The organism is Enterococcus sp. AZ128 (assembly GCF_051714485.1).
Taxonomy (GTDB): Bacteria; Bacillota; Bacilli; order Lactobacillales; family Enterococcaceae; genus Enterococcus_A.
This window is the reverse complement of the sequence record NZ_JBIORZ010000001.1, coordinates 2,260,880-2,376,222: the sequence shown is the minus strand read 5'-3', so window position 1 is coordinate 2,376,222 and position 115,343 is coordinate 2,260,880. Positions and strand designations below refer to the sequence as shown.

93 protein-coding genes (2 of these 93 running past the window's edge) are annotated in these 115,343 nt (G+C 39.9%); 68 read left to right on the top strand and 25 right to left on the bottom strand.

Annotated elements, in window-relative coordinates; all coding sequences use genetic code 11:
* The 8 genes from IGI38_RS11600 to IGI38_RS11565 all read left to right on the top strand — a co-directional run.
* On the top strand, positions 1–278 hold the end of the coding sequence (locus IGI38_RS11600) for a SpaA isopeptide-forming pilin-related protein (protein WP_438730163.1). 4,531 nt of this gene lie to the left of the window's left edge; only the last 278 of its 4,809 coding nucleotides appear in the window; its start codon lies beyond the left edge, outside the window; the stop codon is at positions 276–278.
* 109 nt (positions 279–387) lie between these two features.
* Positions 388–1,017, top strand: a complete 630-nt coding sequence (locus IGI38_RS11595; RefSeq protein WP_438730160.1) for a CatA-like O-acetyltransferase — start codon at positions 388–390, stop codon at positions 1,015–1,017.
* A 49-nt stretch (positions 1,018–1,066) separates the two neighbouring features.
* Positions 1,067–1,720, top strand: coding sequence for an endonuclease III domain-containing protein (locus IGI38_RS11590; protein ID WP_438730157.1), 654 nt, complete (start codon positions 1,067–1,069; stop codon positions 1,718–1,720).
* A 121-nt stretch (positions 1,721–1,841) separates the two neighbouring features.
* A complete protein-coding gene (gene map, locus IGI38_RS11585) occupies positions 1,842–2,594 on the top strand; it encodes a type I methionyl aminopeptidase (RefSeq protein WP_438730154.1) in 753 nt (250 codons plus the stop codon).
* A 214-nt stretch (positions 2,595–2,808) separates the two neighbouring features.
* Positions 2,809–3,576, top strand: coding sequence for a hypothetical protein (locus tag IGI38_RS11580; protein WP_438730151.1), 768 nt, complete (start codon positions 2,809–2,811; stop codon positions 3,574–3,576).
* Positions 3,577–3,636: 60 nt separating this feature from the next.
* Entirely contained in the window at positions 3,637–3,900 is a 264-nt protein-coding gene (locus IGI38_RS11575) for a hypothetical protein (protein WP_438730148.1), read from the top strand.
* 175 nt (positions 3,901–4,075) lie between these two features.
* Entirely contained in the window at positions 4,076–5,848 is a 1,773-nt protein-coding gene (locus IGI38_RS11570) for an oleate hydratase (RefSeq protein WP_438730146.1), read from the top strand.
* Positions 5,849–5,981: 133 nt separating this feature from the next.
* The gene (locus tag IGI38_RS11565) at positions 5,982–6,953 is read left to right on the top strand and encodes a diaminopimelate dehydrogenase (RefSeq protein ID WP_438730143.1); all 972 of its coding nucleotides are present in this window, start codon (positions 5,982–5,984) and stop codon (positions 6,951–6,953) included.
* A gap of 49 nt (positions 6,954–7,002) precedes the next feature.
* Here the strand turns inward: IGI38_RS11565 and IGI38_RS11560 are convergent, their stop codons facing one another.
* Positions 7,003–8,262: a sensor histidine kinase gene (locus IGI38_RS11560; protein ID WP_438730140.1), complete on the bottom strand. Its 1,260-nt coding sequence runs from the start codon at positions 8,260–8,262 to the stop codon at positions 7,003–7,005.
* 8 nt (positions 8,263–8,270) lie between these two features.
* The gene (locus IGI38_RS11555; RefSeq protein WP_438730137.1) at positions 8,271–8,966 is read right to left on the bottom strand and encodes a LytR/AlgR family response regulator transcription factor; all 696 of its coding nucleotides are present in this window, start codon (positions 8,964–8,966) and stop codon (positions 8,271–8,273) included.
* Positions 8,967–9,218: 252 nt separating this feature from the next.
* On the opposite strand from IGI38_RS11555, the gene IGI38_RS11550 reads away from it, so the two are divergent.
* The 20 genes from IGI38_RS11550 (at position 9,219) to IGI38_RS11455 (ending at position 38,514) form a co-directional block, all read left to right on the top strand.
* Positions 9,219–9,875: an ABC transporter ATP-binding protein gene (locus IGI38_RS11550; protein ID WP_438730134.1), complete on the top strand. Its 657-nt coding sequence runs from the start codon at positions 9,219–9,221 to the stop codon at positions 9,873–9,875.
* A complete protein-coding gene (locus IGI38_RS11545) occupies positions 9,856–11,955 on the top strand; it encodes an FtsX-like permease family protein (RefSeq protein WP_438730131.1) in 2,100 nt (699 codons plus the stop codon). Before IGI38_RS11550 ends, IGI38_RS11545 begins: the two co-directional genes overlap by 20 nt.
* 141 nt (positions 11,956–12,096) lie before the next feature.
* A complete protein-coding gene (locus IGI38_RS11540; protein ID WP_438730128.1) occupies positions 12,097–12,930 on the top strand; it encodes an AraC family transcriptional regulator in 834 nt (277 codons plus the stop codon).
* 97 nt (positions 12,931–13,027) lie between these two features.
* Entirely contained in the window at positions 13,028–14,305 is a 1,278-nt protein-coding gene (locus tag IGI38_RS11535; protein WP_438730125.1) for a PTS sugar transporter subunit IIC, read from the top strand.
* Positions 14,305–16,524 (top strand): beta-glucosidase BglX, encoded by a 2,220-nt coding sequence (bglX, locus tag IGI38_RS11530; RefSeq protein ID WP_438730122.1) that lies wholly within the window; start codon positions 14,305–14,307, stop codon positions 16,522–16,524. Before IGI38_RS11535 ends, bglX begins: the two co-directional genes overlap by 1 nt.
* 124 nt (positions 16,525–16,648) lie before the next feature.
* Positions 16,649–17,479, top strand: a complete 831-nt coding sequence (msrA, locus tag IGI38_RS11525; protein WP_438730119.1) for a peptide-methionine (S)-S-oxide reductase MsrA — start codon at positions 16,649–16,651, stop codon at positions 17,477–17,479.
* Between the two features lie 110 nt (positions 17,480–17,589).
* On the top strand, positions 17,590–18,252 hold the full coding sequence (locus IGI38_RS11520; protein ID WP_438730116.1) for a TetR/AcrR family transcriptional regulator: 663 nt from the start codon (positions 17,590–17,592) through the stop codon (positions 18,250–18,252).
* Positions 18,253–18,379: 127 nt separating this feature from the next.
* Positions 18,380–18,739 carry a hypothetical protein gene (locus tag IGI38_RS11515; protein WP_438730113.1) on the top strand — a complete coding sequence of 120 codons (360 nt, stop codon included), beginning with the start codon at positions 18,380–18,382 and terminating at the stop codon, positions 18,737–18,739.
* Positions 18,740–19,146: 407 nt separating this feature from the next.
* Positions 19,147–20,586 (top strand): helix-turn-helix domain-containing protein, encoded by a 1,440-nt coding sequence (locus IGI38_RS11510; RefSeq protein WP_438730110.1) that lies wholly within the window; start codon positions 19,147–19,149, stop codon positions 20,584–20,586.
* Positions 20,579–21,100, top strand: a complete 522-nt coding sequence (locus tag IGI38_RS11505) for a hypothetical protein (RefSeq protein WP_438730107.1) — start codon at positions 20,579–20,581, stop codon at positions 21,098–21,100. The genes IGI38_RS11510 and IGI38_RS11505 overlap by 8 nt, the downstream gene beginning before the upstream one ends.
* Positions 21,101–21,115: 15 nt before the next feature.
* A complete protein-coding gene (locus IGI38_RS11500) occupies positions 21,116–28,036 on the top strand; it encodes a Spy0128 family protein (protein ID WP_438730104.1) in 6,921 nt (2,306 codons plus the stop codon).
* A 28-nt stretch (positions 28,037–28,064) separates the two neighbouring features.
* Complete coding sequence (locus IGI38_RS11495) at positions 28,065–28,373, top strand: DUF2089 family protein (RefSeq protein ID WP_438730101.1); 309 nt, start codon at positions 28,065–28,067, stop codon at positions 28,371–28,373.
* An 88-nt stretch (positions 28,374–28,461) separates the two neighbouring features.
* Positions 28,462–29,229 carry an AAA family ATPase gene (locus IGI38_RS11490; protein WP_438730098.1) on the top strand — a complete coding sequence of 256 codons (768 nt, stop codon included), beginning with the start codon at positions 28,462–28,464 and terminating at the stop codon, positions 29,227–29,229.
* 75 nt (positions 29,230–29,304) lie between these two features.
* Positions 29,305–29,949: a DUF998 domain-containing protein gene (locus tag IGI38_RS11485; RefSeq protein ID WP_438730095.1), complete on the top strand. Its 645-nt coding sequence runs from the start codon at positions 29,305–29,307 to the stop codon at positions 29,947–29,949.
* Between the two features lie 231 nt (positions 29,950–30,180).
* Positions 30,181–31,530 (top strand): sigma-54 interaction domain-containing protein, encoded by a 1,350-nt coding sequence (locus IGI38_RS11480; RefSeq protein WP_438730093.1) that lies wholly within the window; start codon positions 30,181–30,183, stop codon positions 31,528–31,530.
* A 205-nt stretch (positions 31,531–31,735) separates the two neighbouring features.
* Positions 31,736–33,319, top strand: coding sequence for an acyl CoA:acetate/3-ketoacid CoA transferase (locus IGI38_RS11475; protein WP_438730090.1), 1,584 nt, complete (start codon positions 31,736–31,738; stop codon positions 33,317–33,319).
* Positions 33,306–34,571 carry an L-lactate MFS transporter gene (locus IGI38_RS11470; RefSeq protein WP_438730088.1) on the top strand — a complete coding sequence of 422 codons (1,266 nt, stop codon included), beginning with the start codon at positions 33,306–33,308 and terminating at the stop codon, positions 34,569–34,571. The genes IGI38_RS11475 and IGI38_RS11470 overlap by 14 nt, the downstream gene beginning before the upstream one ends.
* Positions 34,572–34,667: 96 nt before the next feature.
* Complete coding sequence (locus IGI38_RS11465) at positions 34,668–36,254, top strand: HAL/PAL/TAL family ammonia-lyase (RefSeq protein ID WP_438730085.1); 1,587 nt, start codon at positions 34,668–34,670, stop codon at positions 36,252–36,254.
* 37 nt (positions 36,255–36,291) lie between these two features.
* On the top strand, positions 36,292–37,221 hold the full coding sequence (locus tag IGI38_RS11460) for a nitronate monooxygenase (protein ID WP_438730083.1): 930 nt from the start codon (positions 36,292–36,294) through the stop codon (positions 37,219–37,221).
* Positions 37,222–37,689: 468 nt separating this feature from the next.
* Positions 37,690–38,514, top strand: coding sequence for a class I SAM-dependent methyltransferase (locus IGI38_RS11455; protein ID WP_438730080.1), 825 nt, complete (start codon positions 37,690–37,692; stop codon positions 38,512–38,514).
* Positions 38,515–38,607: 93 nt separating this feature from the next.
* Here IGI38_RS11455 and IGI38_RS11450 read toward each other — a convergent pair whose 3' ends face one another.
* The 3 genes from IGI38_RS11450 to IGI38_RS11440 form a co-directional block, all read right to left on the bottom strand.
* Positions 38,608–39,252, bottom strand: a complete 645-nt coding sequence (locus IGI38_RS11450; RefSeq protein WP_438730077.1) for a CPBP family intramembrane glutamic endopeptidase — start codon at positions 39,250–39,252, stop codon at positions 38,608–38,610.
* On the bottom strand, positions 39,245–39,955 hold the full coding sequence (locus IGI38_RS11445; protein WP_438730075.1) for a hypothetical protein: 711 nt from the start codon (positions 39,953–39,955) through the stop codon (positions 39,245–39,247). The genes IGI38_RS11450 and IGI38_RS11445 overlap by 8 nt, the downstream gene beginning before the upstream one ends.
* A gap of 100 nt (positions 39,956–40,055) precedes the next feature.
* A complete protein-coding gene (locus tag IGI38_RS11440; protein ID WP_438730072.1) occupies positions 40,056–40,940 on the bottom strand; it encodes a helix-turn-helix domain-containing protein in 885 nt (294 codons plus the stop codon).
* A gap of 74 nt (positions 40,941–41,014) precedes the next feature.
* Between IGI38_RS11440 and IGI38_RS11435 the strand changes: the two genes are divergently transcribed.
* Positions 41,015–41,707 (top strand): aspartate/glutamate racemase family protein, encoded by a 693-nt coding sequence (locus IGI38_RS11435; RefSeq protein WP_438730069.1) that lies wholly within the window; start codon positions 41,015–41,017, stop codon positions 41,705–41,707.
* Between the two features lie 13 nt (positions 41,708–41,720).
* Positions 41,721–42,959, top strand: a complete 1,239-nt coding sequence (locus IGI38_RS11430; RefSeq protein ID WP_438730066.1) for a glycosyltransferase — start codon at positions 41,721–41,723, stop codon at positions 42,957–42,959.
* Positions 42,960–43,295: 336 nt separating this feature from the next.
* Here the strand turns inward: IGI38_RS11430 and IGI38_RS11425 are convergent, their stop codons facing one another.
* A complete protein-coding gene (locus tag IGI38_RS11425; protein WP_438730063.1) occupies positions 43,296–43,859 on the bottom strand; it encodes a hypothetical protein in 564 nt (187 codons plus the stop codon).
* Positions 43,860–44,252: 393 nt separating this feature from the next.
* Here IGI38_RS11425 and IGI38_RS11420 point away from each other — a divergent pair, with 393 nt between their 5' ends.
* Positions 44,253–45,407 (top strand): hypothetical protein, encoded by a 1,155-nt coding sequence (locus tag IGI38_RS11420; RefSeq protein ID WP_438730061.1) that lies wholly within the window; start codon positions 44,253–44,255, stop codon positions 45,405–45,407.
* A gap of 64 nt (positions 45,408–45,471) precedes the next feature.
* On the opposite strand, the gene IGI38_RS11415 is transcribed toward IGI38_RS11420, so the two are convergent.
* Both IGI38_RS11415 and IGI38_RS11410 read right to left on the bottom strand, forming a co-directional pair.
* Positions 45,472–46,821: a PTS sugar transporter subunit IIC gene (locus tag IGI38_RS11415; protein ID WP_438730058.1), complete on the bottom strand. Its 1,350-nt coding sequence runs from the start codon at positions 46,819–46,821 to the stop codon at positions 45,472–45,474.
* 149 nt (positions 46,822–46,970) lie between these two features.
* On the bottom strand, positions 46,971–47,684 hold the full coding sequence (locus IGI38_RS11410) for a GntR family transcriptional regulator (RefSeq protein WP_438730055.1): 714 nt from the start codon (positions 47,682–47,684) through the stop codon (positions 46,971–46,973).
* A gap of 303 nt (positions 47,685–47,987) precedes the next feature.
* On the opposite strand from IGI38_RS11410, the gene IGI38_RS11405 reads away from it, so the two are divergent.
* Complete coding sequence (locus IGI38_RS11405; protein ID WP_438730052.1) at positions 47,988–49,406, top strand: glycoside hydrolase family 1 protein; 1,419 nt, start codon at positions 47,988–47,990, stop codon at positions 49,404–49,406.
* 119 nt (positions 49,407–49,525) lie between these two features.
* Here IGI38_RS11405 and IGI38_RS11400 read toward each other — a convergent pair whose 3' ends face one another.
* Entirely contained in the window at positions 49,526–50,242 is a 717-nt protein-coding gene (locus IGI38_RS11400) for a GntR family transcriptional regulator (protein WP_438730049.1), read from the bottom strand.
* Positions 50,243–50,400: 158 nt separating this feature from the next.
* On the opposite strand from IGI38_RS11400, the gene IGI38_RS11395 reads away from it, so the two are divergent.
* From IGI38_RS11395 to IGI38_RS11385, 3 genes are read left to right on the top strand one after another with little or no spacing between them, the layout of a single operon-like run.
* Positions 50,401–51,771: a PTS sugar transporter subunit IIC gene (locus IGI38_RS11395; RefSeq protein WP_438730046.1), complete on the top strand. Its 1,371-nt coding sequence runs from the start codon at positions 50,401–50,403 to the stop codon at positions 51,769–51,771.
* 36 nt (positions 51,772–51,807) lie between these two features.
* Positions 51,808–54,453: a glycoside hydrolase family 38 C-terminal domain-containing protein gene (locus tag IGI38_RS11390; RefSeq protein ID WP_438730044.1), complete on the top strand. Its 2,646-nt coding sequence runs from the start codon at positions 51,808–51,810 to the stop codon at positions 54,451–54,453.
* Entirely contained in the window at positions 54,450–55,727 is a 1,278-nt protein-coding gene (locus IGI38_RS11385) for a glycoside hydrolase family 125 protein (protein ID WP_438730041.1), read from the top strand. Before IGI38_RS11390 ends, IGI38_RS11385 begins: the two co-directional genes overlap by 4 nt.
* 283 nt (positions 55,728–56,010) lie before the next feature.
* On the opposite strand, the gene IGI38_RS11380 is transcribed toward IGI38_RS11385, so the two are convergent.
* Positions 56,011–56,769 carry a DeoR/GlpR family DNA-binding transcription regulator gene (locus IGI38_RS11380; RefSeq protein ID WP_438730039.1) on the bottom strand — a complete coding sequence of 253 codons (759 nt, stop codon included), beginning with the start codon at positions 56,767–56,769 and terminating at the stop codon, positions 56,011–56,013.
* Positions 56,770–56,914: 145 nt separating this feature from the next.
* Here IGI38_RS11380 and IGI38_RS11375 point away from each other — a divergent pair, with 145 nt between their 5' ends.
* From IGI38_RS11375 to hxlA, 3 genes are read left to right on the top strand one after another with little or no spacing between them, the layout of a single operon-like run.
* Positions 56,915–57,862, top strand: a complete 948-nt coding sequence (locus IGI38_RS11375) for a class I mannose-6-phosphate isomerase (RefSeq protein WP_438730036.1) — start codon at positions 56,915–56,917, stop codon at positions 57,860–57,862.
* Position 57,863: 1 nt separating this feature from the next.
* Entirely contained in the window at positions 57,864–58,427 is a 564-nt protein-coding gene (gene hxlB, locus IGI38_RS11370; protein ID WP_438730033.1) for a 6-phospho-3-hexuloisomerase, read from the top strand.
* 11 nt (positions 58,428–58,438) lie between these two features.
* Positions 58,439–59,068: a 3-hexulose-6-phosphate synthase gene (gene hxlA, locus IGI38_RS11365; RefSeq protein ID WP_438730031.1), complete on the top strand. Its 630-nt coding sequence runs from the start codon at positions 58,439–58,441 to the stop codon at positions 59,066–59,068.
* A 460-nt stretch (positions 59,069–59,528) separates the two neighbouring features.
* Here the strand turns inward: hxlA and IGI38_RS11360 are convergent, their stop codons facing one another.
* Positions 59,529–61,463 (bottom strand): BglG family transcription antiterminator, encoded by a 1,935-nt coding sequence (locus IGI38_RS11360; RefSeq protein ID WP_438730028.1) that lies wholly within the window; start codon positions 61,461–61,463, stop codon positions 59,529–59,531.
* 240 nt (positions 61,464–61,703) lie between these two features.
* Between IGI38_RS11360 and IGI38_RS11355 the strand changes: the two genes are divergently transcribed.
* The 6 genes from IGI38_RS11355 to IGI38_RS11330 all read left to right on the top strand — a co-directional run bounded on the left by IGI38_RS11355 (position 61,704) and on the right by IGI38_RS11330 (position 67,872).
* Positions 61,704–62,165: a PTS sugar transporter subunit IIA gene (locus IGI38_RS11355; protein ID WP_438730025.1), complete on the top strand. Its 462-nt coding sequence runs from the start codon at positions 61,704–61,706 to the stop codon at positions 62,163–62,165.
* On the top strand, positions 62,162–62,485 hold the full coding sequence (locus tag IGI38_RS11350) for a PTS fructose transporter subunit IIB (protein WP_438730023.1): 324 nt from the start codon (positions 62,162–62,164) through the stop codon (positions 62,483–62,485). The genes IGI38_RS11355 and IGI38_RS11350 overlap by 4 nt, the downstream gene beginning before the upstream one ends.
* A gap of 18 nt (positions 62,486–62,503) precedes the next feature.
* A complete protein-coding gene (locus tag IGI38_RS11345) occupies positions 62,504–63,604 on the top strand; it encodes a PTS fructose transporter subunit IIC (RefSeq protein ID WP_438730020.1) in 1,101 nt (366 codons plus the stop codon).
* Positions 63,605–63,730: 126 nt separating this feature from the next.
* The gene (mngB, locus tag IGI38_RS11340; RefSeq protein WP_438730017.1) at positions 63,731–66,412 is read left to right on the top strand and encodes a mannosylglycerate hydrolase; all 2,682 of its coding nucleotides are present in this window, start codon (positions 63,731–63,733) and stop codon (positions 66,410–66,412) included.
* 20 nt (positions 66,413–66,432) lie between these two features.
* Positions 66,433–67,311 (top strand): fructokinase ScrK, encoded by an 879-nt coding sequence (scrK, locus tag IGI38_RS11335; RefSeq protein WP_438730014.1) that lies wholly within the window; start codon positions 66,433–66,435, stop codon positions 67,309–67,311.
* A 111-nt stretch (positions 67,312–67,422) separates the two neighbouring features.
* Positions 67,423–67,872: a phosphate-starvation-inducible PsiE family protein gene (locus IGI38_RS11330; RefSeq protein WP_438730011.1), complete on the top strand. Its 450-nt coding sequence runs from the start codon at positions 67,423–67,425 to the stop codon at positions 67,870–67,872.
* 51 nt (positions 67,873–67,923) lie between these two features.
* On the opposite strand, the gene IGI38_RS11325 is transcribed toward IGI38_RS11330, so the two are convergent.
* Entirely contained in the window at positions 67,924–68,799 is an 876-nt protein-coding gene (locus IGI38_RS11325) for a TSUP family transporter (protein WP_438730008.1), read from the bottom strand.
* Between the two features lie 119 nt (positions 68,800–68,918).
* Positions 68,919–69,785: a LysR family transcriptional regulator gene (locus IGI38_RS11320; RefSeq protein ID WP_438730005.1), complete on the bottom strand. Its 867-nt coding sequence runs from the start codon at positions 69,783–69,785 to the stop codon at positions 68,919–68,921.
* A 172-nt stretch (positions 69,786–69,957) separates the two neighbouring features.
* Here IGI38_RS11320 and IGI38_RS11315 point away from each other — a divergent pair, with 172 nt between their 5' ends.
* Complete coding sequence (locus IGI38_RS11315) at positions 69,958–70,497, top strand: prolyl-tRNA synthetase associated domain-containing protein (RefSeq protein WP_438730410.1); 540 nt, start codon at positions 69,958–69,960, stop codon at positions 70,495–70,497.
* 41 nt (positions 70,498–70,538) lie between these two features.
* Here IGI38_RS11315 and IGI38_RS11310 read toward each other — a convergent pair whose 3' ends face one another.
* The 3 genes from IGI38_RS11310 to IGI38_RS11300 all read right to left on the bottom strand — a co-directional run bounded on the left by IGI38_RS11310 (position 70,539) and on the right by IGI38_RS11300 (position 73,391).
* Complete coding sequence (locus tag IGI38_RS11310; RefSeq protein WP_438730002.1) at positions 70,539–72,107, bottom strand: L-serine ammonia-lyase, iron-sulfur-dependent, subunit alpha; 1,569 nt, start codon at positions 72,105–72,107, stop codon at positions 70,539–70,541.
* Between the two features lie 12 nt (positions 72,108–72,119).
* The gene (locus IGI38_RS11305) at positions 72,120–72,332 is read right to left on the bottom strand and encodes a tautomerase family protein (protein ID WP_438729999.1); all 213 of its coding nucleotides are present in this window, start codon (positions 72,330–72,332) and stop codon (positions 72,120–72,122) included.
* Between the two features lie 72 nt (positions 72,333–72,404).
* Positions 72,405–73,391: an ornithine cyclodeaminase family protein gene (locus IGI38_RS11300; RefSeq protein WP_438729998.1), complete on the bottom strand. Its 987-nt coding sequence runs from the start codon at positions 73,389–73,391 to the stop codon at positions 72,405–72,407.
* Between the two features lie 146 nt (positions 73,392–73,537).
* Between IGI38_RS11300 and IGI38_RS11295 the strand changes: the two genes are divergently transcribed.
* Complete coding sequence (locus IGI38_RS11295) at positions 73,538–74,464, top strand: FAD:protein FMN transferase (protein ID WP_438729995.1); 927 nt, start codon at positions 73,538–73,540, stop codon at positions 74,462–74,464.
* A gap of 421 nt (positions 74,465–74,885) precedes the next feature.
* Positions 74,886–75,365 carry a rhodanese-like domain-containing protein gene (locus IGI38_RS11290; protein ID WP_438729993.1) on the top strand — a complete coding sequence of 160 codons (480 nt, stop codon included), beginning with the start codon at positions 74,886–74,888 and terminating at the stop codon, positions 75,363–75,365.
* 130 nt (positions 75,366–75,495) lie between these two features.
* On the opposite strand, the gene IGI38_RS11285 is transcribed toward IGI38_RS11290, so the two are convergent.
* From IGI38_RS11285 to IGI38_RS11275, 3 genes are all read right to left on the bottom strand, one after another.
* On the bottom strand, positions 75,496–75,618 hold the full coding sequence (locus IGI38_RS11285) for a hypothetical protein (protein ID WP_438729991.1): 123 nt from the start codon (positions 75,616–75,618) through the stop codon (positions 75,496–75,498).
* 214 nt (positions 75,619–75,832) lie between these two features.
* The gene (locus IGI38_RS11280) at positions 75,833–76,252 is read right to left on the bottom strand and encodes a VOC family protein (RefSeq protein WP_438729989.1); all 420 of its coding nucleotides are present in this window, start codon (positions 76,250–76,252) and stop codon (positions 75,833–75,835) included.
* A gap of 51 nt (positions 76,253–76,303) precedes the next feature.
* Entirely contained in the window at positions 76,304–77,077 is a 774-nt protein-coding gene (locus IGI38_RS11275; protein WP_438729986.1) for a helix-turn-helix domain-containing protein, read from the bottom strand.
* Between the two features lie 389 nt (positions 77,078–77,466).
* On the opposite strand from IGI38_RS11275, the gene IGI38_RS11270 reads away from it, so the two are divergent.
* The 4 genes from IGI38_RS11270 to IGI38_RS11255 all read left to right on the top strand — a co-directional run bounded on the left by IGI38_RS11270 (position 77,467) and on the right by IGI38_RS11255 (position 84,286).
* Positions 77,467–79,302, top strand: coding sequence for a DUF4365 domain-containing protein (locus IGI38_RS11270; protein ID WP_438729984.1), 1,836 nt, complete (start codon positions 77,467–77,469; stop codon positions 79,300–79,302).
* 27 nt (positions 79,303–79,329) lie between these two features.
* A complete protein-coding gene (locus IGI38_RS11265) occupies positions 79,330–80,427 on the top strand; it encodes a DUF4352 domain-containing protein (RefSeq protein ID WP_438729981.1) in 1,098 nt (365 codons plus the stop codon).
* A 325-nt stretch (positions 80,428–80,752) separates the two neighbouring features.
* Positions 80,753–82,111, top strand: coding sequence for a helix-hairpin-helix domain-containing protein (locus tag IGI38_RS11260; RefSeq protein ID WP_438729978.1), 1,359 nt, complete (start codon positions 80,753–80,755; stop codon positions 82,109–82,111).
* Positions 82,112–82,729: 618 nt separating this feature from the next.
* Complete coding sequence (locus tag IGI38_RS11255; RefSeq protein ID WP_438729975.1) at positions 82,730–84,286, top strand: helix-hairpin-helix domain-containing protein; 1,557 nt, start codon at positions 82,730–82,732, stop codon at positions 84,284–84,286.
* Positions 84,287–84,343: 57 nt separating this feature from the next.
* Here the strand turns inward: IGI38_RS11255 and IGI38_RS11250 are convergent, their stop codons facing one another.
* The 6 genes from IGI38_RS11250 to IGI38_RS11225 all read right to left on the bottom strand — a co-directional run bounded on the left by IGI38_RS11250 (position 84,344) and on the right by IGI38_RS11225 (position 87,091).
* Positions 84,344–84,424: a type I toxin-antitoxin system Fst family toxin gene (locus IGI38_RS11250; protein WP_111945109.1), complete on the bottom strand. Its 81-nt coding sequence runs from the start codon at positions 84,422–84,424 to the stop codon at positions 84,344–84,346.
* A 103-nt stretch (positions 84,425–84,527) separates the two neighbouring features.
* A complete protein-coding gene (locus IGI38_RS11245) occupies positions 84,528–85,130 on the bottom strand; it encodes a DUF2922 family protein (protein WP_438729972.1) in 603 nt (200 codons plus the stop codon).
* Between the two features lie 46 nt (positions 85,131–85,176).
* Entirely contained in the window at positions 85,177–85,560 is a 384-nt protein-coding gene (locus tag IGI38_RS11240; RefSeq protein ID WP_438729970.1) for a hypothetical protein, read from the bottom strand.
* Between the two features lie 75 nt (positions 85,561–85,635).
* A complete protein-coding gene (locus tag IGI38_RS11235) occupies positions 85,636–85,848 on the bottom strand; it encodes a DUF2922 family protein (protein WP_438729967.1) in 213 nt (70 codons plus the stop codon).
* 19 nt (positions 85,849–85,867) lie between these two features.
* Complete coding sequence (locus IGI38_RS11230) at positions 85,868–86,077, bottom strand: hypothetical protein (RefSeq protein ID WP_438729965.1); 210 nt, start codon at positions 86,075–86,077, stop codon at positions 85,868–85,870.
* 288 nt (positions 86,078–86,365) lie between these two features.
* Positions 86,366–87,091 carry a hypothetical protein gene (locus IGI38_RS11225; protein WP_438729962.1) on the bottom strand — a complete coding sequence of 242 codons (726 nt, stop codon included), beginning with the start codon at positions 87,089–87,091 and terminating at the stop codon, positions 86,366–86,368.
* 566 nt (positions 87,092–87,657) lie between these two features.
* On the opposite strand from IGI38_RS11225, the gene IGI38_RS11220 reads away from it, so the two are divergent.
* The 17 genes from IGI38_RS11220 to IGI38_RS11140 all read left to right on the top strand — a co-directional run.
* The gene (locus IGI38_RS11220; RefSeq protein WP_438729959.1) at positions 87,658–88,761 is read left to right on the top strand and encodes a tyrosine-type recombinase/integrase; all 1,104 of its coding nucleotides are present in this window, start codon (positions 87,658–87,660) and stop codon (positions 88,759–88,761) included.
* A 480-nt stretch (positions 88,762–89,241) separates the two neighbouring features.
* Positions 89,242–91,071, top strand: coding sequence for a SpaH/EbpB family LPXTG-anchored major pilin (locus tag IGI38_RS11215; protein WP_438729956.1), 1,830 nt, complete (start codon positions 89,242–89,244; stop codon positions 91,069–91,071).
* 27 nt (positions 91,072–91,098) lie between these two features.
* On the top strand, positions 91,099–96,030 hold the full coding sequence (locus IGI38_RS11210) for a SpaA isopeptide-forming pilin-related protein (protein ID WP_438729953.1): 4,932 nt from the start codon (positions 91,099–91,101) through the stop codon (positions 96,028–96,030).
* 1 nt (position 96,031) lies between these two features.
* Complete coding sequence (locus IGI38_RS11205) at positions 96,032–96,748, top strand: pilin N-terminal domain-containing protein (protein ID WP_438729950.1); 717 nt, start codon at positions 96,032–96,034, stop codon at positions 96,746–96,748.
* A 111-nt stretch (positions 96,749–96,859) separates the two neighbouring features.
* Positions 96,860–98,623 (top strand): class C sortase, encoded by a 1,764-nt coding sequence (locus IGI38_RS11200; RefSeq protein ID WP_438729947.1) that lies wholly within the window; start codon positions 96,860–96,862, stop codon positions 98,621–98,623.
* A 13-nt stretch (positions 98,624–98,636) separates the two neighbouring features.
* Entirely contained in the window at positions 98,637–100,826 is a 2,190-nt protein-coding gene (locus tag IGI38_RS11195; protein ID WP_438729945.1) for a glucosaminidase domain-containing protein, read from the top strand.
* 115 nt (positions 100,827–100,941) lie between these two features.
* Positions 100,942–101,520 (top strand): signal peptidase I, encoded by a 579-nt coding sequence (gene lepB / locus IGI38_RS11190; RefSeq protein WP_438729942.1) that lies wholly within the window; start codon positions 100,942–100,944, stop codon positions 101,518–101,520.
* A 31-nt stretch (positions 101,521–101,551) separates the two neighbouring features.
* Positions 101,552–102,325: a hypothetical protein gene (locus IGI38_RS11185; protein ID WP_438729939.1), complete on the top strand. Its 774-nt coding sequence runs from the start codon at positions 101,552–101,554 to the stop codon at positions 102,323–102,325.
* Positions 102,325–103,920, top strand: coding sequence for a hypothetical protein (locus tag IGI38_RS11180; RefSeq protein WP_438729937.1), 1,596 nt, complete (start codon positions 102,325–102,327; stop codon positions 103,918–103,920). Before IGI38_RS11185 ends, IGI38_RS11180 begins: the two co-directional genes overlap by 1 nt.
* Before the next feature lie 30 nt (positions 103,921–103,950).
* Positions 103,951–104,691: a hypothetical protein gene (locus IGI38_RS11175; RefSeq protein ID WP_438729934.1), complete on the top strand. Its 741-nt coding sequence runs from the start codon at positions 103,951–103,953 to the stop codon at positions 104,689–104,691.
* A gap of 22 nt (positions 104,692–104,713) precedes the next feature.
* Positions 104,714–105,817 carry a hypothetical protein gene (locus IGI38_RS11170; RefSeq protein WP_438729932.1) on the top strand — a complete coding sequence of 368 codons (1,104 nt, stop codon included), beginning with the start codon at positions 104,714–104,716 and terminating at the stop codon, positions 105,815–105,817.
* A gap of 128 nt (positions 105,818–105,945) precedes the next feature.
* Positions 105,946–106,740 carry a helix-turn-helix domain-containing protein gene (locus IGI38_RS11165; protein WP_438729929.1) on the top strand — a complete coding sequence of 265 codons (795 nt, stop codon included), beginning with the start codon at positions 105,946–105,948 and terminating at the stop codon, positions 106,738–106,740.
* Positions 106,741–106,956: 216 nt separating this feature from the next.
* Positions 106,957–109,965 (top strand): 5'-nucleotidase C-terminal domain-containing protein, encoded by a 3,009-nt coding sequence (locus IGI38_RS11160; RefSeq protein ID WP_438729926.1) that lies wholly within the window; start codon positions 106,957–106,959, stop codon positions 109,963–109,965.
* Between the two features lie 1,115 nt (positions 109,966–111,080).
* Complete coding sequence (locus IGI38_RS11155; protein WP_438729923.1) at positions 111,081–111,377, top strand: WXG100 family type VII secretion target; 297 nt, start codon at positions 111,081–111,083, stop codon at positions 111,375–111,377.
* Positions 111,378–111,436: 59 nt separating this feature from the next.
* Complete coding sequence (gene esaA, locus IGI38_RS11150) at positions 111,437–114,811, top strand: type VII secretion protein EsaA (RefSeq protein WP_438729921.1); 3,375 nt, start codon at positions 111,437–111,439, stop codon at positions 114,809–114,811.
* Positions 114,804–115,286 (top strand): type VII secretion protein EssA, encoded by a 483-nt coding sequence (gene essA / locus IGI38_RS11145; RefSeq protein WP_438729918.1) that lies wholly within the window; start codon positions 114,804–114,806, stop codon positions 115,284–115,286. Before esaA ends, essA begins: the two co-directional genes overlap by 8 nt.
* Before the next feature lie 12 nt (positions 115,287–115,298).
* Positions 115,299–115,343: the 5' portion of an EsaB/YukD family protein gene (locus IGI38_RS11140; protein ID WP_438729915.1), read on the top strand. It continues 228 nt past the right edge of the window; the window shows 45 of its 273 coding nt (coding positions 1–45); its start codon is at positions 115,299–115,301; its stop codon lies off the right edge, out of view.

Genomic DNA, 115,343 nt, shown 5'->3' with positions numbered 1-115,343 from the left:
AATTAGCGGAAACCGAGGCTCCTAAGGGGTATGTATTGAATACAAAACCGGTGACCTTCCAACTAACGGAAGCGAAGAAGCAATTGGTTACCGTCAGGAAAGAAAATGTGAAGGCGAGCGGAAAGAATAGTACAAATGCTACTTCTACTAACTATATCGGACGCAGCCATACGTATCTACCTAAAACAGGCGAACAAAAATCAACTATCTTAGTTATCGTTGGTATTTTAGTAATACTTGTTGCAGGCGGAGTAATCTACTTCAAACGCAAAAAATAATTTTGAACAATCCGGTTAGCGAATCTGCTAGCCGGATTTGTTTTGCCTTCTGTTTCATTGTATTTTATAGGTAATAGAAAAATGAAAAAAGAATGAGGAAGGTGTCAGAATGAGCAATCAATTTGTTCGGATAGATGTGGAGAATTGGAAGCGGGCGATGCATTGCAAGGTTTTTAGAGACAGCGTGGAGCCGGCTTTTTGTGTCACGTTTGAGCTGGATATTACAAATTTTTTAAATAAAATTCGAGAAAAGGGCAGCTCTTTCACGTTTGCGATGATCTATAGTGTAACTTGTTGCGCCAATCAAATCGAAGAGTTTCGTTATCGGTTCGTTGATGGCGAGGTGGTGCTGTATGACCAGATCGATACGGCCTTTACGTATCTCGATAAAGAAACGGAGCTTTTCAAAGTTGTGAATGTTCCAATGGAAGAAACGCTGGAGGCCTACGTGACTTCGGCAACGAAAATAGCGGAGGAACAGAAGGAATACTTTACTGGGCCATTGGGTACCGATATTTTTCAATTTTCGCCCATGCCGTGGGTATCTTTTACTCATATTTCTCATACGAATGCTGGCAAAAAGGACAATGCGACTCCGTTGATCGATTGGGGAAAATACTTCCAACGGGATGAACGGATTATTCTGCCTTTTTCTGTCCAGGCCCATCATTCCTTTGTCGATGGCCTTCATATTGGGAAATTAGCAGATACGCTGCAAGCATATTTAGACGCTTTCTAATATAATTGAGGATGAGGAAAGCAAAACAAATGATTGATGAGGATGAGAAATGGTTACGAATATTGAAGAATTATATGCAGCCTTTGGTCAGGTGATGGCGCATAAACGCTGGTGGGACACAGATAATAAATGGGAGATTTTGTTAGGGGCAGTGCTGGTCCAAAATACGAATTGGCGCAACGTGGATTACGCGTTGACTAATCTATATGAAGTGACTCAGTTTTTGCCAGAAAATATCTTGGCATTGGATAGGGAAGAGCTGCAGGATCTGATTCGTCCAAGCGGATTCTATAAAGGAAAATCAAATACGATCATCGCTTTATTGACTTGGCTGGAGGGGTATCATTTTGAATTAGCACAAGCCGCCCGCAAGGAGTTTTCAGCGCTGCGGAAAGAACTGTTAGCGATCAAGGGAATTGGCGAAGAGACGGCGGATGCCTTATTGGTATATGTTTTTGAACATTCGACCTTCATCGCGGACAAGTATGCGCAACGGATGTTTGAGAAATTTGGTTTTGCCTCTACCGGGTACAAACAATTAAAAAGCAACATCGTTTGGCCGAAGACGATGGATACCCTCAAGGCTCAAAACCTTCATGGCTGGATCATTGAATACGGTCAAGTGTATTTGAAAAATGACGAGGTCTGGCAAAGCGGGCCATTGGAAAACTTTAAGCTCAAATTAAGGACGACAAACGAATAATAAATAGAAAGTGTTCGTACTTTCCTTCAAAAGTATTCCGTGGTATAACTTTTCAGTACCATACGAACTAGTATATATAGAAGAAAAATAAATACATCAATAAGAACAAGGGAGCAATCAAATGGTCACATTGAAATCAAGCAGAGAGATCGAACAAATGAAGGAATCAGGTGCTATTTTAGCCGGCATCCATAAGCAATTACGAGAGATCATCGTTCCAGGAATTACTACAAAAGAAATCAATCAATTCGTTCAAGAAAAGGTTGAAGCAGCAGGGGCGACGGCAGCGCAAATCGGCTTTGAAGGGTATGAATTTGCGACTTGTACAAGCGTCAATGACGAGATCTGTCATGGCTTCCCATCAAATTATCGGTTAAAATCTGGCGATGTTCTGAAGGTCGATTTTTGTGTCGATTATCATGGTGCGATCTCTGACAGCTGCTGGACCTATGCTGTCGGTGAGGTCACAGCGGAGCATCAAGCATTGATGGACGTGACGAAAGAAGCTTTGATGATCGGGATCGCACAGGCTCAAGTCGGTAATCGCGTAGGAGACATTGGTCATGCGATTCAAACGTATGCGGAAGGGAAGGGCTATGGTGTTGTACAAGATTTTCTAGCACATGGCATTGGCCCAACAATTCATGAAGAACCGTTTTTCCCGCATTTTGGAACAGCAGGTAAGGGACCGCGCCTAAAAGAAGGTATGACGATCACGATCGAACCAATGATCACGACTGGAACGTGGGAAGCAGGGATCGATGGAAATGACTGGACCGCTCGGACGTTGGACGGCAGTTTTTGTGCACAATATGAGCATTCAATTGCTATCACTAAAGAGGGTCCGGTCATTATGACAGAACAAGAGGCCTAGTTATAATGAACAGGAATCTAGATATAATTCTGGATTTCTGTTATTTTTTTGTAATTTTACCGAAGATGAATCATTGAGTATATTTGAATTTACTCTATTATCCAACAGTTTTATTTAAAATTAAAAATAAAGGTATTCCTGAAACCTATTTACAGAATTGTTATTTTAGTTATATCATATTAGTAATGATTCTTAGTAGATGGAGGATGTAAATATGGACGCAGTGAAATTAGGCCAACGGCAGATTTTTCTAATGAAGAAGGAAAACCTAACCAAAAGAGTACAGGACTTTTATACGAAGAACCAAAATATTGAGCACTTGATTCAGTACATGGTGGCGATTCTTGTACGTAATTCGTTTAGCAAAGGGACCTTTACAGAACAGCTGAAAGATTTGATTCGAGAAGTATATCTAACTTTGGAGCCAAATGACACAATGCGTCGATACAGTCCATTTTTCAAAACTTATTTTAACGGAAGCGAATGGAAAGAGCTCGTTAAAAAATTATTTAAAAATAAGGAAAACTATTTCGCGTATACAGAAGAAGCGCGTTTTTATACGAACTTTTTAGAACAGGCCGGGACACTCACGAATTGTAGGGAGGGTCTTGTTTATCATGTGGAATCAATTTTTGAAGATGCCGACGGAAAGAAGCATAAATTGACTATCCCTGATGTTGATCCGACGAAAGACGAAGAGCTGACTGCCAATATCCTACGCACTCTATCGACGTTAACCGTCTTTGAAAATGCGGGAGTCAGAAAATTTGTGGAATTCGTCAGCTATAAAACACCTGGGCTTACTATCGCTTCCTCATATAATAATCGAAAAGTAGAAAAAGCGGCCGAGCTGCAAGCTTCAACAGCTGAAAAGCAGCCTGTCGAGACCACCGTAAAAAATTCGCAACCAGAAAAAAAACCAAAGCAGACAGATCCAAAGCAGGGAACTAAAAAGACCGAAAATCAAACTGTAGTGGCCTAAGCTCCGCCAAACCAAACGAAAAAAACGTCTTCAGAAGAATCTCTTAGTGAGCGGGCGGCATTGTCGCAGAAAGACTCAAATTCCAACAGAGCAGCTGAACCGCCAGAAAATCCAACTTCGGATAAGTTGGATGAGCAGTCTGCCGCAGATACTTCAAATAAAAAGCGCCGCAAATCAACCGGAGCACCGCAAAAACCAGATGCGTCCTATAATCGTTTTGGCAAAAGCAAAACGCAGATTGATAACGACCGGAAGAACAGGTATCTTAAAAGGGAAGTGGATAAACAGAACGGCAAAAAGAAGCGAAAGAAAAAAAGGAAGTAGCTTTCCTGTGGCGCTGTCAGTAAGTCAGAATAAAATCCAAAAGACGAGAGAGCTGCGCCATTTTTTTGACAAATCGGCAAAAACGTCTAGTATTTTGAAAAAGTGAAAGCGTCTCATTTCCCTTTGTTTTTTTGAGTTGATAAGCTTAAGACAACAAAACGAAGGGGGCAACATCATGAGATACACGAATGGAAACTATGAAGCTTTTGCGAGACCGAGAAAACCAGCAGGCGTTGATGAGAAGAGCGCTTATATTGTCGGTGCGGGATTGGCTGGCTTAGCAGCCGCCGTTTTTCTGATCAGAGATGGCCAAATGAAGGGCGAACACATCCATATTTTTGAGGAGCTTTCTTTATCTGGCGGTTCTTTGGACGGCAAGTTTATTCCTCATGACGGCTTTGTGACGCGAGGCGGCCGTGAAATGGAGAATCATTTTGAATGTCTATGGGATTTATTCCGCTCAGTGCCGTCATTGGAAGTCGAAGACGCATCTGTTTTAGATGAGTTTTATTGGTTAGACCATGATGATCCAAACTCATCGAACTGTCGGATCATCCATAATCGCGGGGAACGTGCAGAGGATGATGGTGATTTTACCTTATCTAAAAAAGCCCAGAAGGAACTCGTTGATTTGTTTATGACATCAGAGGATCAATTGATCGGCAAAAAGATCGAGGATGTTTTCGGTGAAGAATTCTTCGCTTCGAATTTTTGGTTGTACTGGTGCTCGATGTTCGCCTTTGAAAAATGGCATTCAGCAATCGAAATGCGCCGCTATGTAATGCGTTTTATCCATCATATCAAAGGCTTGCCAGACTTTACTGCTTTGAAATTCACGCGCTACAACCAATATGAATCCCTAGTGAAGCCGCTATTGTCATTTTTGAATGACCATGGAGTGGATTTCCAATACGAAACGACAATCAACAATATTCAAGTTGAAGCAGCACCTGATAAAAAAGTGGCGAAGAAAATTTTATTGACCCGTTCAGGAAAAGCAGAAGAAATCAATCTAACAGAAAAGGATCTTGTCTTTGTTACAAATGGCTCGATCACAGAAAGTTCAACGGAAGGCGATCATCATACGCCTGCACCGATCACCCATGAATTAGGCGGCAGCTGGAATTTATGGAAGAACTTGGCGAAACAATCTGATGAATTCGGTCATCCAGAAGTTTTTTACGACAATTTGCCAGATGAGAGCTGGTTTGTTTCGGCGACAGTTACATGGGAGAACTTTGATATTGAACCGTATATCTCACGTTTGACACAGCGTAAATTACGGACTGGCAGAGTCGTGACTGGTGGAATCATTACCATCAAAGATTCCAACTGGTTGATGAGTTTTGCGACACATCGTCAACCGCATTTTAAAGAACAAAAGGATCAACAGACGGTGACATGGGTATATGGTTTATTATCCAATACACCAGGAAATTACATCAAGAAACCGATCGAGCAATGCAGCGGTCAAGAGATCGTGCAAGAATTGATGTATCACTTAGGTGTACCCGAAGCGGATATTAAGAAATTTTCAGAAGAATCCTGTGTTGTCACCCCGGTTTATATGCCGTTTATCACGTCATATTTCATGCTGCGGGAACCCGGCGATCGGCCATTAGTCATTCCGAACGGCTCGGAAAATTTAGCGTTTATTGGAAATTTCGCTGAAACAGAACGAGATACCGTCTTCACTACAGAATATTCTGTTCGGACAGCGATGGAGGCCGTGTATTCGTTCTTAGATATTGAACGCGGCGTACCGGAAGTCTTCGCATCGGCTTATGATCTTCGGACTTTAGCTAATTCCGTTTATTATTTAAGCGATCGCAAGAAGCTTTCTGAAATGGATCTGCCTTTTGTTGAGAAGAAGGTATTGGAACACTTTGTGAAGAAAGTGGAAGATACGTATATCGGCGATGTATTGAAAGACAATCATTTATTATAGAGGCTTAGCTAAAGAGGTGTGACGAGACTTTTGTCACACCTCTTTTTTGTGTAATGAGATTTTTTTAATACTATCGTTCATTTTATAGTATAATTTTAATGAACCAGACAGGAAGAATTAGGAGGAATTGTGGATGATCAAAATTGCAATTGTCGGATATGGAAATTTAGGACGCGGAGTCGAACGAGCATTGAAACAGAATGCGGATATGGAATTGGTCGGAGTATTTTCCAGAAGAGATCCCGCTAATGTTGCGACTGAAGGAGCACCAGCCTTTACATTAGATGAATTGAACGCACAAAAAGGAAAAATCGATGTTTGTATTTTGTGCGGCGGCTCGGCGACTGACTTGCCCGTTCAAACACCGGCTATCACTAAAAATTTCAATACGATTGATAGCTTTGATACCCATGCGAAAATACCTGAGCACTTTGCCGCTGTGGATCAAGTAGCCAAAGAAAATCAGACGGTCTCCATTATTTCGACCGGTTGGGATCCCGGCTTGTTCAGCTTGAATCGTTTATATGCGGAAAGTATTTTGCCAAAAGGCGAGACCTATACTTTTTGGGGCAAAGGTGTCAGTCAAGGACATTCCGATGCATTGAGAAGAATCGAAGGTGTTAAGGACGCGATTCAATATACGATTCCTAAAAGCGAAGTCATCGAGAAATTGAAAGCTGGCGAGAAAATGGAGCTGACGACGCGAGACAAACACTTGCGGGAATGTTTTGTGGTTTTGGAAGAAGCGGCTGACGAAGCTGCCATCAAAGAAGAAATCGTTACGATGCCGAATTACTTTGATGAATACGATACGATCGTTCATTTTATTTCAGCGGAGGAGTTGGCACGGGATCACCATGCGATGCCTCATGGCGGAACGGTCTTGCGGACAGGAACGACACATGAGAATACGAAGCAAGTGATTGAGTATAACCTGCAATTAGAAAGCAATCCCGAGTTTACCGCCAGTGTTTTAGTTGCTTACGCGAGAGCGTGCGGGCGATTAGCAGAAGAAAAACAATTCGGAGCATTTACCGTATTGGATATCGCACCAAAATATTTATCACCAGTCGATGATGCGACGTTGAGAAAAGAGTTATTGTAATCCAAAAAAGCGAAGTGGCCTATTTCAATATAGGAATCACTTCGCTTTTTTAAATGTCGCTGATCAGGATGGTCACGGAGAACTGCTCCTCATCATAGCGGATATCTAATGTACCATGATAGCTTTCAACAATCGATCGGACGGATTGCAAGCCGATGCCATGATCTTGCGGTTTGGTTTTAGTGGAGAAGAAACGTGAACCCCGCTTCTTGATTTGATGCTTTTTGGTATTCGTTATCTCGTAGCTGAAAAAACCGTTATAGTACCTCGCCTTCATTATGATTTCTCTGTTTGGAGCTTGTCTCGCTGCTTCGATCGCATTGTCTAAGGTATTACCGAAGAGGGAGCATAGATCGATATCATCAATCGTTAGCAGTGTATCGATATCTAACTGCATGGAGCACGCGATCTGATACTCTTGTATCAATTGATGTTTCGCGTTCAATACAGCATTGACGATACTGTTTTTACAAAAAATATGATTGGAGAGGATGTGCTGCTCCGTTAAGTTTGCCAGGTACTTTTCGACTTGTTCTGGCTGTTCATCGCGAAGCAAATTAAGCATGACGCCAAAATGGTTGTTCATATCATGGTGAATCTTGCGTAATTGCTTTTGATTGCCCTCTAGTTCTTGATAATAATCTTTTTGCAGCTGAAAATTTTGATTCTCTAATTTATAACGGAAGCTTTTGGCGATGTGTCCTGTCATATAGAGACTGCAAATACTCGTCAGAATGCACGCCAATGAAGCAGGATAAATCATTATTGTGTCTGAAGGAGTGAAAATAATGAAACTGATCATCGCGATTAACGGTGTTAAACAAATCAGATCCAGAATCAGCCATAATTTTTGAGTAATCTGTGTTTTAGAGTACGGCATCGCATAACGAAAAAGCTGGTACATTCCATACCAGATCACCCCTCGCAGCAAGTGCGCTGTTCCGTGTAAAAAATAATCCATAGTAAGAAATCGTCCGCTAGCTACCCAAATTCTCAGTCCGATATCTTCTAATAAAAAATTCAGTGCGATGATAAAAGGATACAAAGATAGTACTAAGGATATTTTATGAGTTATCGGCCCCTTTAGGAATAAGAGAAAGGAGCTAGTAAAAGCCAGAAATAGGATACTTACGTTGATAGCATCGTTAGGATAAATCGGCATTGATAGGGTTAAAAAAGTAATAAGAAAAAGCAGAAATTGTAAAAATTTATTTTGCTTAATTGGGATAAACGTGTCAATCAGTTGAAAGAGAAAATAAGTTCCAAAGAGCGCCGCGCCTTGGGTGATAGCTATTTCGAGAAAGTACATCCAATCACCTACCCTAACATATTTTTTGCAAAGCTGATCATGAGGGACTGGCGATATTTTCGGCTGATGGGTAATTGGGCTTGATTGCAATAAAGAAACACCGCTTCGACTTGGTCTACATAGTTCAAATTAACCAAATAACGATTGTGGATTCTAAGAAATTGGCTAGGTAATTCCAGCTCGTTCAGTTTGCCATAAAAGGTATAGGAATCAGTTGTAGTTACTACTGTCAGCATGCGCCGATCACTAGTGAAGTAGCAGATATCCTTCAATGCGACTCTGGTGACTCCAGCTTTTTGTTCAATGACAAAATAATGCGGCTGCTCTGACTCTAATTCCTTTAAAGCTGTACGTAAAACCTCAATGATCTTTTTCCCGTTGTACGGCTTCAAAAGATAATTCAATGCTTTTACTTCATACCCTTGAAAGACAAAATCCGCAAAGGCTGTGATGAAGATGATTACAGCATGCTGGTTAACCTTTCGGATCAGTTTCGCTGTTTCGATGCCGTCTAACTGTTTCATCTCAATATCTAAAAAAAAGAGATCGACGGCTTCTAGCCGACTGATAGTAAGTAATTCTTCCCCCGAAGAACATTCCTGCAGCTGATAATCGTGTCCCTGCAGCTGCAATTCTGGTTCGATTATCTTCGTCAATGCTTTACGCATTTCCTTTTCATCATCACAACAAACAACCTCTAACATTCAGCTACCCTCCGTTTTTTACTCATTATATCATTAAAGGATTGTCAAAAATGACAGTAAACAGGTCAAAGTTTACAAAATGCGCCATGGGGAAATCCCGAAAACTTGCTTAAAATAAGAGTATAGAAAACAAGGAGGAGTAAAAAAATGTTAACAGTCGATCATTTGTATAAAAGTTTCCAGACTGGCGGGGTCCAGTATGATGTGTTGAAAGATGTTTCCTTTACTGTCGCTTAGAGTGAGTTTGTTGCGGTGATGGGGCCATCAGGAAGTGGGAAAACGACCTTATTAAATTGTATTTCTTGTTTTATTCCTTATGAAAAAGGCGAGATTCGTTTAGACGATACGCTATTAGCTAATTTGGATGAAGAGGCAATGGCTGAGGTGCGTAACAAGAAACTCGGTTTTGTCTTTCAGGATTTTATGTTGCTAGACGGCTTAACGATCTTCGAAAATATTTGCGTACCGAAAGTAATCACGCAAGCCCCCTATCGGCCAATGGAGCAAAAGGTTACGAAGCTGCTTAAATTATTTGGGATCGACGCGATTGCCAATAAGTATCCAGTTGAAATCTCTGGCGGCCAAAAGCAGCGAACGGCGGTAGCAAGAGCTTTGATGAATGATCCGCTGATTTTATTAGCCGATGAACCGACTGGGAATTTGGATAGTAAATCACGGGATACCGTGATCGAGGCATTTATTGAAGCGAAGAATACGTTAGGGGCGACGATTTTTATGGTCACTCATGATACCTTTTCGGCGAGCTACTGTGACCGGGTATTAGTCATGAAGGACGGCAATATTTTTACAGAGCTGGTACGAACAGGGACACGACAACAATTCTTTGATGAGCTGCTTCATGTCCTAAAAGAATTGGAGGGAAATCCTGATGAAGTTATCCATGTCTGATCTATTAAAGAAATTACGGAAATACAATCAGCGAAATTACCTGCAATTTGTTTTTTGTATGACTTTTTCTGTGTTGCTGATTACTTCATATGCAGTGATGCTGTACAGCACGATCGTGCAGCAAACACTGCCCGTTGGTGGCGATAGCCGCAAGCAAGTCATGATGATTTTTGCGATTGCGATCGTCGGCTGTTTGATTTTCATAATGTACGCGGCCAATCTTTTCTTAAAATACAAAAGCCGAGAGACCGGAGTCTTCCTTGCGTTAGGCGCAAAGAAAAACTATTTATCGCAAAAACTGACGATCGAGCTGCTGCAGTTAATGCTTGGCTGTATTGCGGCAGGAGTGGTTCTTGGGATTGGCTTAGCCTTTTTGATCTGGCAGATTTTTCGGATTATTTTGGTGAACCTTGGTGAGATGTCTCTTGGCTTGACTATTGAAGGTGTAGCGATCGGTTTGATTTTTGGACTCGTTTCGATGGTACCGGTCTTGTTTCAACTTTATCGTTTTGTTCAGCGAACCGATATGATGGAGATTTTGTATCATGAACATAAGAATGAACCGCTGCATCCAGTTACTGCGAAGTATGGCTTCTCTGGGATTATTTTATTAATTGCGGGGATCGTATTAGGATTTGTGGTGCCAAAGGTCGTATCAAGTACTATGGGGACCTTGCTGCCGGGACTTTGGAATGTTACGTACCTGCTTTCCTTGATTGGTATATATCGCATTATGACCTATGCCATCATGAAAAATAAACGAGGAAGAAATCCGCAGAAGTATTACAATGACTTGATCGCATCTAATATGATGAAATTTCAAGGCCGCCAAACAGTGCGTAATATGAGTATTATCGCTTTGCTGCTGACGGCTAGCTTGTTTGCTTGTTTTTATCCGCCGCAGTTAGCCAGTGCGACGAATGCTAGTTCAAATAGTCCGGTAGATTACGAACTGCACTATAATCATGGGGAAGATGAAGTAGATCGCCAAGACCTTGATCGCTTAGCAAAAAAACATAAGGTGACAATCAAAGCGTACAAGGAAATCATTTTTTCGGAATTGTTGGTCAGCGGAGTGGAACGCGATTGGACAGATGATGGGAAATTGATCGAAGAATATATCGAAGATTATCGGTTAGCTGACTTTATCGACGTGACTACCTTTAATCGGGAAACCAACAACGATTTGACGATCCCTCAAGGTCAATATTATCGTGTGAAAGGGCAAGAAGAAGCGGAAAGCTTTTTTGAAAAGGATGATGATATGGATCAAATTACAAATCCAGTCACCAAAGAAAAACTTTCAGTGACCTTCAAGGGGATCGTTCGTTATCAACCACTGGTAAGCCAAGGAAGCCGACGCTATGTCTTAAATGATCAGGACTACAAAAAAATCAAAACCAACCTGACACAAGCGAATCAGACGAAGCAGATTCTTTTTAATGTGGCGGATGTAAAAGCTTCCTATCCATTTGCTCAGGACGTCTATCAGGAATTTATAGAAAAGGCTTCACCTAAAATGGCCGTCTTCAACGCCTACGATGCCTATCAATCTGCAAAAGCTAAGAAAAGTAATCAGGATTATGGCTATGATAGAAAAATTAAGCTTTCAGTGGATAACTTGGAATTAATGGATAATTGGAAGTATTATCCTGCGATGAAAGTACTGATAGAGAATACATTCTTCCAAAGTGTTGCTGTTTTCTTTTTAGTTTTCATTTTTGTCGCGATTATTTGTTTGGCCGCTGTCGGTGTAATCTCCTATACCCGCAGCATTACCATTGGATTATCTAATCAACAACTGTTCGAAGATTTGAAACGTTTAGGGGCAAATAACCACTACATTCGAAAATGTGTACTTAGCCAGTTGAATAAACTCTTTATTTTACCCACGGTTCTGGCTGCGATTTTAATCTATGGTTTTACCCTGCTGATGTTTAGCACGAATGATGGTCAATTTACCAGCAATGAAATGAATGCGCTAATGATAGATACTGTATTATTAGGCTTGGTGATTCTTTACCAAGTGGTCATCTATGGCGTATCGTTTCGAAAGATTAAAGGGATTTTGGATATTTAGGTTTGAAATATGTTTGGATTAGATTAAACTTAAAAGCTCGAGGAAAAGACCGGTATGGTTATTCCTTGAGTTTTTCTTTTGCTTAATTTTAGCGGATTGGGTACGTTACAAGTAAGAAAATTGGGAATGCGAGGTAACAGCATGAAGTATGAAAAAATCTCACCAACAGATAATTATCCTTATAAAATTTTTTCGTTTCATTCAAAATCATCGGATCGTTTGATTCCACCCCACTGGCATGAAAGCTTGGAGTTGCTGTTTTGCTTTTCAGGTGAGCTAGAAGTCATTTTTGCAGGGCAAACCTATCATCTGAAATCACAGGAATTTATTATTATCAATTCGAATCATGTTCATTCGACAAGGAGCCCTGTTTTAGGAGAATGCTTAGTGATCCAGTTTCCTTTGGAATACCTGCAAAGGATTACTAAGGAGCAGTACTTAAAGAAGTTTCTATTTAAGGCTATTCCAGATCGGCAATATGTAGAAGCACTTGCGTGTTTGCTATTTATCTATCATAATTTTTCCTCCTCTGATTTAGTGAATCATTTATACGTGAAATCGAAGATCTATGAATTATTAGCGATTCTCTGCGAAAGTAATACATTTTCTAGTGTTGATATTTATGAAATCAAATCCTTTAAGTATTTGGAGAAAATGAAAATAGTCAATCAATATATTCAAAATCACTATACACAAAATTTGATGATCGAAGAGGTAGCGGAAATATTTAATTATAATCCTTCTTATTTTTCTCGCTTTTATAAAAAGTTTATGGGGATCACATTTACTGAATATCTCAACTCTATTCGATTGGATGCAGCGTATAAAGAAATGCGCGATACAGACAAAACGATCCTGGAAATTGGTTTGAATAATGGCTTCGCTACGAATAAAACTTTTTACAATGTTTTTCGCAATAAGTTTGGCATGTCGCCACAAAAGTTTCGTAAGCAATTTCTAAAAAAAAGTAATTAAATTTCCACTTTGTCGTAAAAAAACGGAACGACATAGACATGTCAACGATTCTATAATGAAAGCGTTATAAATATTCGTTTGACGAGGAGGAGCAACATTGAAAGAAAAAATCACAAATCTATTTAGCAAACTGAATCCATGGTTTGATAAGTTAGGAGCCAACCCTTATTTACAAGCAATTTCAGGAGCTATGATGGCAACCTTGGGTCCACTATTCATTGGTTCAATGTCAGTATTGATCGTTGTTTTAATGGGTATGGTACCAGCATTAGCTAAATTGGATAAATTAACCGATTTGTTGTCTAAAGTAAATACGATGACACTTGGTGCTTTGGCGGTCTATATCGCAGTCTTGATTGCCTATCATTTAGTAAAAAAGCTAGATGAAGAAGAAGATCCGATTTCTGCTTCGATTATTTCATTGATTGGATTTTTGATTATTACACCCTTAGGAAAAATGACTGATGATTCAATGGGGATTCCGACAAACTGGTTAGGAGCTCAAGGAGTATTCTCAGCTTTGATTGTTGGGATTGTAAGTGCTCGATTATATCTAGCGATTAAACATCGCGGTTGGACGATCAAGATGCCGGCGGGTGTTCCTCCAATGGTGACGAAAACCTTTGAAGCATTGATTCCGACAATATTGATTGGACTCTTATTTGCAATTGTTGATTTATTATTTAGTTTAACTGCATTTGGCAGTATGCATCAATTTGTCTATAGTATCATCCAAGAACCATTGAAAGGTGTGGGCGGCTCAATTGCAGCTATGATTTTATTGAGTCTATTGCAACAAGTGTTATGGTTTTTTGGAATTCACGGGACCAACGTCATCATGCCATTGGTTACACCATTGTGGTTAGCGATGGATGTCGAAAATCTAAATGCTGTTCAGGCTGGGTTAACTCCGCCCAATATCGTCGGATTAGCTTTTTTTAATATCATCACTTGGAGCGGTTTAGGGTTGGGACTAGTTTTGCTGATGATGCGGGCTAAGAGCAAGCAATATCGTCAAATTGGGAAAATATCAATCGTTCCGGCACTGTTTGGAATAACGGAACCGGTTATTTTCGGAACCCCATTAGTACTGAATTTTGATCTGGCATTTCCATTCATTACGAACAATACAATTGCTTTGATTATTGCCTATGTACTGACAAAATTAGGGATCGTTGCTAAATTTATGGGTGTTCAAGCAATCTTTGGGTTGCCAATCGGTTTCCATGCGGCGGTTGAAGGAAGTATTTCAATTATCTTATTACAATTATTTATCCAATTAGTGTTATCACCAATATTATGGTATCCATGGTTTAAACGATTAGACTTGCGAACCTACAAAGAAGAACAAGCAGCTGAAGGAGTTAAGGACTAATGCAGGAAATAAAACTAAAAAGGTTACTAGATTCATTGACTTGGACAGAAAAAGTCGGTCAATTAGTCCAATTATCCGGTGATTTCTATCATAGTGAAGAGTTAGCGGTTGGACCGAAAAAGAAACTGGGAATTACTCAAGAAACAATTGATGTTGTTGGTTCTGTTTTGAATGTGACGGGTGCACAAACAACTCGGAAGATTCAAGAGAAATACTTAGAAAAAAGCCACCATAAAATTCCATTATTGTTTATGGCGGATATTATCTACGGCTATCGTACGATCTTTCCCATTCCTTTAGGGCTAGGTGCAACCTGGAATCCGGATTTGATTGAAGAGGCTTATGGAATTATTGCTCGAGAGTCACGTTCTGCAGGTGCTCACGTTACATATGCGCCGATGGTGGATTTAGTTCGTGATGCACGCTGGGGTCGCTGCCTAGAATCAACAGGAGAAGACCCTCAGTTAAATGCAGATTTTGCAAAAGCAATGGTTCGCGGCTTACAACAGGATCAAGGAAAAGGTTTTGAAGGAATTGCTTCTTGTGTGAAGCATTTCGCTGCTTATGGAGCAGCTGAGGCAGGACGAGAATACAATACTGTTGATATGAGTGAACGTCGATTAAGACAAGATTATTTAAGCGGGTATAGATCTGCTGTAGATGCAGGAGCAAAACTAGTTATGACTTCCTTTAACACATACGATGGAATGCCTGCGACAGGTAATGAGTTTCTACTAAAAGAAATCTTGCGAGAAGAATGGGGCTTTGCCGGAGTAATCATCTCTGATTATGCTGCTGTCCAAGAATTAATTGCACATGGTGTAGCAAGTGACGAACGTGAAGCAACAATATTGGCCATGAAGGCAACCAACGATATCGATATGAAAACTGGCTGCTACGCAAATGAGTTAGAGCCGTTGATTTATGAAGGAACGATCGATCCTGATTTAGTCAATGATGCTGTATGGCGAGTTTTGAAATTGAAAAATGATTTAGGTCTGTTTGAAGATCCCTATCGGGGAAGTTCTGTTGAACAAGAAAAACAAATATTATTAACAGAAGAAAATAGAAAATTGGCCCGAAAGGTTGCACAAGAATCGATTGTCTTATTACAAAATAAAGATAAACTTCTTCCGTTAAAGCCAAACAAAGACAAAATTTTATTGGTCGGTCCATATGGGGATGAGCAAGATTTGATTGGCTTGTGGGCTGTTCATGGAAAAAGTTCCGATGTTGTTTCGATTAAGTCAGCTCTTGAAAAAGAGCTTTCAGATGAAACATTTTCTTTTGAACAAGGCTGTGGGCTTTTAGCAGATTATCAATTTTTAGGTGAATTTGGGGCAACGAGTGAACAGATTCATTCGTTGGGAATGACAGATGAAGAGCAAGCGGATGCTCTAAAGAAAGCTCTAAAAGCAGGTAAAAATGCAGATGTCATTATTTATGCGATGGGTGAACATACGATGCAAAGTGGAGAGGCTGGAAGTCGTACAGACATTTCTTTACCTACGATACAAAAAGAATTTATGAAGCAGATGGTTGCTTTAGATAAAAAGAATATCTTGATAGCGATTAGTGGCCGTCCTTTGACGCTTACTAAAGAGGTCGAACAAATGGATGCGATTCTTCAAGCATGGTTTCCAGGTACTGAAGGCGGAAGTGCACTTGCAGATATTTTATTTGGCAGGGTCAATCCATCAGGAAGACTTAGTATGGGGTTTCCGGAAAATGTTGGACAATTACCGATGTACTACAATGAATTCAAAACAGGTCGCCCACTAAACAGCAGCACACATAGAGGTCGTTTTGTTACGAAGTATCTAGACAGTTCAAATGCACCGTTATTTCCATTTGGGTATGGTTTGAGTTATGGAACAGTGGACTATGCTGATTTGACTTTAAGCTCAGAAAAAATGATTGATAGCTTGACTGTTTCTATCAAACTGAAAAATAAATCAAACTATGACTGTCAGGAAACTGTTCAATTATATATTCAAGATGTGAGTGGTTCAGTTGTTCGACCAGTCAAAGAACTGAAAAAATATCAAAAGGTAAAATTATTACCAGCAGAGGAAAAAATCGTTAGGTTTTCCATTCAACGAAGTGATTTATATTACTATATGAAAGACATGGAGTTTGGTACCGAGTCTGGAGAGTTTATTATATTTGTTGGCAAAAATGTACTTGACGTACATCAAGTACAATTTGAACTGCTTTAAATGTTAGAAGACTGCAATTTTTTGCAGTCTTTTTTTTGCCCAATCCTACTATTCGATTATTCAACAAAATTGTGGTAAATTGCAGATGATTTTAGAGAATGATCATCTAAAGGGGATGAGACGAATGCAAGTGACTCAAGAAGAAGTGCTGCAAAAAATCTACAATCTGATCTTAAATCCCAATACACGCGAATGGGAACGCTATTTATTAACGACAACGAAAAATGCGTTGGATGATCAAGCGAATTTCAAAGAACAATTGGCTAAACTGGAAGCAGAATTGCGGCCATTGGCTTTGCGGAATAATTTGACTCCAGACATGACTGACTTTTATCAGGAAATTACCGGAAAAGAGTCTGGAGCCGACCAGACCTTGAGGGAGAAGCACTTGGTGACTGATCCGGCTTATCAGGAACGCGCGATTTTTGCAGGGGGTTGTTTTTGGTGTATGGTGGAACCTTTTGAAACGCAGCCCGGGATCATTTCAGTGTTGTCTGGGTATACTGGCGGCACCCTCGACCACCCGAGCTATGACCAAGTCAGCAGCAGCGCCACCGGTCACGTTGAAGCAGTGGAGATCATCTTTGATACAAGAGTAGTCAGTTATCAAGAGTTGAGCGATCTTTATTGGCAGATCATTGATCCAACGGATGCTTTTGGTCAATTTCAAGATCGGGGAGCGCAATACCGACCGATCATCTTTGTTACAACAGAAGCGCAAAAAGAACTCGCTGAAAAAAAGAAACAGCTCGTGAGTGATTCTGGTAGGTATAGCAAACCGATCATTACAGAAGTCAGAGAGGCAGAAACGTTTTGGCCGGCGGAAAATTATCATCAAGAGTTCTACAAGAAACAGCCTAAACGCTATAAGGCGATAAAGCGTGAACGCCAGCAATTTCTTGCATACCAACACCTAAAAGGCAAGCTTCGTACAGGACTGCGGCGTAAGAAGTAAGTTAAGATAAAAGTTTTTTAAATCTTTTTTTCAAAAATTGTTGACAATAGTGTTGGCAAGGATTATATTATATACATACCAACCGAATGTATGAATAGGAGAGAGTGATCATGGCTCGTAACAAATACCCTGAAGAAACAGTTAATAAGATATTAGATGTATCGATGCAGCTGTTTTTAGAAAAAGGTTATGAACATACTTCAATTCAAGATATCGTCAATAATCTTGGCGGCTTATCAAAAGGCGCGATTTATCATCACTTCAAATCAAAGGAAGATATTTTGGATGGTGTGATGGATAAGCTTTATGATAACAATGAAAGTGAATTAGAACATCTCAAAAAACTGGAAAAAAACCGGAATATGACTGGATTAGAAAAGTTGCAATCCTTGTTTGCTTCAGCATTAGAAAATCCACGTCAAGATGATACGTTTCAAATGGCTCCCGATTTCCTTAAAAATCCTCAGATGCTGGTCATGCAGTTAGAAGGTATTTTTAAAGAATCAGCCCCTCATTATGTACAACCGATCATTGAAGAGGGAATCGACGACGGCTCTATTCAAACGGAATATCCCAAAGAACTGGCGGAAGTGATCTTGCTGCTAATAAATATTTGGTTGATGCCTTTGATTCATGATGATGATCCAAAAAGTATCGTCAATCGTTTCGCTCTGTTTCAAGAAATGATGACGAAATTAGGTGTTGAAGTCTTCGATGCTGCTGCGATCGAACGGCTGGAAAAATTTCGTGATTTATACGAACAAAGAAAATAATTTCTGCCTTCATCGGCAGTTTTATTTTAAAGTTATACATACCATCGTTCGGTATCTAAAATTGTAAACATCGTTTTGTAAAAATATGAAGCGAATGAAATATAAAAAAATGAATGGAGTGTTTAAAATGGAACAAAAAATGACGAAAAGAAATGTATATGGTACAAACGGCGGAAATCAAAAGGACAGAAATATGATGGAACGAATCGGCAGCGGCATCGCAGTGATCTTCTCAGGAATCTTTATTTTACCGATCTTATCAGTATTGACGGGTGCTTTTGGAATGATCGGTATCGGGTTGCCGATAGTTGCTGTGCTGAATTTTTTTGGAATCCTGCATATTCCCTTCAATGTATTGTTCATAAGCTTGACTGGTTTCCCTCAAGTTTTAGTCGGAGCGATCGTTGGTATGGTGTTTATCGCTTTATCTTCTGTCTGCGGGGGCCTATTGAAAAAATATGTATCAATTGCGAAACGAACATTTTAAAATAGCCAATTGAATCACACTTAGAATGATTAGACTTTATGGAAATGAATTTAGCTGAATAGAGATTTATTTAAAACAGAGGAGAACCCTCTGTTTTTTTTGATCTTTTCTGATATAAATAATTGTTTAAAATGAGAAGGATTATAAGGAAATTATGTCATATAAAGAACGTAATATATTTTTGCTGATTTTCTAAACAAACGAAATATTTTTTTGCATTAATTAATAATATGTTAATATTAAATTATAGTGTGAAGATGATTTGTGTTAAACAAATCTCTTTTTTTTGTCTCGTTTCAAAAATATAAGGACAAAAACATTGCTATAACGATTAAAAAAAGCTTATTTGGATAATATAATTAAATAGAATTAATGATTTGATTATCTTAATTAGATTGGAGCGAGAGATGCAGGCCAATGATTTATTAATGGATGATGACCGTTATAAATGGTACCTACTTCAGTATTTAGAATTAAATAAAAATGCTTACTGTTCGATTGATCAACTCGGAGATATTCTTGAAATTTCTCGCTATAAATTAGAAAAATACCTTCAAGAAGTTCACGAAGAGCTGAAAGAGAATCAATACGACGCTGATATTATACTGCTTGAATCAGGAGAAATCGAAGTACACAACCTGACGCATGCAATCGTAAAAAGAATGCGCCTTTTCTTGGTGCAAAGAAGTCTTTCCTTTCAACTCTTTCATCGTTACGTAAATAATGAAACCAGTTTGGATAGACAAATTGAGGAGCTGCATGTCAGCCGATCAAGTACGTACCGAATTTATAAACGTTTAAAGGATCAATTAACCGATGAGGGATTCCAGCTAAAGAAAAACCAATTGATTGGAAACGAATTTTCAATCCGCAGTTTTCTATTTGGTCTCTACTATGAAATATTTAACGGCTTAGGAAGTCCTTTTGATAATGAGATTCAAATGCAGGTCAAGGAGCTTTTTCGATATTTAGAACACTATCTAAATTTGTCTCTGCCCAAAACGAAGGAGCATAAATTGATCTTCTTTATGAGTGTCGCCTTGATTCGCTTGAGAAAATCACATCCTTTAGATGAGGAATACATTGAGTATGAGGAAAATGCAGCAACAGAATATCTTTCTAAATGGCTGGATACACATTATACCTTGACGACAAATGAAAAACGCAAAGAAATCGCAGCTTTAGTGTTGTTTTGTCAAATGATGGAAGTGGATTTAAATCAAGAATTAGTCTTCAGCGAGCAAGATGAAAATCGACAGGCAGAAGAACTGCTTGAGGAATTTTTAGTATATCTCTCAAATAACTCGCGTTTTGAATACAAGCAATTAACGGCAAATCATTTGTTAGTGTCAGGATTATTACGAATCAATCGCCGCTGGTTGATTTACCATTTTCGGGAAACAACCTTTGTTACCAAAATTCAACGACGCTACTTTCAGGAGATTAATCCGAAATTAGATGAATTGATTCAAGATTTTATTGAAAAAATCGCGCATCGAAAGCTGTTTCACTCGGATCAGGAACGAAATAAATTGTACTATGATTATTTATTTTTCTTAATCACTCAGATTTCAGTAGAGGAATTGGAAGATCCTGTGTTCATCTGTATCGATTTTTCTCATGGCAGCAGCTATAACGAATACATTCAAACGATGTTGAGTTCGCTGCAAAGTATGAATATTTGTTACGAAGAGAAATTAAGTACAAAGACGCAGATTTATTTATCGGATTTCTTGATCGATACACTTCCTTGTCATCAGATGATTTGGAAGCGGCCGCCCACACCAGAAGACTGGTCAGAGTTTGGTCATTTATTACTAACGGTTAAAGGAGGCGCTTATGAATAGAAGTTTATTGATTGCATTTGCGCTGCCTTCAATAATGTTTTATCAATCAAACGCATCGATCTTATATAGTAGCGAGAAATTGATTGAACAAGTAAAAGAGGAACAAGCGATCCGCTCATTTGATTTAACAAAAACAGGCAATACGTTGATTGTTTCCAACGATCCAATAAAAGAAGAAGACGACGCACCCGCGGCGAATGAAATCGTCGAAGAGGAGCAGCCGCCAGATCAGGCAGAGGAAAAATCTTCTAAAAGACACCATACACAGGAAGAAACGGATGAAAAGACTCTTCCGAAAACCGGCAAGAAGGCAAGCGGACAATCAGCAAGAAAGAAAAGCACAGATTCTTTAGAAGCAATTGAACAAAAAATCAGTGCCTTGCCTTTTGCAGAAATGCCCGATGATAAGAAGGGTGAACGGGAACTCGTTCGGATGTTAGCAAATATGTCCGGCACCATACTATACGGTACAAAAATGACGGAAACGAACAGACAAGAATACATTACGTTTTAAAGGGGATGAAGATAGATGAATCGATTAAGAAAATTATGGTCACTAACGGCGATTTGCGGAATGATGATTGGGCTTTTCCCAATGTCGATCTTTGCGGAGACGATTGAAGAAGCGGGTGTGGTGATCAACCAAGTAGAGATTACCAATACAGAGGACCAAGAGATCACAGAAACTAATCGAGTGAAGCCGAAGGACACGGTGAAAGCTAAATTAAACTGGTCATTAGCAGAAGCAACTCTGCTTGAAGAAAATACAATGGTAGCATTAGATTTGCCAGCGAACCTGAATTTTCCAGATCAATCCGGCAGTTTGGGTGAGATGGGGAATTATCAAGTAAGCAACCAACAGCTGATCTTCCAATTCAAGAAGAATTACGAAGATACAGAAGATGGTCGAGCGCCAGAATTTTCTAGCGCAAAATTCTACGAAGGCGTTTTAGAATTGAATGCAGAAACCACAGCTGAAGAGTTAGAAACAGAAACGGTTGATTTCGGAAATAATCGGGTATCAACTATTTACTACGATAAAAAAGTTGATCCTGCTGCTGATCCTGTTATCAAAACTGAAATCAATGAGACGAATTCTTCAGCAGCTAAACAAACCCGAACGCACAACAATAATCTAAATGAAAGAAATGTAAAGTTATTCGATAATATCTCTATAACGGATAAAGATGGCAACCCATTTACCGCTGAGAATCCAGCAAAGTATAATGACAATATTAATATTCATATCGACTGGTCGCTACTAGATTCGGTGGACATTGTTAGCGGTGATTACTACGAATACAAACTCCCAGAAAGTTTTGCGGTGCATAACCCTGTATCTGAAATACTTAAAAATGATGGTCAAGAATTAGGGACCTTCTATTTAGACACATCTGGAAATTTGAAGATTGTTTTCAATGGAAATGCAGAAAACCGCTCTAATCGTAAAGGCGAAATTGAATTAAGCACTTCTCTTGACGTGAAAAGTATAGACAAAGAAATAGAAATCAAAACAGAAATTTATGATGATCAAAACAAAGAGATTACGATCGTTGTTCCGATTTTCCAAATTGATATATCAAAAGCCGGTAAAATCGACAGCAATGCAACAGTGAGCTGGGAGATAGATTTCAATAAAGACGCTAAGAGTTTGACTAATGTTGTAGTAACTGATCCAATGCCTGAAGGGCTAGGGTATATTGCTTCTAAGGGGTATATCTTCAAAGATGGTAAATGGGAAGAAACGGCCAACTTGTATACGTACAATTCCGTTGCTCAGACTTTTACCTTTAATGATACGATTACAACGCCAATTAGAATCTCAATCAATGCATATGTTGATCAAAAGAAAACAAATCTTGAAACGTATACCAATACTGCTAAAATTACTGGAAATGAGTTCTTGGAAAAGGACGCATCAGCTACTGTAAGTTTTAAAGACGTGGATAACTACAAACGATTTATCAGCTATGATCCTCAAACAGGCGAGGCATCATGGGAAGTATCTGCTTCTTTCACAAAAGCCGATGGTCTTATAACAGATAAGACGTATGAAGGACAGAATGCCGAAGGCGCACTTCATTATCTTGTAGAAGACAGTATCAAGGTGAAAAACAAACAAGACGGTTCTTCTATAAATAAGGACAAATGGGAACTTAAAAGTACAACTAAAAATAGTTCAGGAAATACAGTTGGTTTTGAAATTAAGTTTAAAGAAGCGGGAACCTATTTAGTCACATACGAAACCAAAATGGCTAATCCTATCATGTCAGATACGAGAATCAACAATTATATGACTGTTGATGATGACGGAAATAAAAATGACAATAGTGCTGGCGGTACGGTTAGTCCAGAGACAGGAATTGGAGTAGATAAAGCTGCCGATGGCGCTAATAAAGATGTAGATAAAATGATTCTTGCATGGAGTGCTGAAATAAATAAAGCCGGCATAACGATTGATAACCTTGTCGTTACTGATTTATATGAAATGGCAAATGGTAGTAATGTCAGTGCGTTGACTTTAATAAAAGATGAACTAGTGATTAAAACGGCTTCTGGTGTGCTGTTGGCTGACGAAAACGATTATGAGGTCGAGATCTTAACAAGAGCAATACCAGGAACTTCGGAAATAATGGAATCTGGATTTAAGATCACTTTCAAAAAGACTATTACCGAAAAAATAATAATGACCTACAAAACGAAATTTGATATTAACAAACAAAATGAGTTGAAAGAGTCAGGTAGTTTTCCGTCAATGGCTGGAAATCGCTTCAGCAATACTTTATTTGCTGAATATCAAGATGAAAATGGGGTATCTCATAAAGTAGGCGACCAAGCCGAGCAATGGATCAATAATAATTGGTTGAAAAATGCTGATAAAGGTGGATTCTTTGTTGAAGAAGGTGAAGATGTCCATGAAGCGATGAAAAAATTTCTGAAGAAAAACAGTTTGAATTTTACGAATATCTTTGAAGAGGCTGAAGCACCTGAAGATAGTGTTTATTGGATTGCTAAATTTAATCTCTTTAAGGATAAGATTCCTGCAAATTATAAAATCATTGATACTTTAGGTGAAGGACAGGTCCTTAGGAAACTGACAATATATGAAACAACGCTGAATCGTGACGGTGATCTTACAGAAAGTTACGGGAGAAAATTAGAAGCAGAAGTAGATTACAAATATGAAGTTGTAAACGGTGATATTGTTATTACACTCCTTAAGGAAACAGACAAAACATTATCAGTTGCGGTTGCAGTAGATGCAGATGAAGACTTTTATAGGTATAAAAATTATGCAGAGTTACAAAATGAGAAAGGTGAAAAAATAGTCTCTGCTGATGCAGAAGTACTTGAGTCAGAAAAAGATTACTGGTTGACCAAAGAGGGGCTTCAAAATTTTGATAATAATCGTTTAGTTGATTGGCAAGTAATAATCAATAAGGACGCTAAGAAGATTCACAATGCCACAGTTACGGATACTGTAAAACTAAATCAACAAACATTTATCTTGGATGAAAAAAATCAAGTAGTCGTGAAGGTTTATGAAGCAATCAAAAACGGAAACAGCTTTGATAAAGGAGCAGAAGTTATATTTCCTGAAGGAAAGGGTGCTTCGCTTTTGACGGATTCGATTGAAGGAACCCAAAGTCTAAAAATCGAGTTTGACGAATACATTACAGAACCTTACATTATCGAGTACCAAACAAAGTTAGATCCAGGAATAATGAATAGTGAGAAAATCACAAATGATGTAAAACTTAGCGGTGGTAAAACAGAAATTCATCAAGTCACCGAGGAAGTAATTGTAAAATCTACGGATGGTTCAGGTACTTCAAGTGGTGTAAATGGTGCGCTGATTATTCATAAAATCGATAGTGATGACAAGGCTTCTATTAGCGAATCAACCTTTTTCAATATATATCGTAAAAATAGTGAGAATGTCTATGAAATATTTATTCCAAATCTAGAAGTGAAGAACAATAAAATTGTAGCTGCCGATGGAAAGTTGATTGATCAATTAAGTAATTTGCGTTATGGTGCATACGCCATTCAAGAAGAGAGTGCTCCAGATGGTTATATTAAAGACGATACACTATACGAATTTACAATTGATTCCAAAGAACAAACCTATACATTTACTTTAGAAAATAAAAAGGAAGTAAAAGAACCGGCGAAAATCACATTAAAAGCAGAAAAAACATTAAGCGGTCGTCCATTGAAAGCCGACGAATTCAGCTTCACTTTAAAAGGTGATGGCGAAGTTGATCAAACGAAGAAGAATGATGCCGCAGGAAAAGTATCATTTGATCAGATTGATTATGATACAGCCGGGACCTACGAGTACACGATCTCAGAAGCAATTCCTTCTGATAAACAAACCGGAATGACATACGACGATACGAAGTACAAAGTAACGGTAACAGTAGAAGAAAAAGGTGGAAAACTAGAAGCTTCAGTAGTCTACGAAAATGTCAAAGCCGGCGAAGTACCTGTCTTCAAGAATGCGTACAAAGCCTTACCAGGAAGTGTTCAATTAGAAGCGAAGAAAGAACTAAGTGGTCGACCATTGAAGGCCGACGAATTCAGCTTCACACTAAAAGGTGATGGCGGAGTTGATCAAACGAAGAAAAATGATGCCGCAGGAAAAGTATCATTTGATCAGATTGATTACGACAAAGCTGGAACGTATGAGTACACAATTTCGGAGGCAATCCCTTCTGATAAAGAAGTAGGAATCACTTACGATGACACAAAATACAAAGTAACCGTAACAGTAGAGGAAAAAGGTGGGAAATTAGAAGCTTCAGTAGTCTATGAAAACGTCAAAACCGGCGAAGTACCCGTCTTCAAGAATGCGTACAAAGCCTTACCGGGAAGTGTCCAATTAGAAGCGAAGAAAGAATTGACAGGTCGTCCATTGAAAGCCGACGAATTCAGCTTCACCCTGAAAGGCGATAATGTCGATGAAACGAAGAAAAATGATGCTGCAGGAAAAGTCTTGTTCGATCAGATTGATTATGACAAAGCTGGAACGTATGAGTACACAATTTCGGAGGCAATCCCTTCTGATAAAGAAGTAGGAATCACTTACGATGACACAAAATACAAAGTAACAGTAACAGTAGAGGAAAAAGGCGGAAAATTAGAAGCCACGGTAGTCTACGAAAACGTCAAAACCGGCGAAGTACCCGTCTTCAAGAATGCGTACAAAGCCTTACCGGGAAGTGTCCAATTAGAAGCGAAGAAAGAATTAAGTGGTCGACCATTGAAGGCCGATGAGTTTAGCTTTACCCTGAAAGGCGATAATGTCGACGAAACGAAGAAAAATGATGCCGACGGTAAAGTCTTGTTCGATCAAATCGCCTATGACAAAGCTGGAACGTACGAGTATACAATCTCGGAGGCACTTCCTTCTGATAAAGAAACCGGAATCACTTACGACGATACAAAGTACAAAGTAACCGTAACAGTAGAAGAAAAAGGTGGAAAATTAGAAGCCTCAGTAGTCTACGAAAATGTCAAAACCGGCGAAGTACCCGTCTTCAAGAATGCGTACAAAGCCTTACCGGGAAGTGTCCAATTAGAAGCGAAGAAAGAATTGACAGGTCGTCCATTGAAAGCCGACGAATTCAGCTTCACCCTGAAAGGCGATAATGTCGATGAAACGAAGAAAAATGATGCTGCAGGAAAAGTCTTGTTCGATCAGATTGATTATGACAAAGCTGGAACGTATGAGTACACAATTTCGGAGGCAATCCCTTCTGATAAAGAAGTAGGAATCACTTACGATGACACAAAATACAAAGTAACAGTAACAGTAGAGGAAAAAGGTGGAAAATTAGAAGCCACGGTAGTCTACGAAAACGTCAAAACCGGCGAAGTACCCGTCTTCAAGAACACGTATAAAGCCTTGCCAGGAAGTGTTCAATTAGAGGCGAAGAAAGAATTAAGTGGTCGTCCATTGAAAGCCGACGAATTCAGCTTCACCCTGAAAGGCGATAATGTCGACGAAACGAAGAAAAATGATGCCGCAGGAAAAGTATCATTTGATCAGATTGATTATGACAAAGCTGGAACGTATGAGTACACAATTTCGGAGGCAATCCCTTCTGATAAAGAAGTAGGAATCACTTACGATGACACAAAATACAAAGTAACAGTAACAGTAGAGGAAAAAGGCGGAAAATTAGAAGCCACGGTAGTCTACGAAAACGTCAAAACCGGCGAAGTACCCGTCTTCAAGAACACGTATAAAGCCTTGCCAGGAAGTGTTCAATTAGAAGCGAAGAAAGAACTAAGTGGTCGTCCATTGAAAGCCGACGAATTCAGCTTCACACTAAAGGGTGATGGCGGAGTTGATGAAACGAAGAAAAATGATGCTGCAGGAAAAGTCTTGTTCGATCAGATTGATTATGACAAAGCTGGAACGTATGAGTATACGATTTCTGAAGCAATTCCTTCTGATAAAGAAACCGGAATCACTTACGACGATACGAAGTACAAAGTCACCGTAACAGTAGAAGAAAAAGGTGGAAAATTAGAAGCCTCAGTAGTCTACGAAAATGTCAAAACCGGCGAAGTACCTGTCTTCAAAAATGCATATAAAGCCTTGCCAACAAGTATTGAACTAGCAGCGGAGAAGGAATTGAGCGGTCGTTCATTGAAGGCCGACGAATTCAGCTTCACACTAAAAGGTGATGGCGGAGTTGATCAAACGAAGAAAAACGATGCCGCAGGAAAAGTATCATTTGATAAGATTGATTACGACAAAGTTGGAACGTACGAGTACACAATCTCCGAAGCAATCCCAACAGACAAAGAAACGGGTATAACCTACGACGACACACACTATAAAGTAGTTGTGACAGTGGAAGAAAAAGACGGGCAGCTAGAAGCTTCAGCAGTTTACGAGAATGTTACTGTGGGTGAAGTCCCAACCTTCAAGAATTTGTATACACCAGAAAAGGAAGTTCCAACTGGTGAGATATTATTGAAGAAAATTGATAGTAAAACGGGGAAAACATTGGCTGATGCTGAGTTCAAAATAGTTGATGATAAAGGACAGCCAGTATCTGGAAAAGAAAACATCGTTACTGGTGAAGATGGGTCAATAATTATCAAAGGATTAGCTGATGGCAACTATCAATTGATTGAAACGAAAGCACCAAAAGGATACCAGATAGATGAAACACCAATTAAATTCTCTGTTGAAAATAGTCAGCCAAGTAAAAAAGAGATCAATCAGAAAAATGATCCTATCAGCTTGCCAGAGACGGGCAATTCTAGCACTACTAAAACCAATGCACAAACGACGTACACGAATGGTTCAACAGCGACAAAACGATTGCCAGCAACAGGAAGTGTTCAAAGTAAAGGTTTAGTTGTTTTAGGACTCTTCTTCTTAGCCATGATCGTCTTAGTTGTATTTGGAAAACGAAAAAAAGTTTAGTTTTTAACTAGCAGGAAAGAGGTGGACAATGAAAACTAACGCAGAATCGAATTGGATTTTAGAATTAAATGAAGAGGAGCTTGAATTTGTAAAACTGTTCATTCTTTCTTCTGGCTCTATTAAAAAATTAGCAGCAATTTACTCAGCCAGCTATCCAACGCTTCGAAAACGGTTGGACAAATTGATTCAAAAAGTTCGAATCAGCGAACGTAAAGAGAATGACAAGATTGTTCAATTAATTCAACAACTTGAAAAAGATGGTAAGATTGATCAAGACATTGCGGATACAGTAGTACAAGAATACGGAAAGTCATTAAACTGTTTGATCGCAGAGTAATTAGAAGCTTCGATTCATTTTCTTTTTGAAATGAATCGAAGCTTTTTTGTGGAGTGGAACTTTCTTTCTCGAGGATAGTTAAGGTATGATGGATGTACGTATCTACTGCATTGGAGGCGGCGTAATGTTTGTTCATGAAATGAAACTAGCAGATTCTCCCGAAAAGCTGGAGTATCCTTTTGATGTTTTTGCTATTCAAGAAATTCTACACAGAGGCGGCTTGTCGTTTGAACGACCGGTAACCTTTTTATCCGGAGACAATGGCACTGGAAAATCAACGATTTTGGAAGCGATCGCTGTCGCTTACGGGATTAATCCAGAAGGGGGCAGTCAAAATTTTAATTTCCATACAGTAGATAGCCATTCCAAACTGCATGATTTTGTTCGTTTAGTCAGAAAAGGAAATCTTCCTAAAACTAAATTTTTCTTGCGTTCAGAAACCTACTATAATTTCGCTTCCGAGCTGGAGTACATGTCGGAGGATGACGGCGAATTAGCATTTGCTTCTTATGGCGAGCGCTCGCTGCACACGCGTTCTCACGGAGAGGGACTATTATCGATTATCGAAAACCGATTTGGTAAAGAAGGCTTTTATTTGTTAGATGAGCCGGAAGCAGGTCTGGCAACCAGCCGACAATATACATTGTTACAGGAAATTCATCGTTTGGTACAGACCGGAAGCCAATTGATCATTGCGACTCATTCGCCAATATTGATGGCCTATCCTGAAGCGATGATCTATCAATTTTCTGAAGCTGGGTTGGAAAATCTGTCTTTGGAAGAAACGCTCGCGTATAAAGAAACAAAACTCTTCTATGATGATCCAAAGCGTATGCTGCACTATCTTCTGAAATGAGCAAAGGGTTTCTTTTTCTCGTTAGGAGGTTCAGTGCTAGAATAGTGTTAGCTAGGATTTAAGGGGATGAGAAACGTGAGCTTTTTGAAAAAATACGGCTTTCATTTTTTATTGGCGGGTGTCATCGGTGATTTTTTGACACCTTATGTATTAGGCATTTTTTATCCAAAACTCAATCAGATGACAGCAGTGATGAGTTTATTTGGGGATGTTGACAGCCCGGTCTGCGGGGCATTTTTGATTTGGTCGGTGGTTGCCGGTTGTCTTTATACATTATCGTTACCCGCGATTTACCAGACTTTTAAAGAAACTTCTCGGCCGTTGGCTGGTTTGACGGCTTTAGCTATTGGGACATATGGGGTTGGCGATTGCATTTTCACCGGCGTGTTTAGCGTAGATTCTGCGGATGCACAGTGGAATTTTTCAACATGGGTACATAATATCGGGTCTGGAATTGGATACGCGGGATTTTTACTTTTCCCATTGTTCCTATATTTCATTTATAAGAAGCAAAAGGATCATCAGATGTCCCGACGTTATTTAACGCTATTGGTGCTAAGTTTGATGGTGGCTGCAATTTATGGTTTGGCTCGTATTCCGCAATTGAATCAATTTCCTATTTTTAAACAATTAGGGTTTTGGCAGAGACTCAGCTTTATTTTCAATTATTTACCGATTGTTTATCTTGCTGTTGGGAGACTGCAGAAAAGAACTCTCTAAAGCTAAACATGGATAAGAAAGAACGTTCATTCACTTGAATGAGTGTTCTTTTTTATTGCATAAAAGTTCCTTACCTGAACGATAAATGACAAGCAGGAATAGACGGCGTGAAGAAACAATGGTATATTACCCTTGTTCTATCAAAATTTGTGATTTTTGTCACATGTTTACGATTGATGAATCAAATAGTTTTAATGAATAAACTAAAACGATTGAGAAAGGACCAAGATAATGAGTCAGACATTAACCAAATTGATGACAGACGATATTACTACATTGTTTGTTACAGATGGAGAGGGAAATATTCTATTAGCTAATGATTTTACTGCCATGACTTTGGGAATTTCTTTAAATGAATTATTGAATTCAAACGTTTATGATTTAGTTGCCAGTGAGATCTATGATACTTCTGCAACGATCGAAGCATTAAAATCGGGGAAAAACTCTGAAGTAACTCTGACTACACAAGCAGGTTATCATATCAAATCAAAATCGACTCCGATTTTTTATCCAGATGGTACGCTGCATTTAGTGGTCACCAAATCGGAGCCGTTGACACAAGCGGAATTTGAGGAATTATCAGTCGATGATAATGGACAGTCAACTAAAGCAGAAGAGCAGAATGAAAGAGTGTCCTCAGTTATTGCGGAAAGTAATGAAATGAAAAAAATTATTCGCGTTTGTAGACAAGTCGCCTCTTACAACAGCCGGATACTGCTTTTAGGAGAGTCTGGTGTAGGAAAAGAAGTGATCGCAAACTTTGTTCATCGCCATAGTCAGATGGCGGATAATAAATTTGTCGCTGTAAACTGTGCAGCGATCCCTGAAAGTCTTTTTGAATCAGAATTTTTTGGATACGAAAAGGGGACTTTTACCGGTGCCGAAAAAAGTAAACCTGGGCTGATTGAAACAGCGGATGGCGGAACGTTATTTTTGGACGAAATTTCGGAGATGCCGTTAGGGCTGCAGGCGAAGCTATTACGTGTTCTTGAGACGATGAAAGTCCGACGTGTTGGCGGTGTAAATGAGATGCCGGTGGCTTTTAGATTGATCTCTGCTTCCAACCAAAATATGCTTGAGCTGGTGGAGCAGGGGAAATTCCGTCGTGATTTATATTATCGGATCAACGCGATTCCGGTCACAATTCCCCCACTCAGAAAAAGAAAAAAGGATATTTTAGCGTTAGCCAATCATTTTTTAGACTCTTTCAATCAAAAGTATGAGGCGGATGTGACCTTATCAAAACAACATCTCCGACATTTGATGTCGTCTCAATGGTTGGGGAATGCAAGAGAATTGAAGAACTATATCGAATATGTGGTCGTAACTGCGGAGCTTCCGATCCTCTTGCAAGATAGCTCTATTGAAGAGAAGCTTGGCGAGAGTGATGAGCTGCAGGCATTGGCGGAAATCTATGATTATCCGGAGTTTATGGAATATGTCGAGACGATCTATTTTCAACACAAATTGATGAAAAATCAGTGGAATATCAGTAGGACAGCCGAGGTCAGCAATGTCAGCCGCCCGTTTATCTATAAAAAAGTACGGGAACTTGATTTGGAAAAAAATGATACAGAATAATAAAAATGGTGGTCAAAGTGTAATTGTTCATTACACTTTGATCATTATTTTTTTGTATTTTACGCGTAAGACTAAGTTTTTCTATTTTGGCACAGCATTTGCTTAATAGAGAAGTAGGAATTAATGTGATTCATTTCACTATATTTGTTGGATTAGCATTAAGATCATATCTCATGTGCTAATGAATAGAGAATGAAGGGAGTAAATGAAAGTGAAAATAATCACCAAAGAAGAAGCTGCGTTGTTGATTGAAGATAACGACACGTTAGCTGTTAGTGGTTTTGAGTTGGCATGTGCAAACGAAGAAGTCGCTTTAGCACTGGAAGAACGATTTATCAAAACAGGAACGCCTAAGCAGTTAACGGTCATGCACTCTAGTTGTTGGGGGGATCGTCAAGAAAAAGGAATGTCACATCTTTCACACAAAGGCTTATTAAAAAGATGGATCGGCGGGATTGTCAAAGCGTCTTCTCCAAAACTTTCTGAGATGATCCAAAATAATGAATGCGAGGCTTACAATTTTCCGCAAGGCGTTCTTGCGCAGTTATATCGTGAGATTGCGGCAAAAAGACCTGGCTTAATCACAAAAATAGGTCTAGAAACCTATATTGATCCGAGGCAAGAGGGGGGGAGAATGAATGAGGCAACTACTGAAGAACTGGTCAGGATTATTGATCTGTTAGATGAAGAATGGATGTTTTATCCAAGTTTTCCTCTGCAAATTGGGCTAGTTCGTGGAACAGTTGCTGATGAAAACGGCAATGTGACTTTGTCCAAGGAAGGCTTGCATATGGAGGTGCTGCCGATTGCCCAAGCCGTTCATAATAGTGGCGGAAAAGTGATTGTTCAAGTCGAACGAGTAGTCAAAAACGGGACATTGCATCCGAAAGATGTGAAAATACCGGGGATTTTAGTGGACTATGTGGTTGTATCGGAGCCAGAAAATCATTTTCAAACGGGAACGACATTATTTGAACCTTCTTTCAGCGGGGATGTGAAGCTGCCGCTTGAAAGTGTGCCGAAACTGGCATTGGATAATCGAAAGGTCATTGCACGCCGTGCGGCAATGGAGCTGAAAAAGGGAACAGTATTGAATTTAGGTGTAGGGATTCCAGTGAACGTTTCTACGATTGCCGCTGAAGAAGCAATTGATGATCAAATCATTCTGACGACAGAAGCTGGAACGATCGGCGGAATTCCAGCTGGATTAAAGGATTTTGGACATGCGTATAATAGCGAAATGATTATTGATCATCATGAGCAATTTGATTTTTATGATGGCGGTGGATTAGATTTATCAGTTCTAGGATTGGCCGAAGTTGACCGGTCTGGCAATGTAAATGTTAGTAAGCTTGGCAATCAAGTCATTGGTTGTGGCGGATTTATCAATATTTCTCAAACAGCCAAGAAATTAATCTTTGCGGGAACCTTTACTGCGGGAGGGCTGAAAACAGAGATAACAGATGGGCGCTTGACGATCGTTGAAGAAGGAACGCATAAAAAATTTGTGAAAGCAGTCAATCAAATTACGTTCAATGGCAGCTACTCTGCTAAAACGAATCAGGAAGTCTTATTTGTGACAGAAAGGGCTGTTTTTAATTTAGTAGATGGCGAACTCATTTTGATTGAGATCGCACCAGGTGTTGATCTGAAAAATGACGTTTTGGATCAGATGGAATTTGACGTTTTAGTATCAGAGGACTTAAAAGAAATGTCGGAAGAGTTGTTTATGCAAAATTGGGGAAAACTAGCTGAAATAATGATGGAGGAAGATCATGGAAAGAACTAAAGGGGTCGAACAGGTTGCTACAAAGGTTAATCGTTGGGTTGTTTTATTTGCATCGGTAGGGATTATTATCTGCCAAGGAGGCATTTATGCTTTTAGCGTATTTTCTTCTCCATTGGCTGCAGCAAATGGCTGGTCTGTTCCAGATGTTGCGTTGGCATTTACGATTGCTGTTGGGATTTCACCGTTACCGATTATTATTGGCGGACGAATTTCAGATAATGGAAAGTCCCGAGAATTGATTTTATTCAGTTCATTATTGTTGGCAGCGTCTTTTGTGCTGGCAGGGTTATCAACACAATTATGGCAATTATATCTAACCTATGGATTGTTGGGCGGTTTTGGATTGAACTTGGGATATATTGCTTGCGTGAATAATTCGCAACGCTTTTTCCCAGATAAACGCGGGTTGTGTTCAGGTATCGTTATTACCGGTATCGGGGCAGGAACGATGATCTTTGCGCCCCTAGGCAGTTGGTTGATTGAACAATTTGGTGTACGGACGACATTCATTCAATTAGGGGCAATCTTTTTAGTTATTTCTTTGATTTGTTCAGCTTTGATTCGCAATGCTCCAATCGAGGATTCAGCCAAAACAACAGAAGACAAAAAAGAGACAACGAGTTCAACGATTGAAGCAGAAGATTTTGATTGGAAAGGAATGATTAAAACGTTGCGCTTCTATCTCGTTGCCATGCTCTATGCAACCGGGTGTTTTTCTGGGCTGGTAATTTCTTCAAACGCCGCAGATATTGGACAAAATATGTTTGGTTTAACACCGATGGTGGCAGCAACTTTTGTCAGTATTTATGCAATGTGCAATTGTTTAGGAAGAGTGCTGTGGGGGGCCTTGTCGGATAAATTGACCCGAATCAATACCTTCATGCTTTTATTTATGTTTATCGCAGTCTCTTTATTGAGTATGATCTTTATAAAGGCTACTGTTGGTTTTGGAATTGGCTTGATTGGTCTGGGACTTTGTGAAGGCGGTGTGGCAGCAATGATGTCTCCGCTAACGATTGAAAATTTTGGTTCGAAAAATCAAGGCGTGAACTATGGGTTCGTTTTCCTAGGTTTTTCCGTAGCCGCGTTTATTGCTCCACGCTTAACGGCCTTTATCGGTGAGAAAAACAGCGGGAATTTCACTTCTGCTTTTATTACAGGCGTAGTAGTTGCGATGATCGGCTTGGTCTTAGCGTTCTCGCTGAAACAAATCAACGCTGGCTTAGCAAACAAGAAAAGTAACGATGCCTAATTTATGGAAAGCACTCAAGAAAGTAATGACTAAAATTCTAGCAATAGCAAAATATGGTCGTCAATTTTAACTAAGCGACGTGTAGGGAGGAAAAAAATGAGATCAATTGTTTTAGATGGTTCAAGTCTGACGTTGGCGGAGGCCTGGATGGTTGCTGAAGGCATGGCCGCCGTCACAATTGCTGATGCAGCGTTGAATCGAGCGGAAAGGTCTTATGAATTATTAATGGCTGGTGCGATTTCTGGAACACCGGTTTATGGGTTAACAGTAGGCGTTGGTTTAAATAAAGATCAAAAATTATTTGATGCGTCAGGGGAACTATCACCAGAAGTTATGGCAGCATCGGAAAGTTTTAACCGTTCAATGCTTCGGTCGCACGCAGCGGGTGTAGGTGAGATGATGCCGGACCATTTAAGTCGTTTGGCAATGGTCATCCGATTAAACACCTTACTTCAAGGACAGGCAGCAGTTCAACCAGCGGTGGTTGAATTGTACAAAGCGTTTTTGAATCTGGGAATCACACCGTTGATTCCCAGTCGCGGCAGTATGGGTGAAGCCGACATCATGCTCGCTAGTCACGTTGGACTTGTGATGATGGGAGAATGGCGGGCTAATTACCAAGGGAAAACAATTAGCGGAGAACAAGCATTACAAAAAACGGGTTTAGAGAAATTGATCCCGATCGGAAAAGATGGACTAGCGATATTATCGACTAATAGTATTTCAACAGCTTATGCATTAGCCGCTGCAAGAAAAGTTCGTCAGACACTTGCCGTCAGTCCATTAGTTTTTGGATTGAGTTTAGAAGGATTGAATGGGAATATTGCACCGATCTTACCCCAACCAATCAAAGTACGTCCGTTTCCATTATTGAAAGAAACTGCGGAAACGATGCGAGAGGCTCTAGCTGGCTCTTACTTATGGCAGTTGAATGCTGAAAGACCGTTACAAGATCCGTTGTCGTATCGAACAACTGTCTACACTTTATCTGAAGCGCAACGAGCATTAGTAGATTTAGAAGAAATGCTGACCATTCAGATCAATAGTTCTGATGACAATCCTAGTATTATTGAAGATGCTGATGAATCGTACAAAGAATTTGATCAGGTCGCTCAATATTTTGTTGAGACTGAGAGAATTTCCGGTGGGATTTTTCCATCAGCCAATTTTGAATCCTTACCAGTTGCATTGGCAATCCAACGGCTTAGTCTGGCTTTAGGGCATATTTCACACAATGTCATTCAACGATGTCTGCGTTTGGAAGAAGAGGAATTCACTGGATTGCCGCGTTTCTTAACCGTACCTGAAAATAAAGGGCATGGATTTGGATCTTTGCATGTTCCAATTGTGGCTTTACATGGAGAAATCATGGCTTTAGTAAATCCTATTTCATTGAATGTTCAACCAGTCGCAGGTGGTGTGGAAGACACTGGAACGAATGCATTGCAGGCAGCGCAACGTTTATTGGAAATCAATGAAAGTATCAATTATATATACGGAGTTGAGCTGATGCATGCGAGCCAGGCGATCGATCTGAGAATGAAAGCATCTGCTTTGCCATTAGGAAAAGCCACAAAGCCGTTCTTTGAAGCGTACCGTGAAATCGTGAGTTTTGTTAAAGAGGATCGGATTTTTACGATCGATATGGAGGCATCAAAATGTTTCTTAGAAAGTTATCAATAGCACTACAAAGAATTTTTACAGAGAAGGGAATAGAACAATGAAAAAAATTACTGAAGTATTAGGTATTCAATATCCCATTTTTCAAGGTGCGATGGCACAAGTTTCTAAGCACCAATTAGCTGCAGCTGTATCAAATGCTGGTGGATTAGGCATTATTGCTGCTGGCGGAATGAGTGAAGCACAATTACGGGAAGAGATTATTAATTGCAAAAAATTAACTGAGAAACCCTTTGCTGTAAATATTATGTTGATGGCCCCGAATGTTCCAGATATGGTGAAGGTGGTCATTGAAGAAGGCGTCAAGATCGTTACCACTGGAGCGGGTACACCGAAAAAATATATGGAAACATTCAAGGCTGCTGGTGTAAAAGTGATTCCGGTTATTCCGAGTGCTAAGTTAGCGAAGAAAATGGAAGCACTTGGTGTAGATGCTGTTGTCGCTGAAGGTTCAGAAGCTGGCGGTCATATAGGTGAATTATCAACGATGGTTTTATTACCTCAAGTGGTCGAAGCTGTAAGTATACCCGTGATCGCTGCTGGCGGAATCGCTAGTGGCAAGGGGATGGCAGCAGCCTATGCATTAGGTGCACAAGGGGTACAAATGGGGACGGCCTTTATGTTGGCGGAAGAATGTCCGATCCCGAAAAACGTGAAAGAATTTATTGCTGATGCTGAAGAAATGGACACGGCAGTGACAGGCAGAAACGGTGGAGCGCCTGTTAGAAGTCTAAAGAATAAAATGATCAATCAATATGTTCAGTGGGAAAAGGAAAATATGCCAAGAGAGCAACTGGAAGAGTTAACAATGGGCTCAGCCAGAAAAGCTGCTGCGGGAGATATCGAAAATGGTTCAGTTATGGCTGGACAAGTTTCCGGGCTGATCAACCAAATAAAACCAGCGGAACAAATTATTGCGGGGATTCTAACTGACGCGGAGCAAACGATCCGAGGATTAAGTTTGGCATAAGGCAGACCGCACTAGTTACGCAATGACATTCCAAATTAGAAAAAGTCAGCGAAGGCGATTGCTTCCGCTGGCTTTTTAGAATTCCTCGCAAAAGAAGCATAGTTTATTTCTCATTTTAAGTAGTAAAAATTTTGTGGTACAGAGTCAGTAACGATGTGACGGAAGAACAATGCAAGCAGCTTGAAACAGGATCAATCACTTTCGATGATTGATCCTGTTTTTGAATTCTTTCCAAATTATGCTAAAATAATTAATGACGACAATTACATTGAAGAGATAAGAGGCGATTTTGGTCCGGCGCACTATACATTCCGCAATTGAAGGATTTTAGTGAAACGTGGAAAAGTATTCTGACATTGAATAAACTGAAAATTTTCGTAAGAAAAGACAGTTTATTTGGTGTGCAGAACTTTTTCATGTTTTTTTGTTGCCTGTTGGATTGTCGTCAGTAAGAAAGAGGACTGTAAAATGATCAATACTATTAAGACGAACGTACCCATCTTTACGCAAAGTAAAGATTCAATTTGGCTGGATGCTCATTTAGCTCCGCAAATGTTAGCCGCACACTTGGATACTGAGTTTGACGGCGCTACAAGAAACGCTGCTTATATCAAACAATCCATGCAGTGGCTGACAGAAAAATGTCCAGTGCAGGATTTTCCTCAGTTGCTAGATCTTGGTTGCGGACCAGGTATCTATACAGAACAGTTTTTTAGCGCGGGCTATCAAGTGAAAGGTATCGACTTTTCAGAATTGAGCATCGCATACGCTGAGGAATCAGCGAAGGAAAAAAACTATGACATTGACTATCAATGTGGAGATTATCTGAACGTTGATTTAGGCCATGAACAATATGATGTGATTGTTCTGATTTATTGTGATCTGGGTGTTTTTTCACCAAAGAAACGTAAGGAAGTGTTTCAAAAGGCTCATCGGGCGTTGAAAAAAGGCGGGCGCTTCATTTTTGATGTGTTCACACCAAAAAAATATGCGGACTTTGAAGCTGCGCACACGTGGCAATTGGATGAGGATAATTTTTGGACGAAAGAAGCTTGTCTGCATTTATCGGCACAGAAAAAATATCCAGAAACAACGACTTATCTGGCTCAACATTATTTACTATATCCTGAAAGCGTCAAAGAATTTTTTATTTGGGAGACAGTTTTTAATAAGGAAGAATTATTAACAGAGTTAAAAGATAGTGATTTTTCAGATAATGAGGTTTATGGGGACATCAGAGGGGCTTCATATACCGCTGATTCAGAAACACTTTGTTTTATTGCCGAAAAATAGAAAGACAAGGAGTTGTGACAAAAGTCTTGTCACAACTCCTTGTTCTGAACAAACGGTTCTCCAGAAGTAGCTTCTGGAGTAACCTCTTGTTTATTAATGCTGGAGCACGAATAGAGTAAACATAAATGTCGCAAGGTCGTAAAAATAATGGATCGCAAAGCTAGTAAGGATAGAATTCGATTTTTCATAACTCTTGTTAAACCAAAAACGAGCAGTCCCTTGAAGTGCAAGGATCTGAAGGATCGTTATTAAGACTGAACCATTGAAATAGGTTGAATAATGAATCAGACCAAAAATAATACTGACAAGAATGTTTGCTAGTAAGGGAGAGAATTTCAGTTTGAATAAATCATAAAAATAAATACTAAAAAGTTCTTCACCAATTAAGGCAAAGGGCATGATTAAAAAGAAAAACCAAAGAGGATTGTTGGCAGCTGCGTTGCCTTTTTGCTTGTGAGTAATCAAAACGATAGCAACCCCAAGGATGAATGCAAAAAGCACTGTCAGTAAAAAGTACTTGATAAAGTTTTTCCAAAAATGCTTAGGCTTTTGAAAAAGAGCTTTATACCCATCAAAGCCAAAAACTAGTGAATAGGCCAGTGTTCCAAAAATCAATAACGAAAAGTATCCAAGATAAGGTATCGGAATAAAGAAATTCACATGACTAACAAGGTAAAACCCTAGTACTAGTAAAAGAGTAGCCAATAATATACGTGAGTAAGATGCTTGCTTATTCATTTTTTCCTCCTAGTAAGTGACGTTTATTTATTTTGAACAAACATAGTGCAATAATCGAGAGTACCATTCCTAGGACTGTCAAACAGCGATTTTGAAACGTTGAAGAACCAGTCTTAGGCAGCATTTTTTTGTCAGAAAAGACAGGGGCTGCTGTTTTTTGAGCAACATTCTTTTCAGAATGAGTAACAGAGGGACTCTGCGACTGTACAGTTGTCTCAGCGGGAATGTTTGATTTTGAGATAACCGTTGATTCTTTTTGAGGCTCAGCTGTTGTTGCGCTTTTCACGCTATCCGTACTTTGGGTGGTAGATGGCACAGAATCATCTGTTTGTGGTTCTTGTTTTTTTACTAGTTCATGTGACGTCGGTTCTTGACTTGTTGTTTCTATAGTTGTTGTCGAACTTTCCGTTGCGCTAAGAGAACTTTCTACAGAGGAGGTACTGGAGCTTTCTTTTGTATAGGGCTCGGGGGTAACCTCGCCGTTATTACTATACCAATGCATACCATCACGATTAAGTGTCAAGCTCTCATTCCCATTATGTAGGATCAAACGATTGTCGTCACTTATATTGTCTCTTTCATAGATGATTCCATTGACGATATATTCTTGTGAAGTGTCCGTATCGCCGAAAGAACTACGCGGGCATCCAAGTGCAATGAAGAGTGTGAAGACAATAAATAGACCTATTTTGATTTTTTTCATGTTAAAATCCTTTCCTGCTGTGTTGCTGTTTTGATACTTGATAGTTTTATCACAGCTAAATGGATTTTTTTGTTTTGGTCTTAAATACTGGACCGCAAATTTATAGAAGTGATTCTAATTCTTTAGCCAACGTTGCATGATCCAGATCGTAAAGAATGTCTAAGACTTGATCGATTTCATTTTGGCCATTCAAATCTCCGCGCTTTATCAGCAGCACGCCTCTAAAAAATTTAGCGCATAAGCGTTGGAAAAATACTTTATAATCGTGACTCAAAAGAAACAATTGTTCAATCAATACTTCCGCATAATCTAACAAATTTTCATCTAGCGTTTCACGAATCAGATTGACCAATAGACTACAGAAAATTTCTATTCCGCGGTCATAATTCCTGTAGCGCTCTAATGATTTTGACAGTTGTTTAAAGAAAATCAATTGTTTTTCTCCGTCAATAAACTCCAAGGTATTGGCGAATAATTGAATCTCTTGCAATGTCCAGGTTTGTAAATTTGTTAAGTACTGAATGATGGTTGCTTTATCTTCTGGCAATACGACGTCGGTGGTATATTTCCCTGTTTTCTTTGTTGCCTCAATAATGCGAATCCGTGACCGAACTTCTGCAATATGAACAGTTGCAATTTTTCCTTGTTGCTCCTTTAGTTCAGCTAGCAGCTGGTAGAGTGCGGGAAGATCGTGGTTGTTACTGTAATTCGAGTAACGGAAAATATAATCAGCCTGCTCATCTAAATGGTAATCTTGGCAAATATAGAGAAATTCATCCATATCGAGGGAGAGGCGTTCTAAAATCTCCAATAATAAGGTTACTGAAATATTATGATTGCCTTTTTCGAATTCAATTGCATACGATTTTGAAACGATGCCAAGATATAACTCTTTTTGAGTTAGTCCTTTGCTGAGTCGAATACTGCGAACCACTTCGCCATGAAACATAATTTTCCAACTTTCAAATTTTATTGCAGTCATCATAGCACAATTTCCTTAAAAACGGTTTTTTCATGCGCCAAGATTCTTGCTATAATAATAAAAAATGAGGTGGAAAAATGAAAACAATTGGACTATTAGGCGGAATGAGTTGGGAAAGTACGGTGACCTATTATACGCGGATCAACCAGTTAATGAATCAAAAATTAGGCGGTCTGCATTCAGCAAAAATTAAATTGGCGAGTGTTGATTTTGAAGAAATTGAAAAATGCCAAGCAGCGAATGAATGGGAGCGAAGCGGTGAGCTTCTAGGAAGAGAAGCGCAACGGTTGGAACAAGCGGGGGCAGACTTTTTATTGATCTGTACAAATACGATGCATAAAGTGGCACCGCAGATCGCAGCGTATTTATCGATCCCAATCCTGCATATCGCCGACGCGACGATTGCTGAATTACAGACTAAGAAAATCAAAAAGGTCGCACTATTAGGAACTAAATATACGATGACACAAGATTTCTATAAACAAAAAATCATCGACAGCGGAATCAATGTGTGGATTCCAAATGAAACGGATATCGATATCGTGAATCAGATTATATTTGATGAATTATGCCATGGTAAAATTTTGGCAGAATCAAAAGAACTATTCATCTCTGTGATCAATCAAGCGCACGAAGTAGGCGCGGAGGGTGTCATTTTGGGCTGCACGGAAATTGGATTATTGATCCAGCAAGCGGATATAACAATTCCAGTATTTGACACGACCGAGATTCATTCCAAAAAAGCTGTCGAGCAAGCTCTAGCAGAATAAGTGAGGTTCTTCAATGAAGACAATTCTTTTTGCACCAGCTACCTTCAATTTGGCGGAAACGACGCGTATGATCGAGATCGCAAAGGGTCTACGGCAGGAGTATCATTGTGTTTTCTGCGGATTTTCCAAGACCTATCTTTCTTTGATCAAAGAAGAGAAGTTTGAGGTTTCTTTGCTTAGCCCTAAACTGACACCACAGCAAGAAACGGCGATCATGAAATTTGACCAGGGGAAAAGCTTAAAAAATCCATTTACTGCCGAATTGGTGAGTGCACGTGTCGCGAGTGAGCTGGCATTGATCGAAAAGCTGGCTCCTCATGTGATTGTGACTGGCAGTAATGTAACGATTTTCTTATCTGCCCGCATCGCTAAAATTCCTTTGGTTTATGTTAAACCAGTGGCGATGTCGCGGCCGCATATCACTAATGAGGCGGCCTGCGTGCTTCCTAGTCAGCTGGATAAAGTCTATCTTCCAAACAGAGGGCTTTGGAAAATCATTCTTAAAGTATCGAAGCGTTTGACTTGGAAACCAGGAGCATTCAAAAAGGTCGCGGGAAATTATCAATTGGAGCTGCCGAAATATACATTGGATATGTTGGATGGCGACTTGAATTTGATCACTACTCATCCTGTGTTTACCAGAGAGTTGACGTTTCCCAACAACTATCAATCTGTCGGTCCGATTTTCGCTCAACTTCCTTATGAGATTCCAGAAGAAGTACTTCAGGTAATCAATAAGGCCCGCAAAAGAAAAAGATTGGTAGTCTATTTTGCTATGGGCAGCTCAGGAAATCGTTCGTTAATCGAAAAGGTATTGAGCTATTTTGAACAGACCGATATCGAAGTCATTGCACCGATTAAAAATTACCTAAAAGAAACGAAAGTAACAAGCAATGTTCATGTGTTTGATTGGCTGCCAGCTTTAGAGGTATCTCAACTGGTGGATTTTTCTGTCATTCACGGCGGTGAAGGAACTGTGCAAACGGCGTGCGCCTCTGGGAAACCATTTATTGGGATCGGTCTGCAATATGAACAAGAAGTGAATGTCGCTTATTGCGAAAAATTCGGCAACGCCATTGCATTGAGTCCGAGAAAAGTTTCTGATCAACGATTGGTTGAGGGAATCGAGAAACTTCAAACACCTGCGTTTCGTGAAAAGGCAGAAGAGATGAGAGCCTTGATGAAAGAAATAAATGGCGCAGAGCAAGCGGCTGAAATTATTCGAAGAGAGTATCTTGATTCGAACACTTGACCATCCAGCAATTGGAAGCCTTAGACTAAAGGGGGAAAACAGAAAAAGAATGGAGACAGAGAGATGTTAAGTATCAGTCAGTCATTTCGTGTGAGTTCTATCACGCCGAAGTCATTGCGCGACTAACATGAGCTTGATCTGTTGAAACCGGAGGTCGTTAATCCAGAGATTAGGTACTGTGATGAAATTATTGAGGCAGTTTTTGAGGTTTCTTTGCTGAATCCGAGTGAGGCTACCCAGATATAAATGAGATAGAGATATATTTCCCACTAAAAGCTAAATAATAATAAAAGACATCCAGCTTTTGATTTTTTTCAAGCTGGATGTCTTTTATTATTAATTTCGTTTTCGCATGAAGAGACCAGCGATCAGTCCTATGCCGCCACAAGCAAGAAGTGTGATGATCGTGATGAAACTCATTTCGATCACGTTATATACATTTGTTTGGTTTGCGATCGTATTGGTGATGAGAACGGTTGGAATCGCTAGCAATGAAGCAATCCCCAAACAGGAGCCCATATTCCAATGCAAAAGTTTCCGAATCCCAATGTTGACCCAAAAATAAGCAATCCATGTTAAAGCAATTGGTAAGCCTATCGGAAATAACCAATAAACAGGAGCATCTACGAAGTAATCATTGACTGTGCGTTCAATCACCATAAAAAATGGGATAATCAGAATTGTAAAAACGGAAATTGAATGAATCACCCGCGCTTTTTTGCTGAATAATAGTGCGTCCAAAAGCATCCCGCCAAAAATCAATCCGCTGCCGACAATTCGAAACCACGTAAACCCATGATCAATAGCAAAATTGGTAACCCCTGTAACCGCAAATGCTAAAAAGAATAAAATCCAAAAGAATTTTCTGCCAACATTTATTTTTTTATCTAACCCACTCATTTTTTTTCCTCCTTTTGACCTTTTCTAAAGTATAACAGTATTTATTTTTTCTTAAAATCAGACCTACGCCTCATTTTTGCTACAACTAGAAAATCGTTTGTTTGCCAAATGTAGTACGAGCGTATTATTATAGAGAAATAAACAAACGGAATCTTATTAATGACAAAAATGGTTATTATTGCTATGGAACAAAGACGGAATAACGTGTATAATTATTAATGTTGGAAACGCTTTTTTAAAGATGTTGTTAATTCAATAAAATACTGATGATTATGTTGTCAAAGGGTGAAGTGAAATTTTTGTTTTCTTGAAATAAAGTGGAGGTGTGTTAAAAGAGTTTTCTGATATTCGTTATGTTGGTATAAGGAGTAGACAATTTAGGAGGAAATGAGAATGAAAAAGTTTTTATCGAGTGTTTTTGTTGCAGCAGCCTTATTTGTTGGTGGAGCGCTATTTGTTAATGCTGCAGATGCCGACGCAGCTACATTGCTGAGAGTTTACAATCCAAACTCTGGCGAGCATCATTACACGGCGAATACGAATGAACGGAATCATTTAGTAAAAGTAGGTTGGCGTAATGAGGGGAATGCTTGGAACACGCCTGCATCAGGTGCAGGTGTCTATCGTTTATACAATCCCAACAATGGCGGTGATCATCATTATACAATCAACGCGAATGAAAAAAATCATTTAGTAAAAGTGGGTTGGCGTTATGAAGGTGTTGCTTGGCAATCGGGCGGCTCTGTTCCTGTTTATCGGCTATACAATCCTAATGCTAAGACTGGAACGCATCACTATACATTGAATGCTAATGAAAAAAATCATCTAGTCAAGGTTGGCTGGCGTTACGAAGGTGTCGGTTTCTATGCTACAGGCGGAGGCCAGTCGGGGAGCAGCAGCTCAAATCAGGGAGTAACTCCTAAAAAAGTAGATGTGAATATCACAGGGGCTGGCGGTGCTGAGCAAAATGTTTCAGGATCTTATCGCTTATTGTATTCAAACAAAGCGTTTGATCAAGCGAGCCTAAGCGGAAATGCAACGGTTGATTTTTCAGCCGACGTTGCCATGTCAGGAACTAAAAGCGACTATGAAATGCAATTCGTCATCGCGGGAAATGGGCAAGCAAGCGGTCAAGTCGGGGTAGGTCTGCATTATCAAGCTGGATCAGATGCCAATTTCGCGCAAGGGAGAATTAACACGACGAATATCAATTTTCCTGCGAACGCGGGAGTTACTGGTCAACAGTATTATTCTGTTAACACAAATGCACCGCGAATCGCTAATGGACAATCGGTAAATCTTCGCGTGAAATATTTTGCGTCAGGTTACATGCAAGCTTTTGTTAATAATAGTCTAGTTGGACAATATAAAACAAGCTTAGTACCAGGAGGAAACGCGTATATTCTGCATTTTAATACGAATACACCAATCAAAGTCCGTAATCTAAAGGTCTTAAAAAATGGTGCGGACGTAACGACGAAAGGGAAACCTTCATTCCCAGGTACTTCTTATGATCGTTCGAGCGGTGCGGTTTCAGGCGCATACTAAAACAAATTTAAACGAAAAAAGCCCAGCAATTCTGATTCTATATCAGTTTTGCTGGGCTTTTGTTTTAGTTTATCGTTTCAGGGTCTGTTTCAGTTTGAGCCATTTTGGCTGTCACATGTTCATCAATACGCAGGAACGGCAGATAAATGAAGACACTCACTGCGATAATGATGATTTGCAGTACCGCGGCGCGCCAATCGCCTCCAGTCGCTAAAAATCCTGAGATGACCGGTGGTGTGGTCCACGGTATTTGAACTACGACATGGTTGATCAATCCCGCGGCTGTCGCAAAATAGGCGGTTACTAATGAGAAGATCGGAGCTAAAACGAAAGGAATAATCAAGCTTAGATTAAACACGATCGGCAAGCCAAAGATGATCGGTTCACTGATATTAAACAGAGCGGGTGTAACAGATAATTTAGCAAAGTCTTTGTAATCTTTCCGACGACTGAAAACGAAAATCGCGATCAACAAGGCGATTGTATTTCCGGAGCCGCCCATTACAGCGAATGTATCCTTGAAAGCCATATTAATGATATGTGGAATTTGCTCATGATTGGCATAAGCTGCCATATTTTCCTGCATGTTTTGTAACAAAAACGGATCAAGTAATGAGCCAGAGATCACGGCTTGATGGATACCGAAGCCAAAGAACAAATTGGCGATTGATGTGATCAAGACAAAACCTGGCAAACCAGTTGTTACATGACTTAATGGTCCAGTGATCGCCTTAGTGATCAAGCCGTTCACATCCATATTGAAGAGTTGATTTACGCCAAATGAAAGAATCGCAAATAGTGTAACGGTAATCATAATCGGGATCAACACGTTGAATGATTTCAATACAGCTGGCGGGATATTTCCTGATAGTTTGATCTGTAATTTTTCATTTGTAGATAATTTAATAAACAATTCAGTTGCTAAGAGACCTACGAAAATGCCGACAAACATCCCCGAAGCACCAGTATGTGAACCCGGAATGACTCCTGTAACTTCGATGGCTTTCTTTGCATTTTCCGGTGTGAACATTGTTTTCATCGGTGTTAATACGATGAAAGTTGAGATTGAAACTAAAACCGCTGCAATATGATTCGTATAATTTCTGCTGACACACATATGATAAGAGACTGCAGCGACTACTAATAGTGTAGTAATACTCAATGTTCCGTTAGCGATTGACATCCCGATTTCTTGTATCTTCATTAAAGTTGCGGGATTTACGATTTTTCCCATGAATCCAGTAGGTTCTAAGATAACGTAATTGATTAGGGTAACAAATCCTGCCAGCATCATGAAGGGCATAAAAGTGGCAAACGCGTCGCGCAACGTCCGCATATGGATTTGATTGCCTAGCTTCGTCGCGATAATCCCAAAGCGTTCAAAAAGCTGTTCCTTCTTATTTGTTTTTTCCACGATAGATTCTCCTTAATTTTTATTCTGTGTAAGCACTTTCCTTGGTTACATAATAAAACGAATCTAGAATAAAGTAAATACTTTTTTTAAAAAATATATATCTTTATTCAAGAAGACAAAAAAAGAGCTGAATTTATCAGCTCTCACACTTAATTTTCGACAAAAACAGCTTCAAAAATAAAGTCTTGATACAGATGTCGTGTAATGGAATACTCAAAAGGAGTACCGTTTGCTAAAGAAACACTCTTTTCAATCTCAATCATAAAATCGCCAGCCTCGATACCTAGTATTTTAGCGTCAAACTCTGTTGCCAATACCCCTTTCATCCATACATGGGAGGCATTGATCTCTAGGTGCAGCTCTTCGCGAATATAGGAATACACTGATTTTTTCAGATGCTTTGGCTCCAATCCGGGAATGATGGATAGGGGCATGAAGGTCTGTTCCAATGAATAGGGCTGCTGATCGACAAATCGACTGCGGACGATATTGTAGATATATTCCTTTTCGTTCAACTGCAGCTTCTCAGCAACTTTTTTTGAAGGCAGTTCGATCGAAAATGTGTGAATTTCAGAATCAACATGATCTTCGCCAACAACGCTCATCAGCCCTTCACTAGGACCAAACACTTTTGAATTGTCGATCGGTTTGCGTAGAACCTCTGTACCAAAACCGCTCCGGCTATGAAGCACCCCTTCGGAAACCAACATATCCAACCCTTTTTTAACAGTCAGCTTACTGGTGTTATAGTGTTTGGCTAATTCAGGACCCGTAGGCAGCTTTTCTCCGATAGCGTAAGTACCGTCCTCAACTTTTCTTTTTACATCTAAATACACTTCCATGTATTTTGCATTTTTTCTCATTGCTACCTCCTTGGTCAACCGATTAAAGATATAAATAATTATATACTTTTACCATGGATTATCAATGCCTTTTTGGCTAAAAGAATAAATATCTATAAAAAGTATATATTTTTAAAATAAAAACTATTTCATTTTTAAGGGAGCGGTGTTATGATGAAATGGCATTCAGGCAAGCGTTCAATTTTTCGCAGCTTTTAATACGTGAAATTTTGTGAGGCTTAGATGGATTTAACATTCAAGCAGTTAGATAAATGACATCAGCCTTGAAGATAAACGATTTTTAGTTTGGAAAAGGGGGATACAATGAATAAGCAGCAAGTAACATTTCCAAAGGATTTTTGGTGGGGCTCCGCTTGGTCAGCTGAGCAAGCAGAAGGTCGCGGGGAAACAGGAAAAGCAGAGACTGTATGGGAACGCTGGTATAAAGAACAGCCTTACCGTTTTTATCAAGGAATCAGCTCGGAAACGACGACTGATCATATCCATCGGTATAAGGAAGATGTACAGTTAATGAAGGAGACAGGTCATAATTCTTTTCGAGTGTCAATCTCATGGGCACGGATGTTTCCGACGGATGGAATAGGCGAAGTCAATCCAAAGACGATCGCGTTTTATCGCGATTTATTTACTGAGATGAACAAAAATGGTATTAAGGTGTTCGCTAATTTGTATCATTTTGATATGCCGGCAGTTCTACAGGATAAGGGCGGTTGGGAGTCGCGAGAAGTTGTTGACGCTTATGTGAACTTCGCGGATGCTTGTTTCAAGGAATTTGGTGATCTGGTTTATCACTGGTTCACTTTCAATGAACCGTTAGGACCAATTTTGGGTTCGTATTTAGAAGATTTTCACTATCCTAATAATATTGACTTTAAGCGTGGCGCACAGGCAGCTCATTTTACGATCTTGGCTCATGCGAAGGCGATCGCGGCTCATAAGAACTATCAGTTGGATAGTAAAATCGGTGTAATCTTAAATTTGAGTCCGACGTTTCCCCGAAGTCAAAATCCAGCAGATGTGAAGGCAGCAGAAATTGCTGATTTGTTTTATGTTCGTAGTTTCTTAGATCCAATGGTTAAAGGGGAATATCCAGAAAAATTAGTGGCGCTTTTACGGGAGTATGACCAGCTACCAGAAGATTATAAGGAAGAAGATTTAGCTTGGATCAAAGAAAATACAGCCCAACTATTGGGCTTGAACTATTATGAGCCACGTCGTGTGAAGGCGCGGCTGACAGCGATCAATCAAGATGGTCCATTTTTACCGGATTGGTTCTTTGAAAACCATGTGATGCCGGGTCGACGAATGAACGAATATCGTGGCTGGGAGATCTATGAGAAAGGTATCCATGATCTATGTATGGATATTAAAGAAAATTATGGAAACATTGAATCTTTTATTTCTGAGAATGGCATGGGTGTAGCCGACGAAGAACGATTTATGGATAAAACGGGTCAAGTCATCGATCATTATCGTATCGAATATATCCAAGATCACTTAGCGTATCTTTGGAAAGCGATCAATGACGGCTGCAATATCAAAGGCTATCATCTATGGACCTTCATCGATTGCTGGTCATGGATCAATTCCTATAAGAACCGCTATGGTCTAGTTTCGCTGGATCTGGCGACGCAAAAACGCACGATCAAAAAAAGCGGTGAATTCTACAAACAGCTTAGCGATCAAAATGGCTTTGAATACGATATTGATCGGCTGGTATAAATGGAAAAGAGGTTGTGACCATGTGTCCCAGCCTCTTTCCTATCTTACTATATTCCAAAACAGAAAATAGAGGGGAGAATCATCCATCACTGATTCTCCCCTCTAATTTTAGTATGTTTCTATTTTCGATTTAAATGGATATCCAGAGAAAACTTACTTTTATTGCTGATAAAGTAGGATTTTGAAAACTCGAAGGCACTGCCTTTTTGATCATAAGCCACTTGTTCAATTACTAAAACCGGAGAACCATTTTCGATTTCTAAAGAATCACTAATCTCTTGGCTAGCTTGATCAGCATAAATTATTCGTCGTGCGTCTGTCAGCTGCAACTTGGCTATATGACCAAGATAATCATATACAGAACCTTGTAAAATTTCCTCATTCAAAGGAGCTACTTGAGTAGGCATGACAACATGCTCTAAACTATAAATTTGTTCATTAATAGAGCGTACACGCTTGAATTGATAGACAGGGTCGCTTGAAGTGATACCCAAATGATGCTGCTCTTCTTTTTCTGGCAAACGAGCATCAAAGGATAAGATTTTACTTGAAATTTTTTGATCACGGTGAGAATAGGTTACACCAACCGGCAAGTCTAATGGCAATAATTCACTATCCCTATTTTCAATTTGTGGACGAATAAAGGTTCCTGATCCCTGCTTACTAAAGATCAACCCATCATTTTCTAATAAATTTAATGCTTTTTTTAGAGTAATTCGTGAAACATCATATTTCTCTGAAAAAAATTCTTGTGTAGGAAGTAAAGTCCCCGCACGATAATGATTTGTTAAAATATCACGTTTAATATCCGAATAAATTTCTCGGTATTTATACAACTTGTCAACCTCCTTTTTTCGTATTTGTATATACAACTTAACATGATAATATAAATTTGTAAACGTTTATTAAAAATATTGTGTTTACAAATTTTTTCATTTGTATATAATTGGATTCAGAAAACGTTTTCGAATAATTTGATAAGGGAGTATCAATGATGAAATTTGATATGCAAAAACTTCAAGAACCTTTACTTAAGGCATCCGCTTGGGTAGAAGGCAACACCATCTTACAAGCGGTTAAGAACGCTTTTGTTCGAACAATTCCATTTACAGTTGTAGGGTCTTTTTCTAATTTGATCAAAATGCAGTTAGACGCACTTATTAAGAACCAACAGATTGATAATGTTGTTTTAACAAACACCAGTGAATTATTTGGTTATTTAGGAAATGCTACATTAGGAATCGTTGCATTGATCGTTGTCTTTTCGTCTGCATATTCTTATGCAGTGGAATTAAAGCGCAAAGAAAATAATGAGCGATTAAATCCTATTATAGCAACATTATTAGCATTTGCAGCATATTTTGTAATGGTTCCTAAGAATGTGAATTTCTTAGATCCAAAAGCAAAAGTGATCGAGGGCTTTTCAACATCATTCTTCAGTTATGAAGGAATGTTCACCGGATTGATTGTAGGGATGATCTCAGTAGCATTATTCGCTAAATTTACTCGCAGTAAATTTACAATCAAAATGCCGGGAAATGTTCCGCAAAATGTTTTTGACTCCTTCTTTTCGCTGATTCCAATTAGCGAAGTGCTATTGATTTTTGGAGTTATTCGTATTTTGATCGAATCTCTTGGTTACGTTTCGTTGCTGCAAATGATTTCTGATGTTTTGATTAAGCCGCTGCTTTCAGTTGGAACAGGTTTACCGGCAATTCTAATTGTTATTTTGTTGCAACAAATTTTATGGTTTCTTGGTTTACATGGGTTCAATATTGTCTGGGGCGTTGTATCAGCCTTCTGGTTGCCATTGTTCTTAGAAAACGTTGCGAAATTTGCGGAAACACAAAGCTTTGCTGGTATCACGATTTCACCCAATACAATGACCAATGTTTATGCTATGATCGGCGGTTCTGGTGCAACCTTTGGTTTGATCATTGCTATGTTGATTTTTACTAAAAAGGGTGAGAAGGAACGAGAAGTGGCGAAGTTAGCCTTAATTCCTGGTTGTTTTGGAATCAATGAGCCAGTCATTTTCGGATTGCCGATCGTTTTAAATCCATTGATGTTTATTCCTTGGATATTGGTCCCAATCGTTAATGCAGTGATTGCCTATATTGTGACTTCACTTGGCTGGGTAGTTCCACTAGTTGTATTGAATTCTGGAAATGAGCCGATTTTCATTAGTACATGGGTTTTAGGCGCATTCCATATTAGCCCGGTCATATTGACAGCGGTATTGGTTGTGTTGGATGTAGTTCTTTATGCACCATTCGTTGTGTTGAATCAGCGTCATGAAAGAGCGGAACAGCTGATTGAAGAACAAGAAAAAGCTGCGCAATTAGTAGCAGAAAATGCAGGATAGTATCGAAGATCTTTAAGAATTGAGGAATTTTTTGTGATGAAGGATATTTACACGGTAGCTCATACCCACTGGGATTTTGAATGGTATTTTACACGTCAGGAAGCGCGAATTCAATTCATTTTTCACATGGATGAAGTTTTGACAGCGTTGAAAAACAATCAATTAGACTACTATGCATTAGATGGTCAGATGTCGATTTTAGAGGATTATTTAGCGATTTTCCCTGAAAGAGAAGAGGAAATCAAGAATTTTGTGAAGGCGGGACGTCTATTTGTAGGTCCCTGGTTTACACAAATTGATGAGATGACAACTTCTGGTGAGTCGACAGTTCGCAATTTACGGATTGGTATTCAAGAAGCGGAGAATTTAGGAAATTGTATGCGGATCGGCTATTTACCAGATTCCTTCGGTCAAAGCCAAGATATGCCGAAAATCTTGAATGGTTTTGGAATTGATCAAGCATTGTTTTGGCGAGGAATGCCCAAAGAGGCTGAGACACGTTATTTCTATTGGACTAGCAATGATGGGTCAAAAGTTTTAACCGCAAACATAAAAAACGGGTACTATGCGGGAGTCGACCTGATTGGACAAGATAATTTTGACGGGTTATTTGAACGGATTTCAACAGAAACTAAAAGCAATGCTCACTTATTACCAGTAGGTGGTGACCAGCGTGCGGTGGACTTCAATTTGAAAGAACGGATCGCTAAAGCAAATGCTAATGTTTCAACGGATGTTCAATTTATCGAAGGCAGCTATCCGGAATTTTTCAACGCTTTGGAAAAAGAAGCAGGAGCTTTCAGTGAATTTTCTGGCGAATTTATTGATCCATCTGATTCTAAGATTCACAGAGGGATTTACTCTTCACGTTATGATCTAAAGCGAATCTACGATCAGCTGGAACGAGTGCTTACGTATCAATTGGAACCCATGTCGGCTTTGGCAAATAACTATGGAATCACAGCAAAGCAGGGATTGATGAACAGTCTTTGGAAAACTGTGGCACGCGGGCAGGCACATGACAGCGCGGGCGGGTGTAATAGTGATGAAACGAATCAAGATATTCTGATGCGGGGAATCAACGCACTGCAAGAAGCACAATCTTGTGTAGATTACTTACTGAGAAAATTGAGTATTTCGGTGAATGACGAAAAAGAAAATGACTTGTTTATTTGGAATCCATTGCCGTTTAGAAAGAAGACGTTACGCAAAATTACTGTATCAACAAAAGTTGCATCTTTTGCTTTAGTCGATCAAGCAGGAAAAACGATTCATTTTGAGATACTCGATCAACAAAAAGAAAATGCAGGTTGCTTGCGTCGGAATCCTGTTGAGATGATCAATAACTACTATTATCTGACAACGATTATGGCAGAATGTGAACTGCCTGCGATGGGCTGGCTGCAACTGCAGATTTTGGAATCAAACGATTCGATTAATGTTCTTTGTGCGGCTGAGCGAATTGAAAATGATCACTTCTTACTGCAATTTCAAGAAGGCAAGTTTGAGCTGTTTTCAAAGGACAAACAAAAATGGTACATCGATTTCTTGAAAGTTGAAGACGGCGGAGATGAGGGCGACACGTATGATTTTTCTCCAGCTTTTGAAGACTGGGTACTTACTCTTGATTTTGCCGCAACCAAGGAGTTGAGGATTGAACAGGGAAACTTGCTTAGTCGGATGATTGTGAAGGGCAAGTGGAAACTGCCATACGATCTAGCTTCACGCAAAGCACAAAAATTAGATAGCGCAATTGACTATATATTAGAATTACAGCTGACTAAAAATAGTACGGCAATCGATGTGAAGCTGACGATCGACAATCAAGTGTTGGATCATCGTTTGCGCTTACTAATAATGACAGATGTTCAGGCGACTCATTCTTATGCGGACACTCAATTTGGAGTGATTAAGCGCCCGGTTGAAGATCAACATCTACATGATTGGCGAGAAATTGGTTACAAGGAAGAGCCGACGAGTATGCGTCCGATGATCCATTTCGCTAATGTTCATGATGAGCAATCAAGTTGGAGCTTTTTAACTAAAGGGACAAAAGATTTTCAGATTGTTGGGAAAGCGTATGATACATTGGCTATCACTTTCTTTAGGGGGGTAGGTTTCTTAGGTCGTCCAGATACTATGAGAAGACCTGGAGATGCTTCTGGATTACAAACAAAGGTAGTTCCTACACCGCAAAGCCAATTGCTTGGTGAGTTGGTTTTTGAAGGCAGTATTGTTTTAGAAGATCAGTTTGATCCGCATAAATTACAAATGATTTATTTAGATACTACACAGGAAAACTTATATTATCAAACACAAACGCTTAATCGCTTTACTACGCCGATTCAGTATTTCCCAGTTAATCCATTGCAAAAAGATGCTGTAGCACAGTCATTGATTACATTGGAGAATTTGATGGTCGTCTTTAGCAGTTTCCTGCCAACGGTCGATAATACCGGGTATGAGTTACGGCTGTATAATGCTTCGGAGACTTCTCAAAATAATCCAGGAAAGCTGTCTTTTGGTGAAGCAGCAAATATTGCATTGCTTGATTTAGAAGGTAGATTTGTTCGTTCTGTTGCTTCGGATGTAACAGAATTTGAGCTAGTGGATTTCAATAGCGGAGAGATTCGCACATATGGCATCTACTTTAATCAAAAGAAAGATGGGGAAATAAAATGATTGATCAGACCAGACTAATTCAAGAGATTCAGGCTTATGCTGAAACAATTGTTCTTCCTACAGAAAAAGAAACCAATATCTTTCGCCGCACCTTCGTTGACACGATAACGAATACTGTATTGGTTCGTGAAAATGGAGAAATATTTGTGGCGACTGGCGACATTCCAGCTATGTGGTTACGTGATTCGACGTTTCAAGTGCTACCTTATTTAATGATTGAGGATAAAGTTCCTAGTGTTAAAAAACTGATTCATGGCGTTTTGGAGCAGCAACTAACCTATTTGCTGCATGATCCATATTCAAACGCCTTCAATAAAGAAGCAGATGGTGGACACTACAGCAATGATACATCAAATGTTCCGATTTCTTCATTGGTTTGGGAACGGAAATTTGAAATTGATTCATTATGCGCACCCTTTTTCTTAAGCTATCATCTGCAGCAAACAGGATATACTGAGCATTTGACATCGAAATTTTGGGAAGCAGTTTCCGTTGCGGTGGAGACATTCATTTGCGAGCAGCACCATGAAAACTCCCCCTACACATTTGTGAGGACTGACTGTCCGCCATCAGATACGATTCCTTGTGAAGGAAAAGGCCGTGCTGTTGGTTATACAGGAATGGTGTGGAGTGGATTTCGTCCAAGCGATGATGCCTGTTACTATGGCTACTTCATTCCGGGGAATCAATTCATTGTGGTAGTTTTAAAGCAGCTGTTAGAATTGCTTCCGAAAAATACGAATGTTGAACTTGAAGAGAAAATGATTCGTTTGCTGGCGGATATCACACAAGGAATCGAAAAGTATGGGCGCTTAGTCGATGCGAATGGCGAGTATTACTATGCCTACGAAGTAGATGGATTAGGAAACTCATTATTTATGGATGATGCAAATGTACCGAGTCTGCTCTCGTTGCCTTTTTTAGGATATTGCGAGAAGAATGAGCCGATCTATTTAGCTACTCGAAGTAACATTTTGAGCGTAGCTAATCCGTATTATTATGCGGGAGCTTATTTGCAGGGGATTGGCAGCCCACATACGCCGCCTAACTATGTATGGCCGATTTCTCTGGCAATGGAAGGATTAACTTCTGATGATCTAAGCGTGATTGAAGCAAAACTTCAAAAGATCGCGGAAACAGATGCAGATACGTTGCAATGCCATGAAGGAATTGATGTAGATGATCCAAAGCAATTCACGCGAGAGTGGTTTTCATGGGCGAATATGACCTATTGTCATTTAGCACTGCATTACCTGCATCAAAAAAATGACTAACATCACTTGAATGCTGATTTTTTTCTAGAATCTATTTTTTAGTGATCGCTGAAATTGCAATAACGTTTCAAAATTGAAAAGCAGAATTAAACGGTAAAGGAATCTTTCTTTTGCCGTTTTTTTTGAGGAACAATGAATAAATAAAACAATCTATTCCAGCTAGTAAAACGAATTATCATAAGAATTATATGAAATGCCTAATTTCTTAAATGGGATAGTTTGCCGAAATTTTAACAGCAATTAACCAAGGCAAAAAAGTGAGCGAATAATTCGCCCACTTTTTTTAATTTTGCGAATAAAAGAGCAGCTCCTCTGGGAAAGCTTGCCGTTCCTCTTCAGTCAGTTGCCGTTCGACCAAAACCATGTCGATATCTTGAAAATCGGCGAAGGTATAGAGACCTTGATTGCCGATTTTTGAACTGTCGCAAAGAATCAGATTCTTTTTACAATGAGCAGTAACGGTATTTTTGATTTCTAATTCTTGATAAGAGCGAATGGTCGGACCGGTTTTAGAAAAACCATCGCAGCCTAAAAAACCTAAGTCGAGATTTAAGCTTTGCAAAGCATTTAAAGTCCAAGCACCAACATAGGAATTACTTTTTTTCCTGAACTGGCCGCCAGCCAATAGAACTTGATTATCTGAAGTTGCCAAAATTTGACTAATCTGTAGTGAGTTTGTGACAATCGTCAAATCATTGCGCATCACCAGAAGCTTTGCTAATTGTAGAACCGTGGTACTCGTATCTAAATAAAGGGACGCGTTTTGTGGAATAAAGTCTAGGGCTTTTTCCGCAATCGCGTTTTTTTCTTTCATTTGTTGTTTTTCTTTTACTGAAAACGCACTTTCTAAAAAAGGTTTGGTTAATTCCACTGAACCATGTTTTTTCGCTAATAGATTCTTTTCTTGAAGAAAGCCGACATCTTTTCGGATAGTTTCAGTTGTTACTTGAAATTTTTCTGCTAAATCATTGATCGAGACCTCTTTTTGATTCATAACTTCATGGAGAATTTTATTTCTCCGTTCTTCACTAGTTAAACGCATGTGATCCCTCCTGAGAAAATTATAGCATACTAATCTTTTTATTGCTGGTAAAACAAATTTTTGTTTTTGGTTTATCTTGATAAAACCAAAAATTTATGTATAATTTGAATTGTAGAGTAAAACAAAATAGAAAGGTTGGTTTTTGATGGAAAAACAAATAGTGAAGATTTTGCCATTCTTTGAAGCGCGTATTTGGGGAGGCAAACGAATGCTGGAAACGTTCAATTATCAGACAGATAGTTATCCAATTGGTGAAGTGTACAACGTTGTTGCTTTACCAGGTGCGGCAGACTGTCCTGTAGCGGGCACGAATCTGACACTTTCTCAGCTTTATACGGAATATCCCGACTGGTTTAATTGTGATACAGAGGAATTGCCAATTCGAGTAAATTTATTAGACCCTTTGGCAGATTTATCAGTGCAGCTCCATCCCGATGATGCGTATGCCTTGGAGCATGACAACTCTCGCGGAAAACCGGAAGCTTGGGTGATCTTGGATACACCAGCGGATGGAAAAATCGAGTTTGGGCACCACGCAAAAACCAAAGAAGAGTTTGCTGAGTGGGCACAATCAGGAGAGTGGGGCAAATTATTGAAATATTTGCCAGCTAAGAAAGATCATTTTATTGATATTCCTGCGGGTACGCTCCATGCCATCAATCGTGATGTACTGACTTACAACATCTCTCGCAATGCGGATCTGACTTATCGTTTATACGATTATGGAAGAGTTGAACCAGATACTGGTGAAGAAAGAGAATTGCACATTGATAAGGTATTGGAAAATGTTCTAGTTCCTGATACTTCGGAAGGCTTTGTTTGGATCGAACCTTACCAAAGAGATGGATGTGAGATTACCGACTATTGGGATGAACCGGGGCTATATAGTTTGAGCCGTATTAAAACGGAGACTCAGGGAACCTATCGGCTTGCGCGTTTTGCTTTTATAACTGTAGTAGAGGGTGCAGGTACTGTGAACGATATCGCGATTTCTAAGGGTGAGACTCTGTTGGTGCCGGCGGGAACGGAACATTTAGAATTTACTGGAGCACTTGATATGTTTGTTGCAAGCTATAAAAACGAGGAGGAATAGGATGAAAACCAATGAGGTAGCTTACACGGCGGCGATGGAGCTGGCGAATACATTGAAAAAGGTCGATCAAGAACAAATCGATCTATTGGTTAACAACATCAAGCAAGCAGAACGGATTTTTGTATCAGGTGCGGGTCGTTCATTATTGATGCTGAAGGGATTAGCGATGCGTCTGATGCATCTAGGTTATGAAGTGTACGTTGTTGGAGAAGTGACGACACCGGCATTTTTACCAGAGGACTTATTGGTAGTTGCCAGTGCTTCTGGAGAGACGTCGTCATTGATTAATACAGCAAAAAAAGCGAATAAAATTGGCGGGAAGATTATCAGCCTGACTGTTTTTCCAGAATCATCCCTAGCAAAACTATCTGGAGGAGTTATTCGTATTCCGGCTTATACCGATAAGCTCCCAGAGAGTGAAGAAAATAGAAAAGGTATTTTACCGGGTGGCAGTCTGTTTGAAGAGTCGGTTTTGCTACTTGCGGATTCGTTGATTGTTGAATTGGCGCTTGAACAAAAGGTACCAACGGATCGTGCTTTCGAAAAGCACGCGAATTTAGAATAGGAGGATATTAAATGAAATTACAACTAGCGATCGACGAATTAAATTTAGCGGAGGCATTGGAAGCTTTAAAGGAGCTTCATCCTTATGTCGACATTGTAGAAGTAGGCACACCGTTTTTGATAGATGCAGGACGTGAAGCAGTTCGGCAAATCAAAGAAGCATATCCAACACTTGAAGTATTATGTGACGCGAAGATCATGGACGCGGGAGCTTATGAAGCACAATTGGCTTATGATGCCGGCGCCGAATATGTAACAGTTTTGGGAATCACCGATGATTTAACGATTAAGGGCTGTGTAGAACAGGCTCAAAAACAGAAGCGGCAGGTCATGGTAGATTTGATTTGTGTGCAGAATTATGAAGAACGAATTCCAGTAATCGAAGCATTAGGTGTTGATGTCATTGCTGTTCATACGGGTGCCGATCAACAGCATGCAGGACGAACGCCTTTGGAGGATTTAAAGGAATTGAAGCAATACACGAAAAAGGTGAAAGTTGCTGTTGCGGGCGGAATCAATAGCGAGACTGTTGGGGATTACGTAGCGTTAGAGCCGGACATTGTAATCGTTGGCAGCGGAATCTTGAATGCGGATGATCCTTTGGCTGCGGCGAAGGCGATCAAGGCAGCGTTGAAGCAATAAAATTGGTGTAGTTTATGAGCTAGAAACCTTGATGACAAGGTTTCTAGCTTTTTATGTTAATTAAATTAGGATATTTTCATTGGTTGAAATGATGCTTTCAAGAATAATAGAGCCGGTTTCAGCCAATGAGATAGTATTGCCCTCAATAGCGCTTGAAGTGTACGCCATTCGCATCAATACACCACTCATATAATCCTGTGATTTTCATTATATGGCTCCTAACTAGGTAGGCATAATTCTATAATTCTGGAGCAATACATCTGATTTTCTGCATAAGAGTTAGTGCTATGCTATGTTAAGGTAGCTGTTTCTAGCAATAATATTGTATCTGATTTTTTTCGATTGCAGAATAATGCTCATATGTTTGTGCTGCATCATCACTCAAAAAAACTGTTCCTTTTTTAGGTGCAATGTCCTTAGAGTACCTACGAAAAAGGAGTCGGAAATTTTCTGGCTCCTTTTATAATTGTTTGATGTACTTTAAAAAGTGTGAGTAGTCGCTTTGCTGGAGGAGGATTTGCTGAATATCTTCGCGCTCCATTAATTCCAGCAGCAGGCTGTAGATTTCTTCGGTGTCCTCGTAATCTTCTTTAGTGATAGCAAATAGGAAGACGAATTTTACTAGATCGCCATTGCCCCAATCTACCCCATTAGGAATGATCGCGACAGATACAGCCGACCGTTTGGCTAAAAGCGACATAGGGTGAGGAATCGCCAGCCATTCGTTGATATTGGTTTGATTGATCGCTTCTCGTTCTATAATACTGTCATGGAAGTTCTCTGGGACAAAGTCCTTTTGGAATAATTGCTGAGTCATTTTCTGAAGCAGCAGCTCTTTGTCGGTGATCTCTTCATGGAGATAGAACTCTTGACGGAACAGGGAATAGATCTCGTCGTTTGTCTCATTAAAATTCTCTATGAAGGGTTCAATTTTAACGATTTCTTTATCTAATTTTGCCATATTGATATAGATATGAGGAATACTTAATCGCTCTATTGGAACAGTCGTGATCACGAAATCAACAGTAGAAAGATCACGCTGCTGCAGTTCTACATAGGATAACCGATCGATCACTTCGAGCGTTTCCTGATAGTATTTATTGATCTTTGCTTCAATGATTCGGCTCATTGCACGGCCAGTACCACAGACCAAGATCACTCGATATTTTCGATGATTGCTGATAGAATTTCTTTCCATTGCCCCTGCGATGTGCAGAGCGATATAACCGACTTCATCCTGAGAAAAATACAATCCATGTTTTTTGCCAACTACTTCTAAATGGGTCAGGCATAGGTCATATGCCTGCGGAAAGGACTTTTTGATAGTAGTCAATAGCGGATTACTGCGGCGTGCTTCCATCAAATTCATATTGATAAAGCCTTCGATGTGAGACGTTAGATCTTCAATCAGCATCTTGTCCTCGCTCCAGTCAAAATTCGAGGTATGTTTGATGGCGTGTAATAGTTCATTAACGATCGATTGGGCTGTCTCCGTAGAAGAATGACTATTCGAATCTGTCTCGACTAATCGTGGCGCGTTCAACGCCAGATAGTAAGTAAAGTATTCTTTTTCGCCATCAGTCAAATGACTATCAAAGGCGTGCTCGATCTCGTCTAAAAACTGAGATAGGGCCCTTTGGACAGACTGTTTTAGACGTGGCACACGTAAAGGAAACTCGGTCATCTCGTGCCCATCCAAAAAACGACTGATCGCTAAAGCGAAATGGGAGAGAATATTCTTATGGTAGTAGTCTGAATCTAATAATTCTAAAGGTTTGAGATAGTTAAGCTCCAATTCTTGTAAAAGATCCAAGTCAATATTATCAAATAATGCCAGTTCCATTTCGGTGAAACCGATCAGATACTCCTGCAAATCTTTTTCAATCAGCAAATCACTGATGGCTTGCCGCTTTGCAAATTCATTGCCTAAAATCTCAAAGCCAATATTAGGGCGATTGACGATTTTTAATTGATAGGTCATTAAGTTGTCACGAGCTGTTTTTAAATAGGAATAAAAGGTATTTTTACTAATAAACAACTGATCCAGAAAATCGTCTAAGGATAAAGGGTTTTCATTCTTAAATAGAAGAAAGAGTAAATATGTCTGGCGTTCTTCGCTAGTTGTTAAGAAGGACTCCGCTGAGGACATACTTTCTGTCCACCAGGTAGTGAATTGCTCTTTCGAATGAACGGTCAGCAAATAGCCTTTTCCTCGCACTAAAGTGATCGTGGCACCAACATTGCTTAAAAGATCATTTAGATTTGCAATATCTGTTCGCACCGTTCGCTCGGAAATCGAGAAGCTCTTGGCCAACTCTTTCATCGGCAGCGGTGTGGTTTGTTTGGCTAATAATTCTAATAGGTCATCTAATCGTTGATAAGCAAGCTTCGACACTCGTGTCACCTCCGGTACTTAACCCAATCATACAATATAGAAGAAAAGAAAGAAATCGTTCAGCCGTACCGCAAATTTCCAAAAGAGTTGGCAATCATTTTGGAAAACGCTTTACTAATGGTTGCCAAATTAGTTGGAAATTGGAAGTGTTTACATATGAGCTGAGAACTCGTAAATTAAACGTGTAAAGCGAAACGTTACATGAATCAAAAATTAAACAATTAGAAAGGGGCTTCCGATATGGACTTTAAAGAATCAAATATCCTTTTGGATGTAGCGGTCGCTTCGAAAGAGGAATTATTTGAAGTTATTGCGACGTATGCCTATGAATCAGGTTATGTCGCGGATGCGGCGGAGACCTGCGGGGCGTTCAACGAACGAGAATCAGAATATTCCACTGGATTGCAGGATGGTTTTGCGATTCCTCATGCGAAAGCGAAAACGGTTTTGACACCGACAGTTCTATTTATTCGCTTGAAGCATGAAATCGAATGGGAGACCTTTGATGATTCAGCGGTAAAAAATATTTTTGCGTTAATGGTTCCGAAAGAAGATGAAGGAACAGTTCATCTGGAAATGTTGAGTCGTTTAGCAACAGCTTTGCTGGAGACTGAGTTTATTCAGCAAATTCAACAATCCGAAGATAAAAAGCAATTAGTTGAATTGATTAAAAAAGAAATGATTGGAGAGAGGATCATATGAAAATAGTAGGAATTTCCGCATGTCCGGCAGGATTGGCACACACACCGATGGCGGCAAAGGCGTTAGAAAAAGCAGGTGCAAAGTTAGGCTATGATGTCAAAATAGAACAACAAGGGTCATTAGGACAAGTCAATACGATCACTGATGCAGAAGCAAAAGAGGCTGATTTTTTACTGTTAGCAACAGATCAAAAGGTTGTTGGATTGGAACGATTTGATGGGAAACCGCAGCTTCGTGTGAACATTAACACCTGTATCAAAGCGCCAGAAGCTGTTTTAAAGAAATGTATCGCCGCTGTCCAACAAAGACAGGCAAATTAAAGAAAAGGGGCAAGAATGATGAAGAAAGTTCTAGCAGATTTAAAAGGCCACTTAATGAGTGGAATTAGTTTTGTACTGCCGTTGATTATTGGAGCTTCCCTAGTCGTCGCGATCCCGAAAATGATCGCACTTGGCATGGGGATAACAAGTTTAGATCCATATGCAAAAGCAGAGGGCTTTAAACATGCACTTTATATGATTGAACAGGTTGGTTGGACCGGGATTGGCTTGATCAACACTGTATTAGCTGGATTTATTGCTTATTCTATCGGAGACAAGGCCGCGTTAGGTGCTGGGTTTATCGGCGGAGCGGTTGCTTCAAGTACGAATGCCGGATTTTTAGGCGCTGTAATTGCTGGTTTCTTAGCCGGTTACTTAGTGAAATGGTCGAAAGAAAAAATCAAATTACCAGAATCGTTTGCAGGGGTTATGCCATTAGTCATCTTACCGCTGATCGCGACATTATCAGTAGCGATTGTTATGGGGGCCTTGCTATCCGAGCCGCTGGCATGGATCAATACCAGTCTTGTTGATTGGATCCGTACGATGATCGAAAACGATGTGAACAAGATCTTGCTTGCCATGATCATGGGTGCGATGATCGGTTCTGACTTAGGCGGTCCCGTGAATAAAGCTGCTTGGATGGCTGGAAATGTTCTATTAGCAGAAGGGGTCTATTTACCAGCGATTATCGTCAATGTAGCGATTTGTGCGGTGCCATTTGGTTATGCACTAGCAACTTTATTCCATAAAAAACGTTTCAACAAGGAATTATTGGATGCGGGCCGCAATAACTTTGTCATGGGCTTTATTGGAATCACAGAAGGTGCGATTCCATTTACTTTGGTGAACCCGCTGCGATTAGTTCCGATCAACATGATTGGCGGTGCGATTGCTTCTGGGTTAGGAATCGCCCTTGGCATGCATGCTAAAATGCCGCCAGTTGGGGGAATCTATGGGTTCTTCACCGTTGGAAACGGCTGGGCGTACTTGATCGGTTTATTCGTTGGAGCTGCCTTTATCGGATTCGTCGCACCATTATTCGTTAACTTCAACAAACAGGAAGAACAAACAGAAAACATCGAATTGGATGATATTGATGTAAGCTTTGAGAACTAGCAGGAAAAGTTTCGCTCATTGCTGAAAAAGATAATTCGCTAAACTAGACAAGAACAAAAAAATTAATAGGCACTGGCGGTGGAAATCGTTGGGTGCCTATTTTAATCAAACGAGAGGAATTTTTGCATGAAAAAAACAGTACACGTAGTGCCCCACAGTCATTGGGATCGGGAATGGTATTTTACTACCAGCCGATCGAAAGTATATTTGATGCATGATCTGAAAAAAGTTTTGGAGCAATTAGAAAACGATGGTCCTTATAACAGTTTTATTTTAGATGGGCAAGCTTCATTGCTGGATGATTATTTAAAATGGCGTCCGCAGGATAGAACAAGGATCGAAAAGCTAGTCCAGCAAGGCAAACTGATCATTGGTCCCTGGTATACCCAAACCGATCAACTGGTAATTTCTGGTGAAAGCATTGTTCGGAATATGTTATATGGGATGAAAATCTGTGAAGCGTTCGGTGATTATATGAATGTTGGGTATGTACCAGACTCCTTTGGGCAGGCCGCCAGTATGCCGCAAATTTATCGCGAATTCGGTATCAGCGATACGATGTTCTGGCGTGGTGTAAGTGATGACGATGTTGCACACACGGAGTATAAATGGCGCGGGGAAGACGGTTCAGTAGTCAATGTTTATCAGATACCAAGCGGTTATTACATTGGCGGTGCGATTCCTGAACGGAAAGCAGATTTAGCCGAATTTTTACATCAAGAGCCCTTCAAGACAACTTGGGGCCGCAGCTCAACGGATCAAGTCTATTTTCCGAATGGTTTCGATCAGGCACCGGTACGGGAGAATCTGCCAGAATTAGTTGAGCAAATGAATGGACTGTATCAAGGCGAATATGAGCTGCAGTTTTCGACGATTGAAAACTACATCGCTGCGGTCAAAGAACGTCACTCGGAATTAGCAGAAATCGCAGGGGAGCTGATCAACGGCAAACTGATGCGTATCCACAAGACGATCTTTTCTTCTCGTTCGGATTTGAAGGCGCTGAACACGCTAATTCAACATTATTTGGTGAATGTGATGGAACCGGTATTGACGATGGCTATGCAGATGGGATTTGAGTATCCAGTGGAAACAGTCAAAGAAATCTGGAAGCTGATGTTTGAAAATGCCGCTCATGATTCGATCGGTTCCTGTGTATCTGATACGACGAATGAAGACGTCTATATGCGCTATAAGCAGGCACGAGATATTTCTATGAATCTGGTGGAGCTAACCCTGCGTCAAATTTCAACGGCGATCAATAATCCGCAAGCGCAGGAAATTACGTTCACCTTGTTCAATACCTATGAAACGGTGCGTGATGGTGTAGTTGAAGCGGAAGTCTACTTACCGCAGGAAGAATTTGCGATCCTTGATCAAGCAGGAAATTCTTTGTCTTATACGATTTTAGAAATGATCGACCAAACGGAGTACGTCTTAAATCAAGGCAACGTACTGAATTCAGTTAAAGAGATCTATTTGCCGGAAAAAGTCTACAAAGCCAAAGTCGCGATTGAAACAACGGAAGTTCCAAGTGTCGGCTATACACAAGTGACGATCGATCTTAAAGGGGATAGCAGTTCGCCATTACAAGAATGGTCAAGTAATACTGTTGAAAATGCGTATTATCGAATGACCATTAATAAGAATGGTTCCTTGGATATTCTGGATAAAACCAATGACGTCCTGTATAAAAACCAAGGAATCATTGAAGAAAATGGGGACGATGGCGATTCATTCAACTATTCGCCGCCAGAGAAGGATTGGGTGATCTCATCAGCTGATTTTGTACCGGAAATTACGATCAAGCAGTCTGATATTTATCAGTCAGTGCGTTTGAACTTTTTATTGAAGGTACCAAAGGATTTAGCTGAGCGAGCTGAAAAAAAGGCATCCGCAGAGTTGCCGATCACACTTGAAATCGCCTTAAAGAAGCAGTCACCGATCATTGATTTCAATCTGACGGTTGAAAACCAACAGGTAGACAGTCATCGTGTTTGTGTGCTGTTTGATACCGGTATCGCTTCGAAATTTTCGATTGCGGATCAGCAATTTGGTACGTTGCAGCGTCCGGTCGTTTTCGAAAAAGAAATGGCGCTTTGGGAAGCGAACAAGGAGCAATGGAATGAGCAGCCGATCGCGATTGAGACATGCCAATCTTTTGTTGGTTTATTTGATGAAGCCCACGGTGTTGCGGTCATTCCAAAAGGTGTACGAGAATATGAGATTGTTGGTGAGGGATTTGACACGATTCGCTTAACGATTTTCCGGACCTATGGTTTTATGGGGAAAGAGAATCTGATGTATCGTCCTGGCCGTGCTTCGGGTGAGTCGGTAATAGCTACTCCAGATGCGCAATGTCATAAGACGATGAGCTTTGATTTTTCAGTGGCTTATTTTGCTGAAGGATTTGACCAAGCGAACGTAGCTCAGTTGGCGAAACAAGCGGTAACACCGATCGAAGTCTATCAATATGCGGAATTCTTGAATTCCCGTCTGATTTTTACTTTGGGGGATGTCGTACAAACGTTGCCGGCAAGTTTCAGTCTGTTTACCATTGATGGCAATTTGACCCTAAGCATTTTGAAAAAAGCTGAAGATCGCTCTGGTTATATCCTGCGTCTTTATAATGGTCGACTGAGGGAAGAAGGACGAGCAACGATCACTTTCCATCATTCTATTAAAATGGCGGAAAAAGTTGACTTGAAAGAAAAAACAAAGGAACCGCTGTCAATAAATAATGATACAATAGAGCTTGAAAACATCGGGCACGCGAAATTCGTGACCTTGTATGTCGAATTAATCTAAATGATTGTGAGTGAAGCTTAGTGGAAAAATTATTTGGCGGGATCGAAGCCGGCGGCACAAAATTTGTTTGCTCTGTGGGAAATAACGATCTGGAGATCATCGAAAGGGTCAGCTATCCAACGACCACTCCTGAAGAAACAATGAACTTAGTGATCGGCTTTTTCAAGAAATACGCAGAACAATTGGTCAGCATTGGTGTTGGTTCATTTGGTCCGATCGATATTCATCGGGATTCGAAAACCTATGGCTACATCACTTCTACACCAAAATTAGCGTGGCAGAATTATGATTTTGTTGGTGCGATGAAAAAAGAATTTGATTTACCGATTGCTTGGACGACTGATGTGAATGCGGCTTGTTACGGCGAGTATGTGAAAGGGCGCGGCGATGGTGTCAATAGTGTCGTTTATTACACGATCGGTACAGGTATCGGCGGCGGTGCTTTGCAAAAGGGGAATTTTGTTGAGGGCTTCAGCCATCCAGAAATGGGACATGTACTGGTAAGCCGGAATCCTGAAGATGATTTTGAAGGCAGCTGTCCTTTCCATGGACATTGCTTGGAAGGCATGGCCGCAGGTCCGGCTATTGAAAAACGTTTAGGCCGTAAAGGACAAGACTTAAGCGAAGATGACCCTTATTGGGAGATCGAAGCGGATTACATCGCACAGTGTGCGTATAACACGACCTTGATGTTTTCACCAGACGTGATCATTTTTGGCGGCGGTGTGATGCAGCAAGAACACTTAGTCAAGAAGGTTCGTGCTCGTTTCAAAGAGCTAGTGAACGACTACGTGAAAACACCTGACCTAGAAGAGTATATCGTGACACCGAAACTAGGCAACAACGCCGGAACGATTGGCTGCTTAGCTTTGGCACGGGAAGCAAACCTACATTCATAATAAGAAAGGCTCCGCCACTTCGATTTCGGCAAGATGCTGAAATCGAAGTGGCGGAGCCTTTTTCGAGGTGCGTATTCTTTCTGATTTTTTTAGATAATTGCTATAATTTAATTGAAAATCGAACGGGGGACGTACGATGAAAGACAATTATTTTTTAAATTTGAAAAAGCGATTAGTACGATTGTGGATATTTTGCTGGCAGTTCTGATTGTCGTCGTGGTGATCGTCATGGCCGAAGGAATCATCAATATTATTTTACATGTGATCCCGTTGAACAATGTCTCTGAATTAACGCTGCTGATCGATGAAATCGCGACGCTATTTATTCTTTTGGAAGTTATTCTGATGCTGCTGCGCTACATCAAAGAAGGGCACCATATTCCTGTTCGCTATTTGATTCTCATCAGCATCACCGCTATCCTGCGTGAGCTGTTATTAGCGCATGGAAATGGAACCAATTCGTTATTACTATCAATCTCCATTTTGATCTTAGTTGGTGTTTTATTCATTTTAGAAAAGGTCAAAGCCTTTCATAAGGGGGAAAATAGAATAGAAAAATAGAAATGGCTCGTACCGAGATCTGGTACAGAGCCATTTTTTAAGCTGTATTAACTATGCTGCCGCAGTTTTGCGTGATTTTAGAATGTATTGAATCCCTGTATAAAAAATAATGACAATAACTAAATAAGTGACCATTGAAATGTCTAGGTTCATCAAGAATTGAGAAGCGATGATAACGCCGGGAATCCCGCCGATCGTGATCGCTAATGCGATTTTTCTAGAATAAGCTTTTTCACGAATAAAGTTGATACTAGCGACTGGTTGAAGTCCTGCACATGAACACATCATGATCGGAAAAGCAGCTAAAGGTGTCATTCCCAGCATGTAGACCATCGCCATACATGGTGCATATAAGCCGACACCGACTGTCATCAAGGCACCGAAGAAAAAGTTTCCGATGATTCCGACAATTAGTTTTACACCTGTCAGCCCCATTGCAGTGTTTCCTTTACCCAATAACGCGATTACTTCAGTTTGGCGCAACAACATCAAAATAGCAGTAATCAATAGTGCCCAGCCAATCCATTTTTGAACGGCGGTTTCTGAAAGCTTAGTAACATATCTTGACCCGAACCAAGAGCCGACGATCGCTGCAAGAATCAAGGATACTAAAGTTAGTGCGTCTACTTTGATAACTGTGACGAAAATCACAGCTTCAGTCAACACAGGGATCGCATGTCCGACATTTAAAATCCCCGGTAATTTTCGGTCGTCACTGTTTTGTTTCGTAATGTTTAGCATCATAGTGGTGAGTGCGAAACTCCCGATTCCGATCGTGTCCGCAAAATCGGCGATAAAGCCAATAACTCCGCTAATCAACCAATTCCCTGGTCCTAAATCATCACGATGAGTCACAACATCGCGTACAAGCATGAATGCTTGAAAGATCATCAGACCAATTAAAATATAGAAAATAATCTGTGCCATAAGTCCTCCCATAGGTCTTTTTTCTATAATTATAACAATAAACAAAAAGGAAAAACCATAAAATTCGAAATTTTTGTGATTCGTTGAACTATCGATCCGAAAAATAAGTCTTTTCTAGTTCAAAATTCGATAAAGGCGTTTAGAAATTTACGACTAGCCAGAGAGAGTAATGCTTCATTGCGATAGAGGATTCCAACTTTGCGAAAAACGGGTCTGACGAGGGATCGTGTTTCCACATGATATGTGATTCGCTGCAAAATCAGCTTCGGTAAAATACTGATACCTAAGCCTTTCTCGACCATTGCCAGGATCGAATAATCATCCCATGTTCGAAAGCTGATCTGCGGCTGAACTTGGGCTTCGGCCAATAATTCAGTGATGTCTGATGTGCCTTCGCGCTCTAATAAAATGAAAGGTTGATCCTCCAAGTCCTTCACGCTGATTTTCTCTTTGGATAAAAATGGATGTCCTTGGGGTAAAACCACCAGCTGCTCATCGTTGTGCAGAAATCGTTGTTCCAAATCATGAGCGGCGGGCAAGCGGGAGAAACCAAAATCGACCCGTCCATCCAATACCCACTGCTCGATCTCTTCATAGTCGCCCAATAATAATTCGAAATCGATCTTAGGATAATCGGCTTGAAAGTTTTTGACCATTTCCGGCAGCCAATGAGTAGCGACACTAGAGAAAGTGCCAATCCGAATTAGGCCAGTATCTAAATGACCAAGCTCCGCCAGTTGGTTTTGCAGGGCCTGATATTTTTCTGCTAGCTCTTTCGCGTAGGGTAAGACATTCATACCATCGGAAGTCAGACGAAGTCCCGCCCGATTTCGTTCTAATAGCGTAATCCCCCACTCTTGTTCAAGATCATTAATCATCCGGCTGATGCCAGATTGAGAGTAGTTCAAAATTTTCGCGGCTTTTGTAAAGCTGCCTAGCTCGACAGTTTTGACGAAGGCGATGTATTTTTGAATGTTCATATCCATGATTGGACCCCCTAATTCGTTTTTCTAGTTACATTAAAGCGTAAATAAAAACGTTCAATTGCTATTTTTTGTATCTGATTATCGCATGCTAAAGATGATAAAAACTCGTTTTTGTAATCTATATATCTATGATAGATTACTACTATTAACTATTCAAGAAGGAATGAGTAAAATGGTTTTAGTGAGCGAAGCATATACAACAATACCAACAACGTTTAGTACAGTACTGCAAGAACAGGTCTATCAAGTGTTGCAGGAATTAGAAATGGACTTTCAACGAGTAGAAACAGAAGAGGTCATCACAATGGAGGATTGCCAGCAGATCAATGAACGGTTAGAGATGGATATGGTGAAAACCTTGTTCTTATGCAATCGCCAAAAAACGAATTTCTATTTATTTATAACCTGCGGCGATAAGCCATTTAAATCCAAAGAATTCAGTCAAGCATTAGAGATTGCTCGAGTGTCATTTGCCTCGGCAGAGCAGATGGATTTGATGCTGGGTACGAAAATCGGTGCGGCGACGATTTTCAGCGCTTTATTGAACGAAGCTGAAAAAGTCCAGCTGGTGCTGGATAAAGAGGTTTGCGAACAGGAGTATTACGGATGCAGTGACGGTACGACTACTGGTTACTTGAAGTTGAAAACAGCAGATGTACTACAGAAGTTTTTACCTTATGTAAAACGACAACCGAAGATTATTGACGTATAAAAAAAGACGAGTGTGTGCTCGTCTTTTTTATACGTATTTAATTAACAGCAATCCAACGGACAGCCTAATTGTTCGGCAATCGCCAAGCCAGACGGTGTTTGAGCCAGCCCGGCATGTCCGGTACAGCGCAATGCCGCCGGGATCATCCGGCCAACTTTATTGAAGCTTTCGATCGTTTCATCTAATGGAATGACGACATCGTAGCCGGCCAAGGACATGTTGGCGGCACCCAGCGCGTTCATGCCGCACATCATATTTTTTCCGAGGCAGGGAACTTCTACGCGGACACCGATTGGATCACAGGTCATTCCAAAAACATTCTGCAGGCCCATTGATGCCGCATTTACCGCTTCTTCAATCGTTCCGCCCATTAATTGGACCAATGCACCAGCAGTCATTCCTGATCCTGAACCGCATTCAGCTTGACAGCCGGCCACCTCTGCTGCAAAGGTGGCGTATTCCGCGATAAAGACGCCAATCATTCCAGCGGCCAGTAATGCCCGAACCAATTCATCGTGGGATTTTTTCTGATAATCGCTGACAGCGATCAGGGTTCCCGGCAATGCTCCGCAGGAACCGGCCGTTGGTGCCGCAACAAAGACATTCATTGAGCTTTTGACTTCCATCAACGCGGAAATATTTTCGATGATTTTAGCCGGCAGCGCGTCACCAATCAGTCTATCACGATTTGCTCGGATTTTCGGTGCTTGCGAACCCAACATCCGATCTTCATAAGCAGTCCCGGCCAGGCCGATCTTGATGCCATTAGCCATGATTTCAAGGATCGCTTCTGCTTTTTGGTACACTTCTTCTTCGGAAATACTGCCGCGATGGCTCTCGTAGCGCAGAGCCATATCTGCTAAGTCCAAGTCTTCTCTTTGCGCGATAGCGATCATTTCTTCTGCAGTTGAAAAGAGCATCTTTGGTTCTTTTTGCGATAGGATCGGCAAGACTGGATCAAAGGCAATGAAGCGTTCGATCGCCATATGCTGATTTAGCCAAGCAAGCTCATTCCCAGGAATGACTTGTTGGGTTTTAAGATGCAAGAGTGTTTTACCATCTTGTTTATTGATTGCCGCAAAACAGAACTTGCTGATTTTTTCTGCTAATTCGGATTCGGTGGCCGTCAGTGCATCACCGAAAAGCAGTGTCTCATAAAAACCGCCGGTGATTTCAACAGCAAAATGATCAATCTCTGTAATCTCGATCATGCCGCCGCCGACAGAAAGGGCGACAACCTCCAACGTTTCGCCAAAATCGGTTTTGATCGTCATTTTATACGTGTTCGGATGATTGTTTTCATAAGGGATAATCCGAAAGAGTACGTCCATACCGTCCTCTTCAGCGATTTTAAGGGCATCAGTCAAGCGACTGTCGGTGGGGTCCATCCCCAGCAGACCGCCGATTAAACCAATATCGGAACATTGCGTGATATAGCTTGCCGCCAAAGAACCCTCCGGATCAAAATCAGCCTGGAAATAGGTGATTTTCCCAGCGACCATTTGCCGCAGGGCCCGGCCAATTCGTACAGAAGCAGCAGTATGTGAACTTGAAGGCCCGATCATTACCGGTCCTAAGACATCATTAAAAATACTCGCATGTTCTTTCATTTTTGCGCCCCCTTAGAAATCAGCTTCGATATAAATATCTTCACCTGCGATTTCATCGTCGATCACGTCATCCCATTTTTCTTTTTCAATCTCTTTAAAAGAAACCGAGACTACATTTGGCTCACAGCCTAATTCTTTCACGACTAAATCCTGTAATTTGTTGGCAAAATCTTGTTTGACCTCTTTTGAACGACCTGGATACAATCTGACTGATAAATGTGGCATGTTTATTCCTCCTTTTTTGATATTAAATTTCATTGCTGGCTAGCTGAGTAAACGGATCGGCAGTAATTTTATTTACGACCATTCTGTCCCGATTTTTTCTTCGAGTGCGCGTTCATAAATTTTTTGAGCGGTAACTAGATCCTGCGCGCCAATCCCGACTGTTTTGAAGACGATGATCTCTTCATCATTTTCACGACCGCCGATTTTACCCATTAATACTTCACCGATATCACCAGTGAAATCGTCCTTTGTAATCGTACCGTCTTCTAATGGAATCAAGATATCACCGGCCTCAGAAAGCACCGCGTCTTCTGAATCAAAATAAATCTTACTTGCTCGTTCTAAAACCACCGGGTCCATTTCCTGCATATGTGGTTGGTAAGAACCAACACAGCTGACCGTTGCGCCAGCTTTGACTTTGCTGCCGTCAAAAACAGGTGATGAAGCAGGGGTAACGGTGATGATCAGATCTGCCTCACTGATGGCTTCATCAGAAGTTGCCGCTGGTAAAATCTGCGTACCGTAGCTTTTCAGCTCTTCATCCATTTGTTGGGCGAATTCTTTAGTCCGTTCAGGATTTGTATCGAAAACGTAGACCGTCTCCAGTTCACGAGCACAAACCATGGCCTCTAACTGAGTCGCGGCTTGTCCGCCAGTTCCGATCAATGCCCCTTTTCTCGCATTCTTGCGACCTAAGACATCAAAAGCGACACCAGAAGCGGCGCCTGTTCGGAATTGCGTCACAGTCACACCATCTAGCAGGGCATTCACATACCCCGTTTTGCCGTCCACTAGTAATACTTGTGCTGGGGCAGAAGCCAGCCCCTTATTGATATTGTCCGGGAAAATATTGATCAGTTTCACTGCTGCCGCATCCAAATCAGGTGCGTAAGAAGGCATAAATAAAAACGTCCCATTTTGTTTTTCCGAAACGATCTGGGTGCGCAAAGGCACATCCGTTTTTCCCTCACTGAATAATTGAAAGGCCACTTTGTCTGCTTCGATGGCATCTTTCATGGTGAAAACTTGTTTGATATTGTCACGTGATAAAAGTAACATATGACTCCCCCTTGCTGTTTTTCTTTTACACCTAGAAGTATAAGCGATTACATTAGCGGTTTCAAAACATTTCCGGAATTTTTCCTTTAGTTATCACTAGAAATCAATTAAGCTGATAAATAGAAGATTAAGAAGGGGAAATAGCCATGAATGAAAAAACACTGCACCTAATGGGAACGGTAATCAAACTTTGGGTGCAACACCCTGAAGCAGAAGACCTGTTAGCCAATGCGGAGGTTCGACTAAGAGACTTCGAACAGCGCTTCAGCGCCAACGCAGAGGACTCTGAATTGATGAAAATCAATCATCAAGCAGGCCTTGCGCCGGTAAAAGTAGATGATGAATTATTTGAACTAATAAAAATTGGCAAGCAGCAAAGCCTGATTACAGACAGTACGTTGAATATCGCCATAGGTCCATTGATTCAGGAATGGCGAGTTGGCTTTCATGATGCGAAATACCCCTCAGCAGAAAAAATCCAGCAACTGCTTCCTCTCATCGATCCAGCAGCGATCCAATTAGATGAAGCGAGACAAATGGTTTATTTGGAACAACCGGGGATGGCGATTGATTTAGGAGCCTTAGCCAAAGGTTATTTTGCGGATAAGATCATCGCGGACTTTAAAGCGGCACAAGCGGACGCGGCTTTTATTGATCTTGGCGGAAATGTGCTGACTTATGGGGCGGCCCCCCAACGAGCAGAAGGACGGTGGCGGATTGGCATTCAAAATCCTTTTCTGCCGCGTGGAAATTATGTTGCTGTGGTAAACGCACAAAATGAATCCGTTGTGACCTCAGGTGTTTATGAACGCAAATTTGAGTGGCAGGGAAAAACCTACCATCATATTTTTGATAGTCAGACCGGCTATCCGATTCAGACTGATTTAGCTAGTTTGACGATCGTTTCTGAAAAATCATTAGAGGGTGAGATTTGGACGACCCGTTTATTTGGAAAAAAGGCGTATGAAGTATTAGCAGAGCTAAATCAGCTTACAGGAATTGATGGAATTGTCATTACTACTGATCAGCAGATGGCATACAGCGACGGACTGAAAGAGAAAATCGAAATATAAGTGATAAGACGTAAAAAGTGATTTTTACGTCTTGTTTTATAATAATATTTGTGATTTTAAATAAAAATTCTAATTGTCATAAACGCTTTTGTAAGCTTATCTCTTTTTTTAGATTGTTATTGAAAAAACATTTTCCTTTCTATATACTTTGTAAGGAGATAACCCTTACATTTATACACAGGAGGTGGGAGAATTGGCAAAACGACTATGACTATGAGGTCAAAAATTACTTAGAGTCTCTAAGCGAGTGTATTTAGCCCACTTTCCCTCAAACAATATATGTGATTAAAAATACAATCCGGAGTTCCCATGAAGATATCTGAAATTGTCTATTTTTTGTGCGTAAACGTTTTGAAGCTGACGGCTAAAACTCATCAAGCAAGCGAACCAAACAAAGATGAACGAAAGAAGGATTTAGAAAATGAAAAAAAGAGTCAGCGGATTATTATTGATTGCTTTAGCGATGTTTGCAGTAGTGTTAACGGGGTGCCAAAAAAATGATGCGAAAGAGGATCGGGCAGAGGCAGATATTGATTGGCAAATGATCTCACCGGAAAAGATGAAAGGTGTGCTTGAAAAGGATGATGCCAAGGACTATCAAATCATCGATATACAACCAAAAGCAGACTTTGAAAAAGGCCATATGCCAAATTCAATCAGTGTCCCCGCTTATCCAGTAGATACGGAAGAATTAGAAAAACTTGTTGTTGACAATGTTGATCAATTTAAAGATGGCGACAAACCAATCTATGTCGTCTGCCCAGGAGGCGGAGGCGGTGCGAAACGCACGATCTCACTAATGATCGATGAAGGTATCGACGAATCACGCCTATTTATCGTTGAAAACGGTGCGAAGAAATGGCCCTATAAAGACGACAGCAAACTTTGGGTAACTGATTAATCATAAAATTTCAGAACTCTCCTAATTGGAGGGTTCTTTTTTAGGCCTATGCTTATATTTATCTATACAGATATTTCAAATTTTGACACTAATGCGCATTGTGCGTTTAGGTAAATTGTAAGGAGACATTCTACATGCCGCTTACAGAAAAAGAAATGCTTAAACTTGCTAAAAACATGGATGACGTATTGCAAGAATTAACGTAAGCCATCATATTATGGTGAACGATGGCCAATTCGTCTCGTTTATTCAAGGTGAACCGTCTCCTTATATAAAAAGAAGACGGTTCGTAAAAATGTAATCCTACCGGAATGGTTTGCTAGTCGCGGTGAAAAAGACAAGGCGAATTTTTCTAAAATTTTGACTGATGCGATGCGCTATTTGAAAAGTATGGATAAGAAGAATGTTGATTTATAGCAGAACAGAGAAGACCCGCGAAGTGAACGAATCCACTTCATGGGTCTTCTTTATTGTTGTGCATTCAGTTCCCAGACTATACCAAATTTATCCTGAATTTTTGTGTAATGGGATTCCCAAAAGGTTTCATGCAATTTCACGAGATTGATCGAACCAGTTGCCAATAACTGACTCTCTAACGCTCTAAGTTCTTCAAAAGTATCGAGTTCAAGCCAAAATGAAATACGACTATTTGTCGAAGAAGTCTGAATAATATCTGGTTCAATCATGTCACTGGCATAGAAGAGGTTGTTTCCAAGTTTAAATGTTGCGTTAGCGATACAATTTTTTCGCTGAGTATCTTCAGTATATCCGACGTCTTCAAAGGTCATTTTTTCGAGGATCTCTGCCTGGAAAATATCTACATAGTAAGAAAGAGCTTCATCACATTCGTCATGGAACAATAAAAAAGGAACGCTTGCTTGAATCATCTTGATCACCTCCATATTCATAATAGCATAACGGTTTCTATAAAAATTATTCTAGATTGTGGACTTTTTGAAGACCGAGCTTAGGAGTTTGACTAGATTAATAAGGATAGGTGGATCATCTTTGTGTGGTGAGCGTAGTTTTATTGTATAGTGTTTTCCGCTAGATTCAGGAAAGGAGATTTTTTCAGCAACTTTTCCTCGTAACGATTTCCTCAAATTGAAATAAGAGAAGATGGTATCGGTGGAATCAATCGCACATACTAGAAGGTAATAGTCACCAGCGGGGATATTCTTCAAATAGTTCATCTGGGTATTTTTTGTCGCGATTCCTGAGATTGGTTTATGGTTGGGAATTGGAGTATGAAACAATCCGATAAAGAAAATTCCTTTTTTAAAATCCATGGGCAACTCGATGGTTACTTGGCAAAATGAGTCGGAAACTTCTTCAAAATAGCTTGCTGAATTGGTTTCACTATCTTCAAAATCTTTCGCGGCATTATAAAGTTCGGTCATTTCTTGTCTGTATTGCTTTGGAGAACTACCTGTATATTTTTTAAAAGTGTTAGAAAAAGTTCCCAAACTAGAATAACCGATAGAATCCTGAATGGAAGAGATCCTCTCTTCGTGCTCAATTTTTTCAATTGCCTTCTCCGTCTTCAAGGACGATATGTATTCTCGCAAAGAAAAGCCGGTAATTTTCTTGAATTCACGACTAAAATGATACTTATCATAACCAAAATGCGCAGCTATATCTTCTATTTTCAGTTCCTCTAAAAAAATCGATTCCTCAATATAAGCTAAGATATCTCCGATAATAAATTTCATGATATTCACCATGCTTTTTCTTTCAGTATAACGTGGCAACCCAAAAGATACTAGCTGCTAACGTCTCTTACAGAATTGAGGACTTCATCCATTTTTCATGGGAGATGGAGAATCCAGATGCTAAATAAAGATAATAATGGAGCGTTATTAATGAAATAAAGGTTAAAATAAGAATTCCGCTCCTGTCGAAAGAGTTCCCTCTCTTGTTTATTATATGTTATTGATATAATTTTATTAAATGTGGAAAACCTTGTTTTGCAGCTAATTATATCTATAAAATATTTACTTAGTTCGTGAAAAGTGTTATTTTTAATAGTGAGGATTATTAATTGACAAAGACTATCGCTTCAACATAACTGGAACGATAGTAAGGGGAAGGCGGGAAATCGTTGGTAATAAAAATGGAAGCTGCACCAGAAACTGAAAATCATACCGAATTGCTGAAGGCTCGATTAGCGAAGAGCTGTCGAGTGAATGATATGCACGATGATTTTGGGATCGATTTTGCGTGCACGCGAATTTCAGATGAAATAGGAACAATAAAAGAATTTTATGTGCAATATAAAGGAGCGGAGAAAATTGCTGAAGATGATGAGACTTTCTCACTCAAGCTTCAAACAGCAACCGTCCGACGATGGTTTAAAAAACGGTCCTTGACCGTTTTATTTTATGTCGATCCAGAAGAAAAGCAGGTGTATTGGGTAGATCCATTTGAACAGCTGTTTGAAAAGGTAAAAGAACTGTCTGGCGCGCAAGAGACTATCATGATCAAGCTACCTAAAACAAATCTGCTATCGGAAGAAGAGGAAAATCTGCCGACAGACCTTTTCGAACGAATCGCTCGTTTTGACAACTATCTATTTAATGGTGCGTTAGAACGACTTAGTCAGGATATCGAGATTTTTCCTAAGTTGGAAGATTACTCAGAGGAGCTGACGGTTGAGGAAACAGAAGACTCGATTACGATCAAGTATAAAAATGTCTGCCTAACAGCCGCGTATCCAGAAGACAATTTGGCCTCTCGGGAAGACTGCTGTTCGATTCAATTTATCAGACTTATGAAAAAGTCAGAGTCAGAGATAAATCTGACCCCTAGAGAGATTCTGGATCTCTTTTATTTTGGGAGAGCAACTGAAGCCAAATTGGGAATGCGAAAGTTTCTTAAATTGTATCTGGAAGAACTCAATCAATATTTCGCGGACTTCGGCAATAGTATCGCTTATCTGTATCCAGATGAAGTCGATGAGCTATGTGAGGTTATTGATCTATTCATAAAAAAATACGTCACTAAGATTACTGGTTTCATGAAAGGGTTAGAATCCTTTGCCTTTGAACCTTATCGCGGCAGTCATAGTACATTCAAGTTGATGCAGCTGGAAGTCGATCTATGGGAAAACATACGCGAGCATGTGCATACGTATCAAATGAGTAATGGCTCTTATGATGATGGGTATATCTTTATTCCTTTTGAAGATGAGAATCGAATCGGGATCGAAGACGAGGAGGGTGGAGAACTCTTCAATGTTTATGGCAGTTACAAACAATCCGCTTATGATCCAGAGAAGCTGGTCGTAGATGTGATATGGGAGTATCTCGATTATTCCGACGATGAGAATAAACCAGAGCAGCCCTATAATGTCGCGGATACGTATTCGTTTTTCATCAACGACTTACTCCCTAAGTTTCTCACGAATGAGTTTACTGTCAGAAAAAAACGACTCTTCGGAACTAAGCTGATCAAGGTCTATAAGACACTGACCAAGGAAGAAATCGAGAAAAAAATCTTCGTTCCCAAATACAAACTCACTCAATATCCTAACAGCAACTCCGAATTGGGCAGCACGTTCTATTATTTGGCTGAGTATATGAAAGAAAAAGATTTCTATTTTATTGACCCTGCGTCATTCGAGAAAATGTTGAAGAACTTCGATCAGTTCGTTCAGGGAGAATTAAAAATTGGTGGCAATTCAGCCCAGGCCTGGTATTTGAATAAGAAGAAAGAGTTGCTGGAAAGTATCGAACAGCTGAAACAAGACCAAGAAAAGCAGACACTTAGCGAAGGCTACTTTTTAGCCAATATCTTCAGCAAGCTGCAATTGATCACTCGCCAGTACAAGGGTTCCTTCGATGGAAAAAGAATTCGCGAGACTGATCTGCTCAAAGAATTCTCTGGGCTGATCGCTGAGTACAATGAAGATCGGTTGATTCGACTGTTGATTAGTTAAAAGTGCTAATTTATAGGAGGGAAAAACATGAAAAAGAGTAGGGTTTTAAATGGGATTGTTCTACTGAGCAGTATGTTTTTACTGCTGACTGCTTGTTCAAGCGGAGAAACAAAAAAAGCTGAGAAGAAATCAGACACCGCTCAAAACGCAAAAGTTGAATTAAGTATTGATGAAGGGGAATACATTATCCCTGATGGCGAATCTGTAGATGATAACACCGGTTTTTTAGCATTGAACATCAAACTAAAGAATAAGACAGATGAAAAACTAGATGTCTCATCAGCTGATTTTTCTTTGTATGGAGAAGATGGCGAAAAAGTTTCTTCAGAGCATGTTTATGATTCTAAAGGGAAATTCAAATTATTGAGCAGCGAGAGCTTGTCAGAGGATAAGAGCTTTACTAAGCCGTTAGTATTCGAAGTAGACAAAGATGCCGAGTATGAATTGCATTACGAACCGATCGATTATTCCGATGATGAAAAAACTAAGGGTGTTGAGCTGAAACTAAATACTAAGAAATATACAGACAATACGAAAGCTGTTGAAAACCTAGTCAAACAGTATATCGCAACAGTTTTCTATGATTCAGATGACAACGAAGAATCTAAGTTGAAATTAAGCAATAATTTGGAAGAAGAACGCAAAGCTTTCAAAGAAGATGGCATTACTATTTTGAAAAAAGGATTCACGAATTATGACGCATCGAATGACGAAGTAGGAAAGATCATTGCGCAAATCCAAGCTTCAAATGCTGAAAAAGCGCAGGTCACGTATCGTTTCAAAGAATTCTTTCCAGAAGCAGCCTCAATCTATATACGTCCAGAAGTTGTGAAGTTACAGAAAACAGACAAAGAAGCGATTATAAATCAGTTCAATGAAGAAAACAAAGGGAAATACTCTGATTATGCCAGTGCGCAACGCGATGCAGAGAAGTACCTGATTCAGGAATTACCAGCGAAATTCAAAGAGGCAACCATCCATACACCTGACGATATGAATGGCGAAGGCTACCGTGTTGATCTAGAAAAGAAAGACGGTAAATGGTCAATCAATTCCGCAAACGATAGTCAAAATTATACCTTTAAATCGTTGAAAAGCAGCTTTAGAGGCGGATTGAAAGAATAGAGATTTACGCGTTTCCAGTGTTCATAGTGATAAATAATTTCAGAAAAAATCGAGCGATATAGATTACTAGAATCTTCATCACTTACACTTTATATCGCTGATAATAAGTTCGTACGATAACATGTAATGTAGGAAATTATGTTATGCGTTGTTTGGTAGTTAACGAAAAAGCAATTAATATAAACTTTTAAAAGTTTATATTAATTGCTTTTTTATTTATGGTATACTACTTAACACAATTATTGAATTGAAATATAGTTATTTTTATTATATTATGAATGTAGTTATAAAAAAATAAACTATATTCGTGAAAAGGAGAAGAGAAATGAATGTAAAAGTGAAAAAGTGTTTATTGGCCGTTGTTATGGTATTGGGTATGGTCGTTTCCTATGGAGGGAATAATGTCGAGGCGGCTGAAAAAGTCGATATTAATTCCGCAAGCGTCGAAGAATTACAGAAGCTGGAAGGGGTCGGTGCACCATTAGCCCAGAAGATTATTGATGCTCGACCATACAAAACAGTTGATGAACTAAAAAGTAAAGTTACAGGAATTGGCGATGCGAAATTACAGGCGATTAAAGACCAGGGACTGGCAGTAGCTGAGAGTTTTCCAGAGAAAATAGATCTTAATAAAGCCTCACTCTATGATCTACAATTTCTTGTAGGAGTTGGAGCCCCGCTAGCGCAAAAAATCATTGATGCACGTCCATATCAAAGTGTGGATGAGTTGAAAGACAAAGTGGTCGGCATCGGGCAAGCCAAATTACAAGATATAAAGAACCAAGGTTTGGCGATGGTGAGCGAAGAGAAAATGATTAAGGAATGGTTTCCTGATGGTAATCTAGCTAAGGGCGTTGCTGAGAGTATGAGCAAGAATGTTGAAGATATTGTCAGTACGGAAGAGCTCGCTGAGGTCACCCAAGTGAGAGGGAGCGATATTTCGAGACTAGATGGTGCACAATATTTAGTAAATGTGTCCTTTTTGTCAATATCTGGTGGAGAAATTCAAGACCTTTCAGCTTTAGCGAATATGAAGAATTTAAAGAGACTGTCTTTAACAAATTGCGGACTTAAAAATCTTGATGATCTTAATGGAGTTACTAGCATTGAAGAAATTTATGTGCAAAATAATGAGTTGACGAATCTAAATGGTTTGAAAAATTGTAAAAATTTAAAGAGACTGGAGGCATGGAACAATAAGCTAGTAGATATTGATGTGGTAAGCAACTTTAGCAAATTGGGAGTATTGTTTGTAAGTCAAAATGAAATTGATAGCATAGAACCCGTAGCTAATTTATCTAATCTTGATATCTTTTACTTTAATGGTAATCACGTGCCATCAATTGAGTTTTATGAAAATGAAAATAAAATTTTTGTTATAGTTGGAAGCGGGCAAACAATTAGATTACCGAAACAAACGATCAAAAAGAGAGAAAGCCTTGTCATTGATAATAAAATGAAAGGCTACAGTGGCAAGTTATTGACACCATTCAAAAATTCATCCCTGTCTAGTCCATATCCCAATTTTACTTATGCAGAACCCAAAGTTATTTGGTCAAATCTGTCAGAAAGTGGCGAGCTAATGTATAATTTCGATGTGAACCACGGTAGAAATCCTGATGAAATCACAGGCTATAAGGATTTTTCAGGGAAGGTTATTATTCCAGTTGAAGTTACTCAATAATTAAATGGAACAATGTGTGAGTGGTGAATACATGCAAGAATAGAGAGTAGTATTTCTTTATTATCATTTGTGAAAAGAAATCTAATGAGGCACAGGTGAATATAGTATCGTGCTATGGTAAAAGATTGACTAGATAGAAAGATACTCAATTTGCCAAGTTAACAATGGTATGCGGTAGTACCCTGGTTTCAAAAGATTCAAGAAGGTCAAAGAATTTTCCGACCAATTATTCATAAAAAGTAAGCCCCTCCATCATCCATTAAATAAGCTGGATGATGGAGGGGTTCTTTATTCGGTCTTACTTTGAAATTCTCACCAATAAGTTTTACCGTCCGAATAGCCATCTGTTACGGTTATATATAATGAAATATATTATACATATCGTTTATAAATAATTACATTAGTTATATGTTTGTGGTGAAGTAGTTGGCGGAGATATGAAAAAGCATTTCAGTAATACTGTGACAGAAAAAACGAAAAGGAGCGTTGGTACATTTTAAAAGGATGTTAAAACTGCGTGTATCGGTCGAAGGCTTTGGTTCGTTAAAATATCTCAATCTAGCTGTTTTTGCCTACTACAGAAACTGGATAAAAGTCCAGAAAAAAAAGGAGAAGATGATGAAAGCGAAAGTGAAAAAGTGTTTATTAGTTGTTGTGATGGTCGTTGGAATGGTAGTTTCCTTTGGTGGGAATAGAGTAGAGGCCAGCGAAAAAGTCGATATTAATTCCGCAAGCGTCGAAGAATTACAGAAGCTGGAAGGGGTCGATGCACCATTAGCCCAGAAGATTATTGATGCTCGACCATACAAAACAGTTGATGAACTAAAAAGTAAAGTTACAGGAATTGGCGATGCGAAATTACAGGCGATTAAAGACCAGGGACTGGCAGTAGCTGAGAGTTTTCCAGAGAAAATAGATCTTAATAAAGCCTCACTCTATGATTTGCAATTTCTTGTAGGAGTGGGAGCGCCATTAGCGCAAAAAATTATCGATGCTCGGCCATATCAAAGTGTAGATGAGTTGAAAGACAAAGTGGTCGGCATCGGGCAAACTAAATTACAAGATATAAAGAACCAAGATTTGGCGATGGTCAATGAAGAAAAGATGATTAAGGAATGGTTCCCTGATACTGCTTTAGCAATAGGTGTAGCGATTTGGATGAATAAAAATGTTGAAGACACTGTCAGTATGGCTGATCTGGCTGAAATAACAATAGTAACTGCAGGGGAAATTCATTGGAATAGTCCAGATGTATCGAATTTTGAGGGGGTTCAACATTTAGTAGGTTTAAAAAACTTTACCATGAGTTTAGCTGATGATGTATCAGATATAAGTAATTTAGGGAACCTAAAACAATTAACATATCTGGGTATTAGTGGAGGTAATATTAATGAGACCTCTTTAGAAAGTTTGCGTGATTTAACTAATTTAACTCAAATAGGACTCGATTTGAACGGAGTCATTACAAATCTTGACGCGCTAGAAAATTTGACTAAATTATCAAGGATAAATTTTCGTGGAGGAGAAATTAAGGATATATCAGCTTTAAGTAACTTAAAAAGACTATGGAATATAAGAATGGTCAACTGCGGGCTTGAAAATATTGATGCCTTAAGAGAATCTGAAATAATTCAAGAAATAAATGTAGAGCAAAATAAGCTGACTAACCTAGATGCTTTAGCAAATTCTAAAAATTTGAGAAGATTAGAAGCTCAGAACAATAAATTGACAAATATCGATGGAATTAAAGGGTTTAAAAATATTAAGTATTTAGATTTATCACATAATGAACTTGAAAGTATAGATAGTATGCCTGATTTTGATCCACAAGAGTCGCTTCATTTTGATTTCAGGTATAATCATGTCTATTCAATAGAAAATGTCTGGAGTAAGTTGTACATGGGTACATGGGCTGGGCATCAAAAGATTGTTATGCCAGAACAAGTGATTAATTTAGGAGAAGATCTTTTAGTAGAGAATATCGTAAAAAGATACACTTCTCCAATAAGACCATTAGAAATCAGCAATAGTGGTACTTGTGAAGGACAGACTATTACTTGGAGTAATTTAAAAGGGCAAGGCGAATTATCTTATAGATTTGGTTCCAGTTCTGAAGAAACTACAGGGTATGGTTTTAGTGGTGAAGTACGGATTCCTTATAAAGTAATTGAATAAACGTACAAGACTAACACCTGCGATCGCAAAATCGCAGGTGTATTTATCGTTCTGTCGTCATGGATCATGCCCGCTCAACCAATGGTTCACGAGGGCAATGATCAGCCCCACGAAGAGCGGAGCGAGGACATATCTCATCAGCTCACTCAAAAAGCATCACCTCCTCTCATGCGGGAGGATGACGACATGGGCAGAAATACCTACGCAAAGGGATTAAATTTTCAAAGGACAGAAGTTCGTATTAGGGTTTAGTGTCGCCAGAGCGAATATCTGGATCGTCTTTATTCCTGTTTTTCCTTCGACGAATCCAGGCAAGGAAGCCTTTCTTGGTATCCTTTTGTTCGAGCTCATCGACCTGCGATGCAATAGGTGCTGAAGGTTCTCCGACAGAATTCCCTTTATTTGTTGTAATCGATTGTTTTCCGATTTGTGGTGCATGTATTGTTAATGAAGGGTGGTCGTTCGTTGCTTCTGCTGGTCCTTCAAGTTTCTGTGCGATCGCAGTTCTTGAGGGCTCGAACAAATAATCATAGCTCTCTGGTGCTTTGAAAGGTTTTTCTTCTTTTATAGGCTCCTGTTTGCATGGTTCATTCGATTCGTTTTCGACGATCATTGGTTCTTTTTCAACATCAAAAACGTCTCTTTCATACGTATCCACGATCTTTGCCGTAACAACGGAATCAAATAATTTTACGCCATTTTGTTCAAAAATATCCAACGTAGTTAAGAGTTCGCAAGCTTCTTTGATCGCTGGTATCGGCAGCTCGGGATTCAAATCTCTGTAGGTCCAGTCATGGTTTTTCCCGAGACTGTTTGCGAATTTGACAACTAAATCCTTTTTCATCTTCTGTTTTCCTTTCTAATTTTTTTCTGCGTAGGTAAGGTTAAGTTCAAGGTTCGTTTGTTTCTTCAGGACGGACAAATGACATCAAGGAACGGGCAACTGACAAGGCTTTTTCGCCAAAGTTACGGAGCGGGAATGTTCTAGATTTCAACGTGCGCCACTCAGGAGCCATGAAATAATCGCTAAAATAATAGAAAAAGCGTTTCATGGTGCGAGTAGCCTTAGTATTCATAAAGATTTCGCGGATAAGATCCTTCAGAATGAACGCAAACTCCTCTGCGCCAAGCTGGTACCTTACGCGCAAGGCAATAACATATTTAATGGTCAAACTGCTGTTTTGTGACTCGAGATAGTATTCTGTAATCCGTTTTTCAAGTGTTTTTGGTGTTAAATTGAACAGCTGACGGCAGCTGAGTAGTTGGTCATTCATCGAATCGTTCCTCCTAATTCTTTTTAAGTAGAGGAGGCGGTACGTCTACCGCGTCCTCAATTCATTTAGTTTCTTCTAAAAAATAATTGTTTCCACTGTTTCGACATATTTGGCGCTAACCACTTGATTGAACAACTTTTCGTCGTCCTTTTTAAACAAGTTCAGTAAAGTAAATTTCTTTAGAATACCGTGAACTTCTTGATTGGACAAGGTATCATTTGGATTTGGATAGCTCCACGTTTGTGAGCGTCCTGTGCTGGTTTTAAAAATCGCTACTATTTTTTTCATCTATCTTTTCTCCTTTTCGTTAGTCTTTCGTTACTCGTGATTGACTGGTGATGATCACGCCGTTTAATAATGTGTCCTCTTGGTCTAGCTCAGTTAGGATTTCTCCCAGTTTAATAATTTCTGTTTCATCCGGTTCATCGACGACATTTGCGAATGTGACTTTCTTTAATTTCTCAACGCCTGGTAGTTGTAAGTGGACTTGTAATTTTGTACTTAGTTTTTGGATCATCGTTGTTTCCTCCGTTTTTGTTTTTTTGTTCCGGCCGGTGACTAAACGATAAGGCATTTCGAAAATGATTGCGAATCGCAAAATGACCAAATTACCCTCAAATTGACCACTTTAGAGGCTGGAACCCGCATTCCTTCGTTCAAAAGGTGTCAAATTGGGGGTGAAAGTGTCATTTTGCGATTTGATAAGAAAATTGTTTTGTATTATAATTAAAAGTTTAATTCAAGATGACAGAAAAAGAGCGGATCACTTAACGCACAAAGTGATCTGCTCTTTTTCTATATGAAGTTAAAGCCAACTAATCTGATCGATTTCATAGGGATCATAGATTAATGGCTCGCAATGCTGGAGAGAATAAGTGATCTGATAGAGACGATTGATGTCACCAATGGCTGTTCGAAATTTTTTTAGACAAGTTTTTTTACTTAATGTATTCGCAAAAGGGGTGTTCGGAAGGAATAAGAAATCCAGCGGGACTTCTCCATGTATCACATAATGAAACAGGCCGCGGCGAATAGTCGCCAATACGAGACAGGCAATTTCCGCCTTCTTAATGACTCGTCGCTGCTGGACAGGAAGAAGCAAGCAGAGATCATTGGTCATTTGAGCATAGTGTTGGCCATCATGTTTTCTGATCCTTGATAGTTTGATGGGATTGATCCAGATGGTTTGTTCTTTTCCCTCTAAAGGAAATAAGGAAAAGTAGGGGCAGACCCAGGGCATTTTATACTTACCGAAATGACCGAGTTTTTTTAAGCAGATGGATAGTACCTGATAGTCGGAAAAAGAATGGATGGATGCAAACTGATGTAAGGTCTTAAGTGCGCTAACGCTGCTGAAATAAACCTCGTCATCCGTAAAGATCAATACGCCAGACGTATCCGGAAGCGGTAAGATACAATTTATCTCATGAATCCTAAATGGATCGAAAACGGTCGCCTTTGTTAAATAATACTCCCATAAAGCTGACCATTGTTTATCATCTAAAAACTCGATTGGTTCTGTGTTCTTCATCAAAAATTCCTCCCTCAATTATAAAAGTAAAACGATTACAATTTAACTATACAATAAATGGAATTGAGAAACTTTCTTTTTTTTAACGGATAATGCTTGAAAAAACATACCTAGCAATCGCTTTTATGATTGAAATAAATAATAATAATGAATTATTTTGCTTTATTAAAAAATAAAAGTGACATATATGCGCAAGGTATATATAATTAAAAAGCATCTTTTCTTTTATGGAAAAGATGCTTTTTAATATTTTTTGTCTCATGCCACGACATTATCCGTTTCTTATGTAAAAATGTTGCTTGGTCTTATAAAAAACTAGAAATAACGAAAACAAAACAATTTGAATTAACTTATATGTTTGATATATCAAAAACAATTTATGAATCAATTATATATTATTAATTATTAATAGGCAATAAGATTCATGAAAATAATTATTTTTGAACAGAAAGGTATGAGTGGTCTAGTAAAATAGGCCTTCTTTTATTGTTTTCCAGATAAAAAGAGACAGAATATATGAAAAATGCGCCGTCTGTTAAGCCGTCAAAAATAGGAGGAATAATTGTATGCGTAAAGGTGAAAATATTTATTTAAGAAAGGATGGTCGTTGGGAAGGGAGATACCCAAAAGGAAGAAAAAGCAATGGACAATTAAAGTATGGATATATCTATGGAAAAAATTATAGGGAAGTTAAACAAAAACTATATCCATTACGTATTCGTTATCAATCATTGCAAAAAATCCAAGGGACATCAACCGAATCTTTCGAAGAATGGACAATTGAGTGGTTAAATGAAGTGCAAGATGACGTAAAACCATCTACACTTTCCAGTTATTACTATAAGTTGACCAAGTATATTTTTCCGTTACTTAGAGATATCCCTCTAAATGAGCTCTCTTTGGAGACAGGGAGAGCTGTACTAAAAAATTTACAAGGAAAATTGTCCCGTTCAACGATCCAAGTTGTTTTTCGTATTCTCAATAAATGCTTGAATCATGCTAAAAAAATAGGAAAAATCAATCGAAATCCTTTTTCTGATTTAAAGATTCCAAAGGCAAAGCAGAGAAAAATTCGGGCGTTGACGCTAACTGAACAAAAGAAAGTCATGGCAGTGGCGACAAAAGAAAAGAAGGGCTACGGCATTCCAGCACTATTATCCTTGTATTCCGGCATGCGCATTGGAGAAATAGCAGCATTAAAATGGTCCGACATTGATTTCGATACAAATCTCATCTATGTCAACCACACGTATCAAAGAATTCCGACGATTGAATCTTCAAGAAAAACACAATTAGTTTTAGCAGATTCAAAAACAGAAGCTTCTGTTCGAGTGATCCCTATCAGTAAAACACTCAGAAAACTACTATTGAAACACCAAAAACAATCAAAAGGGCTCTTTGTTTTCTCTACAAATGGTCAACCCTGCGAACCACGTCTATTAACGTATCATTTTCATCAGATTCGAAAAAAAGCGGAGCTTGTAAAAATTCATTTTCATCAATTGCGTCATACCTTTGCGACACGCTGCTTAGAAGTGAATAAAGATATCCCTTCTGTTAGTGCGATTTTGGGCCATGCCTCCACGCAAATGACTTTGGATACATATGTTGATGCCATGTTGGACCAACGGTATCAAGTCGTAAATGAATTGGATGGTCTAATCAGTTAATCGATTTTTAAAAAAAGGAGATTGGATTTTGGACTATTCTTTTTTTAAAAAACGTGTAAGCGCTTACTTTTAGAACTGAGTTATTTTGATGTTAAAATTTTTTTTGATAATAGAATTTTGTTATTTCACAAAATTTCATGCGCCGTCATTCATCGTCAAAAAGCTCTATAAACCTTTCCCTATCAAGGTTTATAGAGCTTTTCTAGTTTTTTATAAGACCAAGAAGAAATTATGTTAGATACGCACAAGAAACTAGAGAACTTCACTAAAATAATTAACTTATATCACTTTGAAAGGAGGTATGTTTATCGAAGGACAGACATACTAATTTTTTTGTTAGTTGCCAATACAGAAATGAGAGGAAAGGTTCCCCATTTGTGTATTGGAAAAATAAGTAATTGAAAAATGGCGGCAACCGGCTTTCATTTACTTATTCTAGCTAATTTGGGAGTAAAAAACAAAAAAGCAGAGGAGATTATTATGAAGAATAAGAGAAAATGGATAAGTAAAGCAGCAATGACGTTAGGGGTATTGACAATATTAGGATCAGCAGGCGCTGGATTAGGATCAGTAGCCTATGCGACACCAGCTGTTCCTTATGTGAGTACAAATGCAATTTCAGATGATACTTCTGATCGTACGATTACACTTTGGAAATATGAAATAAATAGTGCAGCAGAGTTAGGTGAGCGTGGAGACGGGGAGAAAATTGATCCATCGGCAACACCTGATACTACTGGAAAGAAATTAATGGGGGACGTAGAATTTGAAATTGTTCGCGTCATTCCTAGAAGAACTGGTGGACCCACAAGTGATTTTTATTCATTGGATGATCCAACCAAACAAGTAGAAGGAACGCATTACGATGTAGATACTACCTTTACAGCCATTAGACAATCAACAGGGGACTATACAACAGGTGCTGGCTTCGGTACAACAACATTCAATGTTGGAAATGGGAAAGCAGCAGACGGGATTTACTTAATCCGTGAAGTTCCAAATGCAAGTAATGAATACACCTACACAGATGAAACTGGAGAAACTAAAAAGATTGCAACACCAATGGCACCATTCTTTGCCTATTTACCACAAACAAAACGTGATAGTGAAGATAAATTGATCTATGACGTTCATGTTTATCCGAAAAATATTGTCACCGACTCTAAAGGTGATAAAACAGTTGAAGGTCAAAAAGGGTACTCAATCAAAGCTGGTCAACCTTTCCAATGGGAAGCTACAGTGAAACTTCCTAGTGGTTTATACAGTGAAGTTACTCAAGATATGACTATCACAAATAGACATGATGCTGATGGAAATGAATTGCCCGACTTGAATATTACCGCAACACCATCTAGTCCTTACGAACTGTATGCAGATCATTTCTATATCCATGATGAACTGAGTGAAGAATTACACTTAGATAATGTAAAAATTGAGGTTCTTGATAAGGCGGCCACTCCAACTTGGCATGAATTAGTATTAGGCACTGATTATACTGTTACAGTAGACGGAACTGTAGACTCCACCGATCCAATTTCTAAAGCGAAAGATGGAACAAAGACAGATGTTCGAATTGAACTAACTGAAGCAGGAATGAAGAAAATTGAAGGAAACTACACAGATATTCGTGCAATTTACCATACTCATACCGATGTTGATTTTAATGGAGTGATTGAGAATGAGTTTGACTATGGCTATTTGATTCCTGGACAAAAACCAGTAACAGATACGCCTGAAGATAACCCAGAATACTTCGATGGTGGATTCACTATCGACAAGACGTCAGAAGATACAACCGATAAATTAGCAGGTGCGCAATTCTATATCGCAGCGAGTGAACAAGATGCGAAAGATAAGAAATTTATTGCTTCAGATGGTAAATCATACACATTGAATGATGATGGTACCGCGACTCCAGCATTACCAACAGGTGTTACGTTCTTAACTGACACAACAGATGCTAGTGGACATGCACAATTCGATGGTTTAGCACTTAATTGGTTTACAGATACAGATGGTGATGGGTTCCAAGATGCAGACGAGCCAACATGGGCGCATGCAGATATTGAGCGAGATTACTGGTTAGTGGAAACTGTTTCACCAGATGGATATGAACTACTAAAAACACCAATTAAAGTAACAGTAAAATTGGATCCAGCAGATGTCACTGTACATGTAGAAAATAAAACACAAACAAAACTACCATTTACCGGTGGCACTGGCACGATGTTGCTAATTATCATCGCGATCGGAGCAATCACTATCGGTACAGCATCAATCGCAATTGATAAAAAACGTCGTCACGCTTAAAAATGGGACAGAAAGGAAGGACAGACCATGCGCGAGAGAATTAAACAAAAACCAATAGTCGCAGTTCTTCTTCCAATCTTAGTTCTACTGGTGGGCTTTATTTCAGTCCACCAGTGGAATCCATTGAAGGCAGACGATCAAAATGCTCATTTGGTTGATGTAAAAGTCAATGGGAAAGAAATCGATAAGAATTATGCAGTGTCGGAGCAAGGGACTCTTTTAGAGATGAGCGCCGAAGAACCGCAAGTGCTGAAATTCTTAGAATCAGAAAAGTATAACGTAGAGCTTCTGAATGAAAAAGGGGAGCCGCTTCCTTCAGAAGAAGTATCAAAAGAAAAACTCAAGCATTATCAAGATCTAGTGGCATCTAATCAGAAAAGTACGGAACAGACAAGTCAACCTGCAACTTCAAGCAGTGATTCGTCAACAGAAACAAGCGCATCAAAAGAAGTTGAAGAAATCGTCAGTCAGATAGTCTATGTGGTAGAAGATGAAAAGAAAATTCCTTATCTTCTATTAGATAAAGAGGACACCATTTGGTTGAGCGTTGTGAACAAGAAGCCAGAAGAGTCTGTAACTGTTGTTCTGGAAGAAACAAATACCAATAAAAAGCAATCGCTAATTACTTTTAAACAAAAAAAAGCGGAAGCTACTGAAACTTCTAAAACAGAAAAAACGTCAACATCTTCTGAAAATAAGGCCAGCTCTGGAGACGGTGAAAAACAGGAGTCAGCGACCGTTAAGAGCAGTTCCGAAAATCAGACAGAAAAGAAAGCGAACGATAGCAGCAAGGAAAAGGAGACCTCCTCTACCAGTGCTGAAAAAGAAACAAGTAGGAAATCCGCACCCAAAACGAAAGCAACAAAACTAACTAAAGAAGAAAAGAAACGCAATTTAGCGATTGAACAACTTTTAGATGAAAAATACGAAGAAAAAGATTCATTTAAACCGATTGAGTTACCAGCAGAAACTGCCAGTAGTCGAGAAACGAGATCTGGGGCATCACCGATTTCGGTGACAGGTGCTAAGATGACTATCAAGGATGGAACGGAATTTTTTGACGCTGGTAATGATAACCCTGGATATGATTCTGGAGATAACAATCAGCTTGTCCGTTCATTTGATTCAATTCTATATCTATTAACATTCTCAATAGAAGCTAGTGATCCTACTACAACATATTCAGATATTAAGTATAGTGTGGATATGGAATTACCAAATGGATATGATCTAGACGCCTCTGGAAAACAACGATTTAATGGAGAAGTCGTCAGTGATGATAGTAGTTTTTCTGGGGAGGCTACTGATACTACAAGAGCCTCAATAGGTTCTGTTGAATCAACGATAAGTGCCAATGGGCAAATTCTTTTGCCAATGTTTGTGAATGTCTACGGTGCTCAACATGGTACGAGCATCAAACCCACGATGAAAATCACAATTATTAGTGCAAAGAATGATAAAACTAGCGAAACAGAGACAATTAATAAAACATACGATGAATTAATGGATCCTACAGAGACGTATGATGCATTAAAACCGAGAGAAACAAAAGTATCTGCAAAAGCATCAATAACGGCAACCTTGTCAAAAGGTGGTGTCAAACCACTTTCAGATGTTGTTGATGGAGGAGGCAGCTCTTTAAGTGCTTTTGGTGTAGGTGTAACTTTTGGGTTAAAGCCTGTCAGTGGCAGAGCTTCTTCTGATTTTAGAGGTTCTACTTTTCCTAATGGAGAAATAAAAGCTGGTTTCCACTCAAAATCATATTATAAAAGTAATGGAGCAGCGGCTGGGAATGGAGATGCAATTTCAACGTATGGCCTTAGAGCGATAGCATCTTCTGTTGCTACAACTGAATCTACTGGGTGGGATAAAATAGTATATTCAGGTCAGAACTTCAATATTTCTGATGCAATTCTTCCTCTATTTGTTCCTAATGGGAAAACGGGAGAGATTCATTTTTCAGAACCTACAGTGAGCGCAGAGGATAAGAAAAAAATTGGGGTTTACGATACAGGGAATATAGGTGTAACAAATCCAGGTGCAACAATATCTTTATCCAATACTGATTATGAACCTATCTATAATCCGTATACCTACAGACTTACAGGAATGCAAGTTGGTACTAATGAAAAAGTTTTTTCTAGCTCAATGATGATTGTTGAATGGAATAGGGAGTATCTGATTAATAAGGGAACGGGTGTCCTTACCACAGATCTAAACCTTACCAGTCTGAGATATGAAGGACAAACTTATGATGAGTTGCAAACAGTCAGTGTCTCTGACGGGACACTTCCATCGGGAGCCTACGTAAGTGCTCCTGTTTGGGTAAAAAACACCGCGGGCTCACATCCATATACTAATCTTGGTAGCTATGGTGATTGGTCTGACTCAGCGGGTGATGCAACAGTCGGTCAAGGTGAATCAAATGTTCTTTTTGGAGGAGTAAGTGCGGCGACAGATGGAGATTGGATAATTTCCATTTTTCGATGGAATGCTAATTCTTTTGAGTATGATACAGATCGAGAAGTTTGGGGGCAATATGAACGATATGGAAACTTTCTAAGAGATGAGCTTCGATATGGAGTTGGAAAAACAAACGATTATCCTACTCCAGGACCATCCTCCTCATCTACTTCGATAGCGACTAAGAGTGCTCTAGAAGGACAATACACTTGGTATCGAACACCGGAGGATGCTATAGCAAATGGTAAGATTTCTGCAGTAAAAATAGTAAATCAAAAACCACGCGGACAAATATTATTGACTTGGAATGGTGTTCCGTTAAAAGTGATTGGTATTACTGGGGACAAAGATCAATTTGGTAATTCTACCGCAGGTTTTCTTAACACTTATTGGTCTGACACAAAAGAAAATGTACTAGGTCAGTATCCGTTTGCCAATACTCCATTCACAGCTTCAACCTTTGACGCTCAGGGAAATAAGTTGACTACTCAATCTGGGAGACAAGTCGATAGTATTTTTATTAAACCTTTTAAGATCGAGACGACAACAACACCAAAAAAACCAATTTATAAAACTACTGAAGATGTGGAATGGACAGTTAAGGGAAATATCCTTACTACATCTGATACGGAATATGGTGTCAGGTTAACGACTACTTTACCTAAAGGATTAGCCTATGAATCGGGAACTTCTACAGATGCTAGTGGTAATCCGTTGCCAGATCCAACTTTAGTTGATAAAGGTGGAGGAATCACTGAATTAATATGGAATTTCAGTGATGTCAATCCTAGTCAAGGAAGTACTGTTGCAGTTAATTTTGTATCAAAACCTATTCTAAAAGATTTAACTTTTAATGATGCTTCTTTATCAGAAGTAACAACTAGAACAGTTGGTGATATCTGGCTGCAAAGTGATCCAAGCAAAAAAGATACATCGAGTGAATCATTAAGAGCTTCATCTGGAAAGGTACAACTTTATCAGATGCAACAAATTGTTCTTACTAAAGAATTGGATAAAAGTTTGATAGAAGTTGGTAACAGGGATGTCGCTCTTTCAAGTTCTGACCAAGAGACTCTGACAGATATCACCTATAAGATCACCTTGACTAACAATAGTTCTGACAAACTGTTAGATGTCGATATTGTGGATGTTCTTCCTTCTGATCGTTCATTATCGCCTTCGAGTTTTGATGGTTCTTATACAGTTAAGGGGATCAAAGTTGTAGAAGGTAGTGGAGATATTACTTACACAAGAGATCCCGTACAAGAAGCTTGGGAAAACGATCCGAGTCAAATTTACGGTTGGGGACTTTATGTTCCAGGAACGTCAAATGTAGAATCAATAAAAAATGCAAAAGGATTCTTAGTTTCTACTAATGAACTGGCTGTCGGAGATTCTCTAGCCTTTGAAGTCACTATTTCACCAACTGGACAAAAGGCTGGAGACATATATCTAAATCGTGCCACATTTAACAGTAAAATCGACCTTCCAGTAAAAAGTAATATCGTCCAAACACAAGTATTAGGTCGTGATCTCACAGGATATGTCTGGTATGACGATGATTACGATGGGTTGATTGATACGGGTGAAGAGCCTGTGGGTGATATTCCTGTGAAACTCTATCGAACGAGTCTGGTTGATGGAACATATGTCAAAGAGTTAGTTAAAGAGAGTCTGACTGGTCAACAATTTATTGATGGGTCAGGAGATTCATTGATTAAGACGGTAGCTACTGGATCAGACAAAGGTAAGTACAAATTTGAAAATCTTCCTGAAGGAGATTATCTTGCTGAATTTATGGTTGATGATATCGTTAACGTTCAGAAGATCGCAATCGTAACGAAACAGTTGGAGGGGACTGACCCGACACTGAATTCCAAGGCAGATCCAGATGATTTCAAAACACCGGAATATAATCATGCGGTGTTAGGTGATTTACCGACACTTCTAACTGGTGCTGACAAAATTAGCCATATCACGGATGTTAATGCTGGACTGACTCGAATGTCTAAGATTCGTCTCTTCAAGTATGAAGAAGGCACGGTTATTGACGCTGATGGAGATGGCAAGCTAAGCGATGCGGAGATTGAAGCGAGCACCACGAATGCTTTAGCAGGTGCGGAGTTCCAATTGTACAAAGGAAAGAAAGATGATCCAAACACGATCAAGGATGAGAATAAAGTTGGAACGGTTCAAGTGACAGATGGGACTGGATGGTTGGAGTTTGCTAGCTTGCCGCCAGGTCATTACACGATCGTCGAAACCAAAGCACCAGATGGATTTGAATTATTGAAAAATCCGATTGAAGTGGAAGTTCCGACATACAACTATATCGCGATCGTTCATGTGCCAGATAGTGCTCAAACCAAACTACCATTTACCGGTGGAACCAAAGCGATGCGGATTATTTTAATCGTATCCGCCTGTCTATTAGTGATTGGGATGGCTGGCGTCTTCCTGCATTTTCGACCAATCAAAGTAAGGGGAGGAAAATAAAATGAAAAGAGTACGTCGTTTGTTGTTCTGTTTGTTTGCTTTCTCCCTGTGCTTTGGCGGGATGGTGTCTGCTCATGCTGAAGCAGACACCGCCGAAACAACGGGAAGTACCGGGTACAGTATCTTTATCCAAAAATACAAGATCGAAGACTTCGCCAAGATCGCCGATACGATGCCCTTAGATGGGACGAAGGCCGATCAGGTCAAGGATGCGGATGGGAAGAATCTTGATCCTTTGGCTGGAATGTCCTATGAGATCACACGTGTGACACCGATCCAAGGGGCTTCGGGCTTTGAACCTGTTCAAGGGGATGGCGCGTTTCAAACAACCGTGACGACTGATGAAAAAGGACTTGCTCAGGCAAGCAACCTCGTTCAAGGGATGTACCAGATCGTTGAGAAGGACCACACGCAGCTGAAAGATGTGATGGAACCCGTTGTCGTCGAGCTGCCCTTTCCCCAACAAACTGGTGAACCCTTGAATGAAGTCTACATCTATCCAAAATCCAGTGTCGTAGGGGATACCCCTAAATTACCTGTGACTAAAGGGCCGGATGGTACACCAATCGAGGTCGATGAGAAAGGCGAGATCCAGAAGCTGCCGCAAACCAGTGGAAATATTGGAACGGCGCAAGTCTTGATGTGGATCTTAGCGATGATTTTCGCCATGGGCGGTGTCGGTATGTTTAGTATTCATCGCAAGAAAGACGTTTTTTAAGAATTAATTTGATGCATCATTACTGAAGAAAGAATCTGGGATGCGTGAGTAGTAGTATCCTTGGATTCTTTCTTTCAACTTGTGAATCCCTATTGGAAAGAAGGACCTGTCATGAAGAAGCTGAAAAAGAATACGAAACCAAAAAGAAAGCATTCTTTTTTGAAAATCTTTGCGATCTTGATGATCGTTGGTGGTGTGTTGACCCTTCTTTACCCTATCGTAGGGAACTACTTAGCCAATCGTGAGCGCAGTCAAGCGGTTTCTGAATACGACGACACGATGAAAAAAATGTCGCAAAAAGAAAAAGACGAACAATGGGCATTAGCCAAAGCGTACAACGAGTATATTTACAACAAGCAAGAAGGATTACCCAAAGGTGATCCGGTTGTTTACAACAAGATCATGAAACAAGGGGATGTCATGGGGACCGTTGATATTCCGTCAATTGATATCAAACAAATGCCTTTTTTTCACGGCACGTCCTTTAAAACATTGGAAAAGGGCCTCGGTCACTTTGAACCGACCTCGATCCCTGTTGGTGGGAAAAATACCCATTCGGTGATTACAGGACACAGCGGAGTCAAGAACCAAGTACTTTTTACCGATATTCGAAACTTAAAAGAAGGCGATTTGTTTTTTATCAATATTTTAGGCAAACGCTTGGCCTACGAGATCGATTCCTTTGAAGAGATTTTGCCAAGCGATGTCGAAAAGGTCAAGATTCATAAAGGAAAAGACAAGGTTACGTTATTAACATGTACACCGCCGGGGATAAATACCTTCCGGCTGCTGGTGACAGGACACCGTGTTGATTATAAGACGGCGGTTAAAAAGAAAGTTAAGAAACGCAATACCTGGAGTTATCAAAATATCGTTTTAGCAACCTTAGGGCTGAATGTCGCAATCTTTGCCTTACTCATGGGGTTGTATCGCCGCTTCATCAAACGTTTCCGTTCCGATGATCCAGTCGTTGCGGCGAAAGCTCGAAAGAATTTGAAACGCTTGTTCTTCATTACGAAAACACTCTTCATTCTCTTGTTCGTGACGATGACGGCCGTTCTGATCACAGCGATCTACGGCTATCTCCATATGGAACAAGAACCCGCATCTGCGGCTGTCAATATTGGGCAAAAGGAAGAATTGAATGCGTATAACATCGACAAGATCGATGAGGCGAATTATGAGGAGAAACAGATTGCCAGTGTCAAAATCTCGGATTACGCCAAGGCCAAATCCGTTGTTCAAACGACGACGAATAATTGGGGCATCGGGAAGATCGTGATTCCTGATGTGTCGATTGACCTGCCGATCTTGGCAGGAATGGCGAATGAAAATCTATTGACCGGAGCGGCAACTTATCGCTCCGATCAACAATTAGGTCGGGGAAATTACGTCGTTCTGGCCCACAATATCTTTGATAAGGATGTACTTTTGCATCGTATCCAAGATTTAAAAAAAGGACAGCTGATTTATGCGACCGATTTTAAACAAGTCTATGTCTACGAGGTTTCTTTGAACAAGATCATTGAAGAGACCGAGGTTTCTTATGTCGAAAAAGAACCAAAAAATGGGATCGCGAAACTTACCCTCCTTCGTTGTGAAGGAGACATCGGAACGATTTATCGACGTCTTGTTCAAGGAAATCTCAAAAGTGTTCAACCCTTGCACGACGCGGAGGACGACTTGTTCAAGCAATTGAAGCTGAAACGAGAAGATGGCAAGATTGACGGCACCATCGTGAAGGACGATCCGGTATCCGAACCCGAACGGGTGAGTATGACCTTGGCTGCGAAGATCATTTCTGATCCGATGCAGACAGTGGTGCCCTTATTCTTACTCTTCTTATTACCGATTTTATTCTTTAGTTTGATTTAGAAAGGAAAAATGCATGAAAAAGATAGTGATAGGTGTTTGTGGGATTCTCGTGTTTATTGGTGGACTTGCCGGAATACGCAGTGGTGTGTTGAAAGCCGGAGAACTGACCGAAGAGTCTTCTTTAATAGTAGAAACAGGGACAAGTGACGTTTCTGTACCAGAGAGCGAGGCACCAGCGCCTGAAGTGATTTCGCCAGAACCAGCGGCGGAAGCGCCAATTGAAGCACAACCACAGCCAGAAGTACCAGTGGAAGCAGCACCAGAAACGTCTATACCCGCTGCTAGTTCAGAGGCCGTACCAGAAGCTTCTTCAGAACCCGCACCGGTTGAAAGCAGTACGGTAGAGTCTTCAACCAGTACAGACTCGACTGCATCGTCATCGAGTTCAAGTACTTCAAGTAGTCAAATGAATAGTTCATCGAACAGCGCAACATCAAGCACGACGACGCCAAGCAGTTCGACCAAACCAAGTAGTACGACGCCAAGCAGTAGTACAAAACCAAGCTCAACGACGCCTAGTAGTTCGGCACCAACACAGTCATCTACGAGTCAAAGTCAAGCAACACCAGCATCGTCAGTTGCGCCAACGCCGATCGTACCAAGTACACCAGCTGCGGTGGCGCCAACAACACCTGCGGCACCAAGTGTTCAAGCGAATTCATTTGTCGCACCAACCGCACCGGAGGCTTTTTCAGAAACGAGTACGTTGAATCTGCCCAGCGAGTTGAAAACAACGGAAGTCGCGCAATCAGATTTAAAAGGCTTTGAATTACCGCTGTTAAGCAGTTTTGAAAACAAAATTCATGCGGCAGTGATCTATGAAGGAATCAAGCAGCTGGGTACCGAACAAGAGGAAAATTATAACGCGGAACAATTAGCGACAGAGATGTATCAGAACTTATTTGATTCAGAAATTGCCGATAAACCAGAAAAAATGCCAGAAGAAATCACCGTCGGCAGTCTGGTGTATCAGAAGAAAAAGGATAAGAATGTCTTATTAGGAGTCTACATTGGAGATGACTACTACTTAACTGTCGATGATGTGGAAGTTGAAGAAGCATCTGATACAGAAGAAAGCACCTCAACAGAAACTTCCAATGAGGAATCAGAAGAAACGACAGAACAAGAAACGCAACGCCAAGTCGTTGTGGAGTCGATTGATTTAGAAGAAGACCTTCTAGTTCAAGAATTACCAGAGGTCACTCTGACCGAACACGGGGAACAGACCTTGGCAGAATATCCAGCTTCTATGAACTTCACTGAAAATGAAGGTGCGAAAACCTTCATTGAAAAAATCGCTGAAGACGCTCAGAAATTGGGTCAAGAATACGACGTTTTCGCCTCTGTCATGATTGCCCAAGCCTTATTAGAAAGCGGCTCGGGGACAAGTACGTTATCACTAGAACCAAACCATAACTTGTTCGGCATCAAAGGAACGTATCAGGGGCAATCCGTTTCGATGGCGACCCAAGAGGATCGTGGAAATGGGGATTTGTATTCCATCAATTCGGCGTTTCGCAAGTATCCAAATTATGCAGCTTCATTAGGCGACTATGTGGAACTCTTGCGCGGCGGAATTTCCGGCAATGATAGTTTTTACAAAAATACATGGCGTTCAGAAGCGAAAAACTACTTACGCACAACCAATGCCTTGACGGGAACCTATGCGACGGATACCACTTATGGGCAAAAGCTAAATTCAATTATCGCCTTGTATCACTTAACGCAATACGATCAAGTCAAAACAACTGGCAGTGATTCAGGTGTCTTTATCAAAGGCAAAGAAGAAATTCCCGAAGAATACAGCAGTCGTATGAAATATCCCGATTACAATGGTGTGGATTACAACACTTCCGGCTCTTATCCAGTAGGGCAATGTACCTGGTATGCCTTTAATCGAGTGAATCAATTAGGTAAAACGGTCGATGACTACATGGGAAATGGCGGTCAGTGGGCAACGAAAGGCAAAGCGCTAGGCTATGAAGTCAGTCAAAAGCCAAAAGCTGGCTGGTTGATTTCTTTCAAACCAGGAGTTGCTGGATCAGATGCTCGCTATGGACATGTGGCGTTTGTCGAAGTCGTCGGACCCAATGGCATTCTGATTTCAGAAGGCAATGTCTTTGGCGGCACGGTGATTTCGTATAGGGTAATCGACAATGCTTTAGCCACCTCAGATCAGGTTTCATATATTAAAGCAAAGTAGAAAAGATGGAAATAGGGGCTTTCACAGTTCAGATTTCAAGATAATAAATGATGTGTTTTAAATTAATACAGCACCAAGAAATGTTCATTACTAGGAAAAAGGAGCACCGTAACTTATGGCAACTGTTCAATCACGTCAAACGAAAAAAGAGGAGAGCCCACCGAAACGATCTATTGGGAAAAGCTTGATCCTCACCATTCTAACGCTTCTATTATTAGTGGTGATGTTCGTTTCCGGACAATTGGTACGAAGAGAGTACAGCTTTCATCCAATATCTGGGACATCAATGAGTCCGGCTCTGACGGAAAAGGACATGGTCTTAGTCAAGAAGCGCCACAAGATTTTGCGCTATGACGTGATTGCCTTTTCCGTTAAAGGAGAAGAGGGGAAATTTGTGAAGCGGGTGATTGGTATGCCGGGAGATACGATGTTTATCCGTAATGATCGCATGGTTCTAAATATTGGCGAACATGGAGATTTTGAGACGACTTATACGTTTCAACTCTCCCCGGCAGTTGCCGAAGAGTTTCAAGAATTAACCAAGATTCCTAAAGGTATGTACTTTACAACTGGCGATCATATCGATGTGTCGAAGGACAGCCGAACCTTTGGATTTGCCAAGAAGGCAAACATTGAAGGGACCGTTCAGTTTCATCTTCCATCATTGATTAGAAAGCAGGCGGATAGTGAATGAATAAGAAATTCCTGCTAGAGGAGAAATCAAGATGGTCGCATTAGGAGTAATCAGTGCCGGACTTGTTGTTTTAGCAATAATTTTTGTCCTTATCCGATTGGTATTTGATTTTAGATTTACAGCGATTCAAAAAGAACCCGATCAAACGCCAATGTTTCGACGAAAGGTCAATCATCTAAGAAGGATCGAGCAAGCCCGACATATCCGCTATTTACTGTTTACGTGTTTGATGATTGGATTTGGAATGATGGTCGTTATCGGATCGTTTCTAGTTTTAGCGGATGAGCAACAGAAGCAGAAGATACAAAATACAGAGATGAAAGAACGAGTCTCCCAATTAGAGGAACAACAATCAGCACTTATCGCCAGTATTCCCTTGAAGAATTATCCGAAAGAGGGCATCGGACTTAACGAACTTGAATGGACAAATTTAGCCAGAGAAGCGAAGGATTCTGACTTACAAAAACAAATCGAAACAACGATTTCTCAAACGACACTTCCTTACTTTGGTTCTTCAGATACGGCGGTTTCATTGGCTGTTCCTAAAACACTTTCGCTTCAATTAAGCGGTCAAACAGATGACAATGCCAGTAAGGAAACGATTCAAAAAAACATTGATGCGTTCGCGAAGGAAGCCGAAGCAATCTCTGAATTGACCGACATTCATGTTCGAATGATTGCCGTTGTGGGGAAAGAAAAGAGCAGTGTCTACAGTGTGAATTATTCTCGTGAAAACGGTGAGGGTGAATTTACTAAGAAGAATGTTTCCGAACAGAATCTAAAGAATGATGGTGGGAAGGGCTAATGGCAGAGAACAAAAAAAAGAGAAAATGGCTATCAACGCAGGCCTTGAAGGAATTTATCAATGATATCACCGAAGAGGAATTGAATGCGGAGGAGCTGTATAACGAAACCATTCGTATCCCTGATCCTTTGGAAATGGGGGAAGAGATAGAGGATTCCGAAGTTGAACTTGAAGCATTGGTGCAGGAACAAGAAGGTTTCGCTGAACAGGCTTCAAGTGAGACACAGTCAGAAGATGTTTCTTCTGATCAGCCAGCTGAGTTGAAACAAGTTTATGACGAATTGGTTGGATTAAAAAAGGAAGCGGAAGTTCGGATTCATGAGTTAGAGCTAGAAAATGATGAACTGAAAGAAAAACTAGATTTTGAACGCATTCGAGTCGATGACGAATTAACGGAGCAAGTCAAGGAATGGGAAGCGAAGATTGCTGCGATTGCCGAGGAAAAGAAAGAAAAAGAAGCAGCGATCGCACGGCTCCAACAAGAGTTAAAAGAAAAACAGAAAGAACTCACAGAGACAGTCGATCGAATCAAAAAAGAAACTTCGGAAAGAGAAGCTAATTCCGTTGATCTTAAAGAACTCACCCGACAGTTGAAGGACTATCAAAAAAAATACCAAGAATCACAGGCTGAAAACGAAGCCGCCAAAAAAAAGCTGACACAGCTCACCACCGAACGTGATGAAGAGAAAGGTCGGTTTGATCAGCTAAAAAAGCAATACAGCGAATTGGAACAGGATTACCAGCAGCTACATACCCTTCATCAAAAAAATGAGGCAAAACGGGTAGAGCTTCAAGCTGAGAACGATGTGCTGGATGAATTGCTTGAAGAAAAAGAACAAGAAATCAACGCAGAATTGACACAGTTGAAGGAAGACAATTCGAAGTACAAACAGACAATTCAACAATTAAAAGAGCAGGTTGCTCAAAAGCTTAAACATGCATTGGAGGAATCACACATGGCTATTGATGAACAAGGGCAAGTGCCAGAAGAACAGGAACAAGAAGAAACAAGTGAAGCGATGGCGCAGTTTGAAGCTGAGAAAGAAGCCCTCAACAGTGCCTTGTTCGATGCACATGAAGAAATCGCGAAACTGGAAGAAAAGACAAGCAATCTAGAACAACTAGAGGCTGAAAAGGAACGTTTGGCTAGTCGATTGGCGGATGCGCAAATCGAGTTAAGTCGGCTGAAGGAACAAAAGGCCAACGAAGAAAGCCTCGAACTGATCCAGGCGAAGAAACAAGTCGATGAATTGATCGAGAAAAATGAACGCTTGAAAAAAGAAGTCGTTCAGTCGCAACAAGAAATTGGCGAAGTCTTGATCTCAGCGAAGAAGCAGGCGAATCGAACGGTTGAAGAGGCACAAACCGAAGCGAAACAGATGATCAGTTCCGCAGAATTGGAATTAGAAAACATCAGTAACCGAGCGAGAAAAATCTTGATCGAAGTCTCTGAGTCACGAAAAAATGTGTTATCAATCTATGATGATTTGGAGTTTAAGGTCGAGGCCCTCTCAAACGGGGCACTGTTAAAAGAGATAAAGAAGCAAAAGCAGGAGCAACGAGATTCCGATTACTTTGAATCCATACGAAACTAAACCTGATATAGAAAAGGGGATACACACATTTTGATCATAAATTGGATTAGCGTCGCGCTGGTCATTTTGATACTTATTGTTTGGTTTCGGCGAATGATCATTAAGGTGCAATTACAGCGGCTCAACGTACCGCCGAATACACCGTTGTCGTTTCAACGAAAGCTGGAGTACGTCAAACAAGCAGAACAAGAGAAACATGTCTCTGCCTTATTATTCTTGACAGTCTTCTTGGCGTTGGGCTTACTGTTGACCACCTATGGATTGTTTCAAATGGAGGATCAGCTGCATGTGGTCACGGAACGAACGAATCAGTTAAAAGACGAGCTGTACACGCTGAAAAAAGAACAGAAACAAATTATTAATAAGCTGCCCATCAAAGCCTATCCTAAAAAGGGCATCGGTTTGAAGGACTATCCGTGGGATGAACTATTTTCAGATGAAAACCGAGAGAAACAATACGAGATCGAAAGTGATCTATCCACGAAGGTCAGCCCTTACTTTGGGTTATCGACGACATTGATCGTGTTGGATATTCCGACGCAGACCTTGAATATTGCGTTGGCGGGGGATTCCGGCAGTGAGGACAATCGCCAACAGATCAAGGAGAATGTTAAAGCCTTTGCGAAAGAGGCGAAGGACATCTCGAAATTAACGCAGATCACGTTCCAAATGAATCTAATGAACGATAAAGAGAAGAAAAAGACGTATAGTTGTACATTTTCTCGGGAGAAAGCTGACGAAGAATTTTCATTGATCCAAGAAGAAGAGTAAAGAAAGAGGAGAGGGAGTTACTATGAACGCACAACAAAAGAAAAATGGCTGGTTTTTCAATAAAAACATTATTGATGAGATCAATTCGGTCCCGGAAGAAGAGATCATGATCGAAGAACGGCCGAGCAGTCCGACAGAAATTCCAGCAAAAAAACAAACTGAAGAGCTCACAGAACTAAAACAGCAGCTTTCTGAAAAGGAAGCACTGATCGAGCAAGTCAAGAGAGACAATGCCTTAGAAAAACAGCGTTTAACGAAAGAGAATGATAAATACAAACAAGCACTATTACGAACGGGAGAAGAGAAAGCGGAGAATCGTCGCCAAATCCAAGATTTGGAATCGGAGAATCGGCGCAACCGCCAAGAAATCCAGCATCTGAAGGACAATAAAGAGACTGGTTACCTAAAAGAGCAGCTTGATCAGGCCGAAGAAGAGGTTTCGACCCTAAAAGCTTCCTTAGAGAATTATCAAACACTGGAAACAGAGCTGCAGGAAGCGCAGCAGCAAATTCGCGAATTTACGTTGAACCAAAAGGATGAAGCGTATGAACATCATGAAACCCTCCAAAAATTCGAACGACAAATGGAAAGCGTTATGAATGAGCTGCATGAAAAAGAAGACTTGAATGCTCAATTGGATCAATTGATCGTGGACAAGGATCAGCTGATTCTGGAGAAAGAGGACCTTGTTCAACAAGTGATCGAAGAACAGAAGCATCAAGATTCTGTGGTTGAAAGTGAGTTCATTTCGCAATTGCAGCTTCAAATCACCCATCTTCAAGAAGAAAATGAGCAGCTCAAACAGGAAGCAGTTCATTCTCAACATGAAATCGGTGAAGTCTTGATCTCTGCTCGCCGTCAAGCAAACCGAATGGTGGAGAAAGCGAAATTGGATGCGCAGCGGATTGTAAAAGATTCTGAAGCAGAATTACAGACGATCCATGATCGGGCGAAGGAAATCTCTTGTGAAGTGGACGAATCTCGTCAAACGATCATGAGTATCTATGAAGAACTGAAAAGCCGTGTGGATCAATTGGCCCAAAGCAATGTCCCGAATTTAGAGGAGATCAAAGAACGTTACGAATATCCAAAGGTGTCGGTTTTATCACGAAAAGATCATCAATAAACGACGATAGAGAACGCGGCGGTCAGACGACTTCGTCTTACTTCCTTGTTCTCGACCACGTACATAGTGCTTTTCGTAAATCGGATGAATCGTTATTAGTAGGGTTTATATAAAAAGGGGAGATTATCATGAATCAAGTCTTGATTCTGACCAAGAATATTTTAGCCGAGCAGGAAATTCAACAAAAATTGCAATCATTGAACTATGAAGTCTATTGTTCTGTCAGGATGTTTGAAAACAGCAGCCAGCAATTAGAAAGCTTGGAATTTTTTAAATTTTTTCAATATGTCATTTTAAGTGAAACGATTTGCGAGTCGGAAGTAATGACCATCGTTCCGTTGTTAAAGCATCATTCCATTCGTATTATTCGAAAGGTCGAGGCGAAAGTAACGGAAATGGATCATCAATACCTAGAGCAAGAACTGTTGAATGCGATCATCTCGAATGAAGACTCCGTCGATGAATTAAGGGAATGTTTGTATGTTTTGAAGCATCAGCTGAATGAAAAAGAGCCTTCGTATGAAAATAGGAAATACGTCCAATTGTCTGATAAAGTATCCCTGATTCGTCCGAATATCTTGCAAAAGGATCTGCCTTCACCAGAGGAGAATTATCAGTTCTTGGAAGTCCTGCATCATCTGTCACAGACGGAAACTAAGATTCTCTTCATTTTACTTCAAGCGGGCAATAAAGTGGTGACACGAGAAACGATCTGTCATCAGATCTGGAATGAAGACGTGAATAAATCTCATTTGGCGTCACTTTCCAGCACAGTCACTCGGATCAAGACCAAGTTTGAAAATACGAATTTGAAGAATAAAGCCGTCCAAACCTTGTGGGGAAAAGGATATCGGATCAATCCAGAGCTGTTGGATCGTATTGAGAACAATGATACGCTTCATACTCTTGTCTCGAATGGGTAAGGAATAAACGAGCATAGATTAGAAAAAGAATCGGCCAATAATGGTGCTGATTCTTTTTTTATCCTCTAAATTACAAATAGGCAAAACTGTGGAACTGCACTGTTCCATTTTTTCGTAAGATAAGAAAATAAAAAGAATGTTTGAATAAAATTTGAATTTTTAATGAAGAACTGATAATATTTCTCCTGTAAGCGCTTAAAATAAGGAGATGATAATTTGAAGAAGTCGGGTTTATTAAAAAGCACCATTACGTTATTCACTGTTCTTGGGTTCACCTTACCATCAGGATTCGCAGCGGCAGAAACGCTTGTCAGCGAGACAAATAGTACAATAAGTCATCAAACGGCTAGCACAATAAACAGCACAACTGCTAGTGAGAACAGCAGCCAGACGAAGGAAACAGCGCCAGCGGGTGACGCAGCAACAGAAAGCAGCCCAAAGGCAGAAAAAGCTCCGAAAAGTTCAACTACGGTACCAATTCAAATGTTGGGAATCAATGATTTTCATGGGGCATTGAGTACGACTGGAAGCTATTATGATGCTGAAGGAAACAAAACATCAAATGCGGGGACAGCCGCATTATTAGCGAGTTATTTTAATCAAGCACAAAATAAGTTTGAACGAGATAACAGTGATGGGAAAAGTCTGCGCGTCCAATCTGGCGATATGGTTGGCGCAAGTCCAGCGAATTCAGGCTTGTTACAAGATCAGCCGACGATGCGCATTTTGAATCAAATGAAATTTGATGTTGGAACGTTAGGGAATCATGAATTTGACGAAGGTCTAGGGGAGTTTAATCGAATTCTGACTGGAACAAGTCCTGATCCAGCTTCAGGATTCTATGACATTGTTAAGGACTATAATAAGGACTATACTCAGGAGCAATTAAAAGGCGGATTTGATTTAGTTATTGCGAATGTCCGTGAGAAAGGTACGGATACGATTCCTTATGGTTGGAAACCGTATGAGATAAAAAATGTTGGCACTGACTCTGATCCAATAAAAATTGGCTTTATCGGAGTCGTTACTACAGAGATCCCCAACTTGGTTTTGGCGGAATACCATAAGGATTACACCTTTACCGATCCTGCAGAGGAAATTGCAAAATATTCTAAAGAGTTAGTTGAGCAAGACGTTAACGCGATTGTAGTACTGGGACACACCCCATCTATTCAAGCTGGTGAAGGCGTTAGCGGCGAATCGGCGGATATTATGAACAAGGTCAATCAATTAGAGCCCAATAACAGTGTGGACGCCTTTTTTGCGGGGCACAATCATGTGTACACAAATGGGGTAGTAGGAAATACGCGAATTGTTCAATCGACTTCTCAAGGGAAAGGCTATATCGATCTGCAAGGAGAATATGATACAACAACGAATGACTTTGTATCGACGCCTAAAGCAACTGTGAGTGCGGTAAATCCAGATGGCGGTCCTGTACCGGATGCAGATGTTCAAGCTATCGTGACAGACGCAGACAATCGTGTAAAAGAAGTAACTGAAGAAAAAATTGGAACAGCTGAAAAGGCTGGAGACATCACACGGGATGTCAACGAGATGAATGAATCGGCTGTGGGAAATCTTGTGACCGATGCACAAGTCTATATGGCGAAGAAAAATGGCGAAGACGTTGATTTTGCTATGACAAATAACGGCGGGATTCGCGCTGATTTGAAGGTAAACCCTGATTATTCGATCACTTGGGGTGCGGCGCAAGCAGTTCAACCATTCGGTAATATCATGCAAATCGTTGAGATGACTGGGCAGCAGATTGAAAATGTTTTGAATCAGCAAGCCGGCAGTTATTTTCTGCAAGTCTCAGGACTAAAATATACAGTGGAGAAAAATCCTGATGCATCAGCAAAAAATACCTATATTGTCAAAGAATTGAAAAAGTCGGATGGCACAGCGATCAATGCCGCGGAAACGTATAAGCTGATCATTAATGATTTCTTATATGGTGGAGGCGATGGTTTCTCTGAGTTTACTCAAGCAGATTTAAAAGGTGCAATGGACCCAGATACCGAAACATTTATCGGCTACATTAAAGATCTAGAAGCCAACGGTAAGAAAGTCTCAGCATCGATTGAAGGACGCAGGACTTTAGCAGATCCAGCGGCAGAAGAAACTGAAAAAATAAAAACTGAAACTGTCTTAAACGATTACCGTGAAGGAGATAAAAACGTGACCGGGAAAACTATCCCTAACGGTAAAGTAACGATTACTCCAACGAAGGCGCGCGCATTGGCACAAGGAACGGCTGATAAAGATGGGAATATCACTATTGCTGTTGATCAATTAGGGTTGAAAGAAAACCAAGAAATCACGGTAAGTATTGAAGGCGAAAATGGCGGTAAAGCGGAATTTTCAATAAAAGTTCAAGCGAAGGAAGATAGCAGTACGACATCAAGTTCATCAACAGAACCAACCACGAGTACGACGATATCGGGCGATCCAAGTGTAGAAGAAGCGAACCTGATTAAAGCAAAAACAAAGTTAGCTGAACTTTTTGAAGGGGATAAGTACTTGACAGGGGTTACGATTCCAAACGCGATCATTGAAGTTGCTGTTGCAGAAACTGCTGCTGAAGCAGCTCCACAAGCAAAAATCGCAGAACAGGCGAATGCACCGTTGACATCTGATACTGATGGGAACTTTAAAATTGATGTACAAAATATGAATTTGAAGGCTGGTCAGGATGTTGTTGTCAATGTGACAGGTCCGAATGGCGGAAAAGGGCATTTCTGGGTAAGAGTTTCAGCCAAACCGGGAACGAATCCTACTGCTGATGCAGAAACTGAGCGGATCAAAAAAGAAACAAAACTCGCGAACATTTACGAAGGTGATGCACAATTGACTGGTAAAACGATCGCTGAGGCAACCATTGATGTTACAGTAGCTGAAAGCGAAAAATTCGCATTAGGCAAATCTGATGAAAAAGGGAATATAATCCTTGATGTGAAAGAATTAGCCTTGAAGAAAGATCAAAAGGTTACGATCACGATCACGGGCCCAAGTGGAGGCAGAGTGGTCTTCGAGAAGACTGTTCTCGGCAAGATCGTTGCATCAAATACGAACACACAAACGACCAGCAATGTTGGCTGGATCGATAGTACCATTGGAAAAATTTATCCGAAAACTGGTGAAGGCAAACAACCAATCTTTGTAGTATTAGGAATGGTTGCATTAAGTGCTAGCGGATTGATTTACTTTAAGAAAAGATAACTAATCGTAAGATTGCCGAGTCCGATCGTGGGCTCGGCTTTTTTTGTTGCCCTCTACTATAAAAACTGGATCGTTGACCAATAAATGTCTAGAACAGGTCCTTCTGGTTAACTTTTTTTTGAATGGTGCAATTGTATTGACAGATATTTTTTTAGATATGAACGCTCAAATAAATGAAAAGAATGCATTTGAGTTTAATATTAAATTCGATAAAAAAACATTTGAAGAATAAGTTATTATTTTTTTATTAAATAATATTTATAAGTAAATTTATTGTTTTTATATCTGTAATAGCTATTTTTTCCAACTATAATAACTTATATTGATACTTTATAAGAGTTGGTGTAAAATAATAGTTGTTAAAAATAACCAATGTTTCAAGGGAGAATCATTGAATGTCAGAAGCAATTACAGTAACGGCAAGGAGATGTGTTCTGGACATACTTGGAACAGGATAGTCAACGAAAGGATAATAAAAGAATTTGAAGAACTGTTGAAGAAACCTACGGATATAGCGGTAAAACGTGACCGTCAGAACATGGGTTAACTTGTATGAAATGAAACAAAAATAGTCTTCAATTTTAAGCATATGTTCCTGATAAGGATATTCTTTGAGACACACATATTTCTGTAATGTGTATCACGATTAAGAAAAACTAAAATAAGATCTCTTAGTGATACTTGATTCTGAGTCAATCTAGAAAAAATAAGAATTTGATTTATTATTCTCTAAAGCAATCGAAGGAAATAACCTTTAAGGGTCTAAAATCGACCGTTCTGGGTTTCAGGTGATTTAAATTGTGATTTTGTGTTTTAATTAGTATTAAAATAGGTTAATTATAGTTAGGAATATAATTATTCTGCTTTCAATCAACTTGGAATGTGGCAAGAATCAACAATTTCTACTTTGTTTTTAACTGAAATAGAAAATTTCTATGTAGTCCCTATGCTAGCTATTCTCAGCGATGAATAGTCTTCATTGGACAATCAATTGATGAATACTAAACGTTTTTAGCAACTTGTATTGTAAGTAAAAGAATAGTAATTACTCACATAAAAAGAAGTGCTGCAAACGATGGTGTTAAAATAATTTATTTTCAAGGAGGAGTCATAAAATGTCAGGAGCAATTACAGTCACACCCGAGCAGCTGAAATCACAAGCGAAGGTGTATCAACAAGCATCCGCACAAATCGAGGATGCGATTCGAAAGGTCAACTCAATGAATCAAACGATCTCTCAGCAATGGCAGGGGGAAGCGTTTCGGGCGTATTTGGAACAATACAGCCAGTTGGAAGGCAACGTGAAACAAATGGAAGAACTGTTAGAAAGTATTCACGGACAGTTGAACAAATATGCGGATACTGTGGCAGAGCGTGACCGTCAAGATGCTGGTTCATTTGGATTAAATTAAACAAAAGCGGAAAACGTCAGCACAGAAAGCCGTGCTGACGTTTTTTTGAGGAGAAGAATATGAAAAAGAAAATAAATAATACATTCTCTTTAATCGCCATAACGATTGGCGGGATAGCATTAGTTGCGCTGTTGCTGTTTTTTGCCCTAAAGGATGACAATCTTAGAAAAGCGGCTGAGGATCAGACCTCGCAAGTAACTTATGCGCTAGTAAATGAGGATAAGGGTGCGAAGTTTGAAAATAAACAATACATATTAGGCAGAGATTTTGTGACCTTAATCAACAATGATTTGGAGCATAATTGGCAAACTACGACGAGAAGCGTCGCGGATTCGGGGATTTCTAACGGCCAGTTTGATGCGGTCATTTATATTCCACAAAATTTTTCTGAGCGATTGTTGGATTTGGAAAGCATTGCGCCGGATCAAGCTGTGGTGGATTACCAAGTGAGTGAAGGACAGAATGAATTAACGAATCAGGCGGTTCAAATAAAAGTGGACAACATCCTAAAAGAATTCAATCAACGAATCGTTCAAATGTATTTTTCCAGTATTGTCGGTAATCTTTCTGAAGCGCAGAGAAATGTAAACACCATCGTCAAAGGCGATAAGGAAACCCATACAGAATTGGCATCAAATATTCAGAGTCCGTTTAAGGAATTACCTGACGGTTTTTCCTCTGTGCTAGATGTCTCTAGTATTTTGGATGCTGACAATAAACGATTTATCGCGGAGCAAAAAAGTTTTGTTGATTCCGTGAATCAATTACTGGATTCGAATAATGAGGGATTGAACAGTTCTAGTGAATCCGTAGAAAAGAATAAAGAGACCGTAGATCAATTTACAGAAGATGTAAATAAAAAAATAGAAGAAGCAATCGAACAATTCAACGAACAGGTCGAGCTTCAAAAGAAACAACTAGCTTTGCAATGGGAAAACGATCTGACGAATTATCAAGGACAATTTGACGGATTGAATCACTCCCTGATGCAGCAGATGAACAACTTCTATCAAACGGATTCAAACTCTTCGAAGACCAGCGGTGTATTGGCTGATTTTTATGGACAGGCGGCTTATTTCAATGAAAACCAAGGAGAGCGTATAAAGGAAATAGAAAAGGAGATTGAAGAATTAGATAAACAGGTAAAGACTCTAGAAGTGCTGCGAAAAACAATCGCTGAAACTTATTATGGCAATGGAGAAAGAACACCTGACAACGCAACGCTTGAAAATACAAAGGAAGCCATTATTAAAATGGCAGATCTTTCTGCTAGTCAGAATTCGTCAAAATTGAAGACTCAATACCTGGAAGTATTGAATGACAAGATCAATTCATTGAATAGCGGAGAACTAGAGGCTTTACTGAATCTTCTCGTTAGTGAAGGAAAGATTACAACACCCCAAGCGGATCAATATAAACAGGAATTAAGGATCATCGAACGGTACGCGCTTGATTATGGCATTGCTTTCAGTTCGGAACCGAAATTTACTTATTTAACCAACAACGATATGCCACATATAAATCCAATTGAGATCGTTCAATCACGAACATTTGTCATTCAACCTAATGGTACAGCAACGCTTGAGTTAAATTCCGGTTCTAACGTAGAAATCAAGGATGCGGCAGTTCTTGCAGCACAGATTAAAGCAACACTTGATAGTCAATTGAGTGCGTATGACTATGAAGCTACCGTGACGCCGGCTTCTTCACAAAGTTTAACGATTACTACTGCATTGAAACCAGGTGGCACACCACCCACGAATTTACCGAAGCAAATTGGAGTGACCGTCCAACCAACGATTCAATGGACGTTGTCAGATATAGAATCGAAAGAGTCTTTCGTTAATCTGATTTATAACTGGCGCGTGAATGGTTCGGAACAAGCTTCGGGCTATTACGCAAGTTTTGTTGATAAAAAGAGTCCATTGATCAATGATTTACCCCACATTTTAGCGCAATTTGAAGCTTTAGGCGGGTGCGCACAGCAGATTATGACACTTTTTGCTGATCCAAGTCAGCAAGCAAGTGTAGCGAGTTATCTTGCAACAATCAACGCCCCGGCGAATGTTGGGTTGAAATTAGAAGAGTTTGCGACTAGCGAATCAATTTATCATTCATATGACAATATCACAGATGAAGCGAAAAAGACGTTGATTCAAGATTCTTTGGTAAAAGAATACCGAGCAACCGGCGATGAGCTTTATCGCCAAACAGAAGCTCAAATCAATGCTCTGCTTCAGACGATTGGAACAGAATCGAATGCGGAAAATGAAAAAAATACGCTATACAGCACGCTGCATCATATGATGACGCCGGGGATGTTAAATGATGAAGCTGAAAAACTCAATCAATGGTTTAAGCAAGCAAATGAACAAATCGCAACAACCTATGGCAGCTGGACAGAGGCCGACAAGGTTCAAACCGAATCAATCATCAATGATGAGAACCCTCATCCGGAGTCCGGCGATACGAAACCGATCGCGGAATCGACGGCAGCCATCGTAGATTCAATGAAACAATTGATCGAAACAGCGAAGCAATCTGCTGATTCCACGAGTAAATCGGCGGCTGAAGTCGAAGATGTGGGGTCAAAAATTGAAGATTTAACGAAAACGACAAAAGAGGTTCATGGCAACGCGGATAAGGTGTTGAGCAACTTGGACAAAGTCGTGAAAGATGCAAATGAAAAAGATACGACCAATGATAGCTACAGCAAAAATTTTGATAAAGTCCTTGCGAATACACGCCAGGGTGGAGCAGACAATCAGAAGGTCTTTAACTTCTTAGCTAGTCCAATGAATACGTTAGGCGAATTTGGTGAAAACCGCACGATCTCAGTCGTTCCTTATTATCTAACATTCATTGGAACCTTGGTTGCGATTTTTATCGGCTATGGTCTTTCATCTAGTTTGTTTGAACGACAGCTGCGGAAGCACGACTTCTTTGTTACGCAAAGTCGTATTTGGAGAAATACACCAAATGCGCTGCGAACATTAGTCATCAGCAGTATCATTGCTGGTTTTGTCAGTGGGCTGACGACATCAATGGTTACCGTAAAGTCAACAGGTGGCTGGGTCAGTTACACATTCCTAGTTTTCTTGATGTGTCTATTGTTCGCTACAGCATTGGCACGGCAGTTTAGAAGGTCAAGTCTGTTCGTAGTTGGTGTCCTCTTTGGCTTTTACTTAATGATGACTCCGTTATTAGGAATGACGACGACTCCGGGAAGTATCGTCCGTTTTATATTTAGATTCTCACCTTTACAGAATATCGAGAATGGGTACAGCGCATTAATCAATGGCCTATCGATTGGATGGATGACGTATTTGATTTTGATTCTGCTTGTGCTGATTGCTCTAGGGTTGAACTTCTTAGTGAATGTACAAAAGGACACGATGGGTGAACCTTTAGGACAGGTGATCGATCATGAATAAGCGAAAAATTTTAGGCGTATTCACGCTTCTAATCGCCGCACTATTTTTTAGCGGAAAGGCCTCAGCCGAAAATGGGAAATTAACGATCAACAATCAGGTAATCTATGAGAAAAACAAAGAGAAAGAAGATTCGATCGAATACTTGATCGCACCGGATCTGTTTTTAGAAAATAAAACGGCTACTGATCAGCAAAATCTAGCAGCCCGTGAAAAAATCCCGCAGCAAGCGAAAGAGAAAGTGTTTGTGGCGAAACAATTGCCCCAAACAGGCCAAGATCAAAAAGCGTATGTTAAAAAATTATTTCTAGAAAACTATGAAGGAGCAGCCGCACATTCGAATCAAGGAACACAACAAGCAGGAGTTATCTCAAAGGGCTTGATTTATTTCCTTGCCGCAGCAGCGATTGTCGGCATGCTGGTTCTGGGGATTCTGCTGGGACGTAGATTCTCGACAGTTTTTGTTAGAAAAAATTAGGAGGCAACAATTTTGGAAGGTAAAACAGCAATCAACATTGGACTGCATTTTAATGAA

Bases quoted from the DNA above. Each gene is read 5' to 3' on its own strand.
- IGI38_RS11350 (WP_438730023.1), top strand. From the start codon at position 62,162: ATGAAAATAGTAGGAATTTCCGCATGTCCGGCAGGATTGGCACACACA.
- IGI38_RS11220 (WP_438729959.1), top strand. From the start codon at position 87,658: ATGCGTAAAGGTGAAAATATTTATTTAAGAAAGGATGGTCGTTGGGAA.
- IGI38_RS11380 (WP_438730039.1), bottom strand. From the start codon at position 56,769: ATGCGTTTAACTAGTGAAGAACGGAGAAATAAAATTCTCCATGAAGTT.
- map (WP_438730154.1), top strand. From the start codon at position 1,842: ATGGTCACATTGAAATCAAGCAGAGAGATCGAACAAATGAAGGAATCA.
- IGI38_RS11300 (WP_438729998.1), bottom strand. From the start codon at position 73,391: ATGTTACTTTTATCACGTGACAATATCAAACAAGTTTTCACCATGAAA.
- IGI38_RS11420 (WP_438730061.1), top strand. From the start codon at position 44,253: ATGAAAAAGTTTTTATCGAGTGTTTTTGTTGCAGCAGCCTTATTTGTT.
- IGI38_RS11555 (WP_438730137.1), bottom strand. From the start codon at position 8,966: ATGTTAGAGGTTGTTTGTTGTGATGATGAAAAGGAAATGCGTAAAGCA.
- IGI38_RS11480 (WP_438730093.1), top strand. From the start codon at position 30,181: ATGAGTCAGACATTAACCAAATTGATGACAGACGATATTACTACATTG.
- IGI38_RS11395 (WP_438730046.1), top strand. From the start codon at position 50,401: ATGAAATTTGATATGCAAAAACTTCAAGAACCTTTACTTAAGGCATCC.
- IGI38_RS11170 (WP_438729932.1), top strand. From the start codon at position 104,714: ATGAACGCACAACAAAAGAAAAATGGCTGGTTTTTCAATAAAAACATT.
- IGI38_RS11235 (WP_438729967.1), bottom strand. From the start codon at position 85,848: ATGAAAAAAATAGTAGCGATTTTTAAAACCAGCACAGGACGCTCACAA.
- IGI38_RS11305 (WP_438729999.1), bottom strand. From the start codon at position 72,332: ATGCCACATTTATCAGTCAGATTGTATCCAGGTCGTTCAAAAGAGGTC.
- IGI38_RS11505 (WP_438730107.1), top strand. From the start codon at position 20,579: ATGAATAGAAGTTTATTGATTGCATTTGCGCTGCCTTCAATAATGTTT.
- IGI38_RS11560 (WP_438730140.1), bottom strand. From the start codon at position 8,262: ATGTACTTTCTCGAAATAGCTATCACCCAAGGCGCGGCGCTCTTTGGA.
- IGI38_RS11355 (WP_438730025.1), top strand. From the start codon at position 61,704: ATGGACTTTAAAGAATCAAATATCCTTTTGGATGTAGCGGTCGCTTCG.
- IGI38_RS11455 (WP_438730080.1), top strand. From the start codon at position 37,690: ATGATCAATACTATTAAGACGAACGTACCCATCTTTACGCAAAGTAAA.
- IGI38_RS11260 (WP_438729978.1), top strand. From the start codon at position 80,753: ATGAATGTAAAAGTGAAAAAGTGTTTATTGGCCGTTGTTATGGTATTG.
- IGI38_RS11520 (WP_438730116.1), top strand. From the start codon at position 17,590: ATGGCTCGTAACAAATACCCTGAAGAAACAGTTAATAAGATATTAGAT.
- IGI38_RS11200 (WP_438729947.1), top strand. From the start codon at position 96,860: ATGAAGAAGCTGAAAAAGAATACGAAACCAAAAAGAAAGCATTCTTTT.
- msrA (WP_438730119.1), top strand. From the start codon at position 16,649: ATGCAAGTGACTCAAGAAGAAGTGCTGCAAAAAATCTACAATCTGATC.
- IGI38_RS11565 (WP_438730143.1), top strand. From the start codon at position 5,982: ATGATCAAAATTGCAATTGTCGGATATGGAAATTTAGGACGCGGAGTC.
- IGI38_RS11515 (WP_438730113.1), top strand. From the start codon at position 18,380: ATGGAACAAAAAATGACGAAAAGAAATGTATATGGTACAAACGGCGGA.
- IGI38_RS11500 (WP_438730104.1), top strand. From the start codon at position 21,116: ATGAATCGATTAAGAAAATTATGGTCACTAACGGCGATTTGCGGAATG.
- IGI38_RS11435 (WP_438730069.1), top strand. From the start codon at position 41,015: ATGAAAACAATTGGACTATTAGGCGGAATGAGTTGGGAAAGTACGGTG.
- IGI38_RS11410 (WP_438730055.1), bottom strand. From the start codon at position 47,684: ATGAGAAAAAATGCAAAATACATGGAAGTGTATTTAGATGTAAAAAGA.
- IGI38_RS11185 (WP_438729939.1), top strand. From the start codon at position 101,552: ATGGTCGCATTAGGAGTAATCAGTGCCGGACTTGTTGTTTTAGCAATA.
- IGI38_RS11295 (WP_438729995.1), top strand. From the start codon at position 73,538: ATGAATGAAAAAACACTGCACCTAATGGGAACGGTAATCAAACTTTGG.
- esaA (WP_438729921.1), top strand. From the start codon at position 111,437: ATGAAAAAGAAAATAAATAATACATTCTCTTTAATCGCCATAACGATT.
- hxlB (WP_438730033.1), top strand. From the start codon at position 57,864: ATGAAAACCAATGAGGTAGCTTACACGGCGGCGATGGAGCTGGCGAAT.
- IGI38_RS11595 (WP_438730160.1), top strand. From the start codon at position 388: ATGAGCAATCAATTTGTTCGGATAGATGTGGAGAATTGGAAGCGGGCG.
- essA (WP_438729918.1), top strand. From the start codon at position 114,804: ATGAATAAGCGAAAAATTTTAGGCGTATTCACGCTTCTAATCGCCGCA.
- IGI38_RS11495 (WP_438730101.1), top strand. From the start codon at position 28,065: ATGAAAACTAACGCAGAATCGAATTGGATTTTAGAATTAAATGAAGAG.
- IGI38_RS11345 (WP_438730020.1), top strand. From the start codon at position 62,504: ATGAAGAAAGTTCTAGCAGATTTAAAAGGCCACTTAATGAGTGGAATT.
- IGI38_RS11250 (WP_111945109.1), bottom strand. From the start codon at position 84,424: ATGAGATATGTCCTCGCTCCGCTCTTCGTGGGGCTGATCATTGCCCTC.
- lepB (WP_438729942.1), top strand. From the start codon at position 100,942: ATGGCAACTGTTCAATCACGTCAAACGAAAAAAGAGGAGAGCCCACCG.
- hxlA (WP_438730031.1), top strand. From the start codon at position 58,439: ATGAAATTACAACTAGCGATCGACGAATTAAATTTAGCGGAGGCATTG.
- IGI38_RS11275 (WP_438729986.1), bottom strand. From the start codon at position 77,077: ATGAAATTTATTATCGGAGATATCTTAGCTTATATTGAGGAATCGATT.
- IGI38_RS11430 (WP_438730066.1), top strand. From the start codon at position 41,721: ATGAAGACAATTCTTTTTGCACCAGCTACCTTCAATTTGGCGGAAACG.
- mngB (WP_438730017.1), top strand. From the start codon at position 63,731: ATGAAAAAAACAGTACACGTAGTGCCCCACAGTCATTGGGATCGGGAA.
- IGI38_RS11320 (WP_438730005.1), bottom strand. From the start codon at position 69,785: ATGGATATGAACATTCAAAAATACATCGCCTTCGTCAAAACTGTCGAG.
- IGI38_RS11385 (WP_438730041.1), top strand. From the start codon at position 54,450: ATGATTGATCAGACCAGACTAATTCAAGAGATTCAGGCTTATGCTGAA.
- IGI38_RS11325 (WP_438730008.1), bottom strand. From the start codon at position 68,799: ATGGCACAGATTATTTTCTATATTTTAATTGGTCTGATGATCTTTCAA.
- IGI38_RS11290 (WP_438729993.1), top strand. From the start codon at position 74,886: ATGAAAAAAAGAGTCAGCGGATTATTATTGATTGCTTTAGCGATGTTT.
- IGI38_RS11245 (WP_438729972.1), bottom strand. From the start codon at position 85,130: ATGAAAAAGGATTTAGTTGTCAAATTCGCAAACAGTCTCGGGAAAAAC.
- IGI38_RS11210 (WP_438729953.1), top strand. From the start codon at position 91,099: ATGCGCGAGAGAATTAAACAAAAACCAATAGTCGCAGTTCTTCTTCCA.
- IGI38_RS11215 (WP_438729956.1), top strand. From the start codon at position 89,242: ATGAAGAATAAGAGAAAATGGATAAGTAAAGCAGCAATGACGTTAGGG.
- IGI38_RS11540 (WP_438730128.1), top strand. From the start codon at position 12,097: ATGAAGTATGAAAAAATCTCACCAACAGATAATTATCCTTATAAAATT.
- IGI38_RS11440 (WP_438730072.1), bottom strand. From the start codon at position 40,940: ATGATGACTGCAATAAAATTTGAAAGTTGGAAAATTATGTTTCATGGC.
- IGI38_RS11310 (WP_438730002.1), bottom strand. From the start codon at position 72,107: ATGAAAGAACATGCGAGTATTTTTAATGATGTCTTAGGACCGGTAATG.
- IGI38_RS11265 (WP_438729981.1), top strand. From the start codon at position 79,330: ATGAAAAAGAGTAGGGTTTTAAATGGGATTGTTCTACTGAGCAGTATG.
- IGI38_RS11315 (WP_438730410.1), top strand. From the start codon at position 69,958: ATGGTTTTAGTGAGCGAAGCATATACAACAATACCAACAACGTTTAGT.
- IGI38_RS11425 (WP_438730063.1), bottom strand. From the start codon at position 43,859: ATGAGTGGGTTAGATAAAAAAATAAATGTTGGCAGAAAATTCTTTTGG.
- IGI38_RS11180 (WP_438729937.1), top strand. From the start codon at position 102,325: ATGGCAGAGAACAAAAAAAAGAGAAAATGGCTATCAACGCAGGCCTTG.
- IGI38_RS11580 (WP_438730151.1), top strand. From the start codon at position 2,809: ATGGACGCAGTGAAATTAGGCCAACGGCAGATTTTTCTAATGAAGAAG.
- IGI38_RS11470 (WP_438730088.1), top strand. From the start codon at position 33,306: ATGGAAAGAACTAAAGGGGTCGAACAGGTTGCTACAAAGGTTAATCGT.
- IGI38_RS11375 (WP_438730036.1), top strand. From the start codon at position 56,915: ATGGAAAAACAAATAGTGAAGATTTTGCCATTCTTTGAAGCGCGTATT.
- IGI38_RS11230 (WP_438729965.1), bottom strand. From the start codon at position 86,077: ATGATCCAAAAACTAAGTACAAAATTACAAGTCCACTTACAACTACCA.
- IGI38_RS11465 (WP_438730085.1), top strand. From the start codon at position 34,668: ATGAGATCAATTGTTTTAGATGGTTCAAGTCTGACGTTGGCGGAGGCC.
- IGI38_RS11510 (WP_438730110.1), top strand. From the start codon at position 19,147: ATGCAGGCCAATGATTTATTAATGGATGATGACCGTTATAAATGGTAC.
- IGI38_RS11405 (WP_438730052.1), top strand. From the start codon at position 47,988: ATGAATAAGCAGCAAGTAACATTTCCAAAGGATTTTTGGTGGGGCTCC.
- IGI38_RS11490 (WP_438730098.1), top strand. From the start codon at position 28,462: ATGGATGTACGTATCTACTGCATTGGAGGCGGCGTAATGTTTGTTCAT.
- IGI38_RS11445 (WP_438730075.1), bottom strand. From the start codon at position 39,955: ATGAAAAAAATCAAAATAGGTCTATTTATTGTCTTCACACTCTTCATT.
- IGI38_RS11225 (WP_438729962.1), bottom strand. From the start codon at position 87,091: ATGAAGAACACAGAACCAATCGAGTTTTTAGATGATAAACAATGGTCA.
- IGI38_RS11205 (WP_438729950.1), top strand. From the start codon at position 96,032: ATGAAAAGAGTACGTCGTTTGTTGTTCTGTTTGTTTGCTTTCTCCCTG.
- IGI38_RS11240 (WP_438729970.1), bottom strand. From the start codon at position 85,560: ATGAATGACCAACTACTCAGCTGCCGTCAGCTGTTCAATTTAACACCA.
- IGI38_RS11390 (WP_438730044.1), top strand. From the start codon at position 51,808: ATGAAGGATATTTACACGGTAGCTCATACCCACTGGGATTTTGAATGG.
- IGI38_RS11165 (WP_438729929.1), top strand. From the start codon at position 105,946: ATGAATCAAGTCTTGATTCTGACCAAGAATATTTTAGCCGAGCAGGAA.
- IGI38_RS11590 (WP_438730157.1), top strand. From the start codon at position 1,067: ATGGTTACGAATATTGAAGAATTATATGCAGCCTTTGGTCAGGTGATG.
- IGI38_RS11255 (WP_438729975.1), top strand. From the start codon at position 82,730: ATGAAAGCGAAAGTGAAAAAGTGTTTATTAGTTGTTGTGATGGTCGTT.
- IGI38_RS11475 (WP_438730090.1), top strand. From the start codon at position 31,736: ATGAAAGTGAAAATAATCACCAAAGAAGAAGCTGCGTTGTTGATTGAA.
- IGI38_RS11570 (WP_438730146.1), top strand. From the start codon at position 4,076: ATGAGATACACGAATGGAAACTATGAAGCTTTTGCGAGACCGAGAAAA.
- IGI38_RS11195 (WP_438729945.1), top strand. From the start codon at position 98,637: ATGAAAAAGATAGTGATAGGTGTTTGTGGGATTCTCGTGTTTATTGGT.
- IGI38_RS11545 (WP_438730131.1), top strand. From the start codon at position 9,856: ATGAAGTTATCCATGTCTGATCTATTAAAGAAATTACGGAAATACAAT.
- IGI38_RS11155 (WP_438729923.1), top strand. From the start codon at position 111,081: ATGTCAGGAGCAATTACAGTCACACCCGAGCAGCTGAAATCACAAGCG.
- IGI38_RS11460 (WP_438730083.1), top strand. From the start codon at position 36,292: ATGAAAAAAATTACTGAAGTATTAGGTATTCAATATCCCATTTTTCAA.
- IGI38_RS11450 (WP_438730077.1), bottom strand. From the start codon at position 39,252: ATGAATAAGCAAGCATCTTACTCACGTATATTATTGGCTACTCTTTTA.
- bglX (WP_438730122.1), top strand. From the start codon at position 14,305: ATGCAGGAAATAAAACTAAAAAGGTTACTAGATTCATTGACTTGGACA.
- IGI38_RS11280 (WP_438729989.1), bottom strand. From the start codon at position 76,252: ATGATTCAAGCAAGCGTTCCTTTTTTATTGTTCCATGACGAATGTGAT.